A 112,421-nucleotide genomic window follows, 5' to 3' on the forward strand; every position below is an offset into this window, starting at 1 on the left:
TCGCACCTGCGGCGCGGGTTGGCGCCATTCTGAATTCGGCCGCCGCGCCGGTACGACAGGCCCTGTTGGAGGGCTTGAGCGCACAAGATGAGAGCTTCGCCGACGGGGTCCGCAAGGCCATCTTCACTTTCGCCCATATCCATGAGCGCCTGAACCCGCGCGACGTTCCCAAGGTGCTGCGGGAGGTGCCACAAAACGATTTGGTGACGGCACTCGCGGCGGCGCTGCCAGTTCCTGACAGCGATGAAGGGCGCTCAGCGGAGTTTCTCTTGGCCAATATGTCGCAGCGCATGGCCGCAACCCTGCGCGATGAGGTTGAAACCCGTGGCAAGGTCAAGATGAAAGACGCCGAATCAGCGATGGCCGCTGTCGTCGCATCATTGCGTGATCTGGTGGATGCGGGCGAAATCTCGTTGGTAACCGACGATGACGAGGAATGATGGATCAATCCGGGCCAATCAACAGCGCCTCGAATTGGCGTCGCTGTCGCGGGGACCACGAAACATCGAGCAAAGTTCCATCGTCCGTGGGGCTTTCCGAGCGCACGATGCCTTCCTCATAGGCCCAGGCCCGCGCCCGCCCTTGCTCATGTCCGATTTCGACGACATCTTGTGAACGGCTTTCGCCCAAGGCGGTGCTTATGGCCTCGACCAACGCCTCGAGGCCCTGCCCGGTCAGAGCAGAGACCGCAACAACCGAATCCCGGCGCGCGGCAACGGTTCGCCGCGGTTCATCCTCAGGCAGCAGGTCAATCTTGTTCCAGACCTCCAGTTGCGGCACGCCCTCACGAACGCCCAGATCGGCCAGAATCGAAGTCCACATCCTGCGATTGCGCTTCGGTTTCAGGATGCGCGATATCACGGACATGCAGGATCAGATCGGCCTCGAGCACCTCCTCCAGGGTTGCCCGAAACGCCGCGATCAACTGAGTGGGCAGATCCGAGATGAACCCAACCGTATCCGACAAGATGACCTGCAAACCACCCGGCAAGGCAATCGCGCGCATGGTGGGATCCAACGTGGCAAAAAGCATGTCTTTTGCCATCACATCTGCGCCGGTCAACAGATTGAAAAGTGTCGATTTTCCGGCGTTGGTATAGCCAACGAGCGCGACCACCGGATAGGGGATCCGCCGCCGGGCCTCTCGATGCAACTCGCGGGTTCGCGCCACTTTTTCGAGTTGGCGCTTGAGCCGGACGACCTGCAAATCGATCGCACGGCGATCCGCCTCGATCTGCGTTTCCCCGGGTCCGCCGACAAACCCCAAACCGCCACGTTGACGCTCCAGGTGGGTCCAGGCCCGTACCAGCCGTGTTCGCTGATAGGTCAAGGCTGCCAGTTCGACCTGCAAGACGCCCTCGCGCGTGCGAGCCCGATCCGCGAAAATCTCGAGGATGAGACCCGTGCGATCCAGCAGTTTGACACCCCACTCCTTTTCAAGATTTCGCTGCTGAACGGGGGAAACCGGACCGTCGATCAAGACCAGATTGATCTCATCGCGCTCGATTCTCTGTTTGATCTCGGCAACTTTACCAGACCCGAACAACATGCCGGGTTGCGCACGCGGCAATCTGACAACCTGTGCGTCAACCACATCGATCCCCGGCAGCGCTTCTGCCAGTGACAAGGCTTCTGCCAACGCAGAGTCCGCCGCCCTGAGGTGATCCGAGCCGCGTATGTCGGGATGCAGCACCAAGGCACGCTGGCGCTTGTTACCGCCGGCATTGCTCGTTTCCTTGATGTCAGAGGTCACGACCGACCGCCTGTGGCGCGTTTATTCTTCACCATTATACAGTGAGATGGGTTGGCCCGGCATGATCGTGGAAATCGCATGTTTATAGACAAGTTGGCTTTGCCCTTCACGGCGCAACAAGACGCAGAAGTTATCAAACCAGGTGATAACCCCCAGCAATTTGACCCCGTTGATCAAAAAAATCGTCACCGGAACCTTGTTCTTGCGAACATGGTTCAAAAACGCATCCTGCAAATTCTGTTTTTCAACGGCCATTATATTTACCTTTTTTTATTGGCCTACGCCGCAAAATGCCTGCGAAGACCCCTCCCGTTTGCGCGAGTATGAAGGCAGCACAAACAAGTTTCTAGACCAAAATAGCGCCGAATCAGCGCTCTAACAGGCTTTTCCACACGACGAAGGTCCCGGCGCACACTGTGACCATCCACCGCAGCAATCATTTGCGCTGCACACGCCCCAGAATCAACGCCAAAAACACAAGGATTTCCAGCCGACCCAGAATCATTGCCAATGCCAGAACCGTGCGTGCAGGATCGTTCAAAAGGACCCAGTACAGCGGTGCATCGCCGGCAACCGCTGCCAAGGGGCCTGTGTTCGACATCGACGCCACGGTGAAAATCAGTCCCGTTTCAAGGCTCATACCGGTCAAGAGCAACAAGGCGACGACGGCAACGGACACAAGAACGAACACCATGGCAAAGAGCCACGCCGAACGCGCACCAGTGGTCGCGAGGAAGCGGTCATATTCACTGCCGCCCGTGACAATTGACGGATAAATCATGCGTTCCGCCTCAGCCCGTCCAAGACGCATCAGGGAATATATGCGCAACAGTTTGACGCCGCCTGCCGTGGTGGCCACGCCCCCTCCCAACAACGCCAGCCCCATCAACACCAAGCCCGGCGGGGTCAGCCCTGACCAGACTCGACTGGCAATCCAGTCCTGGCTGACGAAACCGGTTGTGGTCAAGAAAGACAGGCTGGTGAAGGCAGTACCCCACGCCGCGCGCCCCATGGCCGGCAAATTCTCGCCTTCACGAATTTCAAATGCCCCGGCCCAATGACGCGCCAAAACGAACAGGGACACCAGCGCAATGATGGTCGCGGCTGTGCGCAACTCCGGATCTTGACGCAACGCCATTCGGCGACCGCCGTGTCCGGGCAAAAACCGGCGGCTCAAAGCGATGGCGAGAAAGGCAAAGATCAAGATCTCGGCACCGAGTCCGATGCCGCCCAAAATTTCACGCGGCAAAATTCCAGACGTCGAGAGCGTCGCCATTGACTGCATCAACGCGTCAAAACCGGGCACCCCCATCATCGTCAGCAGCACCCAAAGTGCCATTGTGAGACCGGCAAACGCGGGCAGGACTATGGCGGCATGGGACTGCAAACGCGCGCCGGGCGACAAGGTCACCACCCCGGCACTTGTGCCAGATCCCAAATTGCGGCGAATCAGTTCATAGCCACCAAGCCTCAGGGGTGCCAGCAAGGCGGTTGCTGCAGAAAGAATGAACAAGCCACCCATCCAGCCCGCCATGCCGCGCCAAAGATGCACCGCTGCGGGCACCCGGCGCGGCAAGTCGATCAAGGTCGCACCGGTTGTGGTGAAGCTCGAAATCATTTCGAACCACGCATCCACAAAACGGAACTGAGGCAAGCTCTCGGCGACGGGTATTGCCATCACGGCGGGGATCAACAGGTAAATGGCCGTCAGCAGTGGAAAAAGCCCGTCGCTGCGGCTGTGTTTGCGTTCTTGTCCGGTCATGGCAAGCGCCAGAAACACCGCAAACAAAGTGCATGCCAAGCCCGAATAGAGGAAATCCCGACCGACGGGCGATTGCCCATCGGCAAACGCCTTGGCCGACGGCACCAGCATCAAGAGTCCCGTCGCGCCGATCATTGTGACCAGCAAAGGAACCTTTGCGAGCCGCACCTGCATCTCAGAAATACTCCACCGCGACCTGCAGCAAACGCTCGATCTCGGGCACATCATTGCTCAAGGCAAAGATCACCAATAGGTCACCGACTTCGAGTTCGGTGCTGCCAATCGGCTTCACGAAGACGCCTCGTTTTCGGACCGCCCCCACCAGTGCGCCCTCTGGAAAGCCGATATTTCCGATGGCGCGCCCGGCGAGCGGCGAGGTGGAGAGGACTTGCGCCTCGATGACCTCGGCCTCGCCATCGCCGACTGTGTAAATCGACCGAACGCGACCGTGGCGAACATGCCGCAAAATCGAGCTGACCGTGGTGGCGCGCGGGTTGATGTGCGCGTCAATCCCCAACGGGTCGAGGAGCGGCACCAAAGACGGATCGTTGACCAGTGCGATTGCCAATTTGCAGCCCATGGCCTTGCTGCGAACCGATGTCAAAAGGTTGGTCTTGTCATCGTCCGTCACGGCCAACACCGCATCGGCACTGTCGATCCCGGCTTCGATCAACAACTCGCTGTCCATCCCGTCGCCGTGCAAGACAATCGTGCGCTCCAACAGGTCGGCGGCTTCCTCGGCCTTGGCACGGTCGCGTTCGATGACCTTCACGCGGATGCGGTCGGGGTGGTTTTCGAGTTCCCGCGCGACGGCAAGGCCCACATTTCCCGCGCCAATGATGACGATTCTTTCTTGTTTTGCCAAGGGTTTACCAAAAATCGCCAGCGTTCGGCCAAGATCACTGCTTTCCGAGACGACATAGATCTGGTCGCCCTCGAACAACTGGTCACCGGGCTCGGGCGCAAACATCTTTCCCGCCCGCCGGACACCGACAACGATTGCCCGCAGACTTGAAAACAACTCGGTCAATTGGCGCAGGGGTGTGTTCAGCACCGGGCAATCCGCGTCGAGCGAAATCCCGGCCAGCCGCGCTGTGCCATCCAGAAAATCCTGGACGTCGAAGGTGGAGGGCGCGGCGATCCGGCGCAACGCGGCGCGCGACACTTCCTGCTCGGGGTTGATGACCACGTCAATCGGCAAATGCTCGCGGCCGAAAAGCTCCGAGAATTGCGGCGCCAGATAAGATTGTGCGCGCAAACGGGCAATCTTTCGGGTGACGCCAAATACCGAGTGCGCGACCTGACAGGTAACCATGTTTACCTCGTCCGAATGCGTCGCGGCAATCAGCATATCGGCTTCGCGCGCGCCTGCCTGTGCCAACACATCGGGATGCGAGGCAAAGCCGACGACGCCTTGAACCTCCAAGGTATCCGTCGCGCGGCGCACGAGCGCTGGGTTGTTGTCGACAATGGACACATCATTGGCTTCGCCCGACAGTTGCCGCGCAATTTGCCAACCGACCTGACCGGCACCACAAATGATGACTTTCATAGCGTTACACCCTTATTCGTCATCCCAATTCCCGCGCCCCCCCGACAATGCCGCCGTGTTCACACCCAAGGATTTGAGTTTGCGATGCAGCGCAGAGCGTTCCATACCGACAAATGCGGCAGTACGCGAGATATTCCCGCCAAAGCGGTTGATCTGGGTCAGAAGATACTCACGTTCAAACAACTCGCGCGCCTCTCGCAGTGGCAAGGTCGCAAGACCACCCGCCAGGACGACGCGCCCCTCTTCCTCCTCGCCCGCGGGTGAGGACATCAATTCTCGCGCTTCGATGGGGCCCTGACCATCGCCAAGGATCAACGCGCGCTCGATGACGTTTTTCAGCTGCCGAATGTTTCCGGGCCAATTCATCGATTGCAATTGCGCCTCGGCTTCCGTGGAGATCTCGCGTTTTGCCAAGCCCTGAGTCTGGTGCAGAAGCTCGATGAAATGACCGGCCAGAAGTGGAATATCATCACGGCGTTCGGCCAGGGATGGCACCGCGATTGGCACCACATTGAGCCGGTCGTAAAGCTCTTGGCGGAAATTCCCGGCGAAATTTCGGCCCGCAGATCGCGCGTCGTCGAGGAAATGACCCGCAGATCGACCTTGACCTTTTCCGACCCATCAACCCGCATGAAGGTCTGATCGACCAGCACACGCAGGATCTTGGATTGCGTGCCAAGCGGCATATCGGCGACCTCGTCAAGATAGAGGATACCGCCATGCGCTTGCTCCAGAAGCCCTGGAATCACGCCCCGCGTGCCTCCCTCCTGGCCAAACAGTACAAGTTCCATTTTTTCGGGCTCGATCGCCGCGCAAGACACCGTGACGAAGGCAGCGCTTGCACGGTTGGATTGGGCGTGAATAAACCGCGCGGCAACCTCCTTGCCGCTGCCCGAAGGCCCGGTCAGCATCACCCGGCCATTCGAGCGCGTCACCTTGCCCAAATTGCTGCGCAGGACTTTCATGACCTGACTCTGGCCGATCATATCCGCTGGGCCGGATCGCGCTTGCGCAATTTCGTGTTCTCGCGGCGCAGCCTCGAGGTTTCCATCGCGCGCCCGATTACGACCAGCAACTGGTCGATATTAAAGGGCTTTTCGATAAAGTCATAAGCGCCCTTCTTGATCGCCGCGACTGCGATTTCAATATTGCCGTGGCCTGAAATGATGACAACCGGCACTTCTGGGTACTCGCGTTTGACGGCCATCAGAATGCCAATTCCGTCCATCTGGCTGTCCTTGAGCCAAAGGTCGAGGATCATCAACATGGGCGGTTCAGCCTCGACGGCGGCCATGGCTTCGTCTGAGTTCTGTGCCAGGCGGGTCGAATACCCCTCGTCTCGCAATATCTCGGAAATCAACTCTCGAATGTCGCGCTCATCGTCGACGATCAGGATATCACTCATACCTGCTGCCCATTCTCGTTGCGGCCATTGCGCATCGTGCGCAAAATCGGAAGCCGAATTTCAGCCATCGCGCCAGTATGCACGCAGCCCTCCATGATTGGGGCGTCACGCAACTCCAGCGTGCCACCGTGCTCTTCAATGATCTTCTTGACGATCGGCAAGCCCAAGCCCGTGCCTTTTTCTCGCGTCGTAACGTAGGGCTCAAACAGGCGGGCGCGATCCTCGGGCAGGCCCAACCCATTGTCGGCAATGGTAATCGCCGCACGCGTGCTATCCACCGACATCCGGACCACAATACGCGGGACATAGCCTTCGGGCGCGCGACCGGCCTCGATCAACCCTTCGGTCGCCTCACCCGCATTCTTGAGCAAATTGGTCACCGCCTGCATGATCATCGTCGAATCGATTTCCAGAGACACGGGATCCTCAGGCAGGTGCGCGGTGAACGTGACCAACTCTTGCCCGGCTTCTTGCAACGTCAGCGCGTCGCGCAGCAATTGCACCAGATCCGTGGGTCTGCGATCCGGTTCCGGCATACGGGCAAACCGTGAAAACTCATCAACAATGCGCCGCAAGTCGTTGGTTTGCCTAACAATAACATCCGTCAAAGAGGTGAGGGATTCGGCGTCTTCCGATGGCAACAGGCGGCCAAACTTGCGTTTGATACGATCCGCAGAGAGCTGGATCGGCGTCAGTGGGTTCTTGATCTCATGGGCAATCCGGCGCGCAACATCGCCCCACGCCGCCATCCGCTGTGCGGAAACCAGATCGGTGACGTCGTCAAAAGCAATCACATAGCCTTCCAGATCGCCCGCTGCCGTTCGACGTTCGGCCACCCGAACCAGCAAGCTTTCCAAGCGACCCGCCCGGCTCAGCCGCACTTCGTCTTGAACACGGCCCCCGAACATGCTGCCCTCGCCCTGCTGCAAGCGACGCAACAGCGGTTCGAACTCGGGCACGACGGCGGCCAACGATTGATGCGCAACACCGACAGAATCGATCTTGGTCAGGGATTCCGCGGCACGATTGACAAACGCAACCCGGCCTTCGCCGTCCAACCCGATGACGCCCGCCGTCACAGACCCCAGAACGGAATCAAACAGGCGGCGGCGTTCCTCGATCTGCCGTGTATTGCTCAACAAGGCATCACGCTGACCCTTGAGCTGGCGGGTCATCTGATTGAACACCCGTCCCATGGTCGCGATTTCGTCATCGCCGCGCTCTTCAATGATCTGCACGTCCAGATCGCCCTCGCCGACACGCTCAGCGGCCTCGGCAAGACGCCCGACGGGCCGAGAAAGGCCTTCGGCAAACCACATGCCCAGCCAGATTGCCGCCAGTATCAGAATGATCGCAAAGGCGAGGTACAGAAGGCCGAAATTGAACAGCACGCGGCCCCGTTCGGATTCCAACTGGTTGTAAAGCTGGATGGTTTGCTGCGTGTCGTCGAGCAATCGCAAGATCTCGCCGTCGACTGCGCGTGCAACATACAGCAATCGGTCAGAATACCCATCCAACGGCACCAGCGCGCGAAATTCGCTGTTGGGCCAATCCTTGATCAAGATCAGGTCACCCTGCGCGGCTTGCGCAAGATCTTCGGGCGTTGGCTGAACAAAATCAAATAGATACGAGCGATCGCCCCGCGCGCGGAGCCCGCCCGTGGTGTCGATGACAAACGCCACGCGAAGCCCCCGTTGGATCCCCAATTGGGCCTGGCTCAAAATCTGCCGTATCTCGCCCTCGGATATCATGGGGTTCATCGCGCGCGCGCGCTCCAACACACCGGCGACGGCCTCGCCATCTGCAATCAGGCTGCGTTCTTGTTCATCCTGATAAGCCTCGGCAGCCGCGAGTGAGGTTCCAACCACATTGCGGACCCGCTCCGAAAACCACCCTTCAAGTCCGATATTGATGGTTATGACCGCGAAGACAGCAACGGTGATCGCAGGCACCAGCGCGATGAACGCGAACAGCGCGGACAGCCGCAAATGCAGCCGCGACCCGGCCGAACGTGAACGCCTTGCCGCAATCATCCGCGCAATGCGACCCAACACCAACGCGGCGACGACCAGGATATAGACCAGGTCGGCCAGCAAAACGAGCCGCAACGACGGGAGGTTTGGCGAAATGGCGAAAGGTCCCAAGACACCGACGGTCGCCAGAACCAGGATCGGTGCCAGAACGACGAGGACGATGGTCATCACCGCCTGAATCCTGCGGCGCATAGGGTCACGCCGCGCAAGACCGCTTGTGTCGGATAACGCAGGGTCAGGGCTCAGGGACATGTTCATGGATCAATGACGGACAACACGCGCGAGGGAAACAATCAAACCGGATAGGTGCGGCAATTTCGCCACGTCCTGTTGCCTAACTACATCAACTTGCGCCTCCGTGTCACGCGAATATCCAGCTCATTTGTTTTCTTGCGCAACGTATTCCGGTTGATCCCCAGCAGATCAGCACAACGCGCCTGATTGCCTCCGGTGTATTCCAGCGCAATATCAATCAGCGGCGCTTCGACCTCGCGCATGACCCGCTGATAGACGCCAGGCTGCGGCAAATCGGCGCCGTGCAACTCAAAATATCGCCGAACATGCTGCGCGACGGACTCGGCCAGAGTCCCGGTTTCGGCAACCCTGCCCCGTTGCGGAATCGTCGCATGCGGATCCAACGCCTGCTCGAGTTCTGCGCGGCCGATCTCACTGTCTTGCCCGGTGATCACCAATCGTCGAAGGACGTTTTCAAGCTGCCGAACATTACCCGGCCACGGAAATTGACGCGCGGTTTCCGCAGCTTGCGCCGAAAGCTTGCGGAGCGGACCCCCATCGCGCGCGGCGCGCGTCAAGACGTGATCGGCGAGCAATGCGATATCGTCGATCCGCTCTCGCAAAGGCGGCACATGCAGCGTAACCCCGGAAAGGCGGTAATACAAATCCTGGCGAAATGCGCCGGATGCCAAGGCGGTCATCAACGTATCGTCGGCAATCGCGATGATCCTTGGGCCCCCGTCTGGCACAGAATCCACGAGTCGGGCAAAGCGGGCTTGCGCCGCGCTATCAAGATCGCCGAGCCCATCAAGGATCAGAGAGCCGCCGCGCGTGCGCGCCAAGACCAACTCACCGCCCGAGTGCAGCGGATCGCCCAAGAAGTCCTGCGCCGTGCTCACCAGAAATGGCTGGGATGTTCGCTCAGAAAAATCGTGCAACGCCTTGGCAATCAGCGACTTTCCAGTTCCGGACTCACCAATGATCAAAACCGGCAGCGCAGAGTTCATGACCCGCGCGACAAGTCGATACAGATCCTGCATGGCGGGTGTACGCCCGACAAGCGGCAGGTCTTCGACGGGTGCCACCATATCGGACGCCGCGCCTTTCGCCGTGGCAGGCCGTGGCGATTGAGGGCGTTTCGCCATGGCCTTTGCCGCGCGCGACAACAAGTCCGGCAGATCAAAGGGCTTGGGCAAATAATCCCAAGCGTCGGCCTCGGTTGCTTGGATTGCTGTCATTATCGTGTTTTGCGCCGACATGACAATCACCGGAAGATCACCGCGCAACTTTTTGATTTTTATAAGATTTTTAATGCCATTCCCGTCCGGCATCATGACATCCGTGATCACCAGATCGCCTTTGCCTTCCTCGACCCATCGCATCAACATGGTCAAGCTTGCCGTGGCATGGACACGGCATCCCGCCCGCGTGAACGCTTGCGTCAAGACTGTGCGAATTGTGCGATCGTCGTCTGCAATCAATACGGTTCCATCCATCAGCGTCGTTCCTTTGGCGTGGCGGCATTGTCACGGGCTTTTGCAGGCTTGACTGGCGCAATCGGCAAGGAAACCCTGAAAACCGTGTGTCCGGGTCGGGATGCAACGTCGATCCATCCCTCATGGGCCGCGACAATTTTCGAGACCAGCGCAAGACCAAGCCCGGTTCCATTTTCTCGCCCGGAAACAAAGGGTTCAAACACGTTGTCAGCGATTTCAAGGGGCACGCCGGGGCCGTCGTCGATGATCTCGATGTGGAGCGGCAACAAAACACGGCGATCATCGAGCCCCTGCACCTGAAGGCCGCGCTCAAAATAGGTCCGGATCGCGATTTTGCCGCCCGATGGTTGCACTTGAGAGGCATTTTTCAGAAGATTCAGAATGACTTGCAAGAGCTGATCGGGATCTGCCAGGGCATTGGGCAAGGACGGGTCATAGTCATCCTCGAAGCGCATATGCGCGGCAAAACCGACCGAGGCCAAGCGGCGTGCTCGCTCCAACACGTCGTGAATATTGGTGGCGCGGCGATCCGGTGGGCGCTGATCGCCAAATTGTTCGACTTGATCCAGAAGCGTCACGATCCGGCGGGTCTCGGCCACGATCAAATCCGTCAGCTCTCGGTCGTCGGGATTGAGTCCCATCGCCAACAGTTGCGCCGCCCCCGAAATCCCGGCCAGTGGGTTCTTGATTTCATGCGCCAACATTTCCGCCATGCCGATTGCGGATTTGGATGCGGCATTGATTGCCCGGGCGCGCCCCAGGCGACCCGCGACATCACGCGGCGCAACAAGCAGCAGCAAACCGTCCTCTGTATCATGCATCGGCGCAAGCTGAAGGTTGCACAGGACCGGTGCGCGGTTACCAGTCCGAACCTCGGCGTCATTGATGAAAATGGCCGCTCGATTGGTCCGGGCACGCTGCACGGCCTTGGCCATCGGCGCGTCGATCCTGAGGTGTTCAAAGGCAAGCGACCTTTTCAAATGCGCGGCGGACATGGACATGAACAATTCCGCGGCGGGATTGCACTCCACGATGATCTCATCGCCGTCACGAGGCACGATCACGAATGCTGGAATTGGCAGTGCGGCCCAAATCGCATCGGACGCTGGCGGTCCAGACATTTGTGCGCTCATGCGGCTTCCTTTTGTCTGGTCAGCGCATCCGGCAAGATTGCGAGAACGGTCGCGGGGTCTTTTTCGCGCATCAATCTGGATCTCAAGGCGACCGACCCTCCGGCGGCATCAACATACCAGCCCAGATGTTTGCGCGCGATTCTGACACCCAAGTCTTTGCCATAGAACGATAAAATGCTCTCGTAGTGGTCGCAGACCTGATCAGCAAGCGCCGCACCATGGGGAATTTCTGGCGGCGTCAGGCCATACAACTCGGCCGCGATTTCGGCTAAAGCCCAAGGACGCCCCTGCGCACCGCGCCCGATCATCACACCCGCGGCGTTGGACTGCGCCAGCGCGCGACGAGCGGTTTTCGCATCTCGGATATCGCCATTCGCGATGACCGGCACGGATACCGCATCGACGACGCTCCGGATCGCGTGCCAGTCTGCCTGCCCGGTATAAAACTGTGACCGCGTGCGTCCATGAACCGTGAACATCGCGATCCCGGCCGCTTCAGCCCGTTGCGCAAGGAGCGGGGCGTTGAGGCAGTCAAAATCCCACCCCAGGCGCATTTTCAACGTGACCGGCACGCGAACCGCATTGATGACCGCGTCGATGAGCGTCAGGGCGAGATCCAAATCACGCATCAAGGCAGAGCCGGACAACCCGCCGACCACCTTCTTCGCCGGGCAACCCATGTTGATGTCGATCACCGGTGCGCCCTGCCCTTCGGCGATTCTGGCCGCCTCGGCCATAGACCCGGCCTCACGCCCGGCGATCTGCACCGATGTCGGAACCCCGTCGCCAATTTCAGCGCGCGCACGACTGGCGGCCCGCCGCGATGGCCGTGCGGTAACCATTTCTCCGGATGAGATCATCTCGCTGACAACCATCCCGGCCCCAAACCGCGCCACAGCCTGACGGAACGGCAGATCGGTGATGCCTGACATGGGGGCCAAGATCACTGGAGACGTCAGGGTAATGGGGAATTTATCGGTCGTCATAAAGCCTTGTCCAGCGTCGCGCGCGCAGATCAGTAACAGTCGGCGAATGCTCCATACACCGCACTGCTGCGAAATGCACAAGAAATCACATATTGCACAAAAATTGAGCGCCCGCGAGGCGTGGTGCCTAGACTGCATATTCTTGTGGTGCGAGCGCAACAACGCGTTGGTCTTGCGGGAGTCGTCACCATAGCCTAATTCACTCCGTATGAACGCAGCTCAAGATATCGCCGTCATCCTTGTCGCCGCCGGGCGTGGCACGCGCATGGGCGGCGACTTGGCGAAGCAGTGGCAAAAGCTGGGTGGCACAGTTGTGATCCACCGTACCATTGCGGCCTTTCGCCAAGCCGGATTGACGCGAATCGTGCTGGTCATTCATCCCGATGACGAAGCGCGTGTGGCGGATCTTGGGCTGCCCTATGTGTTTGGCGGCCAATCCCGGACGCAATCCGTGCGCGCCGCCCTGGAGTTCCTGGCCCTCGATGCGCCCGAGCACGTCTTGATCCATGATGCTGCGCGTCCCTTGGTCACCGAGACCGTGATCAACCCCGTTCTTGAGGCACTGAAAACGCATTCTGCGGCGGCCCCGGCATTGCCGATCACCGATGCCCTGTGGCGTGCCAAGGATGGTGCCGTGATCGGCACGCAAGATCGCGATGGCGTGTTTCGCGCCCAAACGCCGCAAGGGTTTCGCTTTTCGACGATTCTGTCAGCGCATCGTGCTTTCAACGGCGACGCCGCGGATGATGTTGAAATTGCGCGTGCCGCCGGTGAGGTCGTGTGGATAACTCCGGGTAGTGAAGAGAACCTGAAGCTCACCTACCCGATTGATTTTAAACGGTCTGAAGAGATCCTGTCGAAACGTCAGACAACCAAAGGTCAGACAATGGATATACGCTTGGGGAACGGTTTTGACGTTCATGCTTTCACCGAAGGTGACCACGTCTGGCTTTGCGGAGTCAAACTTGCGCACAGCAAAGCGCTGTTGGGTCATTCGGATGCGGATGTCGGCATGCACGCGCTGACCGATGCGATCTATGGCGCGATGGCCGAGGGCGATGTCGGGCGACATTTCCCCCCCTCCGACCCGCAATGGAAAGGCGCCGAGAGCCATATTTTCCTGCGCCATGCGGCCAATCTGGCACGGCAGAAGGGCTTCACGCTGAGCAACGTGGATGTCACCTTGATCTGCGAACGCCCCAAGATCGGGCCACATGCGCGTGCGATGCAAGCCACCTTGGCGCAGATCATGGATCTCGGCGAGGATCGCGTCTCGGTGAAGGCAACCACGTCGGAACAGCTTGGGTTTACCGGGCGCGAGGAAGGCATCGCCGCCATCGCCACGGCCACATTGGTGAAGCTGTGAGCGTTTCGCGCAGGATTGCCACAGGATTCGGGCTTGGGTTTTTGCGCCCTGCGCCGGGCACATGGGGGTCGGCGGGGGCGTTGGTCGTGGGCCTCGCGATTGATTATTATCTGGGATTCTGGGTACTGGTCGCCGCAACCCTGGGCGCCACGGTGATTGGTTTTTGGGCCTGCGCCGAGGAATTGCGCGACCGCCCGGGCGCGGACCCGTCAGAGATCGTCATCGACGAAATTGCCGGACAGTGGCTGACGCTCTTGTTTCCGGCTTTTGCGTTTTGGCGCATGGACATGGCCGATTGGGCCGTCACCGCCTACCCCGGTTGGATCGCGGCCTTTCTCTTTTTCCGGATTTTCGACATCTGGAAACCCTGGCTGGTGGGGCGCGCAGACCGCCGTGGCGACCCGGCTGGCGTGATGCTGGATGATCTGTGGGCGGGCCTGTTCGCGGGATTTGCCGTGATGCTCTGTGCGGGCCTCGCGCATGGGTTGCTGATGTGACGACACACGCCGCTGACATCCTGGACCTTGCGCGCGCCCAAGGCCTGCGCATCGCGACCGCAGAAAGCTGCACCGGCGGCCTGGTTTCCGGCGCTTTGACCGCGGTTCCGGGCTCCAGCGACGTGCTGGATCGGGGATTTGTGACCTATTCCAACGCCGCCAAACATCAGATGTTGGGCGTTCGCCTGACGACGCTTGCCGATGTGGGCGCAGTCAGCGAGGACGTGGCGGGCGAAATGGCCGAAGGGGCGCTGGACCGATCCGACGCGCAGTTGTCGATCGCCGTCACCGGCATCGCCGGCCCGGGCGGCTCGGAGTTCAAACCTGAGGGCCGCGTATGCTTCGGTCTGGCGCGCGACGGCCGCGCAACCCGCGTCGAGACGGTAGAATTCGGGGCCATCGGGCGTGACGCGGTGCGCCAAGCCTCGGTTGAACACGCGCTGTCGATGCTTTTGTGGTCGCTTCAACGGGTGCCGTAGTCACCCCTTGCCGCGTTCGAGTGACCATCCCATCGTTGGCTTCCCATCAAGGCTTCAAGCAAGATTGCCAACAAATCCGAGCGCCCCGTACTCCCCGATTTGCGGTAAATCGCGTTCAAGTGTGATTTTACCGTTGCCTCAGATGACCCGCGCAGCGCCGCAATTTCGGAAATTGACTGCCCCTTGACCACAAAGAGCGCGACGTCCTGCTCGGCTCCGGTCAAGCGCCACAGGTCAAAATGCGCAAGGACTACGGCGTCAACCGCCGCACCTGCCAGCGCCAGATCGTGTTCCAGCAACGCCTGACGCCTGAGCAGCCAGATCAGCAGCCATAGCGCCAGAACAATCGCCACGACCAAGGCCAGACTGGCCACCAGTTCCGCGAAAATATGGACAGAGAACGGCAAGCTCTCGCCCAGCCGCCAATAAAGGCGCATATCGGTCACGACATCCGCGAGAAAAAACACCGCACATCCGGTGAGCACCGCGATTAACACGGCGCTGGCCCAGAGCAACTGCGGCGGAATCGACTTGGCGGTCGTGCTGTCGCGGTTGCGGTCAGCTGTCGTCATGGGTCTTTTTCCCGGTAACCATGGCGCGCACCAGATTGACGCCCGTGCGCCGCGATTTAAATATCACCGCCGCAATATGGATAACCACGCTGAACACCGCCCAGCCAAAGAGCGCCTCGTGCAGATCCTCGGCCCATTCCGGATCGTGACCAAGTGTTGCTTCTGGTAAAGTCATGATCCACCCCGTAGCTCCCAGTAAAAGAAGCGTAATCAGAAGATTATATGTCATGAACGCGCCCAGCGGCGAGTGGCCCAAATGTCGCGTGCGCCGCCCGAGTGTCATGTCACGCGCTTGTTGCAGGGCAGCGGCAGGATCGGGGGGGAAGTCGGAAAATCGGGCATGTCTTGTGCCGATAAAGCCCCAGACAATGCGCAGTGCCACCAGCCCAACGACCACATAGCCCACGGTAACATGCAGCGATGAGTCGTCATCAATGATCGTGGCGTTCAAGGTGAACGCCACGACCAAGGACCAGTGCACAAGCCTGACGACGGGGTCCCAGACTTTGACGGTTGCCATGTGCTCAATCCTCGAGTTCGGTCCGGGTGATCTCATACGCCGCGTTCAGGCGCAGTTCCCAAAGCCGACCGTCAAGGGCCGCTTTGACTTCGTAGCCACCGCGCTCGGATTCGATGGTAAAAACCTGATACCCCTGTGCCTCAAGGGTTGTGACGATGCTGGCGCGCACATCCTCGGCCACCGGGCGATCATCGGACGATGCGAGGGCGGCACCCGGTAGCGCCAAGGCGGCAACAATTGCGAGCGTTTTCAAAATGTGTGTCATGGCTTGTCTCCGTGGAAAGCTTCGGTTGCGGCCCGGCACCACGCCGGGTCTGTCACCAGCTTGCCCACCAAAAACACTGCGAACCATTCGCCCTGAGTTGCAAATCCGCGCTCTCCACCTGGAGTTTGAGACGCGGTTCAGCCGTACAACTGTTTGGCGCGCTTCTCGAAGGCGCTGACTACCCGGCGCATCGCCTCGTCAAAGAACAGGCCAATCGCCTTTTGCAAGATCACGTTGCGAAACTCGAAATCGACCTCGAACTGGACCCGCGCATGGTCCCCCTCGGGTTCAACCTGCCAATAGGAGTGCAGGTATTTGAACGGCCCATCCAGATAATCCGTTTCGATGCGCCGCTCGGACGGGATCAGCACCACGCGCGACCCGAAGCGTTCGCGGAACACCTTGAACGAGATCACCAGATCGGCCTCCATCACCTCGGCGCCTTCGCCGCGTTCCGGCAAAGGATCGCGTGAGCGTATCCGGGCCGCAGCCGTCCACGGCAAAAATTCAGGATAGCGCGCAACATCGGCCACCAGATCGTAGATCTGCTGTGGCGCATAGGGCAACACGCGATTCTCACTGTGTCGGGGCATCCGGCACCTCTGGCAACTCTGCGCATCTTTTCCTAGAGTGGGTGCGAGAACACAACCCCAAGAGACCAGATCACCATGTCGCAACCCCCCTATGAGATTGACCAATTGATTTCGGCCAAACGCATTGCCGCGCGGGTCGAGGGGTTGGCCGAAGAGATCACCGAAGCCTTCAAAGGCACCGAAAAGCTGATTGTTGTCGGCCTGTTGCGCGGCTCTTTTGTCTTTATCGCGGATCTGGTGCGCGAAATCGACCTCCCCGTCGAAGTCGATTTCATGGAGGCGTCATCCTATGGAAACTCGATGCACACCAGTCGGGAAGTCCGCATTCTCAAGGACTTGCGCGGCGAGATTGCGAACCGCGATGTGTTGGTGGTCGAAGATATTGTCGATACCGGGTTCACGCTGCATCATGTGAAAAATATTCTGAAAAGCCGAGGGCCACGCCGGTTGGAAGTCTGCGTGCTGCTCGACAAACCCAGCCGCCGCGAGGTTGATATTCGCGCGACCTGGACGGGGTTTGAAATCCCCGATGAATTTGTGGTTGGCTATGGCATTGATTATGCACAAAGAAACCGCAACCTACCGTATATCGGCAAGGTGCGGTTTACCTGAAACTGCGCGCAGTCTACCCTTTGCGATGCAAAAAGAGCATCGGCATATCGCGGATCATGATGGGATCCGACACCTTGCACCACCCCGACTCGGCGGCGCGTTTGCGGATGTTTTCTTGCAGCGGAGCCGGGTCGCCCCATGTCGCATACAGCTTGAATTCCGTATTCAGGATCGGCTTGAGGCCTTCGTTCAAGATCGCCTCCCACACCGCCGCGCCCGTGCCCATCGTGTTGGATTTGCGATAGTCATCAAACACCACGACACCATTTTCGCGCAACATGGCGCGGGCTGACGCCGCGTCTTCGCGCACCAGATCATAGGTATGGCCGGCGTCGATATGCACGAAACGCGCCGTGTCCGGCGCCACAAACCGCGTCACCGTCGCGGTTGGACCCTTTACGATGCGCGGCAATTCGGCGTGAAACGACAGATAGTTTTTCTCGAATTCTGCCTGCGTCAGGGATTGCGTTTTGAAGAACCGTTTTTCACCGTCATCCGCCGCATCCGATGTCGTGATGTCGTCAAACAGATCGCAGGCTGTGAACACTTCGTTCGGGCGTCTGAAGTTCCCCATCAGAATGGCACTCTTGCCTTTGAACACGCCCAGCTCAACCAAGGCACCCTCGGGTTCATTGTGGTTCTGATACTGGAGAATCCAGGTGAACGCGGCCTGATCAATGGGCATGAACCAGCCCGGTACGTCTTTGAACTCCATACTTATCCCTTTAACTTTCTGAAATCTCTCATGCCACCAAGGCTATGACCGTTAACGCCGGTGGACAAGCATCAAGGCCGCATTGTTTCAGTGCCGCGAACAGTCAACGGGTTTTGTTTCCCGAAACAACGTTAAAAACATGAAAATGCCACGGGTCGCCCCGTTTTGTGGTTGGCCAAAATGGTATAAGATCAGGCGTCGCTGACTTTCAAGCGTTGGCGCACACCAATGTTCGTGAGGGCCCATGACCAACGATTCAATCGAGATCTATGACGCCAGTGAGGCCGAGACCGATGACGATTGGTTGGCCATCATGGACGAGATCGGCGAAGAAGCCGGGTATATGGAGCCGTTGGGCGATCAGCATTCTGCGTTCTTTTCCGATATGGGAACAGTGCTGCTGGTGTCCTTCGAGACCGTTTCCGGCATTCGCGGCGCGGGCGGTGGGCAGATGCCGCTGGGGTATCAGATTGCCGCCCCCCGGGGCTGGTCATCGCTCAGTATCATCGCGCATGAGGAAACCTGGTATCGCGATCATCATGTCTATGGCTATTTTGACCGGTTGATTGACGACGCCTTTTTCGAAGACTTCGACCATGTCGTGTTTTACGGTGCCGGTATGGGCGGGTATGGCGCAGCGGCGTTTTCGGTCGCGGCCCCTGGCTGCACGGTGCTCGCGCTCGCGCCGCAAGCGACACTCGATACCGAAATGGCAGAATGGGACCGCCGCTTTCTCAAGGCGCGGCGCCTCAATTTCACCGACCGCTTTGGCTTCGCGCCGGACATGACCGATGGCTGCGCGCGGGTTTTCCTTGTGTATGACCCGATTCAGCAGGTCGATGCCGTGCATGTCGCATTCTTCAGAGGTCCGCATATCACCAAGCTGCGCGCACCTCATATTGGCCGCGATCCGCAAGCGGAGTTGGCGGTCATCAATATCCTGCGTCCATTGATCGAAGGGGCCTGTGCCGATACGCTGGATGCGGGCACCTTCTATCGGCTGTGGCGCGCACGTCGAAAGCACGCGCAATATCTGGGCCGCCTCGCCGGGCGTGTCCAATCGCAAAACCGCCCGCAACGGTTTGTGCAGGTCTTGCGCGCGGCGGTGGCGTTGGTTGACCACCCACAATTGCGGCGCGCGTTGGTGCGGGCCGAGGCGGCGGTTGCCAATCCTCAGGCCGCTGACGAACAACCGCTTCGCTAAGCCCTTCACAGGCCATCGGTGTCGCGGTATGGGAGGCGCATGACTCGCACCCTGACCCTGACCCGCCCCGACGATTTCCATCTTCACTTGCGTGACGGTGCCATGCTGAACGGTATCGCACCGGAATCCGCCCGCGATTTCGCACGCGCGATCATCATGCCGAACCTCGTGCCACCGATTGTAACCGGCGCACAAGCGGCAGCCTATCGCGATCGTATTGCCGCGGCCCTGCCGGGGTCAGATTTTGTGCCATTGATGACGCTGTATCTGACGGAATCCACGGATCCTGGCGACGTCATTGCGGCTCACAAATCGGGCGTGATCGCCGCCGTAAAGCTCTATCCTGCCGGGGCGACGACCAACTCGGCCTCGGGGGTTCGCGACTTCGACAAGGCACGACCGGTTTTCGAGGCGCTGGCCGAGGCCGGAATACCCCTCTGTGTGCACGGAGAAGTCACGGATGACGACGTCGATATCTTCGACCGCGAGGCCGTGTTTATCGACCGCGTCCTCGATCCGATTCGCCGCGCGACGCCTGCGCTGCGCGTGATCATGGAACACATCACCACCGTCGATGCCGTGGAATACGTCCGCAGCCATGAAACCGGACTTGGCGCGACGATCACGACCCATCATCTGATCATCAATCGCAATCATATCCTGGTCGGCGGGATCAAGCCGCATTACTACTGTCTGCCGGTTGCCAAGCGTGAGGTCCACAGGCTGGCTTTGGTCGAAGCCGCAACCTCTGGCGATCCACGGTTTTTCCTGGGGACCGATAGTGCGCCACATAGTGACGACAAGAAGGAATGCGCGTGTTGTGCCGCCGGGTGTTTCACCGCGACGCACACGATGCCGCTGCTGGCGGAGGTGTTCGAGCGCGCAGAGGCGCTCGACAAGCTCGATGCCTTCACAGGACATTTCGGTGCCGATTTCTACGGGCTGGCGCGCAATGACACGCGGCTCAGGTTACAGCGTTCTGACGAGCCTGTGGTTTTCCCCCGGAAAATCGAAACCGGCGCGGGGCCGGTCACGGTGTTCGATCCCGGGTTTGCCGTCCACTGGCAGGTTGTCGCGTAGTCGTCACGCCGCAATGGCGATCACGTCCACTGGTGTTGCCATGAAATTTGGCGCCGTGCCGACCGCTCTGCACGGGGCGGCATCACGGGCCAAAACCTCCGACCACGACGACCGACTTACGGTCGATTCAGCGTGGTGATTTGCGGTATGCGACTTGCGCAATAAGCAGGAATCCGGTGTTTCCGCCTGGTCCGCAAAAACTTCGGTCACGGGCAAACAGTCTGGAACTCAAGGCAAACTGATGTCGGGCGCCCGTTTGACGGCGCAAACCGAGGACAGCAACGAAGCCGCTGGAATCATCGAGAGAAATTTCAATGCGCATGTTGCACGCAAACAGGTCTTTTCGTTACTATGACCACGAGAGTTTCATTGATTTGATCCCGCAAACTTTGTTACTGCTGGGACAATCAACAAAAAACGGATGCAAATACGGCATCAAAATCCCGCACCTCGGATCTGGGGGCGGCACCAGGGAGAGACCCATGAACGACCAACTAAGCTACTACCTTGCCCGTGCCGCAAGCGGCAAACTGAACCGACGCAGCTTTCTGGGGCGTGCGGCGGCGCTTGGTGTCACGGCGGCGGCGGCAAACACGATGCTGTCCTCGGCCGTGCTTGCACAAGGGCCGCGTCGCGGCGGTCATCTGAAGATCGGCATGTTGGGCGGCGAAAGCACCAACAATCTTGACCCGGCACTGGCCATGACGCAGGTCCCGGCGCTGATCCTCGGCACAGCCGGCGAGACGCTGATTTTCCTCGCCCACAATGGCGATGCCGTGCCGCTATTGTGCGAAGAATACTCCGCCTCGCCCGATGCAAAAACCTGGCGCTTCAAGATTCGCCAAGGTGTGCTGTTCCACAATGGCCAGACCATGACCCCCGAGGACGTGGCGCAGACCCTGCGGCGGCACTCGAACGAAGACTCGCAATCGGGTGCATTGGGCGTGATGCGCGGCATCACCAGCATCAGCGTGGACGGCGATTCCGTGGTGCTGGAAACCGAAACCCCGAACGCCGACTTGCCCTATCTGATGGGCGATTGGCACCTGGTGATCCAGCCCAACGGCGGCATGGATGATGCGGGCGCGGGTATCTTTACCGGCCCCTATAAAATGGTTTCCGACGAACCCGGCGTGCGCCACGTCATGGAGCGGTTCGACGACTATTGGAGCGACGCACGCGGCCATTATGATTCGGTCGAGATCCTGGTGATCAACAACTCGACGGCGCGCAACTCGGCGCTGCAATCGGGCCAGGTGAACATGATCAACCGCGTCGAGCCCCGCGTTGCCGGTCTGCTGGCGCGGGCGCCGAACGTCACGGTCGAAACCGCGTCGGGCCGCGCGCATTACATCTTCCCGATGCATTGCAACACCGCGCCCTTCGACAACAACGACGTGCGCATGGCGTTGAAGCTGGCCATCAACCGCGAGGATATGTTGGATCGGATCCTGCGTGGCTATGGCACGTTGGGCAACGATATGCCGGTCAACGCAGCCTATCCGCTGTTTGACGACACCATCGAGCAACGTGTCTACGACCCGGATCAGGCACGTTTCCATTACGAGCGCTCGGGCCATAGCGGTCCTATCGTCCTGCGCACCTCCGAGGTTGCGTTCCCTGGTGCTGTCGATGCGGCGCAGTTGTTTGCCGAAAACGCCGCCGCTGCCGGGATCACCATCGAGGTCATCCGCGAACCCGGTGATGGCTACTGGTCGCAAACCTGGAACGTGCAGCCGTTCTGCGCGTCTTACTGGTCGGGCCGTCCGGTGCAGGATCAGCAGTATTCGACCGCCTATCTGTCGACTGCCGACTGGAACGATACGCGGTTCTTCAATGACCGGTTCGACAGCTTGCTGCTCGAAGCCCGCGGCGAACTGGATCTGGCGCGTCGCAAGGCGCTCTATCGTGAAGTGGGTCTGATCGTGCGCGACGAGGGCGGCTTGATCTGCCCGATGTTCAACGACTTCATCGACGCGCATGACCAAAGCGTTGCCGGTTGGACGGCGAACTCGAACGGTGACATGATGGCAAGCCAGGCGCCGATCCACTGCTGGCAGGCGGAATAAGGGCGCATGTACCCGGTCCTCAAATTGGTGATCCAGCGCATTGCGCTGGGTCTCCTTCTGCTCTTTGTGGCCTCATTGATGATCTTTGCCGGAACCGAGATCCTGCCCGGCGACGTGGCGCAGGCGATCTTGGGGAACTCGGCCACAGAGCAGTCGCTGGCAAACCTTCGCGAGACCATGGGGCTCAACGTCCCGGCGGGCACGCGCTATGTCAATTGGCTCATCGGGGTGTTTCACGGTGACCTCGGAACCGCGCTCTCCAACGGTCTGGATATCGCCAACTCGATATCCGGGCGCATGGCAAACACGCTGTTCCTGGCCTCGGTCGCCGCGGTCATCTCGGTCCCTCTGGCGATCTTTCTTGGCCTGCTGGCCGTTCGGTATCGTGACCGCTGGCCCGATCGACTGATCTCGATGGTGACGCTTACCGCGATTTCCTTGCCCGAGTTTCTGTTGGGCTATGTGATCATGTTCGTGTTTTCCGTGAAGCTCGGCTGGTTTCCCTCGGTCTCGAATATCCACGACTCCATGACCTTTGCCGAAAAGCTGAACGCCGTCGCCCTGCCCGCCCTGGTTCTGACGCTGGTTGTCCTGGCGCATATGATGCGCATGACGCGCGCGGCAATCCTCAATGTGATGCAGTCCGCCTATATCGAGACCGCGGAACTCAAGGGCTTGCGACGCCTGACGATCATTGCCGGCCACGCCATGCCGAACGCGATCGCGCCCATTGTGAATGTGGTGATGCTGAACCTTGCCTATCTGGTGGTCGGCGTGGTCGTCATCGAGGTGGTGTTCGTCTATCCCGGCATGGGTCAATATCTGGTCGATCACGTCTCGAAACGTGACGTGCCGGTGGTGCAGGCCTGCGGCTTGATCTTTGCCGCGATCTATATCGGCTTGAACATTCTGGCGGACCTGATTTCGATCCTGTCGAATCCAAGATTGAGGCACCCAAAATGAAGGGTATTCCGATAACCGCCCTTTTGGGCCTCCTCATCACGGGCCTTTATTTCACGATGGCAATCTTCGCCCCCTGGATCGCGCCCTATGGCATGTCCGAAATTGTCGGCGATGTCTGGGAGCCATCCTCGGCTGAATTCTGGCTGGGCACCGACAATCTTGGCCGCGATCTGCTGACCCGGATGATCTATGGCGGGCGCAGCACGATCTTTGTGGCTTCCATGGCGACGGCACTGTCATTCACGCTTGGGGCGGTTCTGGGCTTTACGGCGGCGGTCTACGGCGGCTGGGTCGATCAGCTCATGTCGCGGCTCAATGATCTGGTCATGTCGATCCCGACCCTGATCTTTGCGCTGGTCGTGCTCTCGGTCATGCCGGTCACCTTGCTGATCCTGATCCTTGTGATGGGTCTGCTGGATTCGACGCGGGTGTTCCGTCTGTCGCGCGCGGTGGCCGTGGATATCAACGTGATGGACTTCGTCGAAGCAGCGCGCCTGCGTGGCGAGGGTCAACGGTGGGTCATCTTCCGCGAAATCCTGCCCAACGCGCTGTCGCCTCTGGTGGCGGAGCTTGGCCTTCGGTTCATCTTTGCCATCCTGTTCATCTCGACCTTGTCCTTCCTTGGCTTGGGCATTCAGCCCCCGGCGGCGGATTGGGGCGGCATCGTGAAAGAAAACCGCGAGGGGATCGTCTATGGCATTCCGGCGGCCCTGATGCCCGCCGTGGCAATTGTCACATTGTCGATCTCGGTCAATCTCGTGGCTGACTGGGCGTTGAACCGCACCACCAGCCTGAAAGGGGGTCGCGGTGCCTGAAACATTGCTGGATATCAAGAACCTGCGCATCGAGGCCACGATCTACGCACCGGGCGAGAAACCCAGGAATGCGGTGATTGTCGATGACGTCTCCTTGACCTTGGAAAAGGGCAAGGTACTGGGGTTGATCGGTGAATCCGGGGCGGGAAAATCCACCATCGGTCTGGCGGCGCTGGCCTATGGCCGGGGTGGCATTCGCCTTGCCGGTGGGGAAATCATCCTCAACGGGCGCGAAATCCGCCTTGCCGACAGCGCCACCCTGCGCAGCATTCGCGGGCGCGAGGTCACCTATGTCGCGCAATCGGCGGCCGCGGCCTTCAACCCGGCCAAACGGTTGATGGAACAGGTCATCGAGGCCACGCTGCATCACGGCACCCTGTCGCAGGCCGATGCCGAGGCCCGCGCGGTCGAATTGTTCCGCACCCTGTCCCTGCCCAACCCCGAGACCTTTGGCAAACGCTATCCGCACCAGGTCTCGGGTGGGCAATTGCAGCGCGCGATGACCGCGATGGCGCTGTGCCCGCAACCCGACCTCGTGATCTTTGACGAGCCGACCACCGCCTTGGACGTCACAACCCAAATCGACGTTCTTGCCGCGATCAAGACCGCGATCCAGAATACCGGCGTCGCCGCGATGTATATCACCCACGATCTCGCCGTTGTGGCGCAGGTTTCGGATGAAATCATGGTCCTGCGGCAGGGCAAGATGGTCGAGCACGGCACCGTGCAACAGATCATCGAGGAACCGCGTGAGGACTATACCCGCGCCTTGATTTCGGTGCGCAAGATTGATCACAAAGAGCAAAAACCCACCGCGACGCCGTTGATGACCGTCGAAGGTGTCACGGCACGATATGGTGCACGCGGCCCGAATGTCCTCAAGGATGTCTCGGTCGAGGTGTATCCGGGGCAAACTCTGGCCTTGGTCGGCGAATCCGGGTCCGGAAAATCAACCATGGCACGGGTCATCACCGGGCTTTTGCCGCCGCGCGAAGGGGCCATCACCTTTGATGGCAAGCCCTTGCCGGGCGCGCTCAAGGATCGCTCGCGCGAGGAATTGCGCGAATTGCAGATGATCTATCAGATGGCCGATGTCGCCATGAACCCGCGCCAGACGGTTGCCTCGATCATCGGCCTGCCGCTGGAATTCTATTTCAACTTGCGGGGTCGTGAGCGCGACACACGCGTGCAGGAATTGCTGGACGCGATCGAACTGGGCAAAGGCTTTGGCGATCGCTATCCGGCAGAGCTGTCGGGCGGGCAAAAGCAACGCGTCTGCATTGCGCGCGCCCTGGCCGCCAAGCCCAAGATGATCATCTGCGACGAGGTTACCTCGGCTCTCGATCCTTTGGTCGCGGACGGGATTCTCAAACTGTTGCTCGATTTGCAAAAGCGCGAGGGTGTCGCCTATCTGTTCATCACCCATGACATCGCCACGGTGCGCGCCATCGCCGATTCGATTGCCGTGATGTATCAGGGCAAGGTCCAACGCTATGGCACCAAGAGCCAGGTTCTGACGCCCCCCTTCGACGCCTACACCAATCTGTTGCTCTCCTCGGTCCCCGAGATGGAGCTGGGCTGGCTGGAGTTGGTCTTCGAGAATCGCGGCATGGAAAGTGCGGATAACTAAGGCGGATTGCGCGGGGGCTTGCACACAGGTATGCAGTCCCCCAGCAAGACGAGGTTTCCATGTCCGATCAACCCGAACGCCCGCAACTCTATCTGGTAACACCCCCGGTTTTTGAGCCAGAGGTGTTTGCACCGCTTTTGGCCCGCGTGCTGGATGCTGTGCCCGTTGCCTGCCTGCGGTTGTCATGGGCGGGGAATGACGAGGACGCCATCGCGCGCGCGGCCGACGCCTTGCGCGCCGTGGCCCATGAGCGCGAGATTGCCATCGTCATAGAACGCCACGCGATCATGGCAGAACGGCTGGGTCTCGACGGTGTGCATCTGCCGGTCGGTGCACGCGGCCTGCGCAAGCTGCGCGATGAGTTGGGTGCGGATGCAATTTTGGGCGCGGCCTGCGGGGTCTCGCGCCACGATGGCCTGACCGCCGCCGAGGCCGGGGCCGATTACGTCAGCTTTGGCCCGATTGGCGCAAGCCCGCTGGGTGACGGAGAAAGCGCCGAGCATGATCTGTTCGCGTGGTGGTCGGAAGTGATCGAAGTTCCGGTCGTCGCCGAAGGCGCTCTGACCCGCGCGTTGATCGAAAAATTTGCCCCGGTCACGGATTTCTTTGCCATTGGCGATGAAATCTGGCGCAGCGACGATCCCGTGGCCGCGCTCAAGGCCATGGTGGAGCCCTTGGGCTACTAGGTCTCGCGCATCACGCCTTCGGGTAAACGCTCAGTCAGGCTCTGACGCACCTGCGCTTCGCAATGGCGGGCGATTTCCTTGCGGTTGGCAAACGCAGAAACCGGAACCGGCTCATGAAACACCAGGTCGATCCGACCCTGCGGGATTTGCGCGGCGACGCGCAGCAGATGCGCGCCGAACGACAAATCGCCCCACCAGCCATAGAACCGGTCATCCCGTCCTTGTGGCGCAATATAGGCCAGCGTCACGGGCTGGATCGACAGAATCTCGGCCAATCCATGCGTGAAGAACGCGGCGAACAGCGTCGGCTTGAACGGCAGGATGCGCACCCCGTCCGAATTCGTCCCCTCGGGGAAAAAGCACAGATGATGCCCCGCCCGCAGCCGCGCCTCGAAGATCTCCTTTTGCAGTCGGGCATCGCGGGCATTGCGGCGAATGAACACCGTTCCGGTTGCCTTGGCCAGCCAGCCGATGCCGGGCCACGACGCGACCTCGGATTTTGAGACGAAATAGAGGCGCTGCGCGGCATTCAACGCGAAAATATCCAGCCATCCGACATGATTCGACACAACCGCACCGCGCCCGCGCATGGGCGCACCGGTCACCTGCAATCGGATGCCCAGAAAGAACAACGCGCCTTTGCAGACACCCTGCGTCACAAAGGGCGTGATCGGGCGTCGCAATCCGAACAAAGGCCGCTCAAAGATCCGTATGGTCAAGTGAATGGCCAGGCCGCCAAAAACCCAGACCACCAAAACCGGCAACCGCCAGGCCAGAATCATCCAGCCCAATGGGCCAATGGGCACCGCGGGCGCCTCGCCTTCGGGCGAGCTCCAGGTCGGGTTGATGCCGTTGTCAGCGGCGGGCGGTTTTTCGGGTATAGTGGTCAACGGCTCTCTCGGACATGGTTGCGGTGTCGAGGATCAGGCAGACATCCGTCGTGTTGAAATCATGGTCGATAAAGGCTCCCTCACCGACAAAACCTCCCAGCCGCAAATAGGCGCGGATCAGAGGCGGGATCGCGGCAAGAGCCTCGGCCTGCACGACGCGTTCGATTGGCATCAAATCCATCGGCTGGGCGTGATCAGGCCAGACCGTGACCCGCAACTCGGGCGGCGCAAGATGATGCGTATGGAGCCATGTCAGTGCAGCCGCATGATGCGCCGGATCCGTGCCGTGAAACGAGGCCACGCCAAACAAGATCTTGATATCGCGGGCCAGCACATAGGCGGCCAACCCGTTCCACAGATGCAACATCGCCACCCCGCGCCGGTGGTTGCGATGCACACAAGAGCGCCCCAGTTCCACCAGCTTGCGCCCGCTTCGCCGCAAGGGGCCCAGATCATATTCCGCATCAGAATAGAACCGGCCCAGAGCCTCGGCACGGTCTTGTGGCAACAAGCGGTAGGCACCGATCACATGGTCCAGGGTTTCGGGTGGGATATTGCGGTCGATCAGCAGCAGGTGGTCAAAATGCGGGTCGAGTAGATCGCGCTCGAGACGCTGCGCATGATCGACACTCAACCCGGTTGCGCCGAGTTCCTCAACGAAAACAGCATAGCGCAGCCGTTGCGCGGCCAACAGTTCAACCTCGCTCGAAGCCAGTCGAACGTCATAGGCCATCGTCTGTCGCTGCGCTGCTTGTAACCGGGTCATTGTCTCACATCCATTGCGCATGGATCTAGGGTGCAATCGCGCCTGTTGCAACGCCCCTTGCCTTGACGCACGCAAGAGTTGCACGATAGGCTTAGAATTCCCTTCAAGCCGTCGGCTGCCAGTCCAGAGTGATCACCCGTGTATCCACCACCACCTTGCCCGCCTCTTCGAAATTCACCGTCACGCGGTGCCCGACCACGGATTGCACCTGCCCCAGGCCCCAATCGGGCCTTGCCGGGTGGCGCACAAACATTCCGGGTTCAAGAAACTGGGACATGGGACCTCGGATCGGATCATCAACAATGACCGACGATACTCTGGAACTTGCGGCGTTGATAGGCTCGCGGATGTGTCACGATCTGGTCAGCCCGCTGGGGGCCATCGGCAATGGCCTTGAGTTACTGCGCATGACGCAACCGGCCAGTGCAGAATTGGAGCTGGTGGAAGAGGCCGTCAAGGTCGCGCAGGCGCGCGTGCGGCTTTTCCGACTGGCCTTTGGGGCAGCCTCGGCCGAACAAAGCATCCGAGCGCGTGAGTTGGATGAGGCGTTGCAAGCCTTGAGCGCGAATGGCCGGATCAAAGTGGACGGCGCCGTCCCGGACGCGGTTCCCCGGGTCACCGCGCGCAGGTTGTGCCTTGCGGCGCTGTGCGCCGAGACAGCCTTGGCTTGGGGTGGCACGATTTCTGTAAGCCGTGACGGGCTGCGCGCCGAAGCCCCGCGCCTGAAGCTGGACGAGGCATTGTGGACTCCCTTGGCAAACGGAGTCCGCGCAACATCGCTGACCTCCGCCACGGTGCATTTCGGCTTGCTGGCCGACTCCGGAGTCGTTGCAGTCGCTTTCGACGACACCAGCTTGACGATCAGGGTCTGATCGCCCCGTCACCTTCGACAAGGTATTTGAAGCTGGTCAATTGCTCGGCCCCGACCGGCCCGCGTGCATGCAATTTCCCGGTTGCAATGCCGATTTCCGCGCCCATGCCGAACTCTCCGCCGTCGGCAAATTGCGTCGAGGCGTTGTGCATGACAATGGCGCTGTCTACCCGGTCAAAGAAACGCTGCGCGGCAACGGGATTTTCGGTCAGGATCGACTCGGTGTGTTGGCTGCCATAGCGCTGAATATGCGCGATGGCCCCGTCAACGCCGTCGACAATCTTTGCCGCGATGATCGCATCCAGGAATTCGCGCCCAAAATCCTCGGGTTGTGCGGGGACGGTCCCGGGGACCTCCAGCAACACGCCTTCGGTGCGCACTTCGACCCCGGCCTTGACCAGATCCTCGATCAAAACCGCGCCATGCGCGTCATAAAAACCTTGGTCGATCAGCAGGCATTCCGCCGCGCCGCAGATTCCGGTGCGACGGGTCTTGGCATTCAGGACCACGCGGCGCGCCTTGTCCAGATCGGCAGCGGCATCGGCGTAGACGTGGCAAATCCCCTCAAGATGGGCGAACACCGGAACGCGCGCTTCGGCTTGCACCAGACCGACCAGCCCCTTGCCGCCACGCGGGACGATCACGTCGATCGCGCCGACCATGCGCAACATTTCCGTCACCGCTGCGCGGTCGCGTGTGGGAACCATCTGGATCGCCGCTTCGGGCAGGCCCGCCGCACGCAGCCCCTCAACCATGCAGCCATGCAACGCCGACGACGAGTGATAGCTCTCGGACCCGCCGCGCAGGATCACCGCATTGCCCGACTTCAGGCACAGCGCCGCGGCATCCGCTGTCACATTCGGGCGGCTTTCATAGATCACGCCAATCACGCCAAGCGGTGTGCGCACCCGGCGGATATGCAGCCCCGAGGGCATGTCCCATTCGGCAATCACCGCGCCAACCGGGTCATTTTGCCCGGCAATGGCGCGCAACCCGTCAACGATGGACTGAATCCGACCCTCATTGAGCATCAACCGGTCCATCATCGCCTCTGACAGACCTTTGTCGCGACCATAGGCCAGATCCTTGGCATTGGCGGCCAATATATCGCGGCGCTGCGCCCAGACCGCCTCGGCGGCGGCGGTCAGGGCAAGGGTCTTGGCCTCTGGAGTCGCAAAGGCCAGATCTGCGGCTGCGGCCCGCGCGGCCACGCCAAGCGCCGCCATTTGCTGCGTGATTTCGGTTCCGTCCATGACACCACCCCCGTATTCGAGCCCCTCAAGCGAGGGGCAAAGCGTTCAACAGCCGAGCCTTGCTCAGACCACCATATCATCCCGATGGATCAGCGCCGCGCGGCCAGGATAGCCTAGGATTTCAGCGATCCGGTCGGTATGCTTGCCTAGGATAGCGCGCGTCTCATCGGCGGTATAGCGCACCAGCCCCTGCCCCAGCGCCTGCCCGTCCGGTCCGAGGATGGACACCGCATCGCCGCGCCCGAATTTCTGCTCGAGGCTGACAACCCCCGCTGGAAGCAGGGATTTTCCGGCTTGCAACGCCGCGACAGCGCCCGCATCAATGTGCAGCGCACCGCGCGGCTTCATCGCCGCAATCCAGCGTTTGCGCGCGGCTTGCGGGTCGCCGACGGCGGCGAACCAGGTGCAGGTCGCGCCTTGGGAAATCGCCAACAGGGGGCGCATCTGATTGCCCGACGCAATCACCATCGCACAGCCGCCCGCCGTCGCGGTGCGCGCAGCGGTGATCTTGGTTTTCATCCCGCCCTTGGACAGCCCAGAGACCGGGTCGCCCGCCATCGCCTCGATCTGTGGCGTAATCGCCTCGATAAAGGTCAAATGCGTGGCCCCGGGGTCGGTATGCGGGTTGCCGGTATAAAGCCCGTCCACATCCGATAACAGCACCAACTGATCCGCGCCCACCGTGATCGCGATTTGCGCGGCCAGTCGGTCATTATCGCCATAGCGGATCTCATCCGTGGCGACGGTGTCATTTTCGTTGACGATGGGAACCGTTCCCAACGCCAACAACGTCTCCATCGTTGCGCGCGTGTTCAGATAGCGGCGACGATCCTCGGTATCATCCAGCGTGACCAGAACCTGCGCCGTGGTAATCCCATGCGGTGCCAGGGCTTCTTCATAGGCGCGCGCCAGTTGGATCTGGCCCACGGCCGCCGCCGCCTGCGATTGCTCCAGGGGCAATGCCCCCGCCGGCAACTTGAGCACCCGGCGACCAAGGGCAATCGACCCCGACGACACCAGAACCACGTCAGCGCCGCGCTGTTTAGCGGCGATGACATCCAGGGCCAAGGCTTTGAGCCAGTCGGATTTCAAGCGTCCTGTCGTCGCATCCACCAGCAAGGCCGAGCCGATCTTGACGACCAGCCTGCGGGCTTTCAACAGGTCCGGAACATCGCGTGCGACACTCAGGGACGCCACGGCTCAATCTCCTCATCCGACGATGCCTCGGCGCGTTGCGCGGAAATCTCGGTCCAGATCGCGCGAAGCACCTGCAATACACCCTTGCTCGTCGCCGCCGACATCACATAGACCCGCGACCCGCAGGCTTGCTCAAGCGCCGCCGTCCGCTCGGCCAATTCTTCGTCGGTCAGGGCGTCCGATTTGTTCAATGCGACGATGCGCGGCTTTTCCGAGACGATTTCAGAATAGAGCTTCAACTCGGTGTCAATGATGCGAAAATCTTCGGCCACGTCCTCAGAGGTGCCATCGACAATATGCAGCAACACCGAACAGCGTTCGATATGACCCAGAAACTGGTCCCCCAAACCCCGCCCCTCGCTGGCACCCTCGATGAGGCCGGGAATATCGGCCATGACGAATTCGCGCCCGTCAATGCCCACAACGCCCAGATTGGGGTGAAGCGTCGTGAACGGATAATCGGCAATCTTGGGTCGCGCATTCGAGGTGGCCGCCAGAAAGGTTGACTTTCCGGCGTTGGGAAGCCCCGCCAAACCCGCATCGGCGATCAGTTTCAGGCGCAACCAGATCTCCCGCTCGACCCCCTCCTGGCCCGGGTTCGCGCGGCGCGGTGACTGGTTGGTGGACGACTTGAAATTCAGGTTGCCCCAACCGCCGTTGCCGCCCTTGGCCAGTAAATAGCGCTGCCCGACCTCGGTGACATCCACGATGACCGTTTCGCCGTCATCCTCCAGAATCTCGGTGCCAGCCGGGACCCGCAACACGATGTCATCGCCGTCCTTGCCGGTGCGCTGTTTGCCCATGCCCGGGCGCCCGTCGACGGCAAAAAAGTGCTGTTGATAGCGAAAGTCGATGAGGGTGTTCAGGGCCGGCACACATTCCACCCAGACATCGCCACCCCGCCCGCCGTCGCCGCCATCGGGCCCGCCGAATTCAATGAATTTTTCACGCCGGAAGCTGACGCAGCCGTTGCCGCCCGAGCCCGAGCGGATGGTAACCTTAGCGAGATCGAGAAATTTCATGTCAGGGGTCCAGGGTTGCGCTGGCGACTGCGATAGCCCGTCACGCGCGGTGGATCAAGGCCCGCACGGTTGTGCCGGGCAGGAATGCCGGCGGTCCGGCGTGATTGCGCGGCGCCGGTCAGCCCATGAGCCGCAGATAGGTCCAGGTCGGCACCGCGCAGTTGCGAGAGACGGCAAAGGCTTCGGCGTCGCCGATATACTCAAAGCCAGCGTGGGTCAGAATGCGCGCCGACACGGGGTTGTCCTGAAACACCTCGGCGAACACGGTTCGGTTGTCGTGTGGATTGTTGTCCAGCAGAACACGCACCGCTTCGGAGGCCACGCCCGAATGCCAATAGTCTGGCGCGATCCAATAGCCGATCTGACTTTGACTGCGGTCCAGCGCCTTGAGCGAGATCACCCCCAGCAGCGAAACACCATACGTCTCTGTGCCATCAATGGCCCAAACGTCTTCTTCACGGTCATCGGCCATTGCGGCGTTGATAAAGGTCGCACTTGCCTCAGGTGGCAAGGGGTGCGGAATTGACCGCGTTCCAAAGGCGACCCTCTTGTCGGATGAATATTTGGCGAGCAGAGCCACGTCATCGGCGCGCAATGGTCGCAAAACCAGCCGTTCAGACGTTATCACGGGTTGCGTGCGGTCGCTTGGGGTCTTCACGGGCATGGCGGTGTACTTGACTGCTCTGTTGGACAAGCCTTGTTGGCTGAATAAGTTAGAGGCCGGCAGTTTCCTGACCGGCCCCTTGTAACAGCGAAATGTTAAATCCGTGTGTTACTCGGCGGCCTCGGCTACCGGGACGACCGACACGAAGCTGCGCCCTTTCAGGCCCTTGGTGAACGAGATCTGGCCGTCCGACAGTGCGAACAGCGTGTGATCACGCCCCATGCCAACGCCCTCGCCCGGCCAGTGCTTGGTGCCGCGTTGACGCACGATGATGTTGCCAGCGATGACCGACTGACCACCATACAATTTCACGCCCAAGCGACGTCCGACTGAGTCGCGACCGTTGCGGGATGAACCGCCTGCTTTTTTGTGAGCCATGAGGTGTTACTCCTTCTCAGCGGCCAAAGTAGCGGCCTGTTCGATCCAATTGTCACGCGCGATACGGCCTTTGAACGACAGCTTGTCATCCATATAGGCAATGCCGGCTTCGTCCCAGGCCGCGATCTGATCAAAATGGAAGACACCATTTTCATGCAGCGTGCCCTCAAGCTTCGGCCCGACGCCCGAGATCTTTTTCAGATCGTCAGCCACGCCACCACGAGCTTCGGTCAGCAGGTTTGCCGGACGCACTGCCGCGACTTCTGCGGCGGGTGCAGCAGCAGCTTTGGCCGGTGCCTTCTTGGCAGCCTTTGGTGCCGAAACGGCCGCAGAAGCGCCGGCAGCCAGCGCCGCACCCGAAACCGAGCCAGAGCCGATCGCGGCTTTGACGCCCGACGCATCCGCGCCCGAGGACAGGATATCGGTCACACGAACCAGCGTCAGCTTTTGACGATGTCCCTTGGTGCGCTGCGAGCTGTGCTTGCGGCGACGCTTGACGAAGTGGATGACCTTGTCACCCTTGATCTGGTCGATGACCTGAGCCTGAACAGCCGCGCCCGCAACAAGCGGAGCACCGATCACGGTCTCGTCGCCACCAACCATCAGAATTTCGTTGAACTGCACGGTTTCACCAGCATCGGCCGCCAGACGTTCGACGCGCAAGACGTCTCCCGACTGAACACGGTACTGCTTGCCACCAGTTTTGAGGACTGCAAACATCGTCCTGTTTTCCTTCGTATTGCCCGCGTCCTGTGGCCCCCGTTGCCGGGTGTTTGTGGCTGTTGCCGCCGTCGAACTGCGCCCCTCGCGTTCGAGGGGATGTTGAAAATGCACAGACCCCGCAACGAATGTGCGGGGCTTGCGCGGGTTCTATCGGTCATGAGCTATGGAAAGTCAAGTGGATGCTCTGGAAGAACCTTCAGACGACCGGGTCGATTGAAAGGGCCCGAGCGGTATGCTCAGGCCCGTCCGGTATCTTTTGGGATTACATCAGCTGGCACGTCGAGTTGCCATAGGTCGCACGCGACAGCGCACAAATCTGATTGAACATGGCCACAAAATCGTTGCGATTTTGATCTCCGCTCAATGGTGAGGCGCCCTGAAGCTTGATCGATTGGTTGGTATAGCCCCAGGACGTCACAGCATAAATGACATTGCGCTGCGTGTTTTGGCCGCGATCTGACGCCAAGTCCCACAGCAGACCGATGTTTTGAATCTGAGGCCCGCCGCTGGATCCGCCCTGCATTCCCGAGCCGAACACATAATCAGGTCCGCCGCTCATCGCAGTTTCGGCCATATGTTGTCCTTCTGTCATGTGCAAACCGCGATAGTAGTTCGCGGGATAGCCCAATTGGGTCAGGAAATTGTATCCCATTACGCAGTTACTATAGCAGAACCCATAATACCCGAGGACTTGGCCGGGGAACCGATTGTTCACATAGCCCCACCCTGCGCCGGACAAACGACCACACAGGGCCAAAGCGACATCTTCGCCTTCATTCAGTGCGCCGTTATTGTACCAACCAGTTGTGGTTGTCAGCGACGTCACCTGGCAAGAGCCATAGCGCTGCTCAGACGCACTATAGCGATTGCTATACGCCGGATAGAAGACGCCACTCGTGTTCCATCCCGAGGCCGAACCGTTGCCATTGTGCACGCAATGGCCCGCCGTGACCAGAATCGTCTGGTTAATGAGTGATGCTGTGCAATGGTAAGTCAGACCATCCGCGGCCACAAAGACATAGCGCCCTGTCGACCGATATGGCGCGTAGTAAATGGGATACGGCACCACCAACGAGTCGTTGAAATGATACCAGGTATCGCGGTTGTTAATGCCATAATTCTGTGCGCTGATCTCGCCAGACTGGCTTTCGATTTCGCTCGTTGGGGGGGTCAGATCCGAATACATGTTGGTAAAGCGGCGCCCGACACGCTCGACAATACCTTGATGTGCTTGCGTAACCTGTGGCGCGCCTGACGCCACACCGCCCGAACTGCCAATGGGCAAACTCGGGTTTGCGTTTGGCGCAGACGGAACGCTCCCAAGTTGTGAGCCAATACCACCACCGCCCTGAGTTCGCGCCACCCGAACTTTCAAGCGGATTGCGCGGCAAGACTCGCTCCATCGGGATCGAGGTCTCAAGCATGTGCGCAATTTGCGCAGAGGTCAGGGGCGCCATTTGGGGCCCGCGCTCAGGTGACGAAACCTGAGCATAAGCCCCTGAAGACGCCACAACAAAAGCAACACTTGCTGAAAGTATCTGCCGTGAAACACGGCGACCAAATATGTGTAACACTATTTTCCCTCCACCAGAAACAATAACTTGTTCACGTTTCATTCCGCTACCACCCGCAGGAATTGCATTCAGTCTAGCTGATACGCCAAGCCCTCGCAACAATCATGAGGGCGGCGTTTTTGCGCCCGAATATCCGATTGCCCCACATCTTGCGTTTTGCAATTTACGGATAACGGTCGCTGCGCTAGGTCTTTCCATGAATTATGTACCGTCTTCAGGATTGTTCGCTCATGAGTCTGCCTCGCATTGGTGTTGTGATACGCACAAAGGATCGCCCGCTGTTTGTCACGCGCGCGCTGAAATCCGTGTTGGATCAAACATCTACGACATGGAAGGTCATGCTGGTCAACGACGGCGGCGATGCGGAATTGTTGATCAAAACCATTGCGGATGCCGGATTGAGCGCCCCGTTCGACAGTGGTCGCATGACCGTGAAGTCGCTTCCAAAATCCGTCGGGCGCTCAGAGGCCTTCAATATCGCTGCACGCGCGCTTGAAACGGAGTTTGTCTGTTGTCTCGACGACGATGACACATGGGAGCCGTCATTCCTTGAAGAAGCGCTTGATCTTTATGATCGCACCCTGCCCCTTGCGGCCGATCTGGGCGGCGTGGCGGCGCTGGTCACGGCAGTGCGAGAGGACATCATCGTTGAGAACGGTGAAGAAAAAATCATCCCGCTGGGATCAGAAGACCTGCCACATGCGTTCAAGCGCAAGGACTTCTTCATCAACCCGATCGCCTACGCAACCTATCGCCACGATCTCTATCCGGTTCAATGGATGCTGAAGCGCGACTCCGTCCTGTACGTCGGCGGCTTTCCGGTTGATTTCAGCGTGATGGAGGATCGCGCCTTCATGACGCGGTTCTTGCAGCATTGGCGGCTTGCGGTGCTGGACAAACCCTTGGCGTTTCACCATCGCCGCATCCGCCGTTCCGGCGATCAAACGCAAACCATCGCGATGAATACGCTGGACAATCCGTCCTATGACTGGCGCTTGTATTCCGACCTCGCGAAAATCGAGGTCAACTCACCCATCGGCGACGCCAAGGATGGCCCGTTGTCATCGCGCCTGGCCGGCGATCTGATCCGCGCATCCTCGGCAACGATCATCAAGGAGCTCAACGACGAGACCAGCGCCTTGTGGCACAAGCTCAATGGCGAAGCCGTGTCGCTGCGCGCGCGCATCGACAGCCTGGAGGCGCGGCTGGGCGCCGTCGCCCCGATGCAAGAGGTGGAAGCCCCGCCAAAGCAACGCGTCTGGTCGCTCTGGGACGCGGTCGGAGAGAAGGATCGTGGCTATGTCCTGTCCTCGACCCATCCGTTTCTCGATCGGTTCACGCTGGAAATGTCAGACGATCAACCGGGGATCCTCTTTCATGCCTCGCCGTCGCAGCGCCGCATGGTGTTGCAGGTTCCGAAAACACTGGATCACACGGCGCTGGATTTGTCCCTGGCGGGTCTTGGCGACACCGAAGGTTGGTTGCGCTGCGAGTTGATCCTGAGCGCCTCGGATGGATATTTGTTCCAGACCGGGCTATCATCCACCCACCGTGACAAACTGGGCCGAAAGACATCGTCCTTTGACGAATCCCACGTTCATTCCTGCCCGCCCGGCGGGTCGGTCAAAATCGTGCGTGATTTTCCCGCCTCCTTGCTGCGCAAAGGCGCTGCGCCAAAACTCTCCATCGTTCTCCCCCGTCAAGCCCAGAATTTCCGCTTGAGCTGCCGCGACCTCGTCGTCAGCCGCCTTTGAAAGAGGTGCCCGCAGATGTTTGACACAGATCCGAGTGAAATCGCCCTGCGCTGCCAGGATCGGATTGATGTGTTTTTGCGCCTTGAGGATCACAGTCAGAAACGGGCGCGATTCCGATGTATCGCCATGATCACGGGCGACGGCGACACCGCAGACGTCACGGATTTCGAGCCACATTTGCACCGGGACGCTCAGGCGCTGATGCATCGCGCGCAAAAACAGGTGCAGGACCCGGTTCTCGGCCAGACCCTGTCACTGAACGACATGACCCACTGGCCTGCGGCCATCGACGCCAGCAATCCACTCGACGTTTTCTTGTATTTGGAGTTTCTGCGCACTTGGCAAGTCGCCGATATGGCCGCGCATCACATGCAGAACCGCTTGGCTCAAGACCCCGAGCATTTTACGCGCGACCCCAGCCAGGTCGCCGCCTCTGTCGCCCCCGTCTTTGATTTCAACCGTCTGGATCGCGGTGTGGCGATAGCCCGGATTTTGCAGCCCGCCATGCAGGCAAGGATTGCAGCGCCGGGATTTCAGGACGACAAACCCGGCAGCGCGGGCTATGCCTTGCGCATGATCGGCGACCTTTGCCTGCGCGCGGGAGAGAACCTGCTTGCATTGGCGTGCTTTGAAACCGCCCTTCTGGCGGGCGAAAACCCCTACCGCCGTCGCAAGGCAGTCGAAGCCTCGATCGCGGCAAAAGACCCGGACCGCCTTTCCCATCATCTGCGCGCCTATCAGGCCCGCTGGCCATTGCCGTCGGACCTGTCCGACCTGGCGGAAAAGCGGGCGTCATGACCCGGGACTCCGCGGCGGACATCCTCTGTATCGGGGCGCAACGGGCGATGACAAGCTGGCTGCATCGGGTTCTCTCGGCGCATCCGGATACCTGGGCCTTTCCAAACTTCGATCCCGTTACCTCAACGTCAAAGGAAGCGCATTACTGGGACTGGAACAGACACCGCGGCGACGATTGGTACCGCGTCCTCATGCGCCCTCTTGACGATGACCATCAAAGCCTTGATTTTACGCCTGAATATGCCTTTCTCAAAGATGCACAGATTGCAGAATGCCGGGCCATCAATCCAACCGCAAAGGTCATCTATATCCTTCGAGATCCGCTGGCGCGCGCCATATCCGCCATTCGGATGCGCACCATGTGGGCGACAAACGGCCAGTCGCCCGACAGTCACACCATTACGTTCGGGCGCGATTTTCTGGAGCGGTGCAAAAACGCCCGTCTTTGGGAGCAAGGCGCTTATGCCAGAAACGCAAAGCGCTGGCGGCGCCAGTATCCGAACCTTTTGTTGATCAATTTCGAAGACCTGCGCGATTCCCCGATGCAAACCCTGGCAAAGATATTTGATCATTGTGCACTGAATACCAGAGACTTGCCGGATCACGTCAAACTCGAGATCGAACACCGCGCCAAAGATGTCGTGTGGAAAACGCCCGCCTATCAGCTTGATGCCGATTGCCTGCATTTCCTGCAAGGCGTCACATGGCCTGAAAAACGAGCAGGCAGAAATCTGAACTCGGCATGACCTTTGACGAGGGTCGATTGCTCTGCGAGGCAATGCCATGAGTGAGCGCGAGAACATCACGGATATCCTGTGCATCGGATGCCAGAAAGGCTCGACAAGCTGGCTTCATTCCGTTCTGAATTTTCACCCCCAAACCTGGTCTTTTGCGGATTCCGAACCGATAACCTCAACCGACAAGGAAGCCCATTTCTGGGACTGGAACCACCACCGCGGAGTTGCATGGTATCGTCAACTGATGACACCGCCCCGCGCCGATTGTCTGACAATGGATTTCACGCCCGAATATGCCTATTTGTCTGACAGCCAAATCGCCGAGTGCAAATCGCTGAACCCATCGGCAAAGGTCATCTATATCCTGCGTGATCCCTTGGCCCGCGCGGTGTCTGCGCTGCGGATGCATATCTTGTGGCATTACGGCAATGGGTATTCGACGCCACTGGCTTTGAATGACCGGTTCTTCGAGTTCGCCAAAGAGGCTCGATTGACGCTGCATGGGCAATATCTCAAGAATATCGCCGCGTGGCGGGTACAGTATCCGGACATGATGCTGATCAACTATGAAGATTTTCATACCAACCGGGAGGACAGTGTCGCCGAGATTTTCAAGGCGCTCGATCTGGAACAGGACGCGATCACCGGCGCCGCCGCCAAGGGGTTTTCGGCGATGATGAACAAACGTGTCTGGGCAAGCGAACAATTCCCGATGGAGCGTTCGGTCTTGATGTTCCTGCAAGGTCTGACGTGGGAAACGCGCGTTGGGGTCGACTCCGCGCTCAACATGCGATTTACCGAAGGCGCACGATTGCTTGAGGCCTAGCGAGATGGACCACGCACTTGCCAAGGCCCTGTGGCTCGGACATGTGGTCGAGTCCGGCGACCTGGATCGCAGACTTGCCGATTCACTGACGGACCAATCCGATTATTCTGCGTGTTTAAAGACCCTTACGCGCTACTCCTCACACGGGATCATAACCCCTCTGGCGACGCAAAAGGCCTTGATCCTTTGGCCCTGGTCGATCGACATGGCGGTCTTGGCTCTGGAAACCTCAGCCAATCCACGCGACGCACTGGATCACCTGCACCGGACCGTTCTTACGCAAAACCGTCGATATTCTTGCGTGGCATGGGCCGCGTGGAGGCGGGGTGAGACGGCGCTTGCGCGCGACACGGTTGCAAAACTTGACCCCAGCTCGGTTACTTTCCACGCAGATCGCGTGGCACGCGCCGAGTTGGCGATCTTGAGTGGTGACACCGCCGAGCGCATACCGGGGCCCGAGGGCGTGCGCCTGTCGCTTTTGCAGACCTGGCGCATCGACGGTGCACAGGCGCTGCGCCGACGGGTGGACCTCGAGAAGGCCTCGCTCCCGGCAATGACTGCGTTGTGGTCGTGGTTGATTGACGTTTGCATCGTCGAGCGCGATTTCGGCATGGCGGCACAGATGATGCAGGCCTATGAACTGCGGTGCGGCGCGGAACATCCCGAGGGTATTGCCCTGAAAATCCGCCTGTTCCTTGAGCAGGGTGATTACCAACGCGCCCGGAATTTGCTGTCGCAGTCCACCGATCCGGCGACGCCATGGGAATGGACGCCGCGGCAACTTGCGCAGCATATCCGGTGCTTGTTGCAAGAGGCATCGGCGCAAACCAACCCCGACCATCTGAATGTCTTACATTTTGCGGTTGCAGCGCATCGGCTTTATCCCCTTAACCCCACACTCAGAAGTCTCTACTATAACGCACGGGAGTTGTTGCAAGATTGGGATACGCTCGCGGATCAACATAGCGCCGATGCACCGGATCCAATGGTGTCTGCCACGGCTCTCGCGCGTCTTGGTTTGCCAGAAGCTGCCGTACAAACCCTGCGCCTCGCGCGTCTCCCACAAACACCGGATGGCAGGCATTGGGCGCGACTTCGGATGGGTGAATTTCACCTGCGATGCGGAGATTTGGCGCAAGCCGAGGCCGCGCTCGGCCCGGTTCCCGCGCAATGGCCCCATCAGGCCGACCATGCCTATTGGGCGTCCGAGATCGCCTTGGCACGCCGCGACATAGCCGCCGCTCGACACGTCCTTGCCCCGGCGCTCGCACGGGGTCCGACGCGCATGGGATTGCTCCTGAATGCGTCGCGCGCGGCCTTTCTTGACGGCGAATACGCAGAGTCCCTTGAGTACCTCGCGCAGTTTCGCACGCTGAAGACCGCGCAAACGGGCATTGAGCCAAGCCCGGACTTGCGCGACCTCATTGTAGAGGACGCCCAGACCGCAATCGAAAAGGGGCTGGCGGACTCGCAATCTCCGGGACTGGCGGCACGGTCCCTGGCCCTTGTGCCACCGGTCTTTTCGCCCACGCCTGATGCGCCGCCCATCCCCCAGACCCTCGCGCATTACTGGGAGGGAAAACGCAGCGCCCCGGTGGAGCGCGGCGTCAGACAATGGGCGACACAGCACCCGGATTTCGCGCAGACCGTTTTTGACGCGCCCGAGGCGGCACGGTGGTTGCAGGTCAATGCGCCCGATCTTTCGGCGCTGTTCGACCGACTCGCACAACCGGCCTTGCGGGCGGATCTGTTTCGGGTCGCGTATATGGCGGTTGCAGGCGGGCTTTTCGCGGATCTTGATGAATATCCCCGCGCCCCGGTGACGCCGTGGCTCAAAGACGCACGCGCGGTTTTGGTGATCGAGGTCGGGCACGGCACCGTTGCAAACAACTTCCTCGCCGCGCGGCCCGGTCTTGCGCTGTTTCGTCGCCTGCACGCGCGCATTTCTGCCCGTTTGCGTCAAACCTCAAGCCCCTATGCCTGGTGGGATAGTGGCCCGGCACAGGTAACGCTCGAGGCCTATGCCGCCAGCCGGGACCCGATGGAAGCGCCGGGGATGCGGTTCCTGTCGCAGGCCGACTACGACGCGCGCGTTTCAACCAATTTGCCCTTTCCACACAAGCACGGAATCGGCCATTGGCGGACTTGATTGCACATCGAACCACTGGACATTGATGACCGTGCGTGCCTCTATTCGACCATGAATAACGCATCTCTCATCGGTGCTTATGCGCTGAACGGACCCGAGGATTGTCGGCGTCTTTACGCGGAATGGGCGCAGACCTACGACGCCGAATTCGCGGCCACGATGGCCTATCGATTGCCGGTCGAGGTTGCTGCCGCATATCTGCGTGCCGATCCTGCGCCGGGCGACGTGCTCGACGTCGGCGCCGGAACGGGTCTTTTGGGGGCCGCCCTGCGGGGCATGGGCTTCACCGGTGCAATTGACGCTGTTGATCTCTCCACTGAAATGTTGAACCGCGCCAAGGCCAAGGGTCTCTACCGCGATCTGATCGAGGCCGATATCACCAAATCGATACCGCACAAGACCCGCTATGCTGGAATCGTCAGCTCTGGCACCTTCACGCAGGGCCATGTCGGACCCGAAGCATTGCGACCCTTGATAGCCTGTGCAAAGCCGGGCGCGCTGTTCGTCCTGTCGGTCAATCAGGCGATTTGGAACCGCAGGGGATTCCAAGCCGCATTCGACGCCTTACACGCTGAAATCGCGCAGCTTTCGCTTGACGCGGTGCCGATTTACGGCGAAGCCGCCAAGGATACGGACCCAGATCACGCCGCAGACCGCGCCCTAGTTGTGAGCTTTCGCGTCAAATGAAGTCAAAACCAGACATTTTGTGCATTGGATCGGTGTTGTGGGACATCATCGGCCGTACGGACTCGGATTTGCGCACGCGCAGCGACATGGCGGGGCATATTTCGCGCCTTCCGGGTGGTGTTGCCATGAATATTGCCATGACCCTCGCGCGGTTTGGGATGCACCCCGCCGTGTTGACGGCGATCGGGCTGGACCCGGAGGGACACGACCTTGTGGCCGCGACGCAAGCCTTGGGGGTCAACACGGATTTTGTCCATCGCGACAAGGGGTTGCCGACGGATCGTTATCTGGCGATTGAAGATTGTAACGGCCTTGTCGGGGCCATTGCGGACGCGCATTCCCTCGAGACCGCCGGCGACGCGATTCTTGCGCCGCTGTCTGACGGGCGGCTGGGCCGTGCCGCAGAGCCGTGGCGCGGGCAGATTGCGCTGGATGGAAATCTGACCGCAACGCTGCTGGCCGAGATCGCGACCTCCCCCTTGTTCGTTGCGGCCTCGCTGCGGCTTGCGTCGGCGGGCCCGGGCAAGGCCGAGCGCTTGATCTCGGTGATGCGCCATCCGGGGGCTACCCTGTACGTCAACCGGCAGGAGGCCGGGTTGATCTGCGGCGCAGACTTCGCCACCAGCGCCGAGGCCGCCACCGGCTTGGTCGCCGCCGGTGCGGCCCGGGCGCTTGTCACCGATGGCGCGCGCGATGCCTCGGACGCCATGCGCGATCAGCCCACATTGACACAGGCCTCACACGTCGTCGCCGCGCGGCGCATTACCGGCGCCGGAGATACCTTTATGGCCGCGCATATTTTTGCCGAAAGCCAAGGGGCCGCCCGCGACGCGGCTCTTTCGCGCGCGCAAGCCGCGGCTGCCGCCTACGTCGCCTTTGAAGAGGAAACCCTATGACATTGCCCCTGACCTATTCCGCCGAAGTTGCCGCCGCGCGCGCCGAAAAGCGCCCGATTGTGGCTTTGGAATCCACGATCATCACCCACGGCATGCCCTGGCCCCAGAATGTCGAGACCGCGCGTGCTGTCGAAGAGGAAGTGCGCAAATCAGGCGCGGTTCCGGCCACGATTGTCGTGATGAATGGCCAAATCCACATCGGGCTTGAGGCCGACCAGCTGGAGGCTTTGGGTCAGGCCAAGGACGTGATGAAACTCAGCCGCGCGGATCTGGCGGCTTGTGTCGCGATGCGCCGCACCGGGGCCACGACGGTTGCCGCCACGATGATCTGCGCCCAACTCGCCGGGATCGACGTGTTCGCCACCGGCGGCATCGGCGGCGTCCATCGCGGCGCCGAGACCAGTTTTGACATTTCCGCCGACCTGTCAGAGCTTTCGCAGACCGCGGTCACCGTCGTTGCGGCCGGCGCCAAGGCAATCCTGGATATTCCAAAGACCATGGAAGTTCTTGAAACCATGGGCGTTCCGGTGATTTCAGTGGGCCAGGACAGCATCCCTGCATTCTGGTCTCGCGAGTCGCATCTGAAAGCGCCGCTGCGCATGGACACGGCCGCCGAGATCGCCGCCTCGCATAAAATGCGCGCGGTACTGGGCCTCAAGGGCGGGCAATTGGTGACCAACCCGATCCCGAAAGACGCTGAAATCCCGCGTGAAGAGATCGTGCCGGTCATCGAGGCCGCCTTGGCCGAGGCCGAAGCGCAAAACATCAGCGCCAAAGAGGTGACACCTTTCCTTCTGGATCGGATCTTCGAACACACCAAAGGTCGCTCGCTGGATGCGAATATCGCGCTGGTCCTGAACAATGCGCGACTTGCCTCGGCAATCGCCAAGGAACTCAGCGCCACGCGGTAACTCTTTTTGTTCCAGGGAGCCTCTTGCATCGGTTTGCGTGGCTCCCTAGATACATTCAAGATTTCCTTATAATTGGCCGCAATCGCACATGTCCCCAGCTCCCCGTCCGCAGCGTCGCGGGCTCTTCGCAGGCTTGCGGGCCTCGTTCCTGACCGGGTTGGTGATTGTCGCCCCCGCTGTGCTGACCATCTGGTTGATTGTGACCATTGTCGAATTTGTCGACAGCCGGGTCATGCCCTTGATCCCCCAGCGAATTTTCCCACCACAACTGACCGGATTCGACATACCCGGTCTTGGGCTTTTGATCTTTCTGGCCTTCACGCTGATCGTCGGTTGGCTGGCAAAGGGCTATATCGGACGCAGCCTCATCCATTGGGGCGAAAACCTGGTCGCGCAGATGCCGGTGGTGCGCTCGATCTACAATGGCCTCAAACAGATCGCCGAAACCGTTTTTGCCAGCGGGAACACATCATTCAAGAAAGCCTGTCTGGTGGAATATCCGCGCCGCGGTATTTGGGCTGTGGCCTTCGTTTCAACCGACACCAAAGGCGAGATCACTCGCAAACTCGACACCAACTCCAAGCTGATTTCGGTGTTTTTGCCGACGACGCCGAACCCGACCTCCGGATTTCTGCTGTTCGTCCCTGAGGACGAAATCGTCTTGCTGGACATGTCCATCGAGGATGCCGCGAAACTGGTGATCTCGGCCGGGCTGGTGGTCCCGGACCCGGACAACTCCGGCAAACTGCGCGGCGCCAATCGCAAACGCTAGGCGCTCAGCCAAACATCTCGGCCAAGTCTACGCTGCCACGGATGCCAATGTCATCGGCATGGGCCTCAAGAAATCCGGTCGCCGCCGCGCGCCCCGCGTTGAAAAGCGTGTCGATCAACAAGGGCGTGGGCGTCGATTTGCTCCGCACCGACAGGCGACGCATCAGATCGTCATCGGCGACAAAATGCACCAGAACATCCTTCATCGCGCCCCGGGTAATGGTGCCTTCGGCAATCAATCGCTTGACGAAAGCAACCGCGCGCAGGTCTCGCAATAGCGCCGAGTTGAAACTTATCTCATTGATCCGGTTCAAGATTTCTGGCGCGCTGTTGGGCGTATTGGGCCGGTACATCGGATTTATGGACACAATCAAGACATCGTCGGGCAAGGCCGGATCATAGAGCGGATGCAACGACGGATTGCCAGAATAGCCGCCATCCCAATAGGCCTCGCCGTCGATTTCAACGGCCCGGAAAACGGTTGGCAAACAGGCCGAGGCAAGGATCGCGTCGTGGGTAACCTCGTCGCCGGAAAAGACCCGAACCTTGCCCGAATGCACATTTGTCGCCGCGACGAACAGCTTTGGCCCCTTGTCGGCGCAGACCTCGTCGAGCGACAGCGCCTCGACCACCGGTGCCAAGGGATTGCGCCAGAGCGGACCCCAATCATAGGGGCTGATCACCTGCGACATCAAGTTGAGCGGCGAGAGCGGCATGATCGCTTCGCTGAGGCGCGTGACAAACGGCGCCGAGGCCATGAAGGGCCGAAACCATCCGACGGCGCTCAGATCGCCAACCCCTGCGACACGTTCCCACAGAGCCCTGAGCGCTGCGCGGGCACCCTCGCGTCCGCCGACCACCAGACCCGCTTTCAGCGCCGCTCCATTGAGCGCACCGGCCGAAGTGCCGGTGATCGCCGCGAACTCCAGCCAGTCCTCGTCGAGCAGCCGGTCCAGCACCCCCCAGGTGAACGCGCCATGCGCCCCGCCGCCTTGCAGCGCAAGGTTGATTCGCTTGGTGTCCATGTCGGGGCCTTCCGGTGTGATCAGGGGAACAAGGCGACGCACGCGTCGCCTTGTGCAGGCTTACAGCGCCGTCCAGCCGCCATCGACCGAGATCGTGGTGCCGGTGATCTGATCCGCAGCCGCCGAACACAGGAACGCGGCAATGCCACCGACCTGTTCCGTTGTCGCAAACTCGCCCGACGGTTGGCGCGCCAACATCACCTCTTTGATCACCGTTTCGCGGTCCATGTTGTGCGTCTTCATCTGATCGGGGATCTGCTTTTCCACGATCGGCGTCAGCACATAGCCCGGACAGATGGCGTTGCAGGTAATGCCCTTACCCGCCGCTTCCAGCGCCGTCACCTTGGTCAGGCCAACGACACCGTGCTTGGCCGCGACATAGGCCGATTTGAACGGGGACGCCGTCAACCCATGAGCCGAGGCGACGTTCACCACCCGGCCCCAGCCCTTGGCATACATGCCCGACAAGGCGGCGGCGGTGCAATGAAACGCCGAGCTCATGTTGATCGCGATGATCGCGTCCCATTTTTCGACGGGGAACTCTTCGATCTTGGCAACGTATTGAATGCCCGCGTTGTTGACCAGGATATCGCAACCCCCGGCGCGCTCGATCAAACTGCGGCACTGATCGGCCTTGGACATATCCGCCTGAATATAGGTCACGGCAACACCGTGACGCTTGGCCATGTCCGCGGCCAGGGCGTGGTCCTCGGCGGCGTCGGTGAACGAGTTCAGGACCACATCCGCGCCTGCGGCTGCCAGGGCCTCGGCGATGCCCAATCCGATTCCAGAATTCGACCCGGTCACGATGGCCCGGCGCCCTTTGAGATGTGTCATGGTGGTGGTTCTCTCACTTGCGAATGTTGCAGGTGCAGAATACTGCGGTCAGCGACAATGGCCAGTGCCAAAAAAAACGCCCGCACAAGGCGGGCGCAAGTCGTTGAGGCAGGTTTCATACAGGCAAGAAACCTATCGAGCAGTGAGATACTTATAGACCTTTCCTCTGAGCTATCCAAGCTAAAAGTTTGATTACTCGGGCTTACACGGCTACGAGGGTCTTGTTCGCCCCAGCACAGAGGATTGTTTCCCGGATGTATACATTATCCCGTCGCACCCTCGCAAATATCGCCTTTGCCCTGTCTGCCTTGGCTCTGTTAACCGGGTTTGCCGACGTCGCAACCGCGCAACCGCGTCATGGCATCGCTATGTATGGCGACCCGGCCCTACCACAAGATTTCGTGTCTTTACCCTACGCAAACCCGGATGCGCCGAAGGGCGGGCGCGTGACTTTTGCCGAGATCGGCGGGTTTGATTCGCTCAACCCCTTCATTTTGCGCGGCACCGCTCCGTGGGGGGTCAATCTGCTGACCACACAGTCGCTGCTGGGGCGCAGCTATGACGAACCTTTCACCCTTTACGGGGTGTTGGCCGAAACTGTTGAGACGGATGATTCGCGCCGATTCGTGGAATTCACCCTGCGCGAGGGGGCCCGATTCTCGGATGGAAGCGCGGTGACGATTGCCGATGTGATGTGGTCATTCGAGGCCCTCGGCACGCAAGGCCACCCCCGCTATCAGAATATCTGGTCCAAGATTGCGTCGATGGAGCAAACCGGCGAACGCCGTGTGCGGTTCACATTTACGGAACCAGACCGGGAGTTGCCGCTGCTGCTGGGGCTGCGCCCGATCTTGCAGCGAGCGCAGTTTGACACGCTTGCCGGTGGGCGCAGGTTTGATGAATTGTCGCTGGTCCCGGTCATCGGTTCTGGCCCTTATGTCGTGGCGGCGGTTGATCCGGGGCGCTCGATCACATTTGCGCGAAATCCCGATTGGTGGTGGCCGACCTGCCGTTTTTCCGGGGTCAGCACAATTTCGATGAAATCCGATATGAGTATTTCGGCGATGCCTCCGTCGCGTTTGAGGCGTTCAAGGCCGGACTCGTCAGCGTCTGGCGCGAGCCCAATGCCGCGCGCTGGCAAGACAACTATGACTTTCCGGCGCTTGCCGATGGTCGTATCCGGCGCGTCGAGGTGCCGCATCAGCGCCCCTCGGGCATGAGCGGTTTCGTCTTCAACACCCGCCAGAGCCGGTTCCGCGACTGGCGCGTGCGCGAGGCATTGATCCAGATCTTTGACTTCGAGCAGATCAACGACACGGTCAACGGCGGGCACGAACCGCGCATCCAATCCTATTTCGGCAATTCGGCGCTGGCCCCGCGGCCAGGCCCTGCCGAAGGGGCCGTACGCGCCTTGCTCGAGCCTTTCGCCGCCGACCTGCCCGCGGGCGCGCTGGAGGGGTACAGCCTGCCGGTCAGTGACGCGCGCTCGAATCGACGGACGATGCGGGCAGCGATGCGCCTGCTCAACGACGCGGGTTGGACCGCCGATGACCGGGGCGTGTTGCGCAATGCCGCCGGCGAGGCCTTCACCTTCGAGATCCTGCTGCTCCAAGGTTCAGCCGAGCAGCAGGCGATTGCCAACAGCTTTATCGAAGCGGTGCGGCGGCTGGGGATCGAGGCCCGCCTGACCGTCATTGATGCCGCGCAATATGTTGAACGCACGAATGATTTTGACTTTGACATGACCTATTTGCTGCGCGCCATGTCGCTGTCACCGGGCAACGAACAAATCTTGTACTGGGGCAGCGAGGGCGCCTCACAACCGGGCTCACGCAATTGGGCGGGCGTCGAGTTGCCGGCCGTGGACTCACTGATCAGCACCATGGTCGAGGCCCGAAGCCAGGCAGATTTCGTCGCCGCAGTTCAAGCCCTCGACCGGGTTTTGATGGCGGGGCGCTACGTCATTCCCTTCTGGTATGCGCCCGAAAGCCGCCTCGCCATTGCTCAAGGCTTGCACTTTCCTGATGTTTTGCCCATATATGGGGACTGGACCGGGTTCTTGCCCGAGGTATGGTGGTATCAGGAATGAAACGCAGCCTTTGGCTTTGCCTCACGATTTCCGTGCTCGCGCTTGCAGCGTGCAACACCGTCGAGGGTGTGGGGCGTGATATCTCGGGTGGGGCCAACGCCGTGCGCGGTTGGTTTGGCCACTAACCCGACAGGGATGTCACCCACAGAATTGTCGCATCCTCTGGACTGAGGCTGACCACATTGTGCCCCATCGAGGCATCATAATACGCGCTGTCGCCCCGTTTCATATCAATCGGCGCATAAAACTCCGTGAACAATCGGATTTGGCCGGTCAAGACATACAGGAATTCTTCGCCATCGTGGCGCACCCAGCCGTCGAAATCCTCGAACTTGCGGGCGTGAATGCGGGCGCGGTAGGGCAGCATCGCTTTTCGCGTCAACCCACCCGCCAAGAGCTCATGTTCATATGTCGTGGTGACGTGGCTCTCGCCCTGTCCGTGCAGCGTGGTCGTCATCCGGCCCCCCGGCGCTGCGTTCTTGGGCGGCGTGAACAGTTGCGGCACCGAGATCCCCAGCCCCTCGGCCAGTTTCTTCAGCCCGTCATAGGTCGGCGACATCTGGCCGTTTTCGATCTTTGACAGGGTGGAGCGCGCCAGACCCGCAGCTTGCGCGGCCTGCTCCAAGGTCCAGCCGCGCTCTTTGCGCAGCGTACGGACCCGCTCAGCCAGATCAATCGGGCTGGCCAGAGCCTCTTCGCCGCTTTCGCGCGCGATGCGAATGATGGTCGGGTTCGACAAATTAGCCATGATAAAACGCCACCGCAGTAGGATCGGCGCGTTTTGCGCCATTCACCCGCAAATGTCGAGGCTCTGACGTCGCGTGCGATCGGCAGATGCGCGCTCTTGCCCTGACGGCGCTGCGGGGATATCTCAGATTTCATGCACGCGTTAATCAATACCGGCCCCTTTGCGCCCTGTCCGACGCCCTTCAACACGGCGGCGTATGTGCTGTCCGCCGGCGCGCAAACCCCGGACAAGATCGCCTTGCAAATCGTTGGCCTGACGCGGGCCGAGCGCTGGTCCTACGCGACACTGATCAAGGCGGTTCGGGGCATTGGAACCGGCTTTTTGCGGGCCGGGTTTCACCCCGGCGACGTGATCCTGCTGCGGCTGGGCAATACCGTCGATTTTCCGCTCGCCTATTTGGGGGCGCTGGCGGTCGGCTTGGTGCCCGTGCCGACCTCATCGCAACTGACCGAGGTTGAAATCACCGCCATGACCGCGCCCATGAACCCGGCGGCGATCATCGCGGCCAAAGGCGTGGCGCTGCCGGATCACGCCGCACCGGTCATCGACGTTGCAACCCTGCGCGAATGGCGCGACCTGCCGGATTGCGCGTGGCACATGGGCGACCCTGATCGGCTGGGGTCGATGGTGTTCACCTCGGGCACCTCAGGCGCGCCGCGGGCGGTGATGCACGCGCATCGCGCGGTCTGGGCGCGGCGCATGATGTGGGCGGATTGGTACGGCCTGACGCCTGACGATCGCCTTTTGCACGCGGGTGCCTTCAACTGGACCTATACGCTGGGCACCGGGTTGATGGACCCCTGGGCCATCGGGGCCACCGCCCTGGTTCCCGCCGAGGGCATTGCCCCGGTGCAACTCCCGCTTCTCCTCAAACGCTTTGACGCGACAATTTTCGCTGCGGCGCCAGGCGTTTACCGGCAAATGCTCAAATCTGCGCGCCTTGAGTTGCCTCGCCTGCGGCATGGCTTGTCGGCGGGCGAGAAACTGCCCGACGCCACACGCACCGCATGGGAAAACGCCACCAAAACACCGATTTTCGAAGCCTTGGGCATGTCCGAAGTCTCGACCTATGTCTCGACCGGTCCGAACCACGCCAAGCGTGACGGGGCCAGCGGTTATGCGCAAACCGGGCGGTGCATTGCCGTGCTGGGACCGGACAACACCCCGGTCGAACGCGGTGAACCCGGCGTTCTGGCGGTCAGTGCCGACGACCCCGGCCTGTTTCTGGGCTATCACAACGCCCCCAAGGAAACCGCCGCACGCTTTGCCAACGGCTGGTTTCTGACCGGCGACACCGTGTCGATGGACGATGACGGCGCCATTCGCTATCTCGGACGCGATGACGACATGATGAATGCTGGCGGCTACCGGGTGTCGCCCATCGAGGTGGAATGCGCGTTCGAGGGTCATCCCGGCATTTCCGAATGCGCGGCGGTCGAATTACCGGTGCGCGCGGGTGTCAACGTGATCGGATTGTTCTATGTCGACACCCGACACCCGGTGACCGAGGCGGATTTGGCGCAATATGCCCAGACCAAATTGGCGCGCTACAAGCAACCAAGACTGTATATCCGTGTGACAACCCTGCCCAAAGGGGCCAACAACAAACTCAATCGCCGTGCCTTGAGGACGGGATGGAAGGGCCGCGATGACGACCAAGCTTGATATCTTTTCGGACCCGATCTGCCCGTGGTGCTATATCGGCAAGGCACGGCTGGAAAAGGCCCTGGAACAGCGCCCGGATCACCCGTTCATCATCGAATGGCACCCCTATATGCTCAACCCGACGATGCCGCCCGAGGGGATGGACCGGCGCGAATACCTGCAGGCCAAGTTCGGCCCGCCCGACGCGGTGGTCAAAGCCTATCTGCCGGTTTCCGAGGCCGCGACCGAAGAGGGCCTGCCGCTGGATCTGGCCAAGATCCTGCGCACACCCTCGACCCTGGACGCGCACCGCCTGATCCACTGGGCCGGGTTGGAGGGACGGCAGAACGCCGTCGTGAACGCGTTGTTCAAGGCCAATTTCGTGCAGGGCCTGGATATTTCCGACCACACCGTCCTGCTGGACATCGCCGAGGCATCGGGACTTGACCGCACCCTGATCGCCAGATTGCTGGACTCCGACGCTGACAGTGACGACATCCGCGCCCGCGACGCCGATATTCGCGCGCGCGGATTGTCGGGCGTGCCCGGTTTCCTGATCGGCCGCACCTATGTCGTGAACGGCGCGCACCCGACCGAATTCTGGGTGCAGGTCATCGACGATTTGGCAGCGCAGGCATGAAACCGATCAAACCGATGCCGATGGCCGAATTCGTGGCCTTCCTTGCGCTGATGTTCGCGACGGTGGCCTATTCCATTGATTCCATGTTGCCGCTGCTGGTGCAGATGGGCGAAGCACTCGCCCCCGAGACCCCGCAGAGCGCGCAATTGGTGATCACGATCTTCGTCATGGGCTTGGGGCTGGGCACCTTGGTCATGGGGCCGATATCCGACGCGCTGGGCCGCAAAAAGCTGATCCTGGCCGGCATCGCCCTGTATATGGTGGCGGCGGTCGTTGCGGCGATGAGCGAAAGCATGACGGTTCTCCTGGCCGCGCGGTTCATTCAGGGCCTCGGCGTTTCGGCCCCGCGGGTCGTGTCGCAAGCCTTGGTGCGCGACCTTTACACCGGGCGCCACATGGCGCGCATCATGTCGCTGGCGATGATGATTTTCGTGTTGGTTCCCGCCGTCGCACCCTTGCTGGGGGCCACGCTGGGCAATTTGTTCGGTTGGCGCGCGATTTTCTGGAGCTTTCTGGTGTTCGGCACGGTTTCCGCAAGCTGGTTGTATTTCCGCCAGCCCGAAACCCTGCCGCCCGAGAACCGCCGCACGCTCGAGGCCGGCCCCGTCCTGCGCGCCTTTCGTGAGGTGTTCACCCACAAGCAAGTCATGCTCTACCTGATCGCGCTGACCTTCAGCTTTGCGACGATGTTCATCTGGCTGTCCTCGATCGCGCAGATTTTCGACGAGGTTTTCAACAAGATCGACGAATTCCCCCTGTGGTTCGCCCTCAGTGCGCTGATGTCGGCGCCCGGCAGTCTGGTCAATGCGCAACTGGTGGTCCGGCTGGGCATGCGACGCCTGATCGTCGTGTCCCTGATCGGGCAACTGCTGGTCGTGGCCGCCGCCCTCGTGCTTTATACGACTCTGGGCGAATTGCCGTTCTGGGCATTTTTTACCTTTATGTTCGCGCATTTCTTCGCCGTGGGCTTGATCTTTGGCAATCTCAACGCGCTGGCACTGGTTCCCTTGGGACATGTCGCGGGTACGGCCAGCTCGGTGATGGGCGGCGTTTCAACCATGGTATCGGCGATGGTCGCAGCCCCCATTGCCGCGCTCTACAACGGCACGACGCTGCCACTGATGGGGGGCGTGGCGCTGTGCAACATTTGCGCCTTGGTGGCTATGGCAGTGGCCCGGCGCTGGAACTCGGCCGAAGACACCACGTCTTAACCCCCGGCTTGCAACCGCGCCCGGTTCATCGACAGCCATTGCGCCGAAATCAACAGCGGCGCATTGGCCACCTCGCCACTGGCGACCATGTCCATCAAGCAATCGAAACTGATCACATGGGCCCGGATATCCTCGGCCTCTGCGTCCAGCCCGCCGACCCCCTCGGCGGAGTCCGGCAGGTCCGCCACGCCGACATAGGACACGATGAATTCGGTCACCGCCCCCGGGCTGACATAGTAGCGGCTGACCGGATGCAGGGCTTGCAGGCTCAGACCGGTTTCCTCCTGCGCTTCGCGGCGCGCGGCGGTCTCGGGGGTTTCGGTGGCGTCGATCCGCCCGGCAATCGGCTCCAGCGACCAAGCATTGACCTCGCCGCGTGCGAAGGGACCAAAGCGGAATTGCTCGACCAGCATGACCCTGTCGCGCACCGGATCGTAGGGCAGAACCGTCACCGCGTCGCCCATGACAAACCCGGCGCGCGTCACCGGATCACTGTAGCTGCCGTCAAATTTGCGAAACCGCAGATCCGCCTCCTCCACACCGAAAAACCAGGTGTAAGGCCGTCGCAGCGCCACAAGTTCAACATCGGCGTCGGATGGGGAGCGCCGCAAGGTCGCGGGCGCGGGTTCCTTGCGGGCACGCCGACGGCTGGAGGCCCGGATCTCCAACATCTTGAACCGCTCCAGGATCGCCTCGGGGGCGGTGTCGGGCAAAAGCGCCATGACCTCGGCCGCCACCTCGGGTGCCAGAACGCCCGGCCCCGCCACCCAATCTTCAAGACGCCAAGGCGCACCGCCCCGCCACAGATGCGCGCGCGGGATATAGATGGTGGCATCCTCGGCCCCGGCCGCCGTGGTCACCGTGACCGTGGCCGTGTCATAGCCGAACACGCGCTCATAAGCGTCGAGCCGCGCGCGCGCCTCGGCATCGGGACGGATCACCAACCCCCGCGCGACGGACCCCGGCAGCGCCGTGAACAGGGGGAAATCCTGTTGTTGCCCCGACGCCGAAACCGCATGCAGCACGGCATGGTCAGCAAGCGTGGCCGGGCTCAACCGCAAGATCACATCCGGACACCGCCTTCAGCAACGGAAGGTGCCGCAAGGTTCCATATAAAAACAGTGGGTTAGCGGGCATTGCGGCGCCTTTCCATCAAGCCCCAGACAATGTGCAAAAGGGCGCCGATCGCCAAACCGCCAACGCCCAGCAAAATCAGATAGTCTTGAACCAACCCGCGGCTCAGCCAATCCACGACAATGCCGAAATACCCGGTGATCGCCTCGACGACCTCGGTGTATTGGCGGCGATAACCACGGGTGAACACCTCGCCAACCGCTAGAAAACCCGCCGTGCATATCGCGGCCAAGACCACCGCTTGAACGCCGACAAAGGCCGAGTACCACATGGCACGCCCGATGCGCCCACCGAGAAAACCCCACCCCACAACCGCACTGATCGCCGCCGCCCAGATCGGCATGGAACCGAGATCCGCCTCGGGGTCGAACAACGGTTCATAGATTTGCGCGGCATAGAGGGCAAACACCCCTAACATGAGGGCCGCAATGGGCCGGATCAGGGTGAACATGATGCGTCTCCTCGGGCAGCGCTGGGGCGTCCCGGCGTCAGGCCGGGCGTCGCAGGGTGATCTGTGTGACGTCACAGATACCCGTGTGAAACGCCGCGGCGCAAGAGGCGAGGTAAAAGTCCCATAGCCGCTTGAACCGCGCATCATAGCCCAGGGTTTGAATATGGTCCCATTTTTGCGTGAAAGCCTCATGCCAGCGGCGCAAGGTGACGCTGTAGCTTTCGCCGAATTCGATCGAACTTTCGACCCCCAAACCGGCGCGCGCGGATTCTTGCGAGAAACGCGCGGGCGAAATCAGCATTCCACCGGGAAAAATGTATTTCTGGATGAAATCAACGTTCTTGCGATACAGATCAAAGCGTTCATCGGGCACGGTAATCACCTGGATGGTGGCCTTTGCCCCGGCCTTCAGCCGGTTCCGGACGGCGTTGAAATAACTCGGCCAATAGCTTTCCCCGACCGCCTCGAACATCTCGATCGACGCCACCCCATCATAATGTCCGGTCTCGTCACGATAGTCCTGCAACTTGATGTCGACCCGATCAGACAGGCCCGCCCGCCGGATGCGCTCCACGGCAAAATCATGTTGCGCCTGGCTGATGGTAAGGGCCGTCACGCGCAAACCGCGCGCGCCCGCGGCATATTCCGCAAACCCGCCCCAGCCGCAGCCGATTTCCAGCACATGATCGCCCGCCTCGACGCCCAGGGAATCGACCAGCGCCGCATATTTGGCTTCCTGCGCGCGCTCCAGGCTCTCTTGTCCGGTGGTGAACAGCGCCGATGAGTAGGTCATCGACTCATCAAGCCACTGGGCGTAAAAATCATTCCCCAAATCATAATGAAACGCGATATTCTTTTTTGCCTGACGTTTGGAATTGCCCCTGAGCCAGTGGCGAACACGCTCGAAGGCGCGCACCAAGGCCATGCCGGTGAACTCATCCAGCACGGCCGGGTTGTCACGGAACACAACATCCATCAGGCCTTGCAGATCAGGGGTTGTCCACCAGCCGTCAATATAGGCATCGCAAAAGCCCACATCGCCTTCGCGGATCAGACGCGCAAAGCAGTCCTCGTTCAGGATCTGCACCTCGGCCGCCAGCCCTGGCTTTTTGCCCTGAACCCGAAACCTGCGCCCGTCCGGCAGAATGACGTCAAGCTGGCCATAGGTCATGCGTTGCAGCTGGCTGAAGGCCGGCTTGAAATATCGAGGCAAGTCCGCCTGCCCTTCGGTACTGGTCAGATACTCCATTGGTCCTCCAAACGTATTGCTTTGACGTTCTACGCAAGCGTAACCAAGGTGGATGACCGCGCAATCGTTAATTCTCTTGCAGCTCGCGGGTTTGGTAGGCGTTCAGGGCGCGCGCACGACCGTCGCGCAGGTCAATCATCGGTTGCGGATAGGGTTGATCCGGACGCAGCCCCCAGGCGCGCGGCACGGCCTCGAAAAATGCCAGGGCCTCGGGGCCGGGTTTGCGGTTGAGTTCGGCGATGAACTTGTGCCTGTACGCTTTTGTTTTATCAAATTTATCTGCTTGCGTGGCAGGATTGAAAATGCGGAAATAGGGGGCCGCATCCGGGCCGCATCCAGCCACCCATTGCCACCCCATCGCATTCGAGGCCGGATCCCAATCCGTCAGGCAATCCGCAAACCAGTCCAAACCGATTTTCCAGTGCGTTAACAAGTGCTTGGTCAAATAACTTGCAACGACCATGCGGACGCGGTTGTGCATGGTTCCCGTGACATACAGTTCGCGCAAACCGGCATCAACAAGCGGCTCACCGGTCATCGCCCGGCGCCAGGTTTCCGCCTCGTCCGAGTCCCCTCGCCACGCGAAACCATGCCATTCGGGCCGCCAGTTTTCGGTCAGGATGTGCTTGGAATGAAACATCAGATGATGGGCGAAATCGCGCCATGCCAGTTCCTTGCGAAAGTGCACTGCCCCCGCATGGCCTGGTTGTGACGCCTCGAACGCCAGCGCGGAGTGCCAGATCCGGCGGGCACTGATTTCGCCATAGGTCAGGTTCTCTGACAGGCCTGAAACCGCCTCTTTTGCGGGAAAATCACGCCCCTCACGGTAGAGGTCGATCGGCCCATTCAAGAACCGCTCCAACCGGGTCAGCGCGGCCTCCTCGCCGATTTGCGCGTATCTTGCCAGAATCAGCGCACCGCGATTCATCGCCGCCCCCAGATGCCACTGATCAAGATTTTCCGACCCCGGAAGCGCCTGCATGATTGTCAGACGTTTTGGTGCCGGCAACGGCGATGCAACGCCCCGCGCATCAAGCGCCTTCCAGAACGGCGTATAAACCTTGAAGAAACCGCCGGCCTTGGTCGCAACCTGCCAGGGCTCCACCAGCGTGTGACTGGCGAAGCTTTGCACCTCCAGTCCATCGGCTTTGAACGCGGATTTGATCTCGGCGTCCCGGGCGATGGCGTCGGGATCATAGAGCCGTGACCACCAAATCCCGCCCGCGCCTGTTTCGGCCCGCAAGGCCATCAATTGCGCCAAAGCATCCCCACGCCGCAGGATCAACGGCGCACCCACGGAGCGCAGACGTTTTGCAAACCCGGCCACCGCCTCGCCCAACCGCCATCGGGCGGCGGCCCCCAGATGCAGCACGCTCTTGTCGGCAATAAAGACCGGGATCAGCGGACGCCCGGTTTCGACAGCCGCCGCCAACATCGGGTTGTCGTCAAGCCGCAGATCACGGCGAAACCAAAGAATGAGCGGCGTCATCGGGGGAATCCAGTGTTGTTACAACACCTGATCTAGCGCGCCGATCAATTGGTCAACTTCGGCTTTGGTGGTGTAATGAACAAAACTGAGCCGCAGCACGCCGTGTTCCGGGTTCGCCCCTTGCGCGCTCAAGGCACGAACCGCGTAAAAGTCACCGCCACCGGCCATAATTCCGTGCGAAGCCAGCGCCTTGGCAAGTGCTCCTCCCTTGGCCTCGGTTTGAACTGCGACCGTTGGCGCGCGGTTTTCGGCGCGATGCGGCCCCAGGACGCGCACCTCGTTGCGGCTGTCGAGATAGTCCAGCAACGGCTGCAAAAGCGTGACCTCATGTCGGCGCATCAAGTCATGCACGACCTGCGCCCTTCCTTTGGCATCTTGCCCGCTGGCGCCGTGATGACCGGCAATGGCATCGACATAGTCCGCCATCCCGGCGCAAGCTGCGACTTGCGCGTGATCGGGCCCCGCGGGCGTAAACCGTTTGTACAGGCTGTCGGCGTTGAAAAAATGTCCCTGATTGGGCAGCGTCATCCCCAACGCGCGGCGGATCACCATGATCCCTTGATGCGGGCCATAGGTTTTATAGGCGGAAAACAGATAGATATCCGCGCCCAGAGCGGCAACATCGACAAATCCATGCGGCGCGTAACTGACCCCATCGACGCAAACCACAGCCCCGACGCCATGCGCCATGTCCGTGATTTCCGCGACCGGATTGATCTCGCCGACAACATTCGAGCAATGCGGGAAACACACAAGTTTGACGCGCTCATCCAGCAACGCCTGCAACCGATCCAATGGTAGGTGCCCGGTGACCGGGTCGATCTGCCATTCGCGCACCTCGACCCCCGTGTCTGCCAATCTGCGCCACGGGCCGGTGTTGGCTTCATGGTCTTGATTGGTCACGACAATTGCATCGCCGGGTTTGAGGTGCTGCCGGAACGCCAGCGAAAGCACATAGGTGTTTTGCGTGGTCGAAGGGCCAAAGGACACTTCGTCGGTCGCAACCCCCATCATCGCGGCCAGTCGCTGGCGCGCTTCATCCATTTCTGCCCCGGCGAGCCGCGATGCCTCATAGGGTGCATAGGGTTGCACTTTGCGCTGGCGGTAATAGCGCGTGAGCCGGTCAATCACGGCACCGGCGGTATAACTGCCGCCGGCGTTCTCAAAAAACGCTTGCCCTTGCAGGCTCGGCTCGGCGAAAGCGGGGAATTGTGCGCGCACAAAATCGACATCCAACAGCATACGAATCTCCTTGGTTGTGGAAACCTTAAACGCGCAATCCTCCGCCGACCAGCCACTCAGAATTCTTGACAGATTTATATCTGTCTGACATTCTAAGGTCAGATAATTAAAAAGCTTATAAAGCAGTAGGTTGATGGCATGAGCACGGAAATATCCCCCGATGAGCGGGCACCAGATCGCGTGAGCGCAATTGCGTCGGTTCTGCAAGACAACATCCTGACCGGGCATTACGCGCCGGGTGATCGGCTACCCTCCGAGGCCGATCTCTGCGCGCATTTCAAGGTGTCCCGTCCAACGCTGCGCGAGGCGTTGGGGCGGTTGACGGCGCGCGGCTTGATCATGTCGCGGCGCGGCGCCGGTGGTGGTGCTTTTGTAACCCAGCCAACCGCCACGCAGGCCAGCGAGCAAATCGCGACCTTGCTGTCCTTGGCCACGCGGCTCGAAAACAATGCGCACCGACCTTTGCTGACCGAAACACGCATTCAATTGCAGATGGGATGCGCTGAACTGGCGGTTTTGCGCAAAGCCGATATCGGCGATTTGCGGGCCGAGATCGACTTGCAATCCGATTTTTCCATTGATGATGCCGAATTCGTGGCCTCGGTGCGGCGGATGCATCTGGCGTTGGCGGAGGCGTCAGGCAACGCCAGCATGAGCGTTCTGGCCCAGAGTCTGATCGAAACGGAATACGCGATCACCCCCAAAGACGGATATCCCACCCGCGTTCGGGCACGCTTTTTGTCCTATCATGTGCGGATCGCAAACGGGATTGCGGGCGGTCGGGCCGAGGATCTTCGCGCCGCCTTGACCGAATTGTGGGGGTTCGAGCAAAACCGCCATCTGGAGCCCGGAGAAGACCCCAATGCTCAAGTCGAGCGGCCGCCGCGGATGCGCGATCTGCGACTGCCACCTGTCCAGCGATTGACCCCGATTGAGCCGACCGAGGAGGGCACCTGATCCCTTGCCCCGGTCGGCGGGACACTCAGTTTTGGTTGAACACGATACTGTTGCCGTAGCGGCCCCAGGCAGAGGTCGACACGCCATTCATTTGTGACGCCGAATACTGCTCCAACCCGGTGATGCCGAGCACCGAAATCGGGCCGCCATTCCGCCCTATGACACCCGCATGGATCGCCGCCACGCAGAGGTTGCTGTCGGCGGTATATGGCCCCGAACCCCAGACGCTCCCCGCTTCCTGCCCGGTGCACGCACAGGAATAGGCGACCTCACCACCGGGAAATGCGCCGCATGCCTGTTGCTGACGAGCAAAATCAAAGCTTGCGCCATATGCGCCCCAAGTCGAGGTTTCGACACCATTCTGCGACGATCCCTGATAGGCGGATTGCCCCTCCACGGCATACGCCGAGACCACGCCGCCACGGCTGTCGACAACACCGGCATGACGCGCGGCAACGCACAGGTTGCTGTCGGCGGTATAGGGGCCCGAACCCCAGACAGACCCGGTTTCCGTGCCGGTGCAACTGCACTCGAGGGTGCCGCCGTCAGCGGGAAATGCGCCACAGGCGGCGACGGTTGTCGGACCAGCCCAGGCAGCGCCCGCCCAAAGGGTCAATCCGGTTATGGTCAATACAATGTGCTTCATTCAAAGTTCCTCCGACCTGGCCTTTGTCGGGAAAACCCCGATCATCAAGGTCTTTGTCAGGATGCCACTCGCCGGGTTTTGATCAAGAGAATTTTTCGTGAGTCCTCGCAAGCCCTTGAGCCCGCGCCGCAGCACGCCTATATTACCTCTGTCCCCAGCAATGAGGACTATGGACATAAACGCGCTCGTAATACGCGGATCGGACCCGGGGGCGGTACCCGGCGACTCCACCAACATTCCCTCATTTGGGGCGATTGGGGTCGAAACAGGATCGACGAACGTCTAAAGGGGTTTTGCTTTGTCTCGGTGAGGTACCACCGTTATCGGTCCGAAACGTACAGTTGCAAATGACAACCGTGCTCCGATGGCGATGGCTGCGTAAGCAGTTTTAGTTATCGATACTTAAGTCCTTGCGCTTTGCAGCGTAAGGCGGGGTTCGCAGGCACCTGGCAACAGAAGCCTGCACTTTCCCCTTCCTCTACCTTGGTTATTGTCGTTTTGCGATCACGGCGACGTGATGTCCGGTGCCGGGTCTGGCGTGCAACCATGCCCCATGACCCCGCGCCGCCTGCTTTGTGCAACCCTCGCCTCGACACTTGCCACAACCGCCGTTCAGGCGTGCGACATCGCTTTGGTCTTGGCGATGGATGTCTCGGGGTCGGTGGATGCCTATGAATATGAGCTGCAAACCCGGGGCATCGCCTCGGCGCTTGTGGATCAAGGGGTTACCGAGGCCTTGTTGCGCGGGCGTGTGGCGCTGGCCGTGGTGCAATGGTCGGGTGCCATGGAGCAAATGGTGAGCCTGGACTGGGTGCGGATGGATGAGCCCGCGCAAATCAGCCGGACAGCCGCGCGGATCGCCACCCTGCCCCGCAGCTTTGCCGGCGGCAACACGGCGGTGGGCGAAGCGATCGACCTTGCCGCAGACCTGTTTTCGCAAGTGCGGGATTGTCGGCACTGGGTGATCGATGTCTCGGGCGATGGCGACGAAAACGAGGGCTATACCGTCGGATCGGCCCGCCGCAACGCGTTCAATCAGGGGATCACGATCAACGGTCTAGCCATCGAGGGCGTGGTCACCGGGCAATCGATCTCCAACTTTTATCGCCGCTGGGTGGTCACACCGGGGGGATTCGTGATCACCGCGCAGCAACACGCCGATTTCGCCCGCGCGATCCGCGAAAAGCTGCTGCGAGAACTCATTGCGCCGATGGCCGAAGCCCCGGGGTCACTTGGGCGCGCAGAATCGGTGCAACTTGCCCGGCTGCCCTGAGTTTCTGCAGCTCTCACGCCGCTGCGCTCTTTTCATCGGCGTTGAAACGCCTATGCTAAGGTAAACGATGAGGGCAGGTATGGACCGCACAATCGACTACGGCAACCTGATGCATCATGCTATGCGTGGCCTGATCCGCGAGGTCATGGACCGGATCGCGACCGATGGCCTGCCGGGTGCGCATCACTTTTTCATCACCCTGCACACCGAGCATCCGGGCGTGCAGATGGCGGATTGGCTCAAGGAGCGCTATCCCGAAGAAATCACGATCGTCATTCAGCATTGGTTCGAAAACCTCGAAGTCGATGACGATGGCTTCGCGATCACCTTGAACTTTGGCAATCAGCCAGAGCCATTGTACATTCCGTTTGATGCGATTTCGACCTTCGTGGACCCGTCCGTGGAATTCGGTTTGAAATTCGAAACGCATCTTGAGCCGGATGACGACGAAGACGAGGAAGATGACGAGGCGCCGATGGAACATGTCGAGCACGCGCAAGACGCACCCAAAGCCGGCGAGGTTGTCAGCCTCGACAAGTTCCGGAAATAGCCGAAAAGGGGCGTTGCCCCTCTGTCGCTGCGCGCCATTCACCCCAGAGTATTTTCGGCAAGATGAGGGGCAGGTGGTTGCGTGACGGCCGCACAGCTCCCATTTTGGGCCCGGCGCCAAATTGGACGAAAGGCTTGGCATGAGCAAATCCCTGAAACGCGTGCAGGCCGCGATCCATGAGATCGGGCTGGACGCGAAAATCCTGAACCCGGGTGCCAGCCGCACCGCCGAGGATGCCGCCGCTGCCTGCGAATGCGCGTTGGATCAGATCGCCAAGTCGCTGATTTTCCAAGGCGAGAGCGGCGAGATCTATCTGTTCTTGACGGCCGGCGGGAATCAACTGGATCCGGAGCGTGCCGCCCTGTTGGTCAACGAGCCCTTGCGACGCGCTGACGCAGATACGGTGCGCAAGGTGACAGGGTTTGCGATTGGCGGCGTCTCCCCGATTGGTCATCTGACGGCGCCCCGCATTTTTGCGGACCCGACGTTGCTGGATTTCGATGTCGTTTATGCCGCGGCAGGGACCCCCGATCACGTGTTTCGCGCATCGCCCGCGGCTTTGTTGGCCGCCTGCGGTGCGGTTATGGCGGATTTCACCCGATGAGTCTGCCAAACCCGTATGATGATCCCGGTTTTTACGAGCATCTGATCGGCAAGCGGTTGCTGGCCTGGGTGATTGATCTCGTGGTGACTTTGGCCTTGGTGCTTGTTGTCCTGGCCTTGACCGTGTTCCTGACGATCCTGATCTTTCCGATTGTCTGGGCGGCGGTCGCCATTGCCTATCGCACGGTCATGTTGTCACGCTATGGCGCGACATTGGGCATGATGGTGGCGGCGATCAAGTTGCGGCGGCTGGATGCCACGCGCGCCGATGCCCTGCAGTGTTTCTGGCATTCGGTGATTTACGCGGCCAGCATGACTCTTGTGTTGCCGCAGATCGGCTCTGTCGCGCTGATGCTGATCACCCCATATAAACAAGGGTTGAATGATTTTCTGTTGGGCACGACCCTGGTCAACAAGTTCCTGTGAAGGACCTGACATAACCTGGCCCAAGGCCCCTGTTTGCGCCGACAAAGGGGTTGGCGGATTGGGTTTGCCTTGCTAATCTGACGGCTGCCACTCGGGTTTTACGCACCCGAGAACAAGCCATTGACCCTGAAAGGACGGGGCGCACCATGCGTCATTCGCTACCAATCGCGCCCCAGTTCTATGTGACCGCGCCCCAGCCCTGCCCCTATTTGCCCGATCAAAGCGAGCGCAAGCTGTTCACCGCCCTCACCGGGGACCGCGCCAAGGCCTTGAATGACACCCTGTCCAAGCAGGGGTTTCGGCGGTCGCAGAACGTGTTGTACCGCCCGGCGTGTTCGGATTGCGCGGCCTGTATGTCGGCGCGGATCCGGGTTGCCGATTTTGAGCCCAGCCGCAGTCAGCGCCGCAATCAAAAGCGCAACGCCCATCTGAAACGCGAAGCCACCAGCCCTTGGGCCACGGATGAGCAATTTGCGCTGTTCCGACGCTATCTTGACAGCCGCCACGCGGATGGCGGCATGGCCGACATGGATATCTTTGAATTCGCCGCGATGATCGAGGAAACGCCAGTGCGCTCGCGCGTTGTCGAATATACCCGGCACAGCGAACCGCATGGCAAATCCAAGCGCAGCGCGGGGCGTGATCTGGAGGCGGTCTGCCTGACGGATGTGCTCGATGACGGTCTGAGCCTGGTCTATTCGTTCTACGAGCCCAACCGCGAAAAGGACGGGCTGGGAACCTATGTGATTCTGGACCATATCGAGTTGGCGCGGCAGGTCGGGTTGCCGTATGTCTATCTTGGCTACTGGGTGCCCGGCAGCGCCAAGATGGCCTATAAGGCGCGGTTCTCGGCGCTTGAAATTTATCGCGATGGCGTTTGGCAGGACCTCGGCGATCCGCACGCGCATGCGAACGCCCTGCATCCTTTGGCGGTACGGCCGATCACGGAACAGGTCGCTGCCATCAGCCTGCCACCGCTCTCGGATGACCCGGCTCTGTAACACCCGGCGCAGCGCCCGGCACTCCAAGACAGAAAGTTGCGGAAAAGTGCAGCTTTGCGACATAAAGCCCAAAACGAGTGTTGACGCTGCTCTGCAGCACTCGTAAGGTCTGCTCGAACAAAGGGGAATGGCGGATGTCCGCAGTACTTGTCAGTTCTGGGGGGATGTTCGGATCAGTGTAAACTGACGTCGTGCGACCCCTGTTGCCCCCCTCGCCGGGGGTTTTTTGTTGCCCAATTGACCAGCCAAGGGCTAAGGCTGGCGCGAGACACAAGATGGAGAAGATCATGTCCCAGCAGATGACCGGTGCCAAGATGGTGGTTCAGGCGCTAAAGGACCAGGGTGTCGAGGTCGTGTTCGGGTATCCGGGCGGCGCGGTCCTGCCGATCTATGACGAGTTGTTCCAGCAAAACGAGATCCGGCATATTCTGGTGCGCCATGAACAAGGTGCCACCCACATGGCCGAGGGCTATGCCCGCTCGACCGGAAAACCGGGCGTGGTTCTGGTCACATCCGGACCCGGTGCAACCAATGCCGTGACCGGGATTACCGATGCGCTGATGGACAGCATCCCGATGGTGGTTCTGTCGGGTCAGGTGCCGACCTTCATGATCGGCAATGACGCCTTTCAGGAGGCCGACACCGTGGGCATCACGCGCCCCTGCACCAAGCATAACTGGCTGGTCAAGGACACCGACAAGCTGGCGGACACCATCCACCAGGCATTCCATGTTGCCACCACGGGCCGCCCCGGTCCGGTGTTGGTGGATATCCCCAAGGACGTTCAATTTGCCGAGGGCACCTATACGCCCCCCGCCAAGGCGCGCGTGTCGCATTATCAACCGCCCGTCAAAGGCGATATCGGCCTGATCACCGCGCTGGTGGAACTGATCGAACAGGCCGAGCGCCCGATTCTTTATACGGGCGGCGGGGTGATCAACTCCGGCCCCGCAGCCTCGCAATTGCTGATCGAACTGGCGGATGCAACCGGCATCCCCGTGACCTCGACCTTGATGGGTCTGGGCGCCTATCCGGCCAGCGGCAAGAATTGGCTGGGCATGTTGGGGATGCATGGTCTCTATGAGGCCAATATGGCAATGCACGGCTGCGATCTGATGATCAACATCGGCGCGCGCTTTGACGACCGGATCACCGGACGGCTGGAGGCCTTCAGCCCGAATTCGCGCAAGGCGCATATCGACATTGATCCGACCTCGATCAACAAGGTGATCCGCGTCGATCTGCCGATCATCGGCGACGTCGGGCATGTGTTGGAGGATCTGCTGCGCATCTGGAAATCGCGGGGCCGCAAGGTCAACCGCGAGGCGCATGGCGCGTGGTGGAAACAGATCGACGCCTGGAAAGCCGTCAACTGCCTGGCCTATAAGGGCAGCAGCGACATCATCAAACCACAACTGGCCCTGCAACGGCTCGAGGCGCTGACCAAGGGCATGGACCGCTATATCACCACCGAAGTCGGCCAGCATCAGATGTGGGCGGCGCAATTCCTGCAGTTCGACGCGCCGAACCGCTGGATGACCTCGGGCGGCCTGGGCACCATGGGCTACGGCTTGCCCGCCTCCATTGGCGTGCAAGTTGCGCACCCTGATGCGTTGGTGATCAACGTCGCCGGTGAGGCCTCGTGGCTGATGAACATGCAAGAGATGGGCACCGCCGTTCAGTTCCGCACGCCGGTCAAGCAATTCATCCTGAACAACGAACGTCTGGGCATGGTGCGCCAGTGGCAGCAATTGCTGCATGGCGAGCGGTATTCGCAATCCTGGTCCGAAAGTCTGCCTGATTTCGTGAAACTCGCCGAAGCCTTTGGTGCCAAGGGTCTGCGCGTGGATCACCCGGATCAGCTGGATGATGCGATTCTGGAGATGATCGCCTATGACGGCCCGGTGGTTCTGGATTGCATGGTTGAAAAGCATGAAAACTGCTTGCCGATGATCCCCTCGGGCAATGCGCATAATGAAATGCTGCTGCCCACGGACGAGGTTCGCGCCATCACCGGAGCGGGCGCAAACCTGGTTTGACGCCTTGGCGCCATGGCCACCCCGTCAGCGGGGTGGCGCCCCTGACCCCCAAGGAGGCCGGCATGACCCTTGATCGCCGTCTGTGGCTTGCCTATTTCGCGGCGTTGGCGCTGGGCTGCACGGCGATCGCCGCTTGGGGCACGATTCTGCGGCCCGGGTCGTACAAACTGCTCGATTGGGCGATCAATTACGAGGGTGGCTTTACCCGTCGCGGCCTGACCGGGCAAATTGCCCTCGAAATTGCGCAACTTACCGGCGTCAGCATCGCCGTTCAGGTATTTGTCCTCGTGTCCCTGCTTTACGCCGTGATCCTGGCCAGCGTTTATCGGCTCTGGCAACGCGGTGATCACGACGGCCGCTTTACACTTTTGCTGGCCGCACCGTGGTTCTTGTTGTTTCCCATTGTCAGCCACCACGGGGCTGGCCGAAAAGAGCTGCTGTTCCTCGCCGACTTTGCGCTGTTGTGTCTGAGTGTCAGCCGCAATTTACCGGCATCCGCCACGCGCAAACGGCTTGCCCTGTTCATTCTCACGCTGCCACTCATCTCCCTCGCCCACGAGGGGAACGCGTTTTTTCTGGGCCTGCCACTGGCCCTCGGCTTGGCGCTCGATCTACCAAAGCGCAGCATCGGGATTCTCGCGATGGCAACGCTGCCGACCATCGTGTTGCTTGGCTGGCTTTCACTGGCGCCGCCGCTCGCCACCGCGTCAATTCAGGCAATCTGCGCCAGCCTTGTCGGGCCGCTGGGCGCACCCGCGCTTGCGCTGGACTGCGCCGTGACCGAAAACGCCGTAACGTGGCTTGGCAATACGGCATCGCACGCCACGGCTGCGGTACGTCTGCATCTGCCTGACTATCTGCATTCGCTCGGCCCGGCTCTGATCCTGATTGCCCTGGCCTTCGTGCCGTTGCGCGACCTGATCAAAAGCCACCGCGCGGCGCTCATCAGAGGCGTCGTCCTCTCAACCCTGTGCGTCGTCCCGCTGTGGTTTGTTGCCGTCGATTGGGGCCGCTTTCTCTATGTCATTGCCAGTTGCCATGCGCTGATCCTTCTGACCCTGCGCGCCCGCGCACCACACGCCGCCCCCGCGCCACAAGGCCGTGTCACAACCGCCGCCTATGCGCTTTTGTGGAACCTTGGCTATCTCGCTCCCCTTGTTGGTGGCGGATTGGTCGCCAAGACCCTTGCCCTTTCGTCGCCGCTTTACGATCCTTGATGCCAACCCCGCCCTTGCCCTCTCGCGGCAGCACCGCTACCAAGTTTCAACCCAAACCGAAGAGTTCGCCCATGTCCCCGCTTAAAATCTCGCAAGGCTCCTCCGCGCATTCCGCCTATGATCTGCGTGATCCCTATTCCGAGGTCATCGAAACCCACACGCTTGCCGTCATCGTCGATAACGAACCCGGTGTTCTGGCGCGCGTCATTGGCCTCTTTTCCGGTCGCGGCTATAACATCGAAAGCCTGACGGTCGCGGAAACCGACCATCAGGGCCATCGCAGCCGCATCACCATCGTGACCACCGGCACGCCGCAGGTGATCGACCAGATCAAAGGCCAGCTCGCACGGATCGTCCCGGTACACGAAGTCCATGACCTCACCGTCGAAGGTGCAGCGGTTGAACGGGAATTGGCCTTGCTCAAGGTCACGGGCAAGGGCGACGCACGCATCGAGGCCCTGCGTCTGGCCGAGATTTTCCGCGCCAATGTCGTGGATTCCACGCTGGAAAGCTTCGTGTTCGAGATGACCGGCGCGCCCAGCAAGATCGACGCCTTCGCAGATCTCATGCGCCCCCTTGGCCTGAACGAGATCGCGCGTACCGGTGTCGCCGCCCTGGCGCGCGGGGCCTGACCGCCGCGACTCGCGGCAGGGGGTTGGTATGCGTCCATCGGTGACTCGTATCTCGGGCAAATCCGTCTTGTTTGTCATGGCCACCCAACAGGAGTTCGGGCCGCATTTGCAGGCCCGGATCATGCCTTTGATCACCGGCGTCGGCCCGATCGAGGCTGCAATTGCCACCGCCACCGCCCTCAGCCAACTTGCGCACGACAAGGCCCTGCCCGATCTGGTGGTCTCGCTGGGTTCTGCCGGCTCCGCACGGCTTGACCATTGCGGCCTCTATCAAGCAACCGCCGTGGCGTGGCGCGACATGGATGCCACGGGCCTGGGCTTTGCGCGGGGCGTCACACCGTTCCTCGACCTGCCGGCCACCTTGCCCCTCGATCTGCGCCTGTCCGGCATTGCGCGGGCCACGCTATCGACGGGCGCAACCATCGTCTCGGGGTCGATGTATGACACCATCCCGCAGGACATGGTCGACATGGAGACCTTTGCCATCCTGCGCGCCTGTATGGTGGCGCAGGTGCCGCTTATCGCGCTGCGCGGGATCTCCGACGGTCACGCCACGTTGACCGGACTGCATGATTGGGTGGAATACCTCCATATCATTGACGAAAAGCTCGCAGCCGCGGTCGAAATCCTGAAATCCGATCTCGCAAACGGGCTTCTGGGATAGCGCGCGCCATGGTGCGACCGTGTTAAACCAGCGTTTCGCGGTCGATTTCCGTGATCAACCAATCGCGGAACAGTGCCACGGCGCGCTTTGGTTTTTGCCCGACGGCAAGCTCTGGTTCCGCAAAATAATAGCCGAATCCCGACGGTGATTCAGATGCCAGAGGCACCAGATTCCCCCGCCTCAAGCTCCGGCCGGATCAGAAACGCCGGCATCAAGGCCGCCCCCATCCCGGCTGCCGCCGCCTGCGCCAGGGTTGAAACATGCTCAAATCGCATGACCGACGGCGGCGCAGCCCCCGATTGCCCGGTATCGCGCCACCAATCCGCCCAGCCCTCTGGTCGCGTGGAAAGCGCCAAAAGCGGAAGCTTGTGAAGAGGCGTCCGGGCCAGATCCGGTGAGGCCACCGGAATCACCATTTCGCTCATCAACAGGGTCAACCGGGCGCCGGGCCACTCGCCGGTGCCTGATTGAATCGCCGCATCAATCCCCTCTTCACCCAAGACGAACGGACCAATCCTGGTGGCAAAATGCAGCGTGATTTCCGGGTGCCGCCGCACGAATCTGGGGATACGCGGCATCAGCCAACGGGTTCCAAACGTAGGCAAAAAGGCCAATCTCAGGGCACGTTCCGGTGCCTGGCCCATCGCCTCCATCGCGCCAAGCCCCAACATCTCCAGCGCCGCCCGCACGCGTTTGGCATAGCCACCTCCGGCCTCGGTCAATGTGGTTCCCCGCGCACCTCGGTGCAGCAAGGCCACGCCCAACTGCCCCTCCAACTGCGCCACCTGCCGCGAAACCGCGCCTTGTGTCAGCGCCAGATCACGGGCCGCCGCGGTGAAACTTCCCAGCCGCGCCACCGCATCAAACGCCAACAACGCCCCCGTATTCGGGAGCAATCGCCTCTGCATAGCCATTCCATTTCCTCATACCTTCATGCAGAATTATCTGTTTTGAACCCGCCTGTCCCGTGATATTTTCGCGCAACTGCCCAGATCATACGCCAAAACGCGAGGATGCCATGACCGAACGCCCGACTCTCAAGCCCAAAGACGCCCCGGACCTGTCGCGTTTCGACTGGGACGACGCCCTGAACCTTGAATCACTGCTCAGCGAAGACGAGCGCATGTTGCGCGATGCGTCGCGCGATTTCGCGCAGTCCGTCTTGCAGCCGCGCGTGATCGAGGCGTTCCGCAACGAGACCTCCGATCCCGGCGTGTTCAAGCTGATGGGCGACGCGGGCCTGTTGGGCACCACGATCCCCGAGGAATACGGCGGACTTGGCGCCGGCTATGTCACCTATGGCCTCGTCGCGCGCGAAATCGAGCGCGTCGATTCGGGCTATCGCAGCATGATGTCGGTGCAATCCTCGTTGGTCATGTATCCGATCTACGCCTATGGTTCCGAGGAACAGCGGCGCAAATATCTGCCCGGCCTCGCCTCGGGTGACCTGATCGGCTGCTTTGGCCTGACGGAACCCGACGCGGGCTCTGATCCGGCCGGCATGAAAACCCGCGCCGTGAAAACCGCGACCGGCTACAAGATCACCGGCACCAAGATGTGGATCTCGAACTCGCCGTTCGCCGATGTTTTCGTGGTCTGGGCAAAATCCGACGCCCATGACGGACGCATTCGCGGCTTTGTGCTGGAAAAGGGCATGAAGGGCCTGAGCGCGCCGAAAATCGAAGGCAAGATCAGCCTGCGCGCCTCGACCACCGGCGAAATCGTCATGGAGGGTGTCGAGGTCGGCGAAGACGCCTTGCTGCCCTACGTTCAAGGCCTCAAGGGGCCCTTCGGCTGCCTCAACCGCGCGCGCTACGGCATCGCCTGGGGTGTCATGGGGGCAGCGGAATTCTGCTGGCATTCCGCGCGCCAATACGGCCTCGATCGCAAGCAATTCGACAAGCCGCTCGCGGCAACGCAGCTGTTCCAGAAAAAGCTGGCCGACATGCAGACCGAAATCACACTGGGCCTGCACGCCAGCTTGCAGGTCGGTCGCCTGATGGACGAGGCCAAAGCCGCGCCCGAGATGATCAGCCTGATCAAGCGCAACAACTGCGGCAAAGCCCTGGATATTGCGCGCCAATCGCGCGACATGCACGGCGGCAACGGGATTTCCGAGGAATTTCAAGTCATTCGCCACATGGTGAACCTGGAAACCGTGAACACCTATGAGGGCACGCATGACGTCCACGCGCTGATCCTCGGACGGGCGCAGACCGGTATTCAGGCGTTCTACTGATCAATCCTGCCAGCCGATTGCGCGACTGTTAGCGGAAACAGTTGCGCAATCACCGCCTTTTGGGTATCCCCAAGCCAGTCTTATTCAAGGTTGCGCCCATGACCCCTGCATTACAAAGCCATGCCACGCTGGCGCTCTGTCGCCTCGCCCCGGTTATCCCCGTTCTGGTGATCGACGATCTCGCACAGGCCGAACCCTTGGCGCGCGCCTTGGTCGCGGGCGGGCTTCCCGTGCTCGAAGTCACGTTGCGCACGCCCTGCGCCATCGACGCCATCGCCGCGATGGCCAAGGTCCCCGGCGCACGGGTCGGGGCGGGCACGGTTCTGACCGCGCATGACGCCTCTCGCGCCAAAGCCGCAGGCGCGGAATTCGTCGTTTCACCCGGATCGGCCCCCGGCCTCATCGCCGCCTGCGTCGCGCAACGCCTGCCGCTCCTGCCGGGCGCCGTGACCGCCACCGAAGTGATGACCTTGCTCGAACTTGGCTACCGGATGCTCAAATTCTTCCCGGCAGGGCCTGGCGGCCCGCCCCTTCTCAACGCGCTGAATGGGCCATTGCCGCACGCCATGTTCTGCCCGACGGGCGGCGTGAGCCTCGCGAATGCGACCGACTATCTGTCATTGACCAATGTTGTCTGCGTCGGCGGAAGTTGGGTCGCACCGAAAACGCTGATGCAATCGGGCGATTGGGACGCCATCACCGCCCTCGCCCAAGAGGCCGCTGCCCTGCCCCGCCGCCAACCCGATTCCTGACGACATCATCTTGCCAAAAATACTCTGGGGGTGAGGGCCGCAGGCCCGAGGGGGCAACGCCCCCTCTTTCCTTGCTCAAACGGCCTGCGACGCGGCAACCGCGGTCGTAAACTCGGTCTTCAGCATCTCGATATCCTCGACCCCCACCGAAATCCGGAAGAACCCTTCGGTAATGCCCAACCCGGCGCGCCCCTCGGCCGTCAAGGCGCGGTGCGACGAGGACGCCGGGTGCGACAGGGTCGTGCCAATGTCACCCAGAGTTGGCGCAAAGGCGATCTCGGGCGCGCCTCGAGTTCAGGGCATTGGCCGCCGCCCGCCCGCCGTCGACCTCGAAAGACACCATATGCCCGCCGCGCTCGCCCAGCAGGTCCACCGCGCGGTTGTGATCGGGGTGGTCACGCCGCGTCGGGTAAAGCACACGTTTGACCCCCGGCAAGGTCGCCAGATGATCGGCCAGCGCCTGCGCATTCGCCTCGGCCCGATCATAGCGCAGCTCAAACGAATAGAGCCCGCGCTCGGCCAACCAGCAATCAAACGGGCTGGCGGTCAGGCCCGTCGTCACCGCGAAATCATAGATCGCCTTGCGCACACCCGGGTCTTTGGCCGCCACATAGCCCAGCGTCGCATCCGAATGTCCCGCCAGGATCTTGGTCACCGAATGAAGGATGATATCGGCGCCATGGTCATAGGGCTTGAAACCGCGCGGCGTGGTGAAGGTGTTGTCGATCGCCACCAGAATGCCGTTTTGTCTGGCCACCGCGATGATCCCGTCGATATCCGCCACCCGCAGCGTTGGGTTCGAGACCACTTCAAGCAGGATCATGCGGGTTTCAGGGCGGATGGCAGCGGCAAAGGCGGCGGCATCGGTGGGATCTGCCAGCGAGGTTGCCACGCCAAACCGTGGCAGGTCTTGTGACAACAGGCGCAGCGAGCGGCCATAAAGCTGGTCGCCGCCCAGCACATGATCGCCCACTTTCAACACGCCCAGCAAGGCGGCCGTGACCGCCGCCATGCCAGAGCCGGTGATGATCCCCCCCTTGGCCCCCTCCAGCCCGTCGAGTTTTTGCGCCAGAACCATGGCATTGGGGTGCCCCTCCCGCGCATAGGTAAAGCCCGGATTGGTCCCCTCATATTGGCTGTCCAGCGTATCGGGGTCGGGCGAGGCGTAGACCACGGACATCTGCAACGGCGTCACAACGGGACGTGAGGCGCTTTGCGGCCAAGGGGTGCGGCGGATCAAGGACGGTGTATCGGACATGTCTGCTCCTGACGTTTGGCGATTTCTGACACGCCGACGCCGCCCCCGCAAGACATGGAAAAACCCCCGGACGAGGTGGCATCCGGGGGTTCCAATCTGGATTGGTCAATCAGGCGCGGCGGTTCTTCAACGCGCTCCACGCCCCGGTGACGATCAGCGCCGCAACCGCCGCCTTGACCGCATCACCCAGCAGGAAGGGAATCATGCCGCGGGTGACGGCCCCGTTCAGATCCAGCGGTGTGACCGAGGTCAGCCACAAGACGCCCGGCACATAGAGCAGCGCCGAGACAAGAACGGCGCTCAGCGCCGTGCCGACAAATCCGCGCGCGGTGCCGCGCTCGGCCAGAAAGCCCGCCGCCCAAGCCATGGCCACAAAGCCAAACAGGAAACCGCCTGTCGGGCCAACCAGCCACGCGGCCCCAGCACCACCGCCGGAAAACACCGGCAGCCCCACCGCACCCTCGGCCAGATAGGCCAGAACCGCGCCCGCGCCCAGCCGCGACCCGGCGGTGAAGCCGACCAGCAGCACCGCAAGGGTCTGCAAGGTCATCGGAACGGGCAGCATCGGCACGCTGATTTGCGCCCCCAGCGCGATCAGCAGCGATCCGGCCACCATGATAAGCGCCTTGCGGGTCATCGACGACGTGCCGAACGACGCCTGAACGAGGGTTTGCGAGTGGGCCATTGCGATCTCCCTGAGCTTGGGTCCAATTTGTTTACGCTTATTCGTCGCCCGCGAAGTCAGGTCAAGCGCCGCGAAAGCTTCGATTGCAGTATTCAACACCAGAGTTTGCAAACTCAAAGCGTTGCAAAGTTACAGTGTTTGCAACCTATCCCCTTCGCGAACCCCGGCGCGCGTGTTCGCCATCTTGCCTTGGCTGCGCACTGGTGGCACTCAGCCGGCATGACCCAAGACACGAACACCCCCGAATCAACCCGCCCCGACGCGGCACCCGGTTCGCGCATCGCGCTGATCACCGGGGCCTCGCGTGGCCTCGGCGCGGCCTTGGCCGAAACGCTGGCGGCGCGCGGCTGGCACATCATCGCGCTGGCGCGCACCACCGGCGCGCTCGAGGAACTCGACGATCGGATCACGGCGGCAGGCGGCACGGCGACCCTGGTCCCGGTTGACATCACCAAAGAAGACGCGATGCGCCAGATCTGCCTGTCGATCCATCAACGCTGGGGCAAAGTTGACCTTTGGGCGCATACGGCGGTGCATGTGCCACCGCTGTCACCCGCCGGGCATATCGCGCTCAAGGATTGGGACAAGACATTGGCCACGACCCTGCGCGCCACGGGCCTGTTGATCCCGATGATCGAGCCCTTGCTGCGGGCGAGCGTCCGGGGCACGGCTCTGTTTTTCGACGATGCCTCAAGCCGCGACTCCTCGGGCGAGGCGCGCAAGTTTTTCGGCGCCTATGCGGCGGCGAAAGCCGGGCAGATCGCGCTGGCGCGCGCATGGGCCGTCGAAAACGCGACCCTTGGCGAAGACCGTGCCCCGCAAGTCATCATCGACAGCCCCGCGCCGATGCCGACCGCCACGCGCGCCCGGTTCTTCCCCGGTGAGGACCGCACGACCCTGACGCCCTGCGCCCAGGAAGCCGAGCGGATTGTCTCGCGCCTCGGCTAACGCCCTGTGAAACAAACGAAAACGGCCCCTGATGCATCCTGCATTCGGGGCCGTTTTGCGTTTCGATCGGCGGGACTGACTCAGCGCTCGGAAATGTAGATTGTCGCGTTGCGCACGCGGCTTCGGTTGTACGTCCCCACCCAGATATCATATTGACCCGACGACGGGCGGTTGAACCGGATCGCAGGGTTCAATCCGATTGAATTGTCGTTGCAGTACCATTGCGCCGACGGATCATTGACCAGTAACATCGTGTCACCGGGGGCATCCACATAAATCGTCAGCGGGTAATTGCCCGCGCGATACTGCAGCCGATAGTCCGGGGCGTTTGCAAACCACCCCCCGCCAGGGCAGCCTTGGCTTCCGGTAAAGTGATTGTCTCCGCCTGCCTGAATGCCACGGCGTGACACCGGATCTGGCATGAACCCTGCCGACAGCCGGGCCGTGCCGAAAGCCGGGTTCAGCCCATAGTTCTGTGCGGATGCGACGGGGGCCAGAAAAGTCGCGGTGAGGGCAACAGCAATCGCAGTTTTCAAAAGTGTTTTCATGCTCTCTCTCCTGAGGTCAAATTCTCAAAACCGTTACGAGAGGTGGTGGCAGACAAACGGAAAGAGGCCATTCCGATTGACCCACCGGCTCTCGTCGATCAAATGCTGCCCGGAAAGAGAATGCCTGTCCAGCGGCAATTTGCGCAATCAAGCAATTGCGAGACTGTGAAACAATCGACAGCGCCGTGACAAAAATGCGTGAATTTTCAGGGCTTCGGTGTTTCAATGGCCGGGCCTTACCACACGCGCGGCCCCGCGGGATTGTGCAGGTTCAGAAGGATAACCAGATGCGCGCCCTTGGGTTCATCACCTATGTCACCATCGCCACGCTGCTTCCGGTTCTGGTGGTCGTCTGGAACATGGGCGCGACGGCGCCGTTCTGGTTTCTGGCGGGCGACGCGTATCTGTATCTCGGGATTGGCGAGGCCTCATCCGGCTGGTCCATGAGCTATGACGGATTGCGCGCAACCAACGGCTTTCACCCGCTCTGGCAAGTCTGGGTCCGGCTCGTGACAAATATCGCGGACGGACCGCTTCAGGTGATGACGCTGGTCGCCTATTCCGCCATCGCGCTGACCTGGGCCGGGGTTCTGCTTTTGGGGGCGGCCATCCGGCGACTGACCGGGTCCTGGCTCTTGGCAATGCTGGTGGTGCCGGGCGTTTATTATCTGGTCATCGGGCAAGCGCTGCGGAACTTGCCGATCTGGGGATTCTATGACGGGATGGAGGCCGGGCTGGCTTTTTTCATCGCCGGTTTGCTGGCCTGGCTGATTGCACGCCTCGATCACACCGACCGCTCGCGCCGCCTGTGGCAGATCATCGGCCTGACCTTGGCCGCCTTGGTTCTGACGCGGCTTGACGAGGTGTTCCTGATCTTGGCCCTGACAGCCGCGGTGACCTTCTGGCCGGGCCGGGCGTTTGTGCGGCGCATCACCGACGCGGCCTGGATCGCCTGCCCGTCGGCGCTGGCGGTTGCCGGGTTCATCGGCTGGAGCTATGCCACCACCGGCTTGCTGTCACCGGTCAGCGGTGCCGCCAAAGGCGAGGGCGCGTTTCTGGCCAACAGCTGGGTCACGCTGGCCACGTTCTTTGCGCCGCTCATTGACGTGCGCGAAGCCCTGACCAGTTACGAGGCCGGTCGCCAGACGTTGCTGGGCGGTGCCTTTCGCGTTGTCGAACTGGTGATCCCGGCTCTTTTTGCGCTGGGATTTGGCACCCTGACCCTGCGCCGCCATCGCGAAAACCCTTGGGCGCCGGCTCTGGTCGGATTTTGCGGCGGCGTGATCCTCAAGGCCCTGTATCACCTGACGGCGGTCAATTACTGGCATCAGGCCAGTTGGTATTTCGCCGTGGCGATGATGGTGATGACGCTGGGCACGGCGATCCTGCTGGCCCCGGCCGCGCGTCGCCTGTCACGGGCTGGCGCGGGCGCCGCCGCCCTCGCCCTTGGCTCGGTGACGATGCTTCACGCCAGCCTGTGGAGCGCGTCGCTGATGACCAACACCGTACGCCTTGAGCAGCGCGATTTCTGGCAAACCCGCGCGGCGACCCAATCCGCACTCTACGCACGGGACCCTGACATCCGGGTGATGGAATTCGGCGATGGTTTGCTCAATTTCACCTTCGACTTTCCGGTCCGCCACGGCTTCGTGTTCGCGGGCGACGGTCAGAGCCTGACCGCCCTGCGCGAAAGCCGCCTGCTGCGGGATGGATACGACGACGGGTTTACAGTCCTGTCCTCCTTTGAATATCTGGCCGTACCCGAGGGGGCCGAGACGTGGACCAGCGACCAGATCCGCGCCTTTTTGCAGAACTCCTTCCTGGACGGGCGCATCAAAGCCGAATTGCCCGATTTCGATTTCGAGATGTTGTATATCCACCGCCCGACCAATGTTCCCTTCATTCGCTTGATCCCCCGCGCCTGACTCAAACCCCGAGGATGCCATGTCGAATTCCAAACGCCGAACACGCTGGCTGCTGCGGACAGGTTTTGTCATCGCCTTGGGGCTGACGCTGTTTTTCGGTGTCAGAACAACGCTCTCGGCGCTTTACTGGCACGATCCCGAGCACAATGATCAAGCGATCGCGGGTTGGATGCCCGTCGGCTATATCGGGCGGTCTTGGGACTTGCCGCGCGAGGTGGTTGCCGAGGCCGTCGGCGTCGAGCCATCCCGGTCTCGTCGCTTGAGCATCGCGCAGATCGCCGAAGAACGGGGTGTTCCGGTGAACCAACTCATCGACCAGATATCCACGGCCATCGACATCTATCGCGCGACCCATCATGACTGACCTGTTGTTCGAACTGGTCACCGAATGGGGCGCAACGGCCTTGGCCGTGGTGACATTCTTGTCCTGCCTCGCCGTTCCTGTGCCCTCGTCGATGATGATGTTGGCCGCCGGGGCTTTTGCCGCCTCGGGTGATCTGGCGTTGATGCCGGTTGCCGCCTCGGCGCTGGCAGGGGCAATTCTGGGCGATCAGGCCGGCTATCAACTGGGGCGCTTCGGATTGGCGGCGACCGAGGGGTGGCTGCGCAAAAGCCCGGCGCGCGCCGGGGTTCTGGATCGGGCGCGGGCGTCCATTCAGGCGCGTGGCGGATCGGCCGTGTTCCTCAGCCGTTGGCTGTTCAGCATCCTCGGACCGTATGTAAACCTGCTCTCGGGCGGAATGCGGCTGAATTGGTGGACGTTTACCGCCGCCGCCATCACCGGCGAGGTCATCTGGGTGATGGTTTACGTCGGCCTCGGGTATTCCGCGGGCAGTCATCTGGCAGAAGTCACAACGTTGCTCGGCAACGTCACCGGATTGGCAACGTCGCTGTTGGTCACCCTGGGGCTGGGCTATGCGCTCTGGCGCAGGCGTCGCCGTCAGGCTTGAGCGCGATCTTCCAGCGTCATCCATTCGTCCTCGGCCTTGGCCAGCGCCTGTTGGCGCTGTTCCAACATCTCGGTTGCGCGCGTGGCCTTGACCGGTTCGCGTGCATAAAGATCGGCGTCGGATAACAGTTCAGACAATTTGGCGATTTCAGCCTCAAGGCGCGCGATCTCTTTGGGCAACGCCTCTAGCCGCTTGCGCTCGGTAAAGCTGAGCGCGTTCGCGGCCTGTTTGCTGACAGGTGCAGCGGGCTGCGGCGCCGGTTTTGCGGTGTCAGACTTGCCTGCTGCCGGTTTGGCCGGGTCCGACAACGCCTTTTGCGCCTGATAATCCGACCAGCCCCCGGCATAGACCGTCACAACCCCCTGCCCTTCAAAGGCCAGAGTTGTCGTCGCCACCCGGTCGATAAAGTCGCGGTCGTGGCTGACCAACAAAACCGTCCCCGGATAATCGGCCAGGATATCTTGCAGCAGGTCCAGCGTTTCGACATCCAGATCGTTGGTCGGCTCATCGAGCACCAGCAGGTTCGACGAGCGCGCCATGATCCGCGCCAGCAACAGCCGCGCGCGCTCACCGCCCGACAGGCTGCGCACCGGAGCGCGGGCCTGAGATTCATCGAACAGGAATTCCTTGAGGTAGCCCACCACATGTTTTGGCTGGCCGCGCACCATCACCTGATCCGCCGCCCCCGAGACCCGCATCAACGGATCGCCGGTCAGGTTTTCCCACAAGGTCGAATTCGGATCAAGCTTGGCGCGCGTCTGGTCAAACACCGCCATATCCAGATTGGTGCCCAGCCGGATCGTGCCGCTGTCGGGCTCCATCGCCCCGGTCAGCAGGCTGAGCATCGTGGTCTTGCCCGCACCATTCGGCCCGACAAAGGCCACCCGGTCGCCGCGCAGCACCTTCAGGCTGAAATCGCGCAGGATCTCCAGATCGCCGAACGACTTGCTGATATTGGTGGCCTCGACCACCAGCTTGCCCGATTGTTGCCCGCCATCCAGCGCCATCGCGGCGGTGCCCTGACGACGGATTTGCGCCGCGCGGTCGGCCTTGAGGTCCTGCAGCGCCCTGACGCGCCCCATGTTGCGTTTGCGGCGCGCGCTGATTCCCTCGACGGCCCATTTCGCCTCGTGCTTGATCTTGCGGTCCAGCTTGTGGCGGGCGTCGTCTTCCTCGGCCCAGGTCTTGTCGCGCCACTCCTCAAAAGCGGCGAACCCCTGCTCCAACCGACGCACTTTTCCTCGATCCACCCACAGCATCGCCCGGCTCAGGGCGTCCAGAAATGCGCGGTCGTGGCTGATCAGGACAAAGGCGGCGCGGGTCTCGCGCAGGCGATCCTCCAGCCACTTGATCGCCTGAATATCGAGGTGGTTGGTCGGCTCGTCGAGCAGCATCAATTCGGGCGCTTCGGCCAGCAGACGGGCCAGCGCGGCGCGGCGGCGCTCGCCGCCCGAGGCGGTTTCGGTGGCGACGTCGGGATCGAATCCCAACCCTTCGGCGGCGATCTCGACCTTGTAGCTCTCGGAGGGGTCCAGCGATTGCATGGCATAATCGCCGAGCGTGTCAAAGCCGGTGAAATCGGGGTCCTGCTCCATGTAGCCGACATGGATTCCGGGGGTGAGAACCCGGCCACCGGAATCGGCCTGCGTGAGGCCGGCCATGATCTTCATCAGGGTGGATTTCCCCGATCCGTTCCGGCCGACAAGGGCCAGCCGGTCGCCCGGTTGGATGACCAGATCAAGGTCGCTGAACAGGGGATTTCCGCCGAAGGTCAGGGAAATCGAAGAGAGCTGCAAAAGGGGTGTGGGTGCCATGCGGGCGAGGTATCCCGGCGGGTCGGTTTGGTCAAGGGGGGTGAATTGTCCCGCAGTTTGTCCCGCTGTGGGACAAGGTGCGGGACGCGTGATTTCAACGGGTTAGCCTGCAGCGTTAACCCGGTGTTAAGCGTTGCCCCCTGCAAACCGCCCCTATTCGGCGCAGCGGGCGGTCAGCTGCGTGACGAAGGTGACGTGGTCCGCAACCTCGGCATAATGGTTTTCGATGGCGCGGATGTTGTCCTGCGCGCGGTCGCGGTTGACGCCCGAGCACAGCGCCGAGGCCAGCCGGAATTCACGTTCTGCCGCTTGCAGGGGCGCGCTCATGCGCGAGACCTGCGCGCGATGCACCGCCACCTCGTCGCAGGCGGTGGTCAGGGCCGAGCGATCTTCCAGCCGCGCCAGCACCCGCGGCACGCTGACCCAGCCGGTGCCGATGAACAACCCTTCCTCAACCGAGGCGGCCAGCGTATCGAACCGGGCATAGGCCGCCAGCCCCGCGCGAAACCGGTCCTGGCACGGGTTGGCCAAAAGCGGCGTCGCGGCGGTGAGGCCGAGGAGCAAAAGCAGAATCTGTGGCATAGGTCCCCGCGAAACACGTCTTGCGCGACCTTGCCATGCCGGGGGTTAAGAAAGGGTTTGGACAAACGCAGCCCGCGGCGGCAGTTCGTGCCCGGTTGATATGCGTCAAGGCGGCTGGCCGCCAACACTGGCAATCAGTGCAGACCCGAAGGACTGATGTCACCACAACGACGGCGAGAGCGTGACGCGGATGGCGAGGGGGCGCATGTCGCGGCTCGCGCGATCAAGCTCTGCCAGAAAGAGGATACCCCACATGCGCATTCTCGCGGCCATGACCCGAAATCTGACCTTGGCCATTCCGGTCACCATGCTGATTGGCCTTCTTTTTGGCCTGATGGCCCCGGTGGACTGGCTGAAATCCCTGATCGTGCCGCTGACGCTGCTGATGGTGTACCCGATGATGGTCAACCTCAATATGCGTCAGATGCTGGACGGCGGAGATACCAAGGCGCAAGTGCTGGCCCAGACGATCAATTTCGGCATCATCCCGTTTTTCGCCTTCGCGCTGGGTTGGCTCTGGTTTCCTGACCAGCCGTTCCTGGCGCTCGGCCTGTTGCTTGCGGCCTTGCTGCCGACCAGCGGCATGACCATTGCCTGGACCGGGTTCGCCAAGGGCAACGTCGCCGCCGCCGTCAAGATGACGGTCGTCGGGTTGATCCTAGGGTCTTTGGCCACGCCGTTTTATGTGCAATGGCTGATGGGCGCGACGATTCCGGTCGATCTGGTCGCGGTCCTGGTGCAGATCGCGCTGGTGGTCTTTCTGCCGATGCTGGCCGGTCAGGCGACGCGGCATGTTTTGATCGGTCGCTATGGTCCGCAGCGCTTTCGGGACGTCTGGGCACCGCGTTTTCCACCCTTGTCGACCTTGGGGGTTCTGGGAATCGTCTTTGTGGCAATCGCGTTGAAAGCGTCGGATCTGGTGACAAAGCCCGAGATGCTGCTGTCGATCATTGTGCCGCTGCTGGTGCTCTACGGTTTCAACTATGTGCTCAGCACCGTGGTCGGCAAGGTGTTGTTGCCGCGCGGCGAGGCCATCGCGCTGGTCTATGGCACCGTGATGCGGAACCTGTCGATTGCCCTGGCGCTGGCGATGAACGTCTTTGGCGAGGCGAGCGCTGACGCCGCGCTGTTGATCGCGATTGCCTATATCATTCAGGTCCAATCCGCCGCGTGGTATGTCAAGCTGGGCAACCGTATTTTCGGCCCGCCACCCGCCTGAGGACGGCGGGTTCGACATGGCTGTTGCGGCAAGGCCGGGCGGCGGTGTGGGCGCGGTTCACGCGCCCAGATCACACATCCACATCCTCGACGAAGCGCGCGTTTTCCTGAATATACTGGAAGCGCAGTTCGGGTTTCTTGCCCATCAAGCGCTCGACCAGATCGCTGGTTTCGCCGGGGAAATCCTCGTCGATACTCACCCGGATCAGCTTGCGGGTTTCGGGGTTCATGGTGGTGTCCTTGAGGTCCTTGGCGTCCATCTCGCCCAGGCCCTTGAAGCGCGAGACGTCGATCTTGCCCTTGCCGCCAAGGCCTTTAGCGAAATGTTCATCTTTTTCCGCTTCATCTAGACAATAGACCCGGCGCGCGCCCTGGGTCAGGCGGAACAGAGGAGGACAGGCCAGATAGAGATGCCCGTGGTCGATCATCGGCCGCATCTGGGTAAAGAAAAACGTCATCAAAAGTGCGGCGATATGCGCGCCGTCGACATCGGCGTCGGTCATGATGATGATCTTGTCATAGCGCAGATCATCGACGCGGAATTTGCTGCCCATGCCGACGCCAAGCGCCTGGCACAGATCGTTGATTTCGGCATTGGCCCCCATCTTGCCCGAGGCCGCGCCCAGCACGTTGAGGATCTTGCCGCGCAGGGGCAGCAGGGCTTGGGTCTTGCGGTCGCGGGCCATTTTGGCGGAGCCACCGGCCGAGTCGCCCTCGACGATGAACAATTCGGTGCCGGCGCGGTTGGTGGCCGAGCAATCGACCAGTTTGCCGGGCAGGCGCAGGCGTTTGGTGGCGGTCTTGCGGGCGGTTTCCTTTTCCTGACGGCGCTTGAGGCGTTCCTCGGCGCGCAGGATCAGGAAATCGAGGATCGCCCCGGCGGATTTGGTGTCGGCGGCGAGCCAGTTGTCGAAATGGTCGCGCACCGCCCCCTCGACCAGCCGCGCGGCCTCGGTGGTGGCAAGGCGGTCCTTGGTCTGGCCGACGAATTCGGGCTCGGCGATGAAACACGACACCAGCGCGCAACCGCCGGTCATCATGTCCTCGCGGGTGATCTGGCTGGCTTTGCGGTTGTTGGCGAGTTCGCCATAGGCGCGGATGCCCTTGAGGATGGCGGCCCAGAACCCGGCCTCGTGGGTGCCGCCCTCGGGCGTGGGCACGGTGTTGCAATAGCTTTGCACGAAGCCGTCGCGCATCGGTGTCCAGTTGATCGCCCATTCCACCGAGCCGGGGACGTTGAATTTTTCCTTGAATTCGACCTTTCCGGCAAAGGGTTTGTCGGCGTAGGTGACGTCGGTGCCCAGTTGCTCGTTGAGGTAATCCGCGAGGCCGCCGGGGAAGTGGAACACCGCCTCCATCGGCGTGTCGCCGTCCTCGATGGCGGATTTCCAGCGGATTTCGACGCCCGAGAACAGATACGCCTTGGAGCGCACCATTTTCAGCAGGCGCGAGGGGCGAAAGCGCAGAGAGCCGAAGATCTGGTCGTCGGCGTGGAAGGTGACCGAGGTGCCGCGGCGATTGGGCGCGGGGCCGACCTTGGCGACCGGGCCCTGGGGGATGCCGCGGGCGAATTCCTGAACGAAAAGCTCGCGGTTGCGGGCCACTTCGACGCGCATGTGATCCGAAAGCGCGTTGACCACCGAGGCGCCCACCCCGTGCAACCCGCCCGAGGTCTGATAGGCCTTGCCGGAGAATTTGCCGCCCGCGTGCAAGGTGCACAAGATCACCTCAAGCGCGGATTTGTCGGGAAATTTGGGGTGCGGGTCGATCGGGATGCCGCGGCCATTGTCGCGCACGGTGACCGAATAATCGGCGTGCAGCTCGACCTCGATGCGGGTGGCGTGCCCGGCGACGGCCTCGTCCATGGAGTTGTCGAGGACTTCGGCAACGAGGTGATGCAGGGCGCGCTCGTCCGTGCCGCCGATATACATGCCGGGGCGCTTGCGGACGGGTTCGAGCCCTTCGAGCACCTCGATGGAGGAGGCGTCATAGGTTTCGGGTTGGCCGGAGAGAAGGTCGGACATGGGGCTGCTCGTTTCTTGTCTGTCGGAGTGTTCCGGGCAATAGACCATTGGCAGCACGCCGACGCAAGGTTTAGGGCTGGAACCGTGCCGGAATGGCGATATGGTGTGGCGGAGTTCAGGAGGTCAACATGGATGCGATGCAAGGTGATCTGAACGGTATGATGAGTGTTGTGGCGACGATGCTGTTGGCGGCGGCGGTTGTGCTGGCCTGTGTGGCGCTCTGGCTGGGGCACCGCCGGGTCCGCGCGGGTGACTTGCGCCGCGCGCTGTGGACCCTTTCGGCGCTGATCGGCCTCAACGCATGGCTGGCGGTCATGGCGTTCCTCGCGGACACGCGGTTTGTGGACAATCCGGCGCAATGGATCATGGGCGGTTTTGGCGGGCCGGCCCTTGCGGGCTATGCCTTGGGCTGTTCGCTGGGGCTGTTGCGCACCCGGGGCTGAGTGGCGGGTGTCACGCGTAACGGTCCGGCTCGGCGGTGCGCTCGGCCCAAAGCTGGGTGAACACCGGACGCGCGCGACAGGCCTCGAGCCAGCGACGCAACGCCGCGAACTCGGCAAAGGCCACCGTATCATACATGGCAAAGCGCACGCATTCCACCAACAGGATATCGGCGACGGTGAACCGGTCGCCCAGCAACCAGGGCCGCGATTGCAGATGCGCGTCGAGCCGCGCAAAGGGCTGTTGCAGCGCCTTTCTTGCGGCGTCGATGGTTGCCCGGCCCTGCTCGGTGTCCACAGTGCCGCGGTGATTGACGATCAGAATGTCCAGCGCGGGCTGCTCGATGGTCGAGTCGCCAAAAAACGCCCATTGCAACGTCAGGGCCTCCTCGACCTCGGTCTGCGGGGTCAGCGGGCCGCCGAATTTCCGCGCGAGATAGAGGGTTATCGCCATCGATTCCGTCAGCGTCAGTTCGCCGTCGGTCATCGCGGGAACCTGCGCCATCGGGTTCAGGGCGCGGAACGCGGCGCTGGCCGTGTTGACGGGCGCGCTGGCGGCTGATGGGTCGCCGATCCGATAGGCCTGGACCACCGGCACCCACTCGAACGGGGCGTCCATTTCGCGCAACAGCCAGAGCGGACGCAGGGTCCGAGACCGCAAAGACCCGTAAAGTGTAACCATGATGACGGCCTTTTGCCTGAGACACCCAACCTTGGCGCAGGTCAGGTGCAGGGCCAATGCGGGGAAGGGAATGGTGGGCGATAAGGGATTTGAACCCCTGACATCTTCGATGTGAACGAAGCGCTCTACCGCTGAGCTAATCGCCCCCGTGGCGGCTATCTAAGCGGTGTTTCCGGCAGGCTCAAGAGGGTTCCTGCGAATTCGTGCAAAAACCGGGTCGGCGGCACAAAGCCCCTGCCCCTTGGAACCCGGCTTTCCCTGCGCTAGACTGCACGCCTCGAGGACGACCTCACCCGATTTGGGCCAATACGCCGGGACGACCCGGCCCTGTTCCAGAGGTCGCCATGCGGACCACCCCAGACCGTATTCGTCATGCCGTGTCCTTTGAGATCATCGGCTTGGCGCTGGTAACCCCGCTGGGTGCGCTGGTCTTTGACAAACCGGTCAACGCCATCGGGGTGATCGCCCTGGTCGGCGCAAGTTTGGCGACCTTGTGGAATTACCTGTATAATCTGGGCTTTGATCACCTGATGCAACGGGCGCTTGGCCACACGCGCAAGACGGTGGCGCTGCGGGTTCTTCATGCGCTGTTGTTCGAGGCGGGGCTGCTGCTGGTGCTGTTGCCGTTCATTGCCTGGTATCTGGACCTGACACTGTGGCAGGCGCTGGCCATGGATATCTCTTTCGCGGCGTTTTATCTGGTCTATGCCTTTGTGTTCAACTGGACCTATGACCTGATTTTCCCGATCCCCAGGACCACCGCCCCGAGCCGTTGAGCCACAAAAAAACCGCGCCCCCAAGGTTGAGGGCGCGGTATGGTCTTGGAGTTGTTGCGCTTAATGCGCGGTCAGGCCCGGCTCATCGCCGCGACCGGCAAGCCTTGCGGCCTGTGCGGCTTCTTCGGCAACCTCATCCCATTCGATGGGTTCGGGCTGGCGCACCAAAGCGTGCTTGAGCACTTCGCGGACATGGCTGACCGGGATGATCTCCAACCCCTCTTTGACGTTTTCGGGGATCTCGGTCAGATCCTTGGCGTTTTCCATCGGGATCAACACCTTGGTGATGCCGCCACGCAGCGCCGCCAGAAGTTTCTCCTTGAGGCCACCAATCGGCAGCACATTGCCGCGCAGCGTCACCTCGCCGGTCATCGCCACTTCCTTGCGCACCGGGATGTTGGTCAGCACCGAGACAATCGAGGTGACCATGCCGACCCCGGCCGAAGGGCCGTCCTTGGGCGTGGCGCCTTCGGGAACGTGGACGTGGATGTCGATGGCGTCGAAGCGCGGCGGTTTCACGCCGATTTCGGGCGCAATGGAGCGCACGAAACTGCTGGCTGCCTCGATGCTTTCCTTCATCACGTCGCCCAGCTTGCCGGTGGTCTTCATCCGCCCCTTGCCGGGCAGTTTCAGCGCCTCGATCTGCAGCAATTCGCCGCCCACACTGGTCCAGGCCAGCCCGGTGACCACGCCGACCTGATCCTCGGTCTCGGCCAGGCCATAGCGATGACGCTGGACGCCGAGGAAGTCGGACAGGTTTTCATCCGTGACTTCGACATGTTTGGTCTCACGCTTGATGATCTTGGTGATCGCCTTGCGCGCCAGTTTGGACAATTCGCGCTCGAGGTTGCGGACCCCGGCTTCGCGGGTGTAGTGGCGCAAGATCGCCGTCATCGCCCCCTCGGACACGCTGAGTTCACCCTTTTTCAGCCCGTGGTTCTTGATCACCTTGGGCATCAGGTGGCGGCGTGCGATCTGGGTTTTCTCATCCTCGGTGTAGCCTGACAGCGGAATGATCTCCATCCGGTCCAGCAGCGGGCCGGGCATGTTATAGGAGTTCGCCGTGGTGATGAACATCACGTCGCTGAGGTCATATTCCACCTCGAGATAATGGTCGACGAAGGTCGAGTTCTGTTCCGGATCAAGCACTTCCAGCATGGCGCTGGCCGGATCGCCGCGGAAATCCTGCCCCATCTTGTCGATTTCATCGAGCAAGATCAGCGGGTTGGTGGTCTTGGCCTTTTTCAACGCTTGAATCACCTTGCCCGGCATGGAGCCAATATAAGTGCGCCGGTGGCCGCGGATCTCGCTCTCGTCGCGCACGCCACCAAGGGAAATGCGGATGAATTCGCGCCCCGTGGCCCGCGCAACCGAGCGGCCAAGGCTGGTTTTGCCGACACCCGGAGGGCCAACGAGGCACAGGATCGGCCCCTTCAGCTTGGCCGAGCGCGATTGCACCGCGAGATATTCGACGATGCGCTCCTTGACCTTTTCCAGGCTGTAGTGGTCTTCGTCAAGCACGGTTTGCGCGCGGCCAAGGTCCTTCTTGACCCGGCTTTTCACACCCCATGGCAAGGCCAGCAACCAATCCAGATAGTTGCGCACAACCGTGGCCTCGGCCGACATCGGTGACATCGACTTGAGCTTTTTCAGCTCGCCCTCGGCCTTCTCGCGCGCTTCCTTGGAGAATTTGGTCTCCTTGATGCGGTTTTCCAGCTCGGCCAACTCGTTCTGGCCATCCTCGCCGTCGCCCAATTCCTTCTGAATGGCCTTCATCTGCTCATTCAGATAATAGTCGCGCTGGGTGCGCTCCATCTGGGTTTTCACGCGGCTCTTGATCTTGCGCTCGACTTGCAGGACGGAAATCTCGCCCTCCATCAGGCCATAGACCTTTTCCAGACGCTCGCCGATATTCAGCGTTTCCAGCAACTCCTGCTTGCGCGGCACCTCGACGGCCAGATGCCCGGCGGCCAGATCGGCCAGACGGCCCGGCGCATCCGCATCGCTCACCGCGGCAAGCGCCTCTTCGGGCACATTGCGCTTGATCTTGGCGTAGCGCTCGAAATCGTCGAGCACCGCACGGGTCAGTGCGACCACGGAGGCCTCGTCGCCATCGGTTTCTTCCAACACTTCGGCGGTGGCCTCGAAATGTTGATCGTTTTCAACGAAGTCCTTGATCCGGACACGGGTTTTCCCCTCGACCAGAACCTTGACGGTGCCATCCGGCAGGCGCAGCAGCTGCAGCACCGAGGCCAAAACGCCAACCTGATACAGCTCATCCGCGGCAGGATCCTCGGCGGCATTGTCGATCTGCGTGACCAGAAGGATCTGCTGATCATTCTGCATCACCGTCTCAAGCGCCCGGATCGATTTATCGCGACCGACAAACAACGGAACGACCATGTGTGGAAACACGACCATGTCGCGCAATGCCAATACCGCGAAAGTGTTCGATTGATCTGACATGCTTACCTCAACTCATTTTCGTCGCAGATGGCCCAAGATCGGCCCTGCGCTCCTGTTCACCGTCCTATTTGGGGCGGAACACCCCAGAGTTCAACACTTCGTCTGCATCGGTTTCACATCTCACTGTGGCACAAGTAAGCAGTGAATGAGACGGTTTTGAGGATTGGTTAAAAAAGTGTTACATTGCAAATGGATAGCCAATCCTGCGCCAGAGATGAAACAAATCCACCCCAACAGGTTGTGATCGCGCCAGCGCCCAGCGATGGGGCAAAATCGCGCAAACACCCAGGGCCGCCAGCCCCGCCGTGCCATCCGCGCCAAACAGGTGCCCGGCGCTGAAAATCGCCAGATCATCAACCAGGTCGTCGCGCACAAGGCTGGCCGAAAGCCCGCCACCGCCCTCGCACAAGACCCGCGTCAACCCCGCCGCGCCCAGGGTTTGCAGCACATCGGGCAGGTCCAATTGCCCCTGGGCATCAAGCTTGCAGGCGATCAGGCGCGCGCCACGCGCCGCCCAAGCCTGCCGCGCCGCCTCGGGTGCGTCCGGCCCATGCACAAGCCAAACCGGCGCCGCCCCAAGGCTACGCCCCAGCCGATTGTCCGGCGACAAGGTCAGGCGGCTGTCGGCCACGATCCGCACCGGTTGCGGCAGCTCGCCCAGATCGCGCACCCGCAGGTCCGGGTCATCCGCGCGCGCCGTGCCCGCGCCCACCAGAACCGCATCATGCTGCGCGCGCATCAAATGCACCATCCGGCGCGCCTCGGGCCCGGTGATCCAGCGGCTTTGCCCTGTCGCCGTGGCAATCCGCGCATCCAGCGTCAGCGCAAGCTTCAGCGTCACCATCGGCCGCCCCCGCGTCACGCGCGACACGAACCCGGCATTGGCCAGCAGCGCGGCGTCCCCTTCGACCGCCTCGGTGACACGCACGCCCGCCGCGCGCAACATCGCGTGCCCGCGCCCGGCCACCCGCGGGTCCGGATCGGTCATGGCGCTGACGACACGGGCTACCCCCGCCGCGATCAACGCCTCGGCACAGGGCGGTGTTTTCCCATGGTGCGCGCAGGGTTCAAGACTGACATACGCGGTCGCGCCGCGCGCCCTCTCGCCCGCCTGCGCCAGCGCCTGCACCTCGCCATGCGGCCGACCGCCCGGCTGGGTCCAACCCCGACCCTGCACGATTCCATCGCGCACAATCACGCAGCCGACCGCCGGATTGGGCCAGACCGTACCCAACCCCCGCGCCGCCAGCCCGATGGCCGATTTCATGTAGCGCCGATCAAGCTCGGTCGCGCCGACACCCATCTTTGTTCCCTCAATATCCTGGGGGGTGAATTGGCCGCAGGCCAAGAGGGGGGCAAAGCCCCCTTCAAAAAGGCTATTCCTCGTCCACCACCGGCGGCCGCAGTTCCGAGACGAATTTGTCGAAATCATCCGCCGCCTGGAAGTTCTTGTAAACACTGGCAAAGCGCACATAGGCGACGGTGTCGATCCGGGCCAGCGTTTCCATCACGATCTCGCCGATCGCGGCACTGGGAATGTCGGTCTCGCCCATGCTTTCCAGACGCCGCACGATGCCCGAGATCATCTGCTCGATGCGCTCGGGCTCCACCGGACGTTTCTGCATCGAGATACGGATCGAGCGCTCCAATTTGTCGCGGTCGAACGGTTCGCGTTTGCCCGAGGATTTCACCACCACCAGATCGCGCAACTGCACACGTTCATAGGTGGTAAAGCGACCACCACAGGCCGGACAAAAACGCCGCCGCCGGATGGAGACATGGTCCTCGGCCGGGCGAGAATTTTTCACCTGAGTATCGACATTTCCGCAAAACGGACAGCGCATGGCCTCTCCCTCGGGGTCGCGTGTGGGTTATCCACAGCCCTTATAGGGAACACGCCAAACCTTGGGTAGCGAAAAAAACCCGCCCCCAGATTATGGGGGCGACCTGTGGTTTTCCAGACTCACGCGGTGTCAATCGACGACAACGACGCGCATGCTGTCCATGCCCTGCTCTTGCACCATCGCAAACAGCAACGAGGCGTTGTCGGGATGCAGACGCACGCAGCCCGCACTGGCCGGGCGTCCCAGCCGGCTGATCGCGTCCGTGGCATGGATTGCATAGTCGCCGTCATAGAAGATCGCGAAGGGCATCGGCGCATTGCCATAGAGGCTGGAGCGGTGCCAGCGCGACAACCACTGCGGCGACCACTCACCGCGCGGCGTGTATTTGCCCGAACGCGCCGTCGACACCGGCCATTCATAGCGCAACTGGCCGTCGATATAGACATGCATGGTCTGCGTATCGACACTGACGCGCGCCACAATGGTGCTGGCCTGTGCGCCCGAAAGTGGCAGCAAGAGCAATAGCGCCGCAACGGCGCCCTTCAAAAAGCGAGACATTCCAACCCCCCGGTTGACAAGTTTACTGAACGGCATGGCAGTGCCTTCATCCAGATGCTGAATGTCTGACAGAGGAGTCAAGATTTTCGGCGGATTTTCGCTGACTCAATCCCGAGGCGTGGCAATTCTGCCCGCATCCAGCCGCAAAACCCGGTCCATCCGCGCCGCAAGCTCCAGATTATGCGTGGCAATCAGCGCCGACAGGCCGGTTTCGCGCACCAGATCCATCAGCACCCCGAACACCTGATCCGAGGTTCCCGGGTCCAGATTGCCGGTCGGCTCATCGGCCAGCAGGATATGCGGCGCATTCGCCATCGCGCGGCAAAAGGCGACACGTTGCTGCTCGCCACCCGACAGTTCCGCCGGGCGGTGCGTGCCACGTTTGCTCAGGCCGACGCGCGCCAACAGATCCTCGGCCCGCGCCCTGGCGTCGCGGCGGGACACGCCATTGGCCAATTGCGGCAGCATGACATTCTCCAACGCCGAGAATTCCGGCAGCAAATGGTGGAATTGATAAACAAACCCAACCTGGGCACGGCGCACGGCGGTGCGCGTGTCGTCGCCCAGCTGCGTCATGTCCGCGCCGTCGATCACCACCCGCCCGGCGTTGGGCGCGTCCAGCAATCCGGCGATATGCAACAGCGTCGACTTGCCCGCGCCCGACGGGGCCACCAGCGCCACAACCTCGCCCTTGTGCAGCGACATCGAGGCCCCGGCCAGCACATCCACCGACCCACCTGCCCCGCCGGCATAGGTTTTGACAATCCCTTCAAGTGACAGAACCGGATCACTCATAGCGCAGCGCCTCGACAGGGTTCATGCGGGCCGCGCGGCGCGCGGGAAAGATCGTCACAATGAACGACAATCCCAGCGACAGCGACACCGCCTTGACCACATCCACCAGCCGCAATTGCGCGGGCAAGGCATAGATGCCGCGGATTTCCGGGTCCCAGACCCCGCCGCCCGACAGATAGTTCACCGTCGCGAAAATCGGGTCGATATAGAGCGCGAACAGGCAACCCGCGATCACGCCAATGCCGGTGCCCACCACGCCAACCAACGACCCGCACAGGAAAAATATCCGCAAAATCGAGCCCTCCGACAGGCCCATCGTGCGCAGGATTCCAATATCCCGGCCCTTGTTCTTCACCAGCATGATCAGCCCGGAAATGATATTCATCGCCGCAATCAGCACAAGGATCGAGAGGATGATGAACATCACGTTGTCTTCGATATCCAGCGCGCGCAGGAACGAACCCGCAGAATCGCGCCAGGTCCAGATCATCGCGCGCTCTCCGGCGGCATGCAGCAGTTGATAGGTCAGGGATTCGACGGCCTCGGGCGCGGTCAACATCACCTCGATTTCATCCGCCACGCCATCGCGGTTGAAAAAAACCTGCGCCTCGGTAAAGGGCAAATAAACCCGTGTGCGGTCAATATCATAACGCCCGGCCGAGAAGATATAGACCACCTCATAGGCGTTCACGCGCGGCGAGGTGCCAAAGGCGGTGCGCACCCCCTCGGGCGAGATGATGCGAATGCGGTCGCCGACCTGCGCGTTCAACTCACGCGCCACCCCCTCGCCAATTGCAATGCCCTCGTTGAACCGGCCGATATCGCCGCGCGCCCGGTCCGAGACGGCGATCCGCGGAATGGTGATCAGATCCTCATAAGCGATGCCGAACACCTCGACGCCCGCGTTATGCCCGTCGGCGCTGGCCATGACCTGCCCCTTGATCAACGGCATGGCGCTGGTCACGCCGGGCACCGCTTCCAAACGCGCCGCAAGGTCGGAATAATCGGCAATGGTGCGCGACAGCTGCCCGTTTTCGGTCATCGCGGACGAATAATACACCGTCGCATGGGCATTCGCGCCCAGGATCGTATCGACAAACTCGGTGCGAAACCCGGATCGCACGGCCAAAGTGGCAATCAGCGCAAACACCGCCAAGGCGATACCGATCAACGAGATCCAGGTCATCACACTGACGCCACCCTCGGCGCGACGGGCGCGCAAATAGCGCCAGGCGATCATCCACTCGAAGGCGGCAAAAGGTCTGGTTGTGCCGGTCATGGGGTCCGCACTCTGGTAAGGCGCGCGCAACCTCGGGCGAAACTCGCGTGCGGTCAAGCACCAAACGCGTCACCCCGCCTCACGGAAGGGTGTTACGCCCGCTTCATCTTGCCAGAAATACTCACGGGGTTTCCCAAGGGGGGCGTGCCCCCCTTGGGCCGGGCGTGGGGCGGGCCCCACCGGCGCGCGGGGGCTCGATGCCCCCAAGCGCCGCCTGATCACCCGGTCACATCACCGCATTACTCCTGCATCTTGAGATCCACCGCCTGCTCCTCGGCGATCATCGCCTCAAGCCTGCGCCGGAACCGCAATTGCCCGCCGTCAATCGGCAGGTCGATATGCGGCGTGCGCTTGTTGGTCATGCCGATCTGCACTTGCGACAGCACCGCGCGGTCCTCTTCAAACGCCTTTTGCACATCGGCGGTCATCATCGCACTGAGCGCCTCATCCTCAGGGCGGATGTTGCGCAGCTGGAACCAGTAATAGCGCGTCTCGCTTTCGGTCGTGGGGGTCATGAAATTGAGGCTGTCCATGATGAACGTGTCCTCATGCAGCGGCCCGTCCGGCCCGCCGGTGCCCGCCGGGGTAAAGATCGCCCGGATCAGCGCATGGCTGGGGTAGCGCACCTCGTAATGCTGCAACCGGTCGCAATTCCCCTTGAATCCAATGACTTTCTTGTAGAATGGCGCGGGTTCGACGTTCATCATCCAGCGGTGCACGATGATGCCGTCGTCGGTCTTGCTGACCCGCAGCGGTGTCGTCTTGGTCGCGTCCTGCGCAAAGGAGGTCTGGTGCACCCACGAGACATGCGTCGGGTCCAGCAGGTTGTCGCACATCAACAGAAAGTTGCACGCCAGTTCCATCGCCGCGCCACGGTTGACGCCCCAGGCCGGATCGCCCCAATGTTCGATCTCGAAAATCTCATTGGGGTCGGCCAGCGCCGGGTTGCCCATCCAGATCCACACCAACCCGTATTTCTCGTGGCATGGATAGGCCTGCACATTGGCGTTCGACGGGATGCGCCCGGTGCCCGGTGCCCAGACGCATTTCCCGGCACAATCAAAGGTCAGCCCGTGATAGCCGCATTCCACCTGATCGCCTTTCAGCCGCCCCTTGGACAACGGCAGTTTGCGATGCGGGCAGGCATCCTCGAGGGCGATCACTTCGCCCGCGGTGTTGCGATAGACGCAGATCTTTTCGCTCAACACGGTGATCTGCCTGAGGGTGGCGTCGATCTCGTGATCCCAGGCCGCGACATACCAGGCGTTTTTCAAAAACATGTCAAATCTCCAGAAGGGTTGAGGGCCGCGCGCTGCGGATCACAGCGCAAAATCGAGGTTGGCCGCGCAGGGCAGCGCGTCGGTGCGTACGAGGTCAGCGGCGGCTTCGATGTCCGGCGCCAGGAAGCGGTCGTCCGTCAAGGCCGGGATCGTGCCGCGGAGCTTGGTGATCACCGCTTGCAGGCGCGGTGCCGTGGTCAGCGGTGCGCGGAATTCGATACCCTGACTGGCGCAGATCGCCTCGACGCCCAGGATCACCGACAGATTGGCATTCATGCGCAACAAACGACGCGCACCATGCGCGGCCATGCTGACGTGATCTTCCTGATTGGCCGAGGTCGGCGTGGAATCGGTGCTGCACGGCGTGGCAAGGTGCTTGTTTTCCGACATCAAGGCGGCGGTGGTGACTTCGGCGATCATATAGCCCGAGTTCAAACCAGGGTTCGGCGTCAGGAACGGCGGCAGGTCGTGGCTGAGCGTCGGGTCCACCATCAAGGCAACGCGGCGCTGCGCGATCGCGCCAATCTCTGCGACGGCCAGAGCGATGATATCCGCTGCGAAAGCAACGGGTTCCGCGTGGAAGTTACCACCAGAAAAGATGCCCTCGGGGGTGACCAGAGGGTTGTCGGTCACGGCGTTCGATTCGGTTTCCAGCGTCGAGGCGGCAAAGCGCAGCAGGTCCAGCGCCGCCCCCAGAACCTGAGGTTGGCAGCGGATGCAATAGGGGTCCTGCACGCGGGTGTCGCCGTCCAGATGGCTCTCGCGGATGACGCTGCCCGCCATCAGGTCACGCATGGCCTGCGCGGTTTCGATCTGGCCCTTGTGGCCGCGCAACGTGTGTATCATCGCCTGAAGCGGGGCCGTGGAGCCCATGATCGCATCGGTGGACAGGCACCCGGTGACCAGTGCTGCGCGGGCGTTGCGCCAGGCGGCGAACAGGCCGATCAGCGCCAAAGCGGTTGAAAACTGCGTGCCGTTGATCAGCGCAAGCCCCTCTTTCGGGCCAAGAACCACGGGTGTCAGGCCCGCGCGCTTGAGGGCCTCGCCACCGGGCAGGCGCTGGCCGTCATACTCGGCCTCGCCCGCGCCGATCATCACCGCCGCCATATGCGCCAGGGGTGCCAGATCGCCCGAGGCCCCCACCGACCCCTGCGCGGGGATCACCGGGGTGACGTTCTTGGCCAGCATGCCCTCGATGATGGCGATCACATCCCAGCGCACGCCCGAGGCCCCGCGCCCGAGGCTGAGAAGTTTCAGAACCATCATCAACCGCGTGGCCGCGGGCTCCAACGCCTCGCCGACGCCGCAGCAATGACTGAGAATCAGGTTGCGCTGCAAGGTCTCGGTATCCGCGGGCGCGATCTTGACCGAGGCGAGTTTGCCAAAGCCCGTGTTCACGCCATACACCGCCGAACCACCGTTCGCGGCGGCCCGGACAAGGGCGGCTGCGGCCTCGACGGCGGGCTGGCAATCGACATCAAGTCGCGCTGGAAGCTGTTGATAATAAATCTTTTCCAGAGTTTCCAGTGTGGTCGATCCGGGGGTCAGAATGAGCATGGGGAACCTGCACGGTTGAAGGGTTAGAGGGCCAGTAACCGCCAAAATACTGCTTGCGGTTCATCGAATGCACCGCCAATATGTATATACTTAATGAAGGCGTCAACGGGGATTCGTGTGATCAAGCTTTGGGCAGAACAGGCATTATGTGCGACGGGCTGGGCGCAGGGCGTCACCGTCACGGTGGATGGCACGCGGATTTCGGCGGTCGAGACCGGGACGCAGCCGCAACCGGGTGATACGCGGCTTGGCACCTTGCTGCCGGCCCCCGCCAACCTGCATTCGCACGCGTTTCAGCGCGCGATGGCCGGCATGACCGAACGGCGCGGCCCCAACGCGCATGACAGTTTCTGGACATGGCGCCAGTTGATGTATCAATTCATGGACCAACTGACCCCCGACGACGTGCAGGCGATCACCGCTTTCGTGCAGATGGAGATGCTGGAGGCCGGCTATGGTGCCTCGGTCGAGTTCCATTACCTGCATCACGCGCCCGGCGGTGTGGTCTATGACGCGCTTGGCGAAATGTCGCAGCGGGTTGTGGCGGCGGCACAGGAGTCGGGTATTGGTCTGACATTACTTCCCGTGCTTTATCAAGTGGGTGGCTGTGACAAGCGCGCACTGGGGCCGGGGCAGATTCGCTTTGGCAATGACCCCGAGCGCTATGCAAAACTGCTTGATGCGGCGCAATCGGCGCTGCGCGCCCTGCCCGAGGATGCGGTGCTGGGCGTGGCGCCGCATTCCCTGCGCGCGGTGACGCCCGAGGGGCTGCTGGCCTGTGTTGACCTGCGCCCGGACGCGCCGATCCACATCCATCTGGCCGAGCAAATGGCCGAGGTCGAGGAAACAGTGGCGGCCTGGGGCCAGCGCCCGGTTCAGCGGCTCATGGATCAGGTGGACGTCGATCAACGCTGGTGCCTGATCCACCTGACGCAGATGGAACGCGCCGAGACACTGGCGCTGGCGGCGACGGGCGCGGTGGCGGGCCTGTGCCCGATCACGGAATCATCGCTGGGCGACGGCATTTTCGATGGTGTGGCCTGGACCGGGGCCAAGGGGCGGTTCGGGATCGGCTCGGACAGCAACGTGCGGATCTCGTTGACCGAAGAACTGCGCACGCTGGACTATTCGCAGCGCCTGCGCGACCGGGTGCGCGCGGCTCTGGCGACACCCGAGCTGTCAACCGGGCGCGCCTTGTTCGAGGGTGCGGCGCTGGGCGGCGCGCAGGCGGCAGGCCGGGGCAAAGGCATGATCGCGCCGGGCGAATTGGCCGATCTGGTGGCGCTGGACATGGGGGGCGTGGACCTTGAAGGGCGCGCGGGCGATTGCGTGCTCGATGCCTGGATATTCGCCGGTGACGACCGCGCCGTTTCCGAGGTCTGGTCTGGGGGACGCCATGTGGTTTCCGGCGGCGTGCATCGCAACCGAGACTCGATCGAGGCGGGCTATCGCCTTGTGATGAAACGGTTGCAGGCCTTGTGATGCAGGGACCGTTGCGCTGGCAAACGGTACGCGACGAAGCCCTGCGCCGCATTCGCAACCACGAATGGCCCGCCGGAGAGCGTATTCCCGATGAGGTCGATCTGGCCGAGGAACTGGGCTGCGCGCGGGCCACGGTGAACCGGGCGTTGCGCGATCTGGCGGATTCCGGCCTGCTGGAGCGCCGCCGTCGTGGCGGGACCACGGTGACCCTGAACCCGGTGCGCAAGGCGGTGTTTTCAATCCCGATCATTCGCAAGGATATCGAGGCGCGCGGGCAAACCGCGGGCTATCGTTTGCTCTCGGATACGCTGGCGCCGGTGCCCGCAGAGATCGCGGCGGTTCTGGGTGCGGATACACCCTTTGAGATGCGTCATATCATGGCGATTCACACCACCGATGACGCGCCATTTTGCCTCGAGGATCGCTGGCTGAACCCGGAGATTGCCGGGGCCGAGGTGACGTTCGATGCTTTGAGCGCGAATGAATGGCTGGTGCAAACCCAGAGTTTTTCCTCGGGCACGCTGTGTTTTCTGGCGCTGAACGCAGAGCCGGCGCAGGCGGCGCTGCTGGGCTGTGCGCCCGGTGCGGCGCTGCTGGGGTTGGACCGCACGACGCGCAACGAGCACCCGATCACCGCGGTGCGTCTGATCTATGCGCCCGGCCACCGGGTTGAAACGGCGCTCTGACGGGGCGGAGCTGTCGCAATTCGCGCGCCAATCGCCGCCTGTCGCCTTGTCATGCCGCCAAAGCCGACGCAGAGTTCGCGGGTACAATTCCCGAGGTTCCCATGAGCGCCCCCCATTCCCGCCTGTTGTCGCCCCTGCCCCTGCGCGGTGTTACCCTGCGCAACCGGATCGTGTTTGGCGCGCATACCGCCAATATGGCCGAGGATGGGCTGCCCGGCCCGCGCTATCGCGACTATCTGCGCGAGCGTGCCTTGGGCGGCGCGGGCCTGATCGTGGCAGAACCGGTGCCCGCACATCGCACCGGCGTTCTGACGCGCGGCAATTTTCGCGCCGAGGATGACAGCATCATCCCCGCCTTCCGCGCCGTGACCGAGGCGGTGCGCGCCGAGGGGGCGGCGATCATCCAGCAGATTTACCACATCGGCGCGCATGGCGATTCCGACCTGAGTTTTGCGCCGCATTGGTCGCCATCCGGGCGGCCCAGCTATCACGACTCGGACGGCTCGCATGCCATGCACGAGGCGGAAATCCAGGAATTGCTCGACGCCCATACCGCCGCCGCCCGCCGCGCCAAAGCCGCGGGGTTTCAGGGGGTCGAGGTCTGGGCGGCGTATAATTCGCTGATTGACCAATTCTGGCTGCCCTGGACCAACCGGCGTGATGACCAGTGGGGCGGCTCGCTGGAAAACCGCACAAGGTTCTCGCGGCTGTTGATCGAGCGCATCCGGCGCGCGTGTGGCGAGGGGTTCATCATCGGCCTCGCGATCAGCCACGACGCGGCCTATGACGTCACCCTGCAAGCCGAGGCCCTGTGCGAGATCATCGCCCTGCATGACGCCAGCGGGCATGTGGATTACGTCACCTGCGGCGCGGGCTCGTATCTGGATTTCGGGCGCATCATTCCGCCCTTTACCGAACCCGACACGCTGACCGTGCCGATCACGCAGCAGTTGAAAGCGGTGGTCAAACACGCGGTGATCACCGCCGAGGCCGGGATTCGCACGCCCGATGTGGGCGAGCAGGTGATCGCCTCGGGGGCGGCGGATCTGGTGTCGATCGTGCGCGGCCAGATCGCCGACCCGCATCTGGCCGCCAAGACCACGCGCGGCCATAGCGACCAGGTGCGCCCCTGTCTGAGCTGCAACCAGATGTGCTGGGGGCGGCGGTCGCGTGACTATTGGATCTCGTGCCTCATCAACCCGTCGGCGGGGCGCGAATTTGAATGGGGCGGCGACAGGTTTACGGCGGCGGACATCCCGAAATCGGTGCTGGTGATCGGCGCGGGCCCCGCCGGGCTGGAAGCGGCGCGCGTCGCGGCAGAACGCGGGCACCGTGTCACGCTGATCGAGGCGCAATCCCGGATCGGCGGGCAGTTCCGGCTGGCGGGTCTGCAACCGAGGCGCGCGCAGATCCTCGATCTGCTGGACTGGTATGAGCGCGCGTTGCAGTGGTTGGGCGTGGACCTGCGGCTGAACAGCTTTGCCGATGACAACATGGTGCGTGAGATCGGCGCGGATCAGGTGATCCTGGCCACCGGGTCACTGCCCGACGAGGACGGGTTTCAACGCTGGCTGCCGCATCTCGCCACCCTGCCCGGCCTTGCGCGCGGCGGCGTCTGGTCCGCCGAGGCCGCGATGCGCCGCGAGGCGCGTTTGGGGCACGCGGTCATCGTCTATGACGAGGGCGGACACTGGAAAGGCGTCGGCACCGCCTGGCATCTGGCCGAAGCGGGACACGCGGTGACCATCGTCACACCCGACGCCTATGTCGGCAAGGACCTGACCCGCACCGCCGCCGATGGCTACGCGCGCACAAGGTTGGCAAAGCTGGGGGTGCGTTTCATGGCGGAATCCGCGATTGCCGAGTGGTTGGGCAACGATGGCGGCGCGCGGGTGGTGTCGCTGCTGGATCGCTCGGAAACCGTGGTTCCGGCGACGGCGCTGATCATGGCCACGACGAACCACGCCTTTGATCTGCTCAGCACAGCGCTCGAGGATCTCTCGCCTGCCTTGATCGGCGACGCCGCCGCGCCACGGCTGGCACCCTATGCGTTTCACGAGGGGCGCAAGGTGGCGCTGGCGATCTAGGCGGGCTCAGTCCGACCCATGCCACATCGCCCGGTTGAGGCGCGCATCGCCCACCAACATGGCGTCCAGAAACGGAATGCCATGCTGCATGACCAAGGTTTCGGCATTGCCCGGCAACAAGGACCGGCCCAGCCCCCCGGCAACGGGTGCCGCGGCAAAGCCGAGCCATTCCAGCAGGGTTGGATAGACGTCAATCATGCTGCCCGGCGTATCGTTGATCGTCCCGGCGCCGTCGCCGCCGATCATCAGCACCGTGTTGACCAGATGCAGCTCGGGGGCCACGTCAGGAATGTCGGCGTGATGCGACAGATGATCGGACATCAGGATGATCTTGAGCGGCCGGTCGCGACCGGCCACGCGGTGGGCCTCCTGAATGTCGCGGATAAAGGCCAGACTGTCCTCGGTCGTGCAGCGCACCACCTGCGCCTGTTCGCGCGACATCACGGCCTGACCATCCGCGGTGCAGCGCCGCGACAAATAACCGGGCACGCCATGTGGGCCGATGGTCTCGATGATCAACGTATAGGGCGCGGGGTCGGCCAGAAGGGCGTCGTGCCGAAGGCGGGATGTGTCAAAGGTCAACTGGTCGTCGACAATCCAGTTGATCAAGGCGGCCTCCACCTCGGCCGATGGGTAAAGCGCCGATTGCGCCGCGAGATCAATCTGGGTTTCAACGCCGTGGGTGCGATAGAACGCGTCGATGCCGGCAAAGGCCGCGTCACCACCGACAACATACTCCAGCCGATAGCCATGATCCGCCAGAACATCGGTCAGGCAGACCAGATTGGGCATGAACCGGGAAATACCGTCGAAATTGTTGCGCGCCAGAAACCCGCGCGGCATCAACGGAACGCCACAGAGCGAGGCCACCATGCCCGCAAGGCTCCAACTGGTGCCGACGATCTGGCCGACGCCCTGAAAAGTCAGAGCCTCGGGTTCGAGGGCGCGGATCGGGGCGTAGGAATCGCCGAAATACCGTGTGTCGGCAAAGCGCCGGTCGGTGCCCTCGAGGTAGAGAATGACGATATCGGGCAGCGGATCAGGCTGCCGGTCGATCAAGGGCGCGGCGAGGTGGTCGGCCAAATCTGACGGCGGCGGCGGAAAAACCGCGCCAAAGGCCACAAACCGGGTCATCGGATTGAGGGCGAACAAGACCAGCGCACTGGCCCCGATCATGCGCCAGCCCAAGCGCCACAACGACACCAGCAGATAGAGGGAAAGCACCACAAAGATCAGCGCAATCGTGGACTGAAAGATCTCGGTCTCGAGGCCGCACCTGCCCCCTCGGTCCCGAATTCGACATGAAACAGCAGCGCCATCATGTCGACCCTGCCAAACCCGCGCGCAATCACGGCAAAGGGCAGCATGAACACACAGGCCGCAACCACCGCCAGCAGGGCAAGCGGCGGGCGTGTCCATAGCGCACGACCGCCCAGAACGAGGCCGACAATCAACAACACCAGCGCCAGAGCACCGGGGTGATCCGGCCTGATGGTGGGGATTACGGCGATACTGATCGAGATCACCAGCACGGCGCCAAGCGCGACCGAGGCGGCCAGTTTTCTCAGAAGATGCATGGAAATCTGCATGAAAACCCAATTCCAATTCGTGAAAGCAACGTCCAGGGCCCGGAACGCCGCCGATGCGCGCACGCGCTGCGCCTATTCGGCGGCCCGCCGTCGCCGTTTCAGCAAGGGACCAAGATAAGTGCCCGTGTGACTCGCGGCGATTTTCGCGATGTCTTCGGGCGTGCCTTCGGCGACAATATACCCGCCACCATCGCCGCCTTCGGGCCCGATGTCGATGATCCAGTCGGCGGTCTTGACCACATCGAGGTTGTGTTCGATCACCACGACGGTGTTGCCCTGATCAACCAATTCATGCAGCACCTCCAAAAGCTTGCGCACGTCTTCAAAATGCAGACCGGTGGTGGGCTCGTCCAGGATATAGAGCGTGCGCCCCGTCGAGCGCCGCGCCAGTTCCTTGGACAGTTTCACCCGCTGCGCCTCGCCGCCCGACAGGGTCGTCGCCTGTTGCCCGACCTTGATATAGCCAAGGCCAACCCGCATCAGCGCATCCATTTTCTCGCGGATCGAGGGGACGGCGGTAAAGAACCCCTGCGCCTCCTCGACGGTCATCTCCAGCACGTCGGAAATGGATTTACCCTTGAACAAGACCTCCAGTGTTTCGCGGTTATAGCGCTTGCCGCGGCAGGTTTCGCAGGTCACATAGACGTCGGGCAGGAAGTTCATCTCGATCTTGAGCACGCCATCGCCCTGACAGGCTTCGCAGCGTCCACCCTTGACGTTGAACGAAAACCGCCCCGGTTTGTAGCCGCGCGCCTTGGATTCGGGCAGGCCCGCGAACCAGTCGCGGATCGGGCCGAAGGCGCCGGTATAGGTGGCCGGGTTCGAGCGCGGCGTGCGGCCGATGGCGCGTTGGTCAATGTCGATCACCTTGTCCAGATGCTGCAGGCCCTGCACGGTTTCGCAGGGCGCGGGCGTCTGGCGCGCGCCGTTCAGGCGCATCGAGGCGGTCTTGAACAGGGTTTCAATGGTCAGTGTGGATTTGCCGCCGCCCGAAACGCCAGTCACGCAAACGAATTTGCCCAAGGGAAAATCGACCGTGACATCCTGCAAGTTGTTGCCCGAGGCCTTGACGACGCGCACCGCCTTGCCGTTGCCCGCGCGCCGGTCGCTGGAATAGGGCACCTCGCGCGCACCGGACAGGTATTGCCCGGTCAGGCTGGCGGGGTTGGCGGCGATTTCTTCGGGCGTGCCCATGGCGACGATTTCGCCGCCGTGGACGCCCGCGCCGGGGCCGATGTCGAGCACCCAATCCGCCGAGCGCACCGCGTCCTCGTCATGTTCCACCACCAGCACCGAATTGCCCTGATCGCGCAGGTTGCGCAGCGTGGTCAGCAAGCGGTCGTTGTCGCGCTGGTGCAAGCCGATCGAGGGCTCATCGAGCACATAGAGCACGCCGGTCAGCCCCGAGCCAATCTGGCTGGCAAGCCGGATCCGCTGGCTCTCGCCGCCTGACAAGGTGCCCGCCGCGCGGCTGAGTGTCAGATAGTCGAGGCCCACATTGACCAGAAACCCCAGCCGCTCGCGGATTTCCTTGAGGATCGCCGCCGCGATCTGGTTTTTCTGCTGGGTCATGTGGTTGGGCGCATCTTCGACCCAAGCCAGCGCCTCGCGGATCGACATTTCCGAGATCTGGCTGATGTGTTTCATGCCGATCTTGACGGCCAGGGCCTCGGGCTTCAGGCGCGCGCCGCCACAGGTCGAACAGGGGCGATTGTTCTGATAGCGCTCGAATTCCTCGCGAATCCAGTTGCTGTCAGTCTCGCGATAGCGGCGTTCCATATTGGGCACCACCCCTTCAAACGCCCGCGTGACGTTGTAAACCCGGCCGCCGTCGTCATAGCGGAACGGAATTTCGTCGCCGCCGGACCCGCGCAGCAGCACCTCTTTGACGGTCTCGGGCAGATCGCGCCATGGCGTCTTGGCGTCGAATTTGTAATGTTTCGCCAGCGCCTCGATGGTTTGCAGGAAATAGGGCGTCTTGCCCTTGCGCCAGGGGGCAATCGCGCCGTCCTCAAGCCGCAGCATGACATCGGGCACCACGAGGCGGTCGTCAAAGAACAGCTCGACGCCAAGGCCATCGCATTGCGGACACGCGCCATAGGGGGCGTTGAACGAGAACAGGCGCGGTTCGATTTCCGGGATCGTGAAGCCCGAGACCGGGCAGGCGAAATTCTCGGAGAATGTCAGACGTTCAGGGGTTTCGCCCTCGGCGGCGGCGGCCATTTCCAAAATCGCGATGCCCGAGGCCAGATCGAGCGCCGTGCGGAAACTGTCGGCCAGCCGCGTTTCGATGCCCTCGCGCACAACGATACGATCAACGACCACGTCGATGTCATGGCGCAGTTTCTTGTCGAGTTCGGGCGGCGTGTCCAATTCGTGGAACGCGCCATCCACCTTGATGCGTTGAAACCCCTGCTTGCGCAGGTCCAGCATCTCTTTGCGGTACTCGCCCTTGCGGTCGCGCACGATGGGGGCCAGCAAATAGGCGCGCGTCCCTTCGGGCAAGGCCATGACCCGGTCGACCATATCCTGCACCTGCTGCGCCTCGATCGGCTTGCCGGTGGCGGGCGAATAGGGCGTGCCCGCGCGGGCAAAGAGCAGGCGCAGATAGTCGTGGATCTCGGTCACCGTGCCGACCGTCGAGCGCGGGTTCTTCGAGGTGGTCTTTTGCTCGATGGAGATCGCCGGCGACAGGCCGCCGATATGTTCGACATCGGGTTTTTGCATCATGTCAAGGAATTGGCGCGCATAGGCCGAGAGCAATTCGACATAGCGGCGCTGCCCTTCGGCGTAGATCGTGTCAAAGGCCAGCGACGACTTCCCCGAGCCGGACAACCCGGTGATCACCACCAGCTTGTCGCGCGGAATATCCACGTCGAAACCCTTGAGATTGTGCTCGCGCGCGCCGCGGATTTCGATGTATTTTTGCTCGGCCATGTCACTCTACCCGGCGCCCCATACGCCACCGGCGCACAACATAGACCGTGTGGCGTGAGTCTCCAACCAGAAATGAAGAACAAAAAGTAAACAAGCCGGCAGTTGCGGAATATCGTGATGGACAGGCCAATCACATTCTTGTTCTTGAATGTTTAATCCGACCTGCTATATAGCCTCTCAAGAATGGTCATTCCCCCAACTCACTGGAGAGCGCGATGTTCAACCTATTCGGATCTTTGATGAAATCCGGCCCGAAACTGGACGCAGCCGAAGTGGTGCGGCAGGTTTCGGCGGGAACGGCGCTGTTGATCGACGTGCGCGAAGAGGCAGAATGCCGGGGCGGCAAAGCCAAGGGCGCGCTGAATTTGCCGCTGAGCCGCTTGCATCTGTGCTGCGATCCGAAATCCGGTCACTTCGACAAACGCCTGAGCCAAGCGCAAAAGGCCGGGCATCCGATCTATCTGTATTGCGCATCCGGGGCGCGGTCGGGCCGGGCGGCGCAGGTGATGCGCGGCAATGGGTTCGAGGACGTGCACAACCTCGGCAATCTGGGGGCCTGGCAGTCCGGCGGCGGCGCGGTGGTACGCTGAGGCAATCCCGCCAGTCGGTGAGCGCCCGGTTTACCGTTTGATAAACCTTTTTCCGGTATGTGTCATTTGACACCCAAACCGACGTTTTCTTGTCGCATGTCGCGGCAGCACAATGATAGGAGGGCCGGAAAGGGGATCGCAGGACCGCGGTCGACAAAGGATTGACCGATGCTGAAAGTTCTTGCCTCGTCATGGGCGCTGTTGCTGGGATTGCTGCTCCTGATGCTCGGGAATGGCATGCAGGGCACGTTGCTGGGCATTCGCGGCGCGATCGAGGATTTCTCGACGACGCAGATGTCGATCGTCATGTCGTGCTATTTCGTCGGCTTCCTGTTCGGCTCGCGCATGGCACCCGAGATGATCAGACGGGTCGGCCATGTGCGCGTGTTCGCGGCTCTGGGCTCGATGATTTCCGCGGTGCTGATCCTCTATGCGGCGGCCCCGCATTGGGTGGCCTGGGCCTTGATGCGGGTGATCATCGGGTTCTCGTTTTCGGGCGTCTATATCACCGCCGAAAGCTGGCTGAACAACGCCTCGACCAATGAGACGCGTGGTCAGGCCCTGTCGCTGTATCTGATCGTGCAGATGATCGGCATCATCGCGGCACAGGCGCTGCTGAACCTGGCGGATCCGTCGGGCTATATCCTGTTCGTGATCCCCTCGGTGCTGGTCTCGCTGGCCTTCACGCCAATTCTGCTGTCGATCAGCCCTGCCCCGCAATTCGAAAGCACCGCACGCCTGACGATGCGCGAATTGTACCGGATTTCGCCGCTGGGCTGCGTCGGGATGTTCCTGCTCGGCGGAATCTTTTCGGCGCAATTCGGCATGGCCGCGGTTTGGGCGACCCAGGCCGGGTTGAACGTGCGCGACCTGTCGATCTTTGTCGCGGGCATCTACACCGGCGGGTTGTTGTTGCAATATCCGATTGGCTGGTTGTCGGACCGCATGGATCGCCGGCGGTTGATCCTGTTTCTGGCCATTGGCGGCACGATCGTGCTGACTGTCCCGGTGCTGTTCAACATCCCGTTTGTCGCGCTGGTTGTCGTCGGGGCCTTTGCGGGTGGCATCTCGAACCCGCTGTATTCCTTGATTTTGGCCTATGTGAACGATTATCTGAAACCCACGGAAATGGCGGGGGCCTCGGCCGGGTTGCTGTTCATCAATGGTGTTGGTGCCATTTCGGGGCCAATCATCACCGGCTGGATGATGGGGGTCATCGGGCCGTCGGGCTTCTTCTTGTTCATGGCGCTGATCTTTGGCGTGCTGGCCGCCTATAGCCTGTGGCGGATGTCGCGACGCCCCATCACGCCGGGTTCGCAAAGTTCCTACACCGCGGTGTCGCCAACCGCATCCGCAATATCGGTCGAGGCAGCCCTGGAGCATAACGAGGACGAAACGCTTCAGAGCTAGCGGTTGTGGCGGGTGAAACCGCCAAGTTCGCCTGTGGCGGGTTGACCAAACACAGCGGGCGTCGCAGGGTTGCAATAAAAGGAGCGCCTCATGCCATTGCCCGCCCGCGCCGACGCCATCTTGCACTATTGGACCGAACTGGGCCCCGCTGGCTGGTACGCTGGCGGCGCGGAACTGGACGCCGAGATCCGCGACCGGTTCCTGCCGGATTGGGAGCTTGCCGCCGAAGGGGGCGCGATTTCCTGGCTCGCCTGCCCCGAGGGGATGTTGGCCTATCTGCTGCTGACCGACCAAATGCCGCGGAACATTTTTCGCGGCAGCGCCAAGGCGTTCGCGACCGACGCGCACGCAAGGGCGGTGGCGAGCCGCGCATGGCAGCATGAGATCGACCTGAAAATCGCGGAACCGCTGCGGCAGTTTTTCTATCTGCCGCTGATGCATTCCGAAAGCACCTTCGATCAGGACCGCTGCGTCTGCCTGATGGTTGCGCGGATGCCCGAAACCGGCGCGGGCTCTGTGCTGCACGCGCGGGCGCATCGCGAAATCATCCGCCAGTTTCGCCGCTTTCCGTTTCGCAACGAGGCCCTGGGGCGCGAAAGCAGTCCGGAGGAGGTGCGCTTCTTGGCCGAGGGCGGGTATGCGCAACTCGTGCGCAGCCTCGGGGGGTGAGGATCATACCGCGCGGGATCAAGGAAAACGCCGAAATCCTTGTCATGATTGCGTCAATTCAAGAAATAGTTTAACGCTGAACCAGTTTTTCTTCGGGAGGGTCAGATGGCTGATCAGAGCTTTGATGTTGTCGTTATCGGGGCTGGTCCGGGTGGCTATGTCGCTGCGATTCGGGCGGCGCAACTGGGCAAGAAGGTCGCGATTGTCGAGCGTGAGCATCTGGGCGGGATTTGCCTGAACTGGGGTTGCATTCCAACCAAGGCCTTGCTGCGCTCGGCGGAGGTGTTCCACCTGATGCACCGCGCCAAGGATTTCGGTCTGAAGGCCGAGGGAATCAGCTATGATCTGGCGGCCGTGGTCAAACGCTCGCGCGGGGTGGCAAAACAGCTCAGCGGCGGCATCGGCCATCTGATGAAAAAGAACAAGATCACCGTGGTCATGGGCGTGGCCACCCTGCCCGCCAAGGGCACCGTGTCGGTGAAAACCGACAAAGGCGTCGAAACGCTGAAAGCCCCGGCGATCATTCTGGCGACCGGCGCACGCGCCCGCGAGTTGCCAGGGTTGGAGGCGGATGGCGATCTGGTCTGGACCTATAAACACGCGCTGGACCCCAAGCGCATGCCGAAAAACCTGCTGGTGATTGGCTCGGGCGCGATTGGCATTGAGTTTGCCAGCTTCTTCAATACGTTGGGCGCAAAAACCACGGTGGTCGAGGTGATGGACCGGGTCCTGCCGGTCGAGGATGCCGAGATTTCCGCCCATGCGAAAAAGCAATTCGTCAAGCAAGGCATGGTGATCCGCGAGAAAACCACGGTCAAGAAACTGGACCGGGGTAACGGCAAAGTCGTGGCGCATCTGGAAGAAAACGGCAAGACCGAGACCGCCGAGTTTGACACGGTGATTTCGGCGGTCGGCATTGTCGGCAACGTCGAGGATCTGGGGCTGGAGGCGTTGGGCGTCAAGGTCGACCGCACGCATGTGGTGACGGATGAGTATTGCCGCACCGGCGTCGAGGGGCTGTTTGCAATCGGCGATATCGCCGGCGCGCCGTGGCTGGCGCACAAGGCCAGCCATGAGGGCGTGATGGTGGCCGAATTGATCGCCGGCAAAACCGTGCATCCGATCAAGCCGAACAGCATTCCGGGCTGCACCTATTGCCACCCGCAGGTGGCCAGCGTCGGGCTGACCGAAGCCAAGGCCAAAGAGGCGGGCTATGACGTCAAGGTGGGACGCTTCCCGTTCATCGGCAACGGCAAGGCGATTGCCCTGGGCGAGCCCGAGGGCTTGGTGAAAACCGTCTTTGACGCGAAAACCGGCGAATTGCTGGGGGCGCATATGGTCGGCGCCGAGGTCACCGAGATGATCCAGGGCTATGTGATTGGCCGTCAGTTGGAGACCACCGAGGAGGACCTGATGCACACGGTCTTCCCGCACCCGACGCTGTCGGAAATGATGCACGAAAGCGTGCTGGATGCGTACGGCAAGGCGATCCATATGTAAGCGGAAGGTGGTCAGGGGGGTGCCCCCTCTTCGATCACCAAGGCGCACCCTGTGGCGCGTTCGCGTTTGACCACCACCGGTGACACTGCGCCTTGACGGGGCAGCCACCCTTTTTACACACAGAAGTTGATCTATGTCCCTTATTCACCTCATCGCCGTTCTGGCTGTCTTGCAGTATCTTGTTTTCGGATTTCTGGTTGCCGTGCAACGCGGCAAAAGCGGGCTGAAGGCTCCGGCCGTGACCGGGCATGACGGGTTCGAGCGCATGTACCGCGTGCAGATGAACACGTTGGAATGCCTGATCGCGTTTTTGCCGATGTTGCTGCTGTCGGGGCAGTATTGGTCCGCGATGATCGTGGCCCCCATTGGCGCGGTTTATCTGATCGGCCGCACGATTTATTGGCGCGCCTATGTCGCCGATCCTGCCAGCCGCAGCGTGGGCTTTGGCCTGTCGATGTTGCCGATTCTGCTGTTGCTGCTGCTGGCGGGCGCAGGCGCGCTCAGGGCGATGATCGGTGCTTGACCGCGGTTGACGCCCAGATCACCTCGGACGCGCCGACAAAACGCGCCAATCGCCCCAGTTCGGCGTCAAGTTTGGCGTGGCGTGCGGCGGGCCATTGCACGCCCGGTTCCGGCCAGACCTTCAGAACTGTGAGAACCGAAGCCTTGCGGTCGGCCTTGACCTCGATACGGCCCACGAAGCGCTCGCCCTCGAGGATCGGGTAGACGTAATAGCCCCATTGGCGTTTGGCGGCGGGGACGAACATTTCCACGCGGTAGTCAAAGCCGAACAGGCGGCCAAGGCGGGCGCGGTCGCGGACCACCGGGTCGAACGGGTTGAGGATGCGCAGCCGCGAGGTTGGCGGTTTCAGCGCGTTGATGCGGTCCTCGATATCCTCGGGCGCGATGGCCTTGAGCCACCCCCCCTGCGCGGTTTCGATTTCGACGGGGCGGGTATGATCGGCGGCGGCTGCCCAGTCTTGCACCTCGGCGCGGCTCGTGGCGTCCCAGAATTTCTGCACCTCGCCCAATGTGCCGAACCCCATGCGATCAAGGGCGGCGTCGCAAAGCCAGTCGATCTGCGCGGATTCCGGCAAGGCGATTGCCCGCAGGTCAGCCGGGAACACCCGCTCGGCCAAGTCATAGAATTTGGTAAAATTCTCGCGGTGACAGGTCGCCAGCTCGCCGCTGTACCACATGTAATCGAGCGCCAGCTTATGCGGTGGCCGCGCCCACATATGATCGCGGTTTTCCAGCTTGGAATCAAAGGCATGGGTCGACAAGGGCCCCTCGGCGCGGATGCGGTCCTTGATTTTCTGGCGCGCGGCGGCGTCGGGCAGGCCCTTGAACCACCCTGCCCGGTCATGCAGCGCCTTCATGCGGGCAAACTGACGCTGCCACATGGGCAGGAATTCCATCGGAAGGACCGAGGCGTCATGGGTGAAATGTTCAAAGATACCGCGCTCTTGGGCCAGAAGCCGATCCAGCATCGGTTCGGTGTAGTTCTGGTTGCGGCTCCACAGAATATGGTGATGCGCGCGGGCGACAACCTGGATGGTGTCAAGCTGCACGAAGCCCAGCCGGGTTATGAGGTCGTGCAGGTTCAGCGGCCCGGTCGGTGTGCGTGCAAGCCCCTGCGCCGAGAGCCACAGGCGGCGGGCGGTCTTGTTGTCGAGGCGCAGGGGCGTTTGGTCAACCACGGCGGGCAGTCAATCCGGGGCTGTGCACAGGGTCAAGGGCGCGCGATGAAAAAAGCCCGCGCCGGGGGTCCGGCGCGGGCTATTCGTGGTCAGGATCGCGGGATCAGTCGATCATCGGCAGCAAGGCATCAATCGACGCTTTCGCGTCACCGTAGAACATGCGCGTGTTCTCCTTGAAGAACAGCGGGTTCTCGATTCCCGAGTAGCCGGTGCCCTGCCCGCGCTTGGACACAAACACCTGCTTGGCTTTCCAGCACTCCAGAACCGGCATCCCGGCGATGGGCGAGTTGGGGTCTTCCTGCGCCGCCGGGTTGACGATGTCGTTCGAGCCGATGACGATTGCGACGTCGGTGTTGGGAAAATCCTCGTTGATCTCGTCCATTTCCATGACGATGTCATAAGGCACGCGCGCTTCGGCCAGAAGCACGTTCATATGCCCCGGCAGACGCCCGGCAACCGGGTGAATGGCGAAGCGCACGTCCTTGCCCTTGGCGCGCAGCTTGCGGGTCAGTTCCGACACCGATTGCTGTGCCTGAGCCACGGCCATGCCATACCCCGGGATGATGATGACGCTGTCGGCCTCATTCAGGGCTGCGGCCACGCCTTCGGCGTCAATGGCGATCTGCTCGCCGTCGATTTCCATCGCCGGGCCGGTGGTGCCGCCAAAGCCGCCCAGAATCACCGAGATGAACGAGCGGTTCATCGCCTTGCACATGATATAAGACAGGATCGCACCCGAGGAGCCGACCAGCGCACCGACCACAATCAAGAGGTCATTGGCCAGCGAGAAGCCGATTGCTGCCGCCGCCCAGCCTGAGTAGCTGTTGAGCATCGACACCACGACCGGCATATCGGCGCCGCCAATGCCCATGATCAGGTGATACCCGACAAAGAACGCCAGCAGCGTCATCAACATCAAGGTCCAGCTGCCCGCGCCCTGGAAATACAGGACCAGCAGGATCAGCGAGATCAGCGCCGCACCGGCGTTGAGCATGTGGCCGCCGGGCAGTTTGGTCGCCGCAGAGCTGAGTTTGCCCGCCAGCTTGCCATAAGCCACCACCGAGCCGGTGAAGGTCACGGCGCCGATGAACACACCGAGGAACACCTCGATCTTGAGCACCGAGATTTCGGCCGAGGTTTTATGCGCAACCGTCGCGGCAAAGCCCGCCAAGGCCTCGAGCGCGGTGGTATCCGACGCCGCTTGCATGGCGGCGATCCGGACCATTTCGATCTGCGTGTTGAAACCGATGAACACCGCCGCCAAGCCGACGAGGCTGTGCATCGCCGCAACAAGTTGCGGCATTTCGGTCATCTGCACGCGTTGGGCGACCACCCAACCAATCGCGCCACCGATGCCGACCAGCAGGATCGACAGCGCCCAATTGCCCGCGCCGGGGCCATAAAGCGTGGCCGCCACGGCCAGCGCCATGCCGACAATGCCGTACCAGACCGCGCGTTTCGCGCTCTCCTGGCCCGAAAGCCCGCCAAGCGACTGAATGAACAAGATCGCTGCAACCACATAGGCTGCCGTGGTAAATCCGTATTCCATGGCTGCCTCTCCTTACGATTTCTGGAACATGGCAAGCATGCGCCGGGTGACCAGGAAGCCACCGAAAATGTTGATCCCCGCCATGAACACCGACAGGGCGGCCAGGATCAGCACCAGCCAACTGCCCGAGCCGATCTGCATCAGCGCGCCAAGGATGATGATTGACGAGATCGCGTTGGTCACGGCCATCAGCGGCGTGTGCAGCGAATGCGCGACGCCCCAGATGACCTGGAAGCCGACGTAGCAGGCCAGCACGAACACGATGAAATGCGCCATGAAACTGGCCGGGGCAAAGATGCCCGCCAGCAGCAACAGCGCACCGCCGACCCCCAGCAGGGTGACCTGGGTGCGGGTCTCGGCCTTGAAGGCGGCGACCTCTGCCGCGCGCTTTTCCTCGACCGTCAGTTCCTTGGGCTTGTCGCGTTTGACGGCGGCAATCGCCTTGATCTTGGGCGGCGGTGGCGGGAAGGTGATCTCGCCGGCGTGGGTCACGGTCGCGCCGCGGATCACGTCATCTTCCATGTTCTGATGGATCACGCCGTCTTTGG

At 61.6% G+C, this 112,421-nt stretch carries 108 protein-coding genes, 1 tRNA gene, 1 other RNA gene and 4 pseudogenes (2 of these 114 only partly in view); 57 read left to right on the forward strand and 57 right to left on the reverse strand.

All coding sequences use genetic code 11. The features are described 5' to 3' along the window. Together VDQ28_RS16015 and VDQ28_RS16020 are read left to right on the forward strand one after the other, a co-directional pair. Positions 1-33 carry the 3' portion of a hypothetical protein gene (locus VDQ28_RS16015; protein ID WP_323036876.1) on the forward strand. 687 nt of this gene lie to the left of the window's left edge, so the window shows 33 of its 720 coding nt (coding positions 688-720); the start codon falls outside the window, past its left edge; it ends in the stop codon at positions 31-33. A gap of 41 nt (positions 34-74) precedes the next feature. Further along, positions 75-440, forward strand: coding sequence for a FliG C-terminal domain-containing protein (locus tag VDQ28_RS16020; protein WP_323036877.1), 366 nt, complete (start codon positions 75-77; stop codon positions 438-440). A gap of 4 nt (positions 441-444) precedes the next feature. Here the strand turns inward: VDQ28_RS16020 and hflX are convergent. The 9 genes and pseudogenes from hflX to dusB all read right to left on the reverse strand — a co-directional run bounded on the left by hflX (position 445) and on the right by dusB (position 12,354). Then, a pseudogene (gene hflX, locus VDQ28_RS16025) lies at positions 445-1,693 on the reverse strand (GTPase HflX). 81 nt (positions 1,694-1,774) lie between these two features. After that, positions 1,775-2,008, reverse strand: a complete 234-nt coding sequence (hfq, locus tag VDQ28_RS16030) for an RNA chaperone Hfq (protein ID WP_323036878.1) — start codon at positions 2,006-2,008, stop codon at positions 1,775-1,777. A gap of 181 nt (positions 2,009-2,189) precedes the next feature. After that, positions 2,190-3,683 (reverse strand): potassium transporter TrkG, encoded by a 1,494-nt coding sequence (locus VDQ28_RS16035; RefSeq protein ID WP_323036879.1) that lies wholly within the window; start codon positions 3,681-3,683, stop codon positions 2,190-2,192. 7 nt (positions 3,684-3,690) lie between these two features. Then, positions 3,691-5,067: a Trk system potassium transporter TrkA gene (gene trkA, locus VDQ28_RS16040; protein WP_323036880.1), complete on the reverse strand. Its 1,377-nt coding sequence runs from the start codon at positions 5,065-5,067 to the stop codon at positions 3,691-3,693. 12 nt (positions 5,068-5,079) lie between these two features. Further along, positions 5,080-6,472 (reverse strand): annotated as a pseudogene (locus VDQ28_RS16045) (sigma-54-dependent transcriptional regulator). Beyond that, positions 6,469-8,673 (reverse strand): PAS domain-containing sensor histidine kinase, encoded by a 2,205-nt coding sequence (locus tag VDQ28_RS16050; RefSeq protein ID WP_323036881.1) that lies wholly within the window; start codon positions 8,671-8,673, stop codon positions 6,469-6,471. The pseudogene VDQ28_RS16045 and the gene VDQ28_RS16050 overlap by 4 nt, the downstream one beginning before the upstream one ends. Before the next feature lie 170 nt (positions 8,674-8,843). Continuing rightward, positions 8,844-10,235, reverse strand: coding sequence for a response regulator (locus VDQ28_RS16055; RefSeq protein ID WP_323036882.1), 1,392 nt, complete (start codon positions 10,233-10,235; stop codon positions 8,844-8,846). Next, positions 10,235-11,356: a two-component system sensor histidine kinase NtrB gene (locus VDQ28_RS16060; protein WP_323036883.1), complete on the reverse strand. Its 1,122-nt coding sequence runs from the start codon at positions 11,354-11,356 to the stop codon at positions 10,235-10,237. Before VDQ28_RS16060 ends, VDQ28_RS16055 begins: the two co-directional genes overlap by 1 nt. An 8-nt stretch (positions 11,357-11,364) precedes the next feature. After that, positions 11,365-12,354 (reverse strand): tRNA dihydrouridine synthase DusB, encoded by a 990-nt coding sequence (gene dusB, locus VDQ28_RS16065; RefSeq protein WP_323036884.1) that lies wholly within the window; start codon positions 12,352-12,354, stop codon positions 11,365-11,367. A gap of 208 nt (positions 12,355-12,562) precedes the next feature. Here dusB and VDQ28_RS16070 point away from each other — a divergent pair, with 208 nt between their 5' ends. From VDQ28_RS16070 to VDQ28_RS16080, 3 genes are read left to right on the forward strand one after another with little or no spacing between them, the layout of a single operon-like run. Then, positions 12,563-13,720: a bifunctional 2-C-methyl-D-erythritol 4-phosphate cytidylyltransferase/2-C-methyl-D-erythritol 2,4-cyclodiphosphate synthase gene (locus VDQ28_RS16070; RefSeq protein ID WP_323036885.1), complete on the forward strand. Its 1,158-nt coding sequence runs from the start codon at positions 12,563-12,565 to the stop codon at positions 13,718-13,720. Further along, positions 13,717-14,217 (forward strand): phosphatidylglycerophosphatase A, encoded by a 501-nt coding sequence (locus VDQ28_RS16075; protein WP_323036886.1) that lies wholly within the window; start codon positions 13,717-13,719, stop codon positions 14,215-14,217. Before VDQ28_RS16070 ends, VDQ28_RS16075 begins: the two co-directional genes overlap by 4 nt. Beyond that, positions 14,214-14,696, forward strand: a complete 483-nt coding sequence (locus tag VDQ28_RS16080; RefSeq protein ID WP_323036887.1) for a CinA family protein — start codon at positions 14,214-14,216, stop codon at positions 14,694-14,696. The genes VDQ28_RS16075 and VDQ28_RS16080 overlap by 4 nt, the downstream gene beginning before the upstream one ends. Here VDQ28_RS16080 and VDQ28_RS16085 read toward each other — a convergent pair. The 4 genes from VDQ28_RS16085 to VDQ28_RS16100 all read right to left on the reverse strand — a co-directional run bounded on the left by VDQ28_RS16085 (position 14,681) and on the right by VDQ28_RS16100 (position 16,646). Further along, on the reverse strand, positions 14,681-15,268 hold the full coding sequence (locus VDQ28_RS16085) for a helix-turn-helix transcriptional regulator (RefSeq protein WP_323036888.1): 588 nt from the start codon (positions 15,266-15,268) through the stop codon (positions 14,681-14,683). The genes VDQ28_RS16080 and VDQ28_RS16085 overlap by 16 nt on opposite strands. Next, positions 15,255-15,788: a cytochrome b/b6 domain-containing protein gene (locus VDQ28_RS16090; RefSeq protein WP_323036889.1), complete on the reverse strand. Its 534-nt coding sequence runs from the start codon at positions 15,786-15,788 to the stop codon at positions 15,255-15,257. Before VDQ28_RS16090 ends, VDQ28_RS16085 begins: the two co-directional genes overlap by 14 nt. A 4-nt stretch (positions 15,789-15,792) precedes the next feature. After that, the gene (locus tag VDQ28_RS16095; protein ID WP_323036890.1) at positions 15,793-16,053 is read right to left on the reverse strand and encodes a PepSY domain-containing protein; all 261 of its coding nucleotides are present in this window, start codon (positions 16,051-16,053) and stop codon (positions 15,793-15,795) included. Positions 16,054-16,190: 137 nt separating this feature from the next. Then, a complete protein-coding gene (locus VDQ28_RS16100; protein ID WP_323036891.1) occupies positions 16,191-16,646 on the reverse strand; it encodes a type II toxin-antitoxin system RatA family toxin in 456 nt (151 codons plus the stop codon). A gap of 75 nt (positions 16,647-16,721) precedes the next feature. Here VDQ28_RS16100 and hpt point away from each other — a divergent pair, with 75 nt between their 5' ends. Continuing rightward, positions 16,722-17,258 (forward strand): hypoxanthine phosphoribosyltransferase, encoded by a 537-nt coding sequence (gene hpt, locus VDQ28_RS16105; RefSeq protein WP_323036892.1) that lies wholly within the window; start codon positions 16,722-16,724, stop codon positions 17,256-17,258. Between the two features lie 13 nt (positions 17,259-17,271). Here hpt and VDQ28_RS16110 read toward each other — a convergent pair whose 3' ends face one another. Further along, positions 17,272-17,973, reverse strand: a complete 702-nt coding sequence (locus tag VDQ28_RS16110) for a class I SAM-dependent methyltransferase (RefSeq protein ID WP_323036893.1) — start codon at positions 17,971-17,973, stop codon at positions 17,272-17,274. A gap of 244 nt (positions 17,974-18,217) precedes the next feature. On the opposite strand from VDQ28_RS16110, the gene VDQ28_RS16115 reads away from it, so the two are divergent. From VDQ28_RS16115 to VDQ28_RS16150, 8 genes are all read left to right on the forward strand, one after another. Next, positions 18,218-19,177 (forward strand): phosphoadenosine phosphosulfate reductase, encoded by a 960-nt coding sequence (locus VDQ28_RS16115; RefSeq protein ID WP_323036894.1) that lies wholly within the window; start codon positions 18,218-18,220, stop codon positions 19,175-19,177. Between the two features lie 39 nt (positions 19,178-19,216). Further along, positions 19,217-20,257, forward strand: coding sequence for a dihydroorotase (gene pyrC, locus VDQ28_RS16120; RefSeq protein WP_323036895.1), 1,041 nt, complete (start codon positions 19,217-19,219; stop codon positions 20,255-20,257). 154 nt (positions 20,258-20,411) lie between these two features. Then, positions 20,412-20,612: a hypothetical protein gene (locus VDQ28_RS16125; RefSeq protein ID WP_323036896.1), complete on the forward strand. Its 201-nt coding sequence runs from the start codon at positions 20,412-20,414 to the stop codon at positions 20,610-20,612. 127 nt (positions 20,613-20,739) lie between these two features. After that, positions 20,740-22,326, forward strand: coding sequence for an ABC transporter substrate-binding protein (locus tag VDQ28_RS16130; protein WP_323036897.1), 1,587 nt, complete (start codon positions 20,740-20,742; stop codon positions 22,324-22,326). A 6-nt stretch (positions 22,327-22,332) separates the two neighbouring features. Beyond that, complete coding sequence (locus VDQ28_RS16135; protein WP_323036898.1) at positions 22,333-23,289, forward strand: ABC transporter permease; 957 nt, start codon at positions 22,333-22,335, stop codon at positions 23,287-23,289. Next, a complete protein-coding gene (locus VDQ28_RS16140) occupies positions 23,286-24,104 on the forward strand; it encodes an ABC transporter permease (protein ID WP_323036899.1) in 819 nt (272 codons plus the stop codon). Before VDQ28_RS16135 ends, VDQ28_RS16140 begins: the two co-directional genes overlap by 4 nt. Continuing rightward, on the forward strand, positions 24,097-25,734 hold the full coding sequence (locus VDQ28_RS16145) for an ABC transporter ATP-binding protein (RefSeq protein ID WP_323036900.1): 1,638 nt from the start codon (positions 24,097-24,099) through the stop codon (positions 25,732-25,734). Before VDQ28_RS16140 ends, VDQ28_RS16145 begins: the two co-directional genes overlap by 8 nt. A gap of 59 nt (positions 25,735-25,793) precedes the next feature. After that, positions 25,794-26,420: a thiamine phosphate synthase gene (locus VDQ28_RS16150; protein WP_323036901.1), complete on the forward strand. Its 627-nt coding sequence runs from the start codon at positions 25,794-25,796 to the stop codon at positions 26,418-26,420. Here the strand turns inward: VDQ28_RS16150 and VDQ28_RS16155 are convergent. From VDQ28_RS16155 to VDQ28_RS16165, 3 genes are all read right to left on the reverse strand, one after another. After that, complete coding sequence (locus VDQ28_RS16155; RefSeq protein ID WP_323038148.1) at positions 26,417-27,202, reverse strand: lysophospholipid acyltransferase family protein; 786 nt, start codon at positions 27,200-27,202, stop codon at positions 26,417-26,419. The two genes, VDQ28_RS16150 and VDQ28_RS16155, sit on opposite strands and share 4 nt — an antisense overlap. A gap of 73 nt (positions 27,203-27,275) precedes the next feature. After that, positions 27,276-28,076: a GNAT family N-acetyltransferase gene (locus VDQ28_RS16160; protein ID WP_323036902.1), complete on the reverse strand. Its 801-nt coding sequence runs from the start codon at positions 28,074-28,076 to the stop codon at positions 27,276-27,278. A gap of 103 nt (positions 28,077-28,179) precedes the next feature. Further along, on the reverse strand, positions 28,180-28,353 hold the full coding sequence (locus VDQ28_RS16165; RefSeq protein ID WP_323036903.1) for a DUF3553 domain-containing protein: 174 nt from the start codon (positions 28,351-28,353) through the stop codon (positions 28,180-28,182). A gap of 25 nt (positions 28,354-28,378) precedes the next feature. On the opposite strand from VDQ28_RS16165, the gene VDQ28_RS16170 reads away from it, so the two are divergent. Beyond that, positions 28,379-28,948, forward strand: coding sequence for a histidine phosphotransferase family protein (locus VDQ28_RS16170; protein WP_323036904.1), 570 nt, complete (start codon positions 28,379-28,381; stop codon positions 28,946-28,948). On the opposite strand, the gene VDQ28_RS16175 is transcribed toward VDQ28_RS16170, so the two are convergent. The 7 genes from VDQ28_RS16175 to VDQ28_RS16205 form a co-directional block, all read right to left on the reverse strand. Beyond that, positions 28,938-30,200 (reverse strand): glutamate-5-semialdehyde dehydrogenase, encoded by a 1,263-nt coding sequence (locus VDQ28_RS16175; protein WP_323036905.1) that lies wholly within the window; start codon positions 30,198-30,200, stop codon positions 28,938-28,940. The two genes, VDQ28_RS16170 and VDQ28_RS16175, sit on opposite strands and share 11 nt — an antisense overlap. A gap of 63 nt (positions 30,201-30,263) precedes the next feature. Then, positions 30,264-31,388, reverse strand: a complete 1,125-nt coding sequence (gene proB / locus VDQ28_RS16180; protein ID WP_416349433.1) for a glutamate 5-kinase — start codon at positions 31,386-31,388, stop codon at positions 30,264-30,266. Then, entirely contained in the window at positions 31,385-32,419 is a 1,035-nt protein-coding gene (gene obgE, locus VDQ28_RS16185) for a GTPase ObgE (RefSeq protein ID WP_323036907.1), read from the reverse strand. The genes proB and obgE overlap by 4 nt, the downstream gene beginning before the upstream one ends. Positions 32,420-32,537: 118 nt before the next feature. Next, positions 32,538-33,083, reverse strand: a complete 546-nt coding sequence (locus VDQ28_RS16190) for a GNAT family N-acetyltransferase (protein WP_323036908.1) — start codon at positions 33,081-33,083, stop codon at positions 32,538-32,540. A 108-nt stretch (positions 33,084-33,191) separates the two neighbouring features. After that, complete coding sequence (gene rpmA / locus VDQ28_RS16195; RefSeq protein ID WP_323036909.1) at positions 33,192-33,461, reverse strand: 50S ribosomal protein L27; 270 nt, start codon at positions 33,459-33,461, stop codon at positions 33,192-33,194. Between the two features lie 6 nt (positions 33,462-33,467). Continuing rightward, entirely contained in the window at positions 33,468-34,181 is a 714-nt protein-coding gene (locus tag VDQ28_RS16200) for a 50S ribosomal protein L21 (RefSeq protein WP_323036910.1), read from the reverse strand. 265 nt (positions 34,182-34,446) lie between these two features. Further along, entirely contained in the window at positions 34,447-35,547 is a 1,101-nt protein-coding gene (locus tag VDQ28_RS16205) for a trypsin-like serine peptidase (protein WP_323036911.1), read from the reverse strand. A 441-nt stretch (positions 35,548-35,988) separates the two neighbouring features. Between VDQ28_RS16205 and VDQ28_RS16210 the strand changes: the two genes are divergently transcribed. The 9 genes from VDQ28_RS16210 (at position 35,989) to VDQ28_RS16250 (ending at position 45,288) form a co-directional block, all read left to right on the forward strand. Continuing rightward, complete coding sequence (locus tag VDQ28_RS16210) at positions 35,989-37,512, forward strand: glycosyltransferase family 2 protein (protein WP_323036912.1); 1,524 nt, start codon at positions 35,989-35,991, stop codon at positions 37,510-37,512. 15 nt (positions 37,513-37,527) lie between these two features. Then, positions 37,528-38,310 carry a hypothetical protein gene (locus VDQ28_RS16215; protein WP_323036913.1) on the forward strand — a complete coding sequence of 261 codons (783 nt, stop codon included), beginning with the start codon at positions 37,528-37,530 and terminating at the stop codon, positions 38,308-38,310. After that, positions 38,307-39,056 (forward strand): sulfotransferase, encoded by a 750-nt coding sequence (locus VDQ28_RS16220; RefSeq protein WP_323036914.1) that lies wholly within the window; start codon positions 38,307-38,309, stop codon positions 39,054-39,056. Before VDQ28_RS16215 ends, VDQ28_RS16220 begins: the two co-directional genes overlap by 4 nt. Positions 39,057-39,093: 37 nt before the next feature. After that, positions 39,094-39,873 (forward strand): sulfotransferase domain-containing protein, encoded by a 780-nt coding sequence (locus tag VDQ28_RS16225; RefSeq protein WP_323036915.1) that lies wholly within the window; start codon positions 39,094-39,096, stop codon positions 39,871-39,873. A 4-nt stretch (positions 39,874-39,877) separates the two neighbouring features. After that, positions 39,878-42,022, forward strand: coding sequence for a glycosyltransferase (locus tag VDQ28_RS16230; RefSeq protein WP_323036916.1), 2,145 nt, complete (start codon positions 39,878-39,880; stop codon positions 42,020-42,022). Beyond that, complete coding sequence (locus VDQ28_RS16235) at positions 42,023-42,709, forward strand: class I SAM-dependent DNA methyltransferase (RefSeq protein ID WP_323036917.1); 687 nt, start codon at positions 42,023-42,025, stop codon at positions 42,707-42,709. It begins immediately after the preceding gene. Continuing rightward, positions 42,706-43,605: a PfkB family carbohydrate kinase gene (locus tag VDQ28_RS16240; RefSeq protein WP_323036918.1), complete on the forward strand. Its 900-nt coding sequence runs from the start codon at positions 42,706-42,708 to the stop codon at positions 43,603-43,605. The genes VDQ28_RS16235 and VDQ28_RS16240 overlap by 4 nt, the downstream gene beginning before the upstream one ends. Continuing rightward, positions 43,602-44,516, forward strand: a complete 915-nt coding sequence (locus VDQ28_RS16245; protein WP_323036919.1) for a pseudouridine-5'-phosphate glycosidase — start codon at positions 43,602-43,604, stop codon at positions 44,514-44,516. The genes VDQ28_RS16240 and VDQ28_RS16245 overlap by 4 nt, the downstream gene beginning before the upstream one ends. 88 nt (positions 44,517-44,604) lie before the next feature. Continuing rightward, positions 44,605-45,288 (forward strand): DUF502 domain-containing protein, encoded by a 684-nt coding sequence (locus VDQ28_RS16250; RefSeq protein WP_323036920.1) that lies wholly within the window; start codon positions 44,605-44,607, stop codon positions 45,286-45,288. 4 nt (positions 45,289-45,292) lie between these two features. Here the strand turns inward: VDQ28_RS16250 and VDQ28_RS16255 are convergent, their stop codons facing one another. Both VDQ28_RS16255 and VDQ28_RS16260 read right to left on the reverse strand, forming a co-directional pair. Beyond that, positions 45,293-46,312 (reverse strand): patatin-like phospholipase family protein, encoded by a 1,020-nt coding sequence (locus tag VDQ28_RS16255; RefSeq protein ID WP_323036921.1) that lies wholly within the window; start codon positions 46,310-46,312, stop codon positions 45,293-45,295. Positions 46,313-46,372: 60 nt separating this feature from the next. Beyond that, positions 46,373-47,149 (reverse strand): 3-hydroxybutyrate dehydrogenase, encoded by a 777-nt coding sequence (locus tag VDQ28_RS16260; protein ID WP_323036922.1) that lies wholly within the window; start codon positions 47,147-47,149, stop codon positions 46,373-46,375. Positions 47,150-47,403: 254 nt separating this feature from the next. Here VDQ28_RS16260 and VDQ28_RS16265 point away from each other — a divergent pair. Further along, a pseudogene (locus VDQ28_RS16265) lies at positions 47,404-49,238 on the forward strand (extracellular solute-binding protein). After that, on the forward strand, positions 49,235-49,363 hold the full coding sequence (locus tag VDQ28_RS16270; RefSeq protein WP_323036923.1) for a hypothetical protein: 129 nt from the start codon (positions 49,235-49,237) through the stop codon (positions 49,361-49,363). The pseudogene VDQ28_RS16265 and the gene VDQ28_RS16270 overlap by 4 nt, the downstream one beginning before the upstream one ends. Here VDQ28_RS16270 and VDQ28_RS16275 read toward each other — a convergent pair. Continuing rightward, a complete protein-coding gene (locus VDQ28_RS16275; protein ID WP_323036924.1) occupies positions 49,360-49,986 on the reverse strand; it encodes an XRE family transcriptional regulator in 627 nt (208 codons plus the stop codon). The two genes, VDQ28_RS16270 and VDQ28_RS16275, sit on opposite strands and share 4 nt — an antisense overlap. A gap of 132 nt (positions 49,987-50,118) precedes the next feature. Here VDQ28_RS16275 and VDQ28_RS16280 point away from each other — a divergent pair, with 132 nt between their 5' ends. From VDQ28_RS16280 to VDQ28_RS16290, 3 genes are read left to right on the forward strand one after another with little or no spacing between them, the layout of a single operon-like run. Next, positions 50,119-51,651: a class I adenylate-forming enzyme family protein gene (locus VDQ28_RS16280; RefSeq protein WP_323036925.1), complete on the forward strand. Its 1,533-nt coding sequence runs from the start codon at positions 50,119-50,121 to the stop codon at positions 51,649-51,651. Further along, the gene (locus tag VDQ28_RS16285; protein ID WP_323036926.1) at positions 51,635-52,270 is read left to right on the forward strand and encodes a DsbA family oxidoreductase; all 636 of its coding nucleotides are present in this window, start codon (positions 51,635-51,637) and stop codon (positions 52,268-52,270) included. The genes VDQ28_RS16280 and VDQ28_RS16285 overlap by 17 nt, the downstream gene beginning before the upstream one ends. After that, positions 52,267-53,481: a multidrug effflux MFS transporter gene (locus VDQ28_RS16290; protein WP_323036927.1), complete on the forward strand. Its 1,215-nt coding sequence runs from the start codon at positions 52,267-52,269 to the stop codon at positions 53,479-53,481. Before VDQ28_RS16285 ends, VDQ28_RS16290 begins: the two co-directional genes overlap by 4 nt. Here VDQ28_RS16290 and VDQ28_RS16295 read toward each other — a convergent pair. From VDQ28_RS16295 to VDQ28_RS16315, 5 genes are all read right to left on the reverse strand, one after another. Then, a complete protein-coding gene (locus VDQ28_RS16295) occupies positions 53,478-54,542 on the reverse strand; it encodes an NUDIX domain-containing protein (protein WP_323036928.1) in 1,065 nt (354 codons plus the stop codon). The two genes, VDQ28_RS16290 and VDQ28_RS16295, sit on opposite strands and share 4 nt — an antisense overlap. Positions 54,543-54,607: 65 nt before the next feature. Next, positions 54,608-55,066: a TrgA family protein gene (locus tag VDQ28_RS16300; RefSeq protein WP_323036929.1), complete on the reverse strand. Its 459-nt coding sequence runs from the start codon at positions 55,064-55,066 to the stop codon at positions 54,608-54,610. Between the two features lie 37 nt (positions 55,067-55,103). Beyond that, a complete protein-coding gene (locus VDQ28_RS16305) occupies positions 55,104-56,315 on the reverse strand; it encodes a cyclopropane-fatty-acyl-phospholipid synthase family protein (RefSeq protein ID WP_323036930.1) in 1,212 nt (403 codons plus the stop codon). A 67-nt stretch (positions 56,316-56,382) separates the two neighbouring features. Further along, the gene (locus VDQ28_RS16310; RefSeq protein WP_323036931.1) at positions 56,383-57,804 is read right to left on the reverse strand and encodes a deoxyribodipyrimidine photo-lyase; all 1,422 of its coding nucleotides are present in this window, start codon (positions 57,802-57,804) and stop codon (positions 56,383-56,385) included. An 18-nt stretch (positions 57,805-57,822) separates the two neighbouring features. Further along, on the reverse strand, positions 57,823-59,046 hold the full coding sequence (locus tag VDQ28_RS16315; RefSeq protein ID WP_323036932.1) for an aminotransferase class V-fold PLP-dependent enzyme: 1,224 nt from the start codon (positions 59,044-59,046) through the stop codon (positions 57,823-57,825). A 138-nt stretch (positions 59,047-59,184) separates the two neighbouring features. Here VDQ28_RS16315 and VDQ28_RS16320 point away from each other — a divergent pair, with 138 nt between their 5' ends. Beyond that, the gene (locus tag VDQ28_RS16320) at positions 59,185-60,003 is read left to right on the forward strand and encodes a FadR/GntR family transcriptional regulator (RefSeq protein WP_323036933.1); all 819 of its coding nucleotides are present in this window, start codon (positions 59,185-59,187) and stop codon (positions 60,001-60,003) included. Positions 60,004-60,028: 25 nt separating this feature from the next. Here the strand turns inward: VDQ28_RS16320 and VDQ28_RS16325 are convergent, their stop codons facing one another. Further along, positions 60,029-60,649 carry an LCCL domain-containing protein gene (locus tag VDQ28_RS16325; protein ID WP_323036934.1) on the reverse strand — a complete coding sequence of 207 codons (621 nt, stop codon included), beginning with the start codon at positions 60,647-60,649 and terminating at the stop codon, positions 60,029-60,031. Between the two features lie 111 nt (positions 60,650-60,760). On the opposite strand from VDQ28_RS16325, the gene ssrA reads away from it, so the two are divergent. The 10 genes from ssrA to VDQ28_RS16375 all read left to right on the forward strand — a co-directional run bounded on the left by ssrA (position 60,761) and on the right by VDQ28_RS16375 (position 69,054). Then, positions 60,761-61,116, forward strand: a transfer-messenger RNA (tmRNA) gene (ssrA, locus tag VDQ28_RS16330). 86 nt (positions 61,117-61,202) lie between these two features. Further along, positions 61,203-61,922, forward strand: a complete 720-nt coding sequence (locus VDQ28_RS16335) for a DUF1194 domain-containing protein (protein ID WP_323036935.1) — start codon at positions 61,203-61,205, stop codon at positions 61,920-61,922. Between the two features lie 79 nt (positions 61,923-62,001). Next, a complete protein-coding gene (locus VDQ28_RS16340) occupies positions 62,002-62,472 on the forward strand; it encodes an SspB family protein (RefSeq protein ID WP_323036936.1) in 471 nt (156 codons plus the stop codon). A 139-nt stretch (positions 62,473-62,611) separates the two neighbouring features. Next, on the forward strand, positions 62,612-63,076 hold the full coding sequence (locus VDQ28_RS16345) for a YbaK/EbsC family protein (protein ID WP_323036937.1): 465 nt from the start codon (positions 62,612-62,614) through the stop codon (positions 63,074-63,076). Next, the gene (locus VDQ28_RS16350; protein WP_323036938.1) at positions 63,073-63,501 is read left to right on the forward strand and encodes an RDD family protein; all 429 of its coding nucleotides are present in this window, start codon (positions 63,073-63,075) and stop codon (positions 63,499-63,501) included. Before VDQ28_RS16345 ends, VDQ28_RS16350 begins: the two co-directional genes overlap by 4 nt. Before the next feature lie 146 nt (positions 63,502-63,647). Continuing rightward, positions 63,648-64,502: an arginyltransferase gene (locus tag VDQ28_RS16355; RefSeq protein WP_323036939.1), complete on the forward strand. Its 855-nt coding sequence runs from the start codon at positions 63,648-63,650 to the stop codon at positions 64,500-64,502. Between the two features lie 287 nt (positions 64,503-64,789). Beyond that, positions 64,790-66,541, forward strand: coding sequence for an acetolactate synthase 3 large subunit (locus tag VDQ28_RS16360; protein ID WP_323036940.1), 1,752 nt, complete (start codon positions 64,790-64,792; stop codon positions 66,539-66,541). 62 nt (positions 66,542-66,603) lie between these two features. After that, the gene (locus VDQ28_RS16365; RefSeq protein WP_323036941.1) at positions 66,604-67,758 is read left to right on the forward strand and encodes a hypothetical protein; all 1,155 of its coding nucleotides are present in this window, start codon (positions 66,604-66,606) and stop codon (positions 67,756-67,758) included. A gap of 71 nt (positions 67,759-67,829) precedes the next feature. Further along, positions 67,830-68,390 carry an acetolactate synthase small subunit gene (gene ilvN / locus VDQ28_RS16370; RefSeq protein WP_323036942.1) on the forward strand — a complete coding sequence of 187 codons (561 nt, stop codon included), beginning with the start codon at positions 67,830-67,832 and terminating at the stop codon, positions 68,388-68,390. Positions 68,391-68,418: 28 nt separating this feature from the next. Then, complete coding sequence (locus VDQ28_RS16375; protein WP_323036943.1) at positions 68,419-69,054, forward strand: 5'-methylthioadenosine/S-adenosylhomocysteine nucleosidase; 636 nt, start codon at positions 68,419-68,421, stop codon at positions 69,052-69,054. A gap of 22 nt (positions 69,055-69,076) precedes the next feature. Here VDQ28_RS16375 and VDQ28_RS16380 read toward each other — a convergent pair whose 3' ends face one another. Together VDQ28_RS16380 and VDQ28_RS16385 are read right to left on the reverse strand one after the other, a co-directional pair. After that, complete coding sequence (locus VDQ28_RS16380) at positions 69,077-69,220, reverse strand: hypothetical protein (protein WP_323036944.1); 144 nt, start codon at positions 69,218-69,220, stop codon at positions 69,077-69,079. Next, positions 69,204-69,968, reverse strand: a complete 765-nt coding sequence (locus tag VDQ28_RS16385) for a LysR substrate-binding domain-containing protein (RefSeq protein ID WP_323036945.1) — start codon at positions 69,966-69,968, stop codon at positions 69,204-69,206. Before VDQ28_RS16385 ends, VDQ28_RS16380 begins: the two co-directional genes overlap by 17 nt. Positions 69,969-70,072: 104 nt before the next feature. Here VDQ28_RS16385 and VDQ28_RS16390 point away from each other — a divergent pair, with 104 nt between their 5' ends. Both VDQ28_RS16390 and eda read left to right on the forward strand, forming a co-directional pair. Next, the gene (locus VDQ28_RS16390) at positions 70,073-71,293 is read left to right on the forward strand and encodes an acyl-CoA dehydrogenase (protein WP_323036946.1); all 1,221 of its coding nucleotides are present in this window, start codon (positions 70,073-70,075) and stop codon (positions 71,291-71,293) included. Positions 71,294-71,391: 98 nt separating this feature from the next. After that, a complete protein-coding gene (gene eda / locus VDQ28_RS16395) occupies positions 71,392-72,045 on the forward strand; it encodes a bifunctional 4-hydroxy-2-oxoglutarate aldolase/2-dehydro-3-deoxy-phosphogluconate aldolase (RefSeq protein ID WP_323036947.1) in 654 nt (217 codons plus the stop codon). Between the two features lie 75 nt (positions 72,046-72,120). Here the strand turns inward: eda and VDQ28_RS16400 are convergent. Both VDQ28_RS16400 and VDQ28_RS16405 read right to left on the reverse strand, forming a co-directional pair. Then, positions 72,121-73,303 (reverse strand): annotated as a pseudogene (locus VDQ28_RS16400) (trans-sulfuration enzyme family protein). A 109-nt stretch (positions 73,304-73,412) separates the two neighbouring features. Beyond that, a complete protein-coding gene (locus tag VDQ28_RS16405; RefSeq protein WP_323036948.1) occupies positions 73,413-73,988 on the reverse strand; it encodes a biotin transporter BioY in 576 nt (191 codons plus the stop codon). A 219-nt stretch (positions 73,989-74,207) separates the two neighbouring features. Here VDQ28_RS16405 and VDQ28_RS16410 point away from each other — a divergent pair, with 219 nt between their 5' ends. Beyond that, a complete protein-coding gene (locus tag VDQ28_RS16410) occupies positions 74,208-74,936 on the forward strand; it encodes an SDR family oxidoreductase (RefSeq protein ID WP_323036949.1) in 729 nt (242 codons plus the stop codon). Between the two features lie 80 nt (positions 74,937-75,016). Here VDQ28_RS16410 and VDQ28_RS16415 read toward each other — a convergent pair whose 3' ends face one another. Continuing rightward, on the reverse strand, positions 75,017-75,484 hold the full coding sequence (locus tag VDQ28_RS16415; protein ID WP_323036950.1) for a peptidase S1: 468 nt from the start codon (positions 75,482-75,484) through the stop codon (positions 75,017-75,019). Between the two features lie 287 nt (positions 75,485-75,771). Between VDQ28_RS16415 and VDQ28_RS16420 the strand changes: the two genes are divergently transcribed. From VDQ28_RS16420 to VDQ28_RS16430, 3 genes are read left to right on the forward strand one after another with little or no spacing between them, the layout of a single operon-like run. After that, entirely contained in the window at positions 75,772-77,409 is a 1,638-nt protein-coding gene (locus VDQ28_RS16420; protein WP_323036951.1) for a hypothetical protein, read from the forward strand. Positions 77,410-77,428: 19 nt separating this feature from the next. Next, the gene (locus VDQ28_RS16425; protein WP_323036952.1) at positions 77,429-77,773 is read left to right on the forward strand and encodes a hypothetical protein; all 345 of its coding nucleotides are present in this window, start codon (positions 77,429-77,431) and stop codon (positions 77,771-77,773) included. After that, complete coding sequence (locus VDQ28_RS16430; RefSeq protein WP_323036953.1) at positions 77,766-78,359, forward strand: DedA family protein; 594 nt, start codon at positions 77,766-77,768, stop codon at positions 78,357-78,359. Before VDQ28_RS16425 ends, VDQ28_RS16430 begins: the two co-directional genes overlap by 8 nt. Here the strand turns inward: VDQ28_RS16430 and VDQ28_RS16435 are convergent. Both VDQ28_RS16435 and VDQ28_RS16440 read right to left on the reverse strand, forming a co-directional pair. Then, on the reverse strand, positions 78,350-80,173 hold the full coding sequence (locus VDQ28_RS16435) for an ABC-F family ATP-binding cassette domain-containing protein (RefSeq protein ID WP_323036954.1): 1,824 nt from the start codon (positions 80,171-80,173) through the stop codon (positions 78,350-78,352). The two genes, VDQ28_RS16430 and VDQ28_RS16435, sit on opposite strands and share 10 nt — an antisense overlap. Positions 80,174-80,326: 153 nt before the next feature. Further along, positions 80,327-80,755 (reverse strand): hypothetical protein, encoded by a 429-nt coding sequence (locus VDQ28_RS16440; RefSeq protein ID WP_323036955.1) that lies wholly within the window; start codon positions 80,753-80,755, stop codon positions 80,327-80,329. 253 nt (positions 80,756-81,008) lie between these two features. On the opposite strand from VDQ28_RS16440, the gene VDQ28_RS16445 reads away from it, so the two are divergent. Next, positions 81,009-81,974, forward strand: coding sequence for an arsenic resistance protein (locus tag VDQ28_RS16445; protein ID WP_323036956.1), 966 nt, complete (start codon positions 81,009-81,011; stop codon positions 81,972-81,974). Between the two features lie 70 nt (positions 81,975-82,044). Here VDQ28_RS16445 and parE read toward each other — a convergent pair whose 3' ends face one another. Then, positions 82,045-83,997: a DNA topoisomerase IV subunit B gene (parE, locus tag VDQ28_RS16450; RefSeq protein WP_323036957.1), complete on the reverse strand. Its 1,953-nt coding sequence runs from the start codon at positions 83,995-83,997 to the stop codon at positions 82,045-82,047. A gap of 128 nt (positions 83,998-84,125) precedes the next feature. On the opposite strand from parE, the gene VDQ28_RS16455 reads away from it, so the two are divergent. Then, positions 84,126-84,440 (forward strand): hypothetical protein, encoded by a 315-nt coding sequence (locus VDQ28_RS16455; RefSeq protein WP_323036958.1) that lies wholly within the window; start codon positions 84,126-84,128, stop codon positions 84,438-84,440. A gap of 10 nt (positions 84,441-84,450) precedes the next feature. On the opposite strand, the gene VDQ28_RS16460 is transcribed toward VDQ28_RS16455, so the two are convergent. Together VDQ28_RS16460 and VDQ28_RS16465 are read right to left on the reverse strand one after the other, a co-directional pair. Beyond that, positions 84,451-85,119, reverse strand: coding sequence for a glutathione S-transferase family protein (locus VDQ28_RS16460; protein ID WP_323036959.1), 669 nt, complete (start codon positions 85,117-85,119; stop codon positions 84,451-84,453). Positions 85,120-85,190: 71 nt separating this feature from the next. Beyond that, positions 85,191-85,265 (reverse strand) — tRNA-Val (locus VDQ28_RS16465). A 198-nt stretch (positions 85,266-85,463) separates the two neighbouring features. On the opposite strand from VDQ28_RS16465, the gene VDQ28_RS16470 reads away from it, so the two are divergent. Continuing rightward, positions 85,464-85,895: a PACE efflux transporter gene (locus VDQ28_RS16470; protein ID WP_323036960.1), complete on the forward strand. Its 432-nt coding sequence runs from the start codon at positions 85,464-85,466 to the stop codon at positions 85,893-85,895. Between the two features lie 60 nt (positions 85,896-85,955). On the opposite strand, the gene lon is transcribed toward VDQ28_RS16470, so the two are convergent. From lon to hutH, 8 genes are all read right to left on the reverse strand, one after another. Further along, positions 85,956-88,361, reverse strand: coding sequence for an endopeptidase La (lon, locus tag VDQ28_RS16475; RefSeq protein WP_323036961.1), 2,406 nt, complete (start codon positions 88,359-88,361; stop codon positions 85,956-85,958). Between the two features lie 178 nt (positions 88,362-88,539). Beyond that, the gene (gene ribD / locus VDQ28_RS16480; RefSeq protein WP_323036962.1) at positions 88,540-89,664 is read right to left on the reverse strand and encodes a bifunctional diaminohydroxyphosphoribosylaminopyrimidine deaminase/5-amino-6-(5-phosphoribosylamino)uracil reductase RibD; all 1,125 of its coding nucleotides are present in this window, start codon (positions 89,662-89,664) and stop codon (positions 88,540-88,542) included. A 73-nt stretch (positions 89,665-89,737) separates the two neighbouring features. Continuing rightward, a complete protein-coding gene (gene nrdR, locus VDQ28_RS16485) occupies positions 89,738-90,205 on the reverse strand; it encodes a transcriptional regulator NrdR (RefSeq protein ID WP_323036963.1) in 468 nt (155 codons plus the stop codon). A gap of 129 nt (positions 90,206-90,334) precedes the next feature. Beyond that, positions 90,335-90,763, reverse strand: coding sequence for a L,D-transpeptidase (locus tag VDQ28_RS16490; protein WP_323036964.1), 429 nt, complete (start codon positions 90,761-90,763; stop codon positions 90,335-90,337). A 105-nt stretch (positions 90,764-90,868) separates the two neighbouring features. After that, positions 90,869-91,558, reverse strand: coding sequence for an ABC transporter ATP-binding protein (locus tag VDQ28_RS16495; RefSeq protein WP_323036965.1), 690 nt, complete (start codon positions 91,556-91,558; stop codon positions 90,869-90,871). Next, positions 91,551-92,837 (reverse strand): lipoprotein-releasing ABC transporter permease subunit, encoded by a 1,287-nt coding sequence (locus VDQ28_RS16500; protein ID WP_323036966.1) that lies wholly within the window; start codon positions 92,835-92,837, stop codon positions 91,551-91,553. The genes VDQ28_RS16495 and VDQ28_RS16500 overlap by 8 nt, the downstream gene beginning before the upstream one ends. Before the next feature lie 239 nt (positions 92,838-93,076). Then, positions 93,077-94,117 carry an aromatic ring-hydroxylating dioxygenase subunit alpha gene (locus VDQ28_RS16505; RefSeq protein ID WP_323036967.1) on the reverse strand — a complete coding sequence of 347 codons (1,041 nt, stop codon included), beginning with the start codon at positions 94,115-94,117 and terminating at the stop codon, positions 93,077-93,079. Positions 94,118-94,156: 39 nt separating this feature from the next. Continuing rightward, entirely contained in the window at positions 94,157-95,674 is a 1,518-nt protein-coding gene (gene hutH / locus VDQ28_RS16510) for a histidine ammonia-lyase (RefSeq protein ID WP_323036968.1), read from the reverse strand. A gap of 93 nt (positions 95,675-95,767) precedes the next feature. Here hutH and VDQ28_RS16515 point away from each other — a divergent pair, with 93 nt between their 5' ends. The 3 genes from VDQ28_RS16515 (at position 95,768) to VDQ28_RS16525 (ending at position 99,929) form a co-directional block, all read left to right on the forward strand. Beyond that, entirely contained in the window at positions 95,768-97,156 is a 1,389-nt protein-coding gene (locus tag VDQ28_RS16515) for a formimidoylglutamate deiminase (protein ID WP_416349398.1), read from the forward strand. Further along, on the forward strand, positions 97,156-97,842 hold the full coding sequence (locus tag VDQ28_RS16520) for a UTRA domain-containing protein (protein WP_323036970.1): 687 nt from the start codon (positions 97,156-97,158) through the stop codon (positions 97,840-97,842). The genes VDQ28_RS16515 and VDQ28_RS16520 overlap by 1 nt, the downstream gene beginning before the upstream one ends. 101 nt (positions 97,843-97,943) lie before the next feature. Continuing rightward, on the forward strand, positions 97,944-99,929 hold the full coding sequence (locus VDQ28_RS16525; RefSeq protein WP_323036971.1) for an FAD-dependent oxidoreductase: 1,986 nt from the start codon (positions 97,944-97,946) through the stop codon (positions 99,927-99,929). Positions 99,930-99,935: 6 nt separating this feature from the next. On the opposite strand, the gene VDQ28_RS16530 is transcribed toward VDQ28_RS16525, so the two are convergent. The 3 genes from VDQ28_RS16530 to uvrA all read right to left on the reverse strand — a co-directional run bounded on the left by VDQ28_RS16530 (position 99,936) and on the right by uvrA (position 104,455). Then, positions 99,936-101,153: a sulfatase-like hydrolase/transferase gene (locus VDQ28_RS16530; RefSeq protein ID WP_323036972.1), complete on the reverse strand. Its 1,218-nt coding sequence runs from the start codon at positions 101,151-101,153 to the stop codon at positions 99,936-99,938. Positions 101,154-101,161: 8 nt separating this feature from the next. Beyond that, the gene (locus VDQ28_RS16535) at positions 101,162-101,506 is read right to left on the reverse strand and encodes a hypothetical protein (protein WP_323036973.1); all 345 of its coding nucleotides are present in this window, start codon (positions 101,504-101,506) and stop codon (positions 101,162-101,164) included. An 84-nt stretch (positions 101,507-101,590) separates the two neighbouring features. Further along, on the reverse strand, positions 101,591-104,455 hold the full coding sequence (uvrA, locus tag VDQ28_RS16540) for an excinuclease ABC subunit UvrA (protein WP_323036974.1): 2,865 nt from the start codon (positions 104,453-104,455) through the stop codon (positions 101,591-101,593). A 215-nt stretch (positions 104,456-104,670) separates the two neighbouring features. On the opposite strand from uvrA, the gene VDQ28_RS16545 reads away from it, so the two are divergent. From VDQ28_RS16545 to VDQ28_RS16565, 5 genes are all read left to right on the forward strand, one after another. Next, the gene (locus VDQ28_RS16545) at positions 104,671-105,045 is read left to right on the forward strand and encodes a rhodanese-like domain-containing protein (protein WP_323036975.1); all 375 of its coding nucleotides are present in this window, start codon (positions 104,671-104,673) and stop codon (positions 105,043-105,045) included. Positions 105,046-105,213: 168 nt separating this feature from the next. Beyond that, a complete protein-coding gene (locus VDQ28_RS16550; RefSeq protein ID WP_323036976.1) occupies positions 105,214-106,455 on the forward strand; it encodes an MFS transporter in 1,242 nt (413 codons plus the stop codon). 90 nt (positions 106,456-106,545) lie between these two features. Further along, complete coding sequence (locus tag VDQ28_RS16555) at positions 106,546-107,124, forward strand: DUF924 family protein (protein WP_323036977.1); 579 nt, start codon at positions 106,546-106,548, stop codon at positions 107,122-107,124. A gap of 105 nt (positions 107,125-107,229) precedes the next feature. Further along, a complete protein-coding gene (lpdA, locus tag VDQ28_RS16560) occupies positions 107,230-108,624 on the forward strand; it encodes a dihydrolipoyl dehydrogenase (RefSeq protein ID WP_323036978.1) in 1,395 nt (464 codons plus the stop codon). Between the two features lie 133 nt (positions 108,625-108,757). After that, positions 108,758-109,147, forward strand: coding sequence for an MAPEG family protein (locus VDQ28_RS16565; protein WP_323036979.1), 390 nt, complete (start codon positions 108,758-108,760; stop codon positions 109,145-109,147). Here the strand turns inward: VDQ28_RS16565 and VDQ28_RS16570 are convergent. The 3 genes from VDQ28_RS16570 to VDQ28_RS16580 form a co-directional block, all read right to left on the reverse strand. Further along, entirely contained in the window at positions 109,125-110,324 is a 1,200-nt protein-coding gene (locus VDQ28_RS16570; protein ID WP_323036980.1) for a winged helix-turn-helix domain-containing protein, read from the reverse strand. The two genes, VDQ28_RS16565 and VDQ28_RS16570, sit on opposite strands and share 23 nt — an antisense overlap. Positions 110,325-110,427: 103 nt before the next feature. Beyond that, entirely contained in the window at positions 110,428-111,873 is a 1,446-nt protein-coding gene (locus VDQ28_RS16575; protein WP_323036981.1) for an NAD(P)(+) transhydrogenase (Re/Si-specific) subunit beta, read from the reverse strand. A gap of 12 nt (positions 111,874-111,885) precedes the next feature. Next, on the reverse strand, positions 111,886-112,421 hold the final stretch of the coding sequence (locus tag VDQ28_RS16580) for a Re/Si-specific NAD(P)(+) transhydrogenase subunit alpha (RefSeq protein WP_323036982.1). Its footprint extends 1,033 nt past the window's final position; only the last 536 of its 1,569 coding nucleotides appear in the window; the start codon falls outside the window, past its right edge — the gene reads right to left on this strand; it ends in the stop codon at positions 111,886-111,888.

The organism is Pararhodobacter sp., assembly GCF_034676545.1.
Classification (GTDB): Bacteria; Pseudomonadota; Alphaproteobacteria; order Rhodobacterales; family Rhodobacteraceae; genus Pararhodobacter.

Excerpts from the sequence above, each read along its gene's own strand:
- hfq (WP_323036878.1), bottom strand. The coding sequence starts at position 2,008 with ATGGCCGTTGAAAAACAGAATTTGCAGGATGCGTTTTTGAACCATGTT.
- trkA (WP_323036880.1), bottom strand. The coding sequence starts at position 5,067 with ATGAAAGTCATCATTTGTGGTGCCGGTCAGGTCGGTTGGCAAATTGCG.
- VDQ28_RS16050 (WP_323036881.1), bottom strand. The coding sequence starts at position 8,673 with ATGACCATCGTCCTCGTCGTTCTGGCACCGATCCTGGTTCTGGCGACC.
- VDQ28_RS16055 (WP_323036882.1), bottom strand. The coding sequence starts at position 10,235 with ATGGATGGAACCGTATTGATTGCAGACGACGATCGCACAATTCGCACA.
- VDQ28_RS16060 (WP_323036883.1), bottom strand. The coding sequence starts at position 11,356 with ATGTCTGGACCGCCAGCGTCCGATGCGATTTGGGCCGCACTGCCAATT.
- dusB (WP_323036884.1), bottom strand. The coding sequence starts at position 12,354 with ATGACGACCGATAAATTCCCCATTACCCTGACGTCTCCAGTGATCTTG.
- VDQ28_RS16070 (WP_323036885.1), top strand. The coding sequence starts at position 12,563 with ATGAACGCAGCTCAAGATATCGCCGTCATCCTTGTCGCCGCCGGGCGT.
- VDQ28_RS16085 (WP_323036888.1), bottom strand. The coding sequence starts at position 15,268 with ATGACGACAGCTGACCGCAACCGCGACAGCACGACCGCCAAGTCGATT.
- VDQ28_RS16090 (WP_323036889.1), bottom strand. The coding sequence starts at position 15,788 with ATGGCAACCGTCAAAGTCTGGGACCCCGTCGTCAGGCTTGTGCACTGG.
- VDQ28_RS16095 (WP_323036890.1), bottom strand. The coding sequence starts at position 16,053 with ATGACACACATTTTGAAAACGCTCGCAATTGTTGCCGCCTTGGCGCTA.
- VDQ28_RS16100 (WP_323036891.1), bottom strand. The coding sequence starts at position 16,646 with ATGCCCCGACACAGTGAGAATCGCGTGTTGCCCTATGCGCCACAGCAG.
- hpt (WP_323036892.1), top strand. The coding sequence starts at position 16,722 with ATGTCGCAACCCCCCTATGAGATTGACCAATTGATTTCGGCCAAACGC.
- VDQ28_RS16110 (WP_323036893.1), bottom strand. The coding sequence starts at position 17,973 with ATGGAGTTCAAAGACGTACCGGGCTGGTTCATGCCCATTGATCAGGCC.
- VDQ28_RS16115 (WP_323036894.1), top strand. The coding sequence starts at position 18,218 with ATGACCAACGATTCAATCGAGATCTATGACGCCAGTGAGGCCGAGACC.
- pyrC (WP_323036895.1), top strand. The coding sequence starts at position 19,217 with ATGACTCGCACCCTGACCCTGACCCGCCCCGACGATTTCCATCTTCAC.
- VDQ28_RS16130 (WP_323036897.1), top strand. The coding sequence starts at position 20,740 with ATGAACGACCAACTAAGCTACTACCTTGCCCGTGCCGCAAGCGGCAAA.
- VDQ28_RS16135 (WP_323036898.1), top strand. The coding sequence starts at position 22,333 with ATGTACCCGGTCCTCAAATTGGTGATCCAGCGCATTGCGCTGGGTCTC.
- VDQ28_RS16140 (WP_323036899.1), top strand. The coding sequence starts at position 23,286 with ATGAAGGGTATTCCGATAACCGCCCTTTTGGGCCTCCTCATCACGGGC.
- VDQ28_RS16150 (WP_323036901.1), top strand. The coding sequence starts at position 25,794 with ATGTCCGATCAACCCGAACGCCCGCAACTCTATCTGGTAACACCCCCG.
- VDQ28_RS16155 (WP_323038148.1), bottom strand. The coding sequence starts at position 27,202 with ATGATTCTGGCCTGGCGGTTGCCGGTTTTGGTGGTCTGGGTTTTTGGC.
- VDQ28_RS16160 (WP_323036902.1), bottom strand. The coding sequence starts at position 28,076 with ATGACCCGGTTACAAGCAGCGCAGCGACAGACGATGGCCTATGACGTT.
- VDQ28_RS16165 (WP_323036903.1), bottom strand. The coding sequence starts at position 28,353 with ATGTCCCAGTTTCTTGAACCCGGAATGTTTGTGCGCCACCCGGCAAGG.
- VDQ28_RS16170 (WP_323036904.1), top strand. The coding sequence starts at position 28,379 with ATGACCGACGATACTCTGGAACTTGCGGCGTTGATAGGCTCGCGGATG.
- VDQ28_RS16175 (WP_323036905.1), bottom strand. The coding sequence starts at position 30,200 with ATGGACGGAACCGAAATCACGCAGCAAATGGCGGCGCTTGGCGTGGCC.
- obgE (WP_323036907.1), bottom strand. The coding sequence starts at position 32,419 with ATGAAATTTCTCGATCTCGCTAAGGTTACCATCCGCTCGGGCTCGGGC.
- VDQ28_RS16190 (WP_323036908.1), bottom strand. The coding sequence starts at position 33,083 with ATGCCCGTGAAGACCCCAAGCGACCGCACGCAACCCGTGATAACGTCT.
- rpmA (WP_323036909.1), bottom strand. The coding sequence starts at position 33,461 with ATGGCTCACAAAAAAGCAGGCGGTTCATCCCGCAACGGTCGCGACTCA.
- VDQ28_RS16200 (WP_323036910.1), bottom strand. The coding sequence starts at position 34,181 with ATGTTTGCAGTCCTCAAAACTGGTGGCAAGCAGTACCGTGTTCAGTCG.
- VDQ28_RS16210 (WP_323036912.1), top strand. The coding sequence starts at position 35,989 with ATGAGTCTGCCTCGCATTGGTGTTGTGATACGCACAAAGGATCGCCCG.
- VDQ28_RS16215 (WP_323036913.1), top strand. The coding sequence starts at position 37,528 with ATGTTTGACACAGATCCGAGTGAAATCGCCCTGCGCTGCCAGGATCGG.
- VDQ28_RS16220 (WP_323036914.1), top strand. The coding sequence starts at position 38,307 with ATGACCCGGGACTCCGCGGCGGACATCCTCTGTATCGGGGCGCAACGG.
- VDQ28_RS16225 (WP_323036915.1), top strand. The coding sequence starts at position 39,094 with ATGAGTGAGCGCGAGAACATCACGGATATCCTGTGCATCGGATGCCAG.
- VDQ28_RS16230 (WP_323036916.1), top strand. The coding sequence starts at position 39,878 with ATGGACCACGCACTTGCCAAGGCCCTGTGGCTCGGACATGTGGTCGAG.
- VDQ28_RS16240 (WP_323036918.1), top strand. The coding sequence starts at position 42,706 with ATGAAGTCAAAACCAGACATTTTGTGCATTGGATCGGTGTTGTGGGAC.
- VDQ28_RS16245 (WP_323036919.1), top strand. The coding sequence starts at position 43,602 with ATGACATTGCCCCTGACCTATTCCGCCGAAGTTGCCGCCGCGCGCGCC.
- VDQ28_RS16250 (WP_323036920.1), top strand. The coding sequence starts at position 44,605 with ATGTCCCCAGCTCCCCGTCCGCAGCGTCGCGGGCTCTTCGCAGGCTTG.
- VDQ28_RS16255 (WP_323036921.1), bottom strand. The coding sequence starts at position 46,312 with ATGGACACCAAGCGAATCAACCTTGCGCTGCAAGGCGGCGGGGCGCAT.
- VDQ28_RS16260 (WP_323036922.1), bottom strand. The coding sequence starts at position 47,149 with ATGACACATCTCAAAGGGCGCCGGGCCATCGTGACCGGGTCGAATTCT.
- VDQ28_RS16270 (WP_323036923.1), top strand. The coding sequence starts at position 49,235 with ATGAAACGCAGCCTTTGGCTTTGCCTCACGATTTCCGTGCTCGCGCTT.
- VDQ28_RS16275 (WP_323036924.1), bottom strand. The coding sequence starts at position 49,986 with ATGGCTAATTTGTCGAACCCGACCATCATTCGCATCGCGCGCGAAAGC.
- VDQ28_RS16280 (WP_323036925.1), top strand. The coding sequence starts at position 50,119 with ATGCACGCGTTAATCAATACCGGCCCCTTTGCGCCCTGTCCGACGCCC.
- VDQ28_RS16285 (WP_323036926.1), top strand. The coding sequence starts at position 51,635 with ATGACGACCAAGCTTGATATCTTTTCGGACCCGATCTGCCCGTGGTGC.
- VDQ28_RS16290 (WP_323036927.1), top strand. The coding sequence starts at position 52,267 with ATGAAACCGATCAAACCGATGCCGATGGCCGAATTCGTGGCCTTCCTT.
- VDQ28_RS16300 (WP_323036929.1), bottom strand. The coding sequence starts at position 55,066 with ATGTTCACCCTGATCCGGCCCATTGCGGCCCTCATGTTAGGGGTGTTT.
- VDQ28_RS16305 (WP_323036930.1), bottom strand. The coding sequence starts at position 56,315 with ATGGAGTATCTGACCAGTACCGAAGGGCAGGCGGACTTGCCTCGATAT.
- VDQ28_RS16310 (WP_323036931.1), bottom strand. The coding sequence starts at position 57,804 with ATGACGCCGCTCATTCTTTGGTTTCGCCGTGATCTGCGGCTTGACGAC.
- VDQ28_RS16315 (WP_323036932.1), bottom strand. The coding sequence starts at position 59,046 with ATGCTGTTGGATGTCGATTTTGTGCGCGCACAATTCCCCGCTTTCGCC.
- VDQ28_RS16320 (WP_323036933.1), top strand. The coding sequence starts at position 59,185 with ATGAGCACGGAAATATCCCCCGATGAGCGGGCACCAGATCGCGTGAGC.
- VDQ28_RS16325 (WP_323036934.1), bottom strand. The coding sequence starts at position 60,649 with ATGAAGCACATTGTATTGACCATAACCGGATTGACCCTTTGGGCGGGC.
- VDQ28_RS16335 (WP_323036935.1), top strand. The coding sequence starts at position 61,203 with ATGACCCCGCGCCGCCTGCTTTGTGCAACCCTCGCCTCGACACTTGCC.
- VDQ28_RS16340 (WP_323036936.1), top strand. The coding sequence starts at position 62,002 with ATGGACCGCACAATCGACTACGGCAACCTGATGCATCATGCTATGCGT.
- VDQ28_RS16345 (WP_323036937.1), top strand. The coding sequence starts at position 62,612 with ATGAGCAAATCCCTGAAACGCGTGCAGGCCGCGATCCATGAGATCGGG.
- VDQ28_RS16350 (WP_323036938.1), top strand. The coding sequence starts at position 63,073 with ATGAGTCTGCCAAACCCGTATGATGATCCCGGTTTTTACGAGCATCTG.
- VDQ28_RS16355 (WP_323036939.1), top strand. The coding sequence starts at position 63,648 with ATGCGTCATTCGCTACCAATCGCGCCCCAGTTCTATGTGACCGCGCCC.
- VDQ28_RS16360 (WP_323036940.1), top strand. The coding sequence starts at position 64,790 with ATGTCCCAGCAGATGACCGGTGCCAAGATGGTGGTTCAGGCGCTAAAG.
- VDQ28_RS16365 (WP_323036941.1), top strand. The coding sequence starts at position 66,604 with ATGACCCTTGATCGCCGTCTGTGGCTTGCCTATTTCGCGGCGTTGGCG.
- ilvN (WP_323036942.1), top strand. The coding sequence starts at position 67,830 with ATGTCCCCGCTTAAAATCTCGCAAGGCTCCTCCGCGCATTCCGCCTAT.
- VDQ28_RS16375 (WP_323036943.1), top strand. The coding sequence starts at position 68,419 with ATGCGTCCATCGGTGACTCGTATCTCGGGCAAATCCGTCTTGTTTGTC.
- VDQ28_RS16385 (WP_323036945.1), bottom strand. The coding sequence starts at position 69,968 with ATGGCTATGCAGAGGCGATTGCTCCCGAATACGGGGGCGTTGTTGGCG.
- VDQ28_RS16390 (WP_323036946.1), top strand. The coding sequence starts at position 70,073 with ATGACCGAACGCCCGACTCTCAAGCCCAAAGACGCCCCGGACCTGTCG.
- eda (WP_323036947.1), top strand. The coding sequence starts at position 71,392 with ATGACCCCTGCATTACAAAGCCATGCCACGCTGGCGCTCTGTCGCCTC.
- VDQ28_RS16405 (WP_323036948.1), bottom strand. The coding sequence starts at position 73,988 with ATGGCCCACTCGCAAACCCTCGTTCAGGCGTCGTTCGGCACGTCGTCG.
- VDQ28_RS16410 (WP_323036949.1), top strand. The coding sequence starts at position 74,208 with ATGACCCAAGACACGAACACCCCCGAATCAACCCGCCCCGACGCGGCA.
- VDQ28_RS16415 (WP_323036950.1), bottom strand. The coding sequence starts at position 75,484 with ATGAAAACACTTTTGAAAACTGCGATTGCTGTTGCCCTCACCGCGACT.
- VDQ28_RS16420 (WP_323036951.1), top strand. The coding sequence starts at position 75,772 with ATGCGCGCCCTTGGGTTCATCACCTATGTCACCATCGCCACGCTGCTT.
- VDQ28_RS16425 (WP_323036952.1), top strand. The coding sequence starts at position 77,429 with ATGTCGAATTCCAAACGCCGAACACGCTGGCTGCTGCGGACAGGTTTT.
- VDQ28_RS16430 (WP_323036953.1), top strand. The coding sequence starts at position 77,766 with ATGACTGACCTGTTGTTCGAACTGGTCACCGAATGGGGCGCAACGGCC.
- VDQ28_RS16435 (WP_323036954.1), bottom strand. The coding sequence starts at position 80,173 with ATGGCACCCACACCCCTTTTGCAGCTCTCTTCGATTTCCCTGACCTTC.
- VDQ28_RS16440 (WP_323036955.1), bottom strand. The coding sequence starts at position 80,755 with ATGCCACAGATTCTGCTTTTGCTCCTCGGCCTCACCGCCGCGACGCCG.
- VDQ28_RS16445 (WP_323036956.1), top strand. The coding sequence starts at position 81,009 with ATGCGCATTCTCGCGGCCATGACCCGAAATCTGACCTTGGCCATTCCG.
- parE (WP_323036957.1), bottom strand. The coding sequence starts at position 83,997 with ATGTCCGACCTTCTCTCCGGCCAACCCGAAACCTATGACGCCTCCTCC.
- VDQ28_RS16455 (WP_323036958.1), top strand. The coding sequence starts at position 84,126 with ATGGATGCGATGCAAGGTGATCTGAACGGTATGATGAGTGTTGTGGCG.
- VDQ28_RS16460 (WP_323036959.1), bottom strand. The coding sequence starts at position 85,119 with ATGGTTACACTTTACGGGTCTTTGCGGTCTCGGACCCTGCGTCCGCTC.
- VDQ28_RS16470 (WP_323036960.1), top strand. The coding sequence starts at position 85,464 with ATGCGGACCACCCCAGACCGTATTCGTCATGCCGTGTCCTTTGAGATC.
- lon (WP_323036961.1), bottom strand. The coding sequence starts at position 88,361 with ATGTCAGATCAATCGAACACTTTCGCGGTATTGGCATTGCGCGACATG.
- ribD (WP_323036962.1), bottom strand. The coding sequence starts at position 89,664 with ATGGGTGTCGGCGCGACCGAGCTTGATCGGCGCTACATGAAATCGGCC.
- nrdR (WP_323036963.1), bottom strand. The coding sequence starts at position 90,205 with ATGCGCTGTCCGTTTTGCGGAAATGTCGATACTCAGGTGAAAAATTCT.
- VDQ28_RS16490 (WP_323036964.1), bottom strand. The coding sequence starts at position 90,763 with ATGTCTCGCTTTTTGAAGGGCGCCGTTGCGGCGCTATTGCTCTTGCTG.
- VDQ28_RS16495 (WP_323036965.1), bottom strand. The coding sequence starts at position 91,558 with ATGAGTGATCCGGTTCTGTCACTTGAAGGGATTGTCAAAACCTATGCC.
- VDQ28_RS16500 (WP_323036966.1), bottom strand. The coding sequence starts at position 92,837 with ATGACCGGCACAACCAGACCTTTTGCCGCCTTCGAGTGGATGATCGCC.
- VDQ28_RS16505 (WP_323036967.1), bottom strand. The coding sequence starts at position 94,117 with ATGTTTTTGAAAAACGCCTGGTATGTCGCGGCCTGGGATCACGAGATC.
- hutH (WP_323036968.1), bottom strand. The coding sequence starts at position 95,674 with ATGCTCATTCTGACCCCCGGATCGACCACACTGGAAACTCTGGAAAAG.
- VDQ28_RS16515 (WP_416349398.1), top strand. The coding sequence starts at position 95,768 with ATGAAGGCGTCAACGGGGATTCGTGTGATCAAGCTTTGGGCAGAACAG.
- VDQ28_RS16520 (WP_323036970.1), top strand. The coding sequence starts at position 97,156 with ATGCAGGGACCGTTGCGCTGGCAAACGGTACGCGACGAAGCCCTGCGC.
- VDQ28_RS16525 (WP_323036971.1), top strand. The coding sequence starts at position 97,944 with ATGAGCGCCCCCCATTCCCGCCTGTTGTCGCCCCTGCCCCTGCGCGGT.
- VDQ28_RS16535 (WP_323036973.1), bottom strand. The coding sequence starts at position 101,506 with ATGCATCTTCTGAGAAAACTGGCCGCCTCGGTCGCGCTTGGCGCCGTG.
- uvrA (WP_323036974.1), bottom strand. The coding sequence starts at position 104,455 with ATGGCCGAGCAAAAATACATCGAAATCCGCGGCGCGCGCGAGCACAAT.
- VDQ28_RS16545 (WP_323036975.1), top strand. The coding sequence starts at position 104,671 with ATGTTCAACCTATTCGGATCTTTGATGAAATCCGGCCCGAAACTGGAC.
- VDQ28_RS16550 (WP_323036976.1), top strand. The coding sequence starts at position 105,214 with ATGCTGAAAGTTCTTGCCTCGTCATGGGCGCTGTTGCTGGGATTGCTG.
- VDQ28_RS16555 (WP_323036977.1), top strand. The coding sequence starts at position 106,546 with ATGCCATTGCCCGCCCGCGCCGACGCCATCTTGCACTATTGGACCGAA.
- lpdA (WP_323036978.1), top strand. The coding sequence starts at position 107,230 with ATGGCTGATCAGAGCTTTGATGTTGTCGTTATCGGGGCTGGTCCGGGT.
- VDQ28_RS16565 (WP_323036979.1), top strand. The coding sequence starts at position 108,758 with ATGTCCCTTATTCACCTCATCGCCGTTCTGGCTGTCTTGCAGTATCTT.
- VDQ28_RS16575 (WP_323036981.1), bottom strand. The coding sequence starts at position 111,873 with ATGGAATACGGATTTACCACGGCAGCCTATGTGGTTGCAGCGATCTTG.